Below are 82,175 nucleotides of genomic sequence, written 5' to 3'. Positions count from 1 at the left end.
AGAGGTCACACCCGTTCCCATACCGAACACGGAAGTTAAGCTCTCTAGCGCCGATGGTAGTTGGGACCTTGTCCCTGTGAGAGTAGGACGTCGCCAAGCAAAAACCTAAGTCGTTTCGACTTAGGTTTTTTTGTGTTTATTTTTATTTACCGAAGGTTAAAATTCATAAATTTAATAATCCTAAAGACGAAAAAAGGATGAAATAGAGACTATTTAAAATAATGGCAATGATTTTTCGTGCTCCTAATTTTCCAAATTCCCCTAAAATAATCCCTAAGATAGGAAACATTATTTCTATCATAAGTGTACATTTTAAAAATGGGATGATATCAATAAGTATTCAATAATTACAGAAATTGCTGCGACAGAGAAAAACAAATATGATAGTAGCATAGTTATTTTTTCACGGTTATCCTCCTTATAAATTATATTGATTTGTAGACACAACAGTATATATGAACAGTTATGTATAAAATAGATCTCTAGAAATATATATTCTAATTCCCTTTTCTTCTTGTATATAGTTGCAATTCTTCTTTTGAATATAACTAAAACACGAACGTTATCGATGACTAATAAAAAAACATTCGATTATTTATTGACATTGTTTATGAAATATTGTTAATATAGCCATAGAAACAATAATATATAAGACCTCATATAATCGCGGGGATATGGCCTGCAAGTCTCTACCTAACGACCGTTATTCGTTAGACTATGAGGGAAAGTCACTCGGTATTTTTCTATTCACAAGGGATACGTATGCCTGAGTAGAGCGCTTTCTCTCATAGTAAAAGAGAAACTGTTCTATTTCAGGCTTTTTTTATTTGAATCGGGGGGATTCTAATATGAAATCACTAGTTGGAGTCATAATGGGAAGCACGTCAGACTGGGAAACAATGAAATATGCTTGTGACATTTTAGATGAATTAAATATACCGTATGAGAAAAAAGTTGTATCCGCTCATCGGACTCCGGATTATATGTTTGAATATGCAGAAACAGCTCGTGAACGTGGATTAAAAGTTATTATTGCTGGAGCCGGTGGAGCAGCGCATTTACCAGGAATGGTTGCAGCGAAGACAAATCTTCCTGTAATCGGTGTCCCAGTTCAATCAAAAGCGTTAAACGGTCTAGATTCATTATTATCCATTGTCCAAATGCCAGGAGGGGTTCCAGTTGCAACTGTTGCAATTGGTAAGGCTGGTTCAACGAATGCTGGATTACTTGCTGCACAAATACTTGGATTATTTCATGATGATATACATGATGCATTAGAGTTGAGACGAGAAGCTATTGAGAAAACTGTGCGTGAAGGTAGTGAGCTAGTATGACGAGAATCATTTTACCTGGAAAAACAATCGGCATTATTGGAGGCGGCCAGCTTGGAAGAATGATGGCGTTGGCAGCTAAGGAAATGGGTTATAAAATTGCTGTTTTAGATCCTACAAAGCATTCACCATGTGCACAAGTTGCTGATGTTGAAGTCGTTGCACCATATGACGATCTAAAAGCAATTCAGCATTTAGCAGAGATAAGCGACGTTGTCACATATGAATTTGAGAATATTGATTATAGATGTTTACAATGGCTTGAAAAACATGCTTACTTACCACAAGGTAGTCAATTGTTAAATAAAACGCAAAATCGTTTTACAGAAAAGAATGCAATTGAGAAAGCTGGGTTACCAGTAGCAATGTATAGATTAGTTCAAAATCAAAATCAGCTTACTGAAGCGATTGCTGAATTATCATTTCCTTCCGTCTTAAAAACGACGACAGGTGGATATGATGGGAAAGGGCAAGTTGTTTTAAGAAGTGAAACTGATGTTGAGAAGGCACGAGAGCTTGCGGATGAAGCAGAGTGCATTCTAGAAAAATGGGTGCCTTTTGAAAAAGAAGTATCAGTTATTGTAATTCGTAGTGTAAGTGGTGAAACGAAAGTATTTCCGGTAGCGGAAAATATTCATGTAAATAACATTTTACATGAATCTATCGTTCCAGCTCGCATTACAGAAGAACTTTCTCAAAAAGCAATTGCTTACGCAAAGGTACTTGCGGATGAACTAGAACTTGTGGGAACACTAGCGGTAGAGATGTTTGCTACAGCTGACGGTGAGATTTACATTAATGAATTAGCACCAAGACCTCACAATTCAGGACACTATACACAGGATGCATGTGAAACGAGTCAATTTGGTCAACATATTCGAGCAATCTGTAATTTACCTCTTGGAGAAACAAATTTGTTAAAACCAGTTGTCATGGTAAACATTTTAGGCGAACATATAGAAGGGGTCCTAGGACAAGTGAATAGACTAACCGGGTGCTATTTACACTTGTATGGAAAAGAAGAAGCAAAAGCGCAGCGAAAAATGGGGCATGTTAATATTTTAAATGATAATATTGAAGTCGCTCTAGAAAAAGCGAAGAGTTTGCATATTTGGGACCATCAAGAACAACTGTTGGAGGGAAAAAGATGATTAATCGTTATACACGCCCTGAAATGGGTGCAATTTGGACGGAAGAAAACAAATTTAAGGCATGGTTAGAAGTTGAGATTTTAGCTTGTGAAGCATGGGCAGAGCTTGGCGACATTCCAAAAGAAGATGTTAAAAAAATTCGTGAACATGCATCATTTGATATTGATCGTATTTATGAAATTGAAAAAGAAACACGTCATGACGTAGTTGCTTTCACTCGTGCTGTATCAGAAACACCAACATTAGGCGAGGAACGTAAATGGGTTCATTACGGTTTAACATCTACAGACGTAGTAGATACAGCGTTATCTTATATCTTAAAACAAGCAAATGAAATCTTGTTAAAAGACTTAGAAAACTTTGTTAGCATTTTAGCTAATAAAGCGAAAGAGCATAAATACACGATCATGATGGGAAGAACACATGGTGTACATGCAGAGCCAACAACATTTGGTTTAAAACTTGGTCTTTGGTATGAAGAAATGAAACGTAACGTAGAGCGTTTCAAACAAGCTGCTGATACAGTTCGCGTTGGTAAATTATCTGGTGCGGTTGGTACATATGCAAATATTGATCCATTCGTAGAAAAGTATGTTTGTGAAAACTTAGGATTAGAAGCAGCACCAATTTCAACACAAACATTGCAACGTGATCGTCATGCACATTACATGTCAACACTTGCACTAATCGCAACATCTGTTGAAAAGATGGCAGTTGAGATTCGTGGTTTACAAAAGAGTGAAACACGTGAAGTTGAAGAGGCTTTCGCAAAAGGTCAAAAAGGTTCTTCTGCAATGCCGCATAAACGTAATCCAATTGGATCTGAAAATATGACTGGTTTAGCTCGTGTTATCCGCGGTTATATGATGACAGCTTACGAGAATGTTCCGTTATGGCATGAGCGTGATATCTCTCACTCTTCTGCAGAACGCGTAATTTTACCAGATGCTACAATCGCGTTAAATTACATGTTAAATCGCTTTGGTAATATCGTTAAAAACTTAACTGTATTCCCAGAGAATATGAAACGCAATATGACAAGAACATACGGCTTAATTTACTCTCAGCGCGTAATGCTTACACTAATTGACAAAGGTCTGGTACGTGAAGAAGCTTATGATATCGTACAGCCTAAAGCAATGGAAGCTTGGGAAACACAAGTACAATTTAAAGAGCTTGTAGAAGCTGACGAGCGTATTACAAGTAAGTTAACGCAAGAAGAAATTAACGAATGTTTCAATTATGAACATCATATGCAACACGTTGATACAATCTTTGAACGCCTTGGATTAAACGAAGCGTAAAATTTCATATGGCACAGAATAGAGTCATTCTGTGCCATTCTTTATAAAAACATTATTCACATTTTTCAAACTACAGGGGGCTTGCGAAATGCAAAAGCTAGAATTGCTGTATGAAGGTAAGGCAAAAAGAATTTATCGTACAGAAGCAGCAGATATGGTTTGGGTAGAGTACAAAGATAGTGCGACTGCTTTCAATGGGGAGAAAAAAGCGACAATTACCGGAAAAGGTCGTTTGAACAATGAGATTACAACTTTATTGTTCAGAAAGTTACAAGAAGTTGGAATTAAAACACACTTTGTGGAGAAGTTATCTGATACAGAACAACTTGTCAAAAAGGTGAGTATTATTCCATTAGAAGTTGTCACAAGAAACGTAATTGCAGGTAGTCTTTCAAAAAGACTAGGAATGGAAGAAGGAACTGCTCTTACAACACCAATCGTAGAATTTTACTACAAAGATGATGATTTAGGAGATCCACTTGTAACGGAAGATCATATTCGTTTGTTAAATGTTGCAACACCAGAGCAAGTAAGCGTATTACGAGATGCAGCTCTACAAATCAATCAAGTGATGATTGAGCATTTCGCAAGCTGTCGTGTAAGATTAGTAGATTTTAAATTAGAGTTTGGCGTAACAGAAGAAGGGGAAATCATATTAGCAGATGAAATTTCACCAGATACTTGCCGTTTATGGGATGAAACGAGCAACGAAAAATTTGATAAAGATGTATTCCGTCGTGATCTTGGGAATTTAACAGAAGCATATGAAGAAATTTTAAAACGTTTAGGGGGAGCTTCACATGTATAAAGTTAAGGTATATGTAACGTTAAGAGAAAGTGTATTAGATCCACAAGGAACTGCGGTAAAGGGAGCACTTCATAGTCTTTCATTTACAGAAGTACAAGACGTTCGAATCGGAAAATATATGGAATTAACAATTGATAAATCAGTATCTGATCTGGATAGCAAGGTAAAAGAAATGTGTGAAAAATTATTAGCAAACGTTGTAATGGAAGACTTCCGTTATGAAGTTGAGGAGGTTGTCGCACAGTGAAATTTGCAGTCATAGTATTTCCAGGTTCGAACTGTGATGTCGATATGTTCCATGCAATTAAAGATGAGCTTGGTGAAGAAGTAGATTACGTTTGGCACGATAGAGAGAATTTAGATGAATATGATGCAATTTTACTACCAGGTGGATTCTCTTACGGTGACTATTTACGATGCGGGGCTATTTCTCGCTTTACTAACGCAATGAAAGCAGTGCAAAAAGCTGCTGAGCAAGGAAAGCCGATTTTAGGAGTGTGTAATGGATTCCAGATTCTTGTTGAATCAGGATTACTACCAGGAGCATTAATGAGAAACGAAAACTTAAAGTTTATGTGCCGTACGGTTCAGTTACGTGTTGAAAATAATGAAACTATGTTTACATCACAATATGAAAAAGATGAAGTAATTAACATTCCAATTGCACATGGCGAAGGAAATTACTATTGTGATGAAGCGACTCTTAAACAATTAGAAGAGAATAATCAAATCGCATTCCGTTACGTAGAAAATCCGAATGGAAGCGTTTCAGATATTGCAGGTATTGTAAATGAAAAAGGAAATGTTCTTGGTATGATGCCACACCCAGAGCGTGCTGTAGATGAATTACTTGGCGGTGCTGAAGGGTTAAAAGTCTTTCAATCTATCTTAAAACAGTGGAGGGAAACATATGTCGTTAATGCTTGAGCCAAATCCAACACAAATTAAAGAAGAGCGTATATATGCGGAAATGGGGCTAACAGACGAAGAGTTTGCCATGGTTGAAAAGATTTTAGGCCGTTTGCCGAATTATACAGAAACGGGACTATTTTCTGTTATGTGGTCTGAACATTGTAGTTATAAAAATTCAAAGCCAGTTCTTCGTAAGTTTCCAACGACAGGTGAGCGTGTTTTACAAGGACCTGGAGAAGGCGCTGGAATTGTAGATATCGGTGATAACCAAGCGGTGGTATTTAAAATGGAAAGTCATAACCATCCTTCTGCAATTGAGCCATATCAAGGGGCAGCAACAGGTGTCGGTGGTATTATTCGCGATGTATTCTCTATGGGCGCACGTCCGGTAGCTCTATTAAACTCACTTCGTTTCGGTGAATTACAATCACCACGTGTGAAATATTTATTCGAAGAAGTAGTAGCAGGAATCGCAGGATACGGTAACTGCATCGGTATTCCTACTGTTGGCGGCGAAGTACAGTTTGATCCATGCTATGAAGGAAATCCACTTGTAAATGCAATGTGTGTAGGCCTAATTAATCATGAAGATATTAAAAAAGGGCAAGCGCATGGTGCTGGTAATACAGTAATGTACGTAGGAGCATCAACTGGTCGTGATGGTATTCACGGTGCAACGTTCGCATCTGAAGAGCTATCTGAAAGCTCAGAAGCGAAGCGTCCGGCAGTTCAAGTAGGGGATCCATTTATGGAGAAACTTCTTATTGAAGCATGTTTAGAACTTATTCAGTCTGATGCACTTGTTGGAATTCAAGATATGGGAGCTGCTGGTTTAACATCATCTTCTGCAGAAATGGCAAGTAAAGCAGGTATGGGTATTGAAATGTACTTAGATGATGTACCACAGCGTGAAACTGGCATGACTCCATATGAAATGATGTTATCTGAATCACAAGAACGTATGTTAATCGTTGTGAAAAAAGGTAGAGAGCAAGAAATAGTAGATTTATTTGAAAAATATGGTCTTGCAGCAGTTACGATGGGGAAAGTAACTGAAGATAAAATGCTTCGTCTATTCCATAAAGACGAAATGGTAGCTGAAGTACCGGCGGATGCTCTTGCAGAAGAAGCACCAATTTATCATAAACCGTCAAAAGAAGCAGCATACTTTGCTGAGTTCCAGCAGATGAAAATGGAAACACCAAAAGTAGAAGATTATAAAGCAACGTTATTATCTTTATTACAACAACCAACGATTGCAAGTAAAGAGTGGGTATATGATCAATATGATTATCAAGTGCGCACTAGCACAATCGTTACACCAGGTTCAGATGCAGCGGTTATACGTGTACGCGGCACAGAAAAAGGATTAGCAATGACGACAGATTGTAACTCTCGCTACATTTATTTAGATCCAGAAGTGGGCGGTAAAATTGCAGTAGCAGAGGCAGCACGTAATATCGTATGTTCTGGCGGGGAGCCACTTGCAATTACAGATTGCTTAAACTTCGGTAACCCAGAAAAACCAGAAATCTTCTGGCAAATTGAGAAATCAGTAGACGGTATGAGTGAAGCTTGCCGCAAGTTACAAACGCCAGTTATCGGCGGGAATGTATCAATGTATAACGAGCGTAGTGGTGAAGCTGTATATCCAACACCAACTGTTGGGATGGTTGGACTTGTACACGATTTAAAACACGTAACAACACAAGAATTTAAACAAGCTGGCGATTTAGTTTATGTAATTGGAGAGACGAAAGCTGAGTTTGGTGGAAGTGAATTACAGAAAATGATCTACGGAAAAATTTTCGGTCAATCACCAAGCATCGATCTAGATGTAGAATTAAAACGCCAAAAGCAAGTACTAGCAGCAATTCAAGCTGGCCTTGTTCAATCTGCACATGATGTTGCAGAAGGTGGTTTAGCAGTTGCAATTACTGAAAGTGCAATTGGTGCTAACGGTTTAGGTGCTACTGTGAAATTAGATGGGGAAGCAACAACAGTATTATTTGCAGAATCACAATCGCGCTTCGTTATAACTGTAAAACGTGAAAATAAAGAAGCATTTGAGAAAGCGGTTGAAGCAATTCAAGTTGGAGAAGTGACAAATACAAATGAAGTAACAATTCATAATGAAGAAAATGAAGTATTACTTACAGCAAATGTAGATGAAATGAGAAAGGCTTGGAAAGGGGCAATCCCATGCTTACTGAAATAAAGGGGTTAAATGAAGAATGTGGCGTTTTCGGAATTTGGGGGCATGAAAATGCAGCACAAGTTTCGTACTACGGATTGCACAGTTTGCAGCACCGTGGGCAAGAAGGCGCAGGCATTGTTGTAAATAATGGGGAAAAAATCATCGGTCACAAGGGGTTAGGTTTAATATCAGAAGTGTTTTCAAGAGGTGAGCTAGAGGGATTAAACGGGAAATCAGCAATTGGACACGTACGATATGCAACAGCTGGTGGAAGTGAAGTTGCTAACGTTCAACCATTATTATTCCGTTTTTCCGATCATAGCATGGCGTTAGCTCATAACGGAAATTTAATTAACGCAAAAATGCTTCGTCGTGAATTAGAGGCAGAGGGAAGTATTTTTCAAACAAGTTCAGATACAGAAGTACTTTTACACCTTATTAAGCGTAGTACAAAAGATTCTTTAATTGATAGTGTAAAAGAGGCTCTAAATAAAGTGAAAGGTGCGTTTGCATATCTTTTACTAACTGGAAATGAAATGATTGTTGCGCTAGATCCAAATGGATTCCGTCCTCTTTCAATCGGAAAGATGGGGGATGCTTACGTTGTAGCGTCGGAAACATGTGCTTTCGATGTAGTTGGTGCAACATACATTCGTGATGTAGAACCTGGTGAATTGCTTATTATCAATGATGAAGGAATTCACGTAGATCGTTTTACAAATGAAGTAGACCATGCGATTTGCAGTATGGAATACATTTACTTTGCACGTCCAGATTCTAATATCGCTGGTATTAATGTTCATGCAGCTCGTAAAAACATGGGGAAACGTTTAGCGGCGGAAGCTCCTATTGAAGCTGATGTTGTTACTGGTGTACCAGACTCTAGTATTTCAGCAGCAATTGGTTATGCGGAGGCGACAGGAATTCCGTATGAGTTAGGGTTAATTAAAAATCGTTACGTTGGACGTACGTTTATTCAACCTTCTCAAGAACTGCGTGAGCAAGGGGTTAAGATGAAGCTTTCAGCAGTAAGAGGCGTAGTTGAAGGAAAACGAGTTGTTATGATTGACGATTCTATCGTAAGAGGAACGACAAGTAAACGAATTGTTCGTATGCTTCGCGAGGCTGGAGCGACAGAAGTCCATGTAAGAATTGCTTCACCACCTCTTAAGTATCCATGCTTCTATGGCATTGATATTCAAACGAGAAAAGAATTAATCGCAGCAAATAATTCAATAGAAGAAATCCGTCAAATCATCGGAGCAGATTCACTAACATTTTTAAGTGAAGATGGATTAGTAGATGCAATTGGACGCCCATATGAAGGGAAATACGGTGGTCTATGTATGGCTTACTTCAATGGAGACTATCCAACAGCTCTTTATGATTATGAGCAAGAGCTTTTAGAAAGTATGAAATAAGAAGAAAAAAGCTTCTACTTCTTTTGATGTAGAAGCTAGCTTCTTTCTTAAAACGGCCGCCCTGGATGGGGAGAAATTAAAAGACGAGGTGTAAAAAACGATGGCGAATGCATATAAGCAAGCAGGAGTAGATATTGAAGCTGGATATGAAGCGGTATCTCGCATGAAAAAACACGTACAAACAACAATGAGAAAAGAAGTGCTAGGCGGTTTAGGCGGTTTTGGAGGTATGTTTGATCTATCAAAATTTGCATTAGAAGAACCTGTATTAGTATCTGGAACAGATGGCGTGGGAACGAAATTGATGCTCGCTTTTATGGCAGATAAACATGACACAATTGGTATTGATGCAGTAGCAATGTGTGTAAATGATATTGTTGTCCAAGGAGCAGAGCCGCTTTTCTTCCTTGATTATATTGCTTGTGGTAAAGCTGAACCTAGTAAAATTGAAAACATCGTCAAAGGTATATCAGAGGGCTGTCGCCAAGCTGGTTGTGCATTAATTGGTGGAGAAACAGCTGAAATGCCAGGAATGTATTCTACGGAAGAATACGATTTAGCTGGTTTTACAGTTGGAATTGTTGATAAAAAGAAAATTGTAACAGGTGAAAAAATTGAAGCTGGTCACGTATTAATTGGCTTAGCATCTAGCGGTATTCATAGTAACGGTTATTCTTTAGTAAGAAAAGTGCTACTAGAAGATGGAGAACTATCTTTAGATCGTATTTACGGACGCTTAGAACTACCTCTTGGTGAAGAATTATTAAAACCAACGAAAATTTATGTCAAACCTATTTTAGAACTATTGAAGAAACATGAAGTATACGGTATGGCACATATTACAGGTGGTGGATTCATTGAAAATATTCCACGTATGTTGCCAGAAGGAATCGGTGCGGAAATTGAATTAGGGTCTTGGGAAATTCAGCCGATCTTCAGTTTACTTCAAGAAGTTGGGAAACTAGAAGAGAAAGAAATGTTCAATATTTTTAACATGGGTGTTGGTATGGTAGTAGCGGTTAAGGAAGAAGAGGCAAAGGATATTGTTCGTCTTCTTGAGGAGCAAGGAGAGAAAGCACGTATTATTGGACGCACTGTACAAGGATCTGGTGTTACCTTTATTGAGGGAACAGAAGTATGAGTAGATTAGCAGTTTTTGCTTCTGGGAGCGGTTCTAACTTTCAATCTCTCATTAATGCGGTAGAAGAAAAAAGATTGGATGCAGATATTAGTTTATTAGTATGTGATAAACCAGAGGCACGCGCTATTGGACGGGCACATTATCACCATATTCCGTGTTTTTCCTTTTCAGCGAAAGCATATGAGTCAAAAGAAGCATTTGAAAAAGAGATATTAAAAAAGCTAGAAGAGTATGAAATTGATTATGTTATTTTAGCTGGATATATGCGTTTAATTGGAACGACTTTACTAGAAGCGTACGGCGGGAAAATTATTAATATTCATCCATCACTACTACCGAGTTTTCCAGGGAAAGATGCTGTTGGTCAAGCGTTAGAAGCGGGTGTGAAAGTAACCGGAGTAACGATTCACTATGTAGATGCAGGTATGGATACAGGTCCAATTATTGCGCAAGAAGCAGTAGTTGTTTCTGAAGGGGATACGAGAGAAAGCTTACAAAAGAAAATTCAACAAGTTGAACATAAATTATACGTAAATACAGTGAATCAAATTGTTCAGTCTGTGAAAAAACCAACTGTTAACTAACATACAACCAGGGGTGAAGGATAAATGAAAAAGCGTGCATTAGTAAGTGTTTCAGATAAAACAGGAGTAGTAGAATTTGTTAAAGGTTTACTTGAACAAGGGATTGAAGTTATTTCAACAGGTGGTACGAAAAAATTATTAGAAGAAAACGGCTTGCAAGTAATTGGTATTTCTGAAGTAACTGGTTTCCCAGAAATTATGGATGGTCGTGTAAAAACATTACATCCAAATATTCATGGTGGTCTATTAGCAGTTCGTGATAATGAAATGCATGTAGCGCAAATGAATGAATTAGGTATGGAGCCAATTGACTTTGTTGTTGTTAACTTATACCCATTTAAAGAAACAATCGCTAAGCCTGATGTAACATTTGCTGATGCAATTGAAAATATTGATATCGGTGGCCCAACAATGATTCGCTCTGCTGCGAAAAATCATAAATTTGTATCGGTAATTGTAGATCCAGTAGATTATGATGTTGTATTAGCAGAACTGAAAGAGAACGGTGAAGTAATAGAGGAAACGAAACGTAAATTAGCAGCGAAAGTATTCCGTCATACAGCGGCATATGATGCGTTAATTTCTAACTACTTAACAAAGCAAATGGGCGAAGAAAGCCCTGAAACAGTAACGGTGACATTTGAGAAAAAACAAGATTTACGCTATGGCGAAAATCCACATCAAAAAGCGACATTCTATAAAGCGCCATTCGAAGCAACTTCTTCTGTTGCATACGCAGAACAATTACACGGTAAAGAATTATCTTACAACAATATCAACGATGCGGATGCAGCACTTAGCATCGTGAAAGAATTTACAGAACCAGCAGTAGTAGCGGTAAAACATATGAATCCATGTGGTGTTGGAGTAGGAACTGATATTCACGAAGCATACACACGTGCTTATGAAGCGGATCCAGTATCAATCTTCGGCGGTATTATTGCAGCAAATCGTGAAATTGATAAAGCTACAGCAGAAAAGTTACACGAAATTTTCTTAGAAATTGTTATCGCTCCTTCGTTCTCGCAAGAAGCTTTAGAAGTGTTGCAAAGTAAGAAAAACTTACGCTTACTAACTGTAAATATTGAAAAAGCGACAAGTGCAAGTAAAAAACTAACTTCTGTACAAGGTGGCCTTCTTGTTCAAGAAGAAGATACGTTATCATTAGATGAGGACGCAATTTCAATTCCAACGAAACGTGAACCATCAGAACAAGAATGGAAAGATTTAAAACTAGCTTGGAAAGTTGTAAAACATGTGAAATCAAATGCAATTGTTTTAGCGAATGATAACATGACAGTTGGTGTAGGCGCGGGACAGATGAACCGTGTAGGTTCTGCAAAAATCGCAATTACACAAGCTGGCGAAAAAGCACAGGGTAGCGCACTTGCATCTGATGCTTTCTTCCCAATGCCAGATACAGTAGAAGAAGCAGCAAAAGCTGGAATTACAGCAATCATCCAACCAGGCGGATCGATTCGTGATGAAGATTCTATTAAAATGGCAGATGCGTATGGGATTACGATGGTGTTCACTGGCGTACGTCATTTCAAACATTAATAGAGGATGTTTAAAAAGTCCGGTCAAGATAACTGTCGCATGTCGTCGTTGCAATGCCAGTGCGGTACTCATGTAGGAAAGCTACACTCCGTGTCCTCCTGGCAAATGCGCCTCGACCTACTCGGTTCTCTTGATCCTCCCTTTTAAACTGTTATTGTTAGGGATGTTTAAAAAGTCCGGTCAAGATAACTGTCGCATGTCGCCGTTGCAATGCCAGTGCGGTACTCATGTAGGAAAGCTACACTCCGTGTCCTCCTGGCAAATGCGCCTCGACCTGCTCGGTTCTCTTGATCCTCCTTTTTAAACTTTTATTGATATGAAAACAAACTAGGAGCATAGCTTCTAGTTTGTACTTATTTAATTATTGGGGGATGAAATATGAATGTTTTAGTAATCGGCCGCGGTGGACGTGAGCATGCTTTAGCTTGGAAGTTTGCGCAATCTGAAAAGGTAGAAAAAGTATATGTAGCGCCAGGTAATGAAGGTATGCGAGATGTTGCAACACCAGTTGATATTGATGAAAATGATTTTGATGCATTAGTCTTATTTGCAAAAGAGAAGAATGTTGAATTAACTTTCGTTGGACCAGAGATTCCACTTATGAACGGAATCGTGGATCGTTTTAAGGAAGAGGGACTTCGTGTATTTGGTCCTAATAAAGCGGCTGCTGTTATTGAAGGTAGTAAAGCTTTTACAAAAGAATTGATGAAAAAGTATGATATCCCAACTGCGGCATATGAAACTTTTACAGACTATGAAGAGGCAGTAAAGTACATTCAAAAAGTTGGTGCGCCGATTGTAATTAAGGCAGATGGATTAGCTGCTGGTAAAGGTGTAACGGTAGCAATGACGCTTGAAGATGCATTGCAAGCTGTGAAAGAAATGCTACAAGATGTGAAATTCGGCGCAGCAAGCAAGAAGGTCGTTATTGAAGAGTTTTTAGATGGACAAGAATTTTCATTAATGGCATTTGTAAATGGAACAACTGTACATCCGATGGTAATTGCTCAAGATCATAAACGAGCTTTTGACGGCGATAAAGGTCCTAATACAGGCGGAATGGGCGCATATTCTCCAGTACCACAAATTCCGGAGTCAGCGGTTCAAGAAGCGATTCAAACAGTATTACATCCAACTGCTAAAGCGATGATCCAAGAAAATCGTTCGTTTACAGGAATTTTATATGCGGGGCTTATTTTAACGAATGATGGTCCAAAGGTAATTGAGTTCAATGCACGCTTTGGTGATCCTGAAACGGAAGTTGTATTACCACGCTTAGAAAATGATTTAGTTGATGTATGTAACGCTGTATTAGATGAAAGTGAATTAACGTTACAATGGTCAAAGGAAGCAGTTATTGGTGTCGTACTTGCTTCGAAAGGATATCCAGAAGCATATAAAAAAGGTGAAATTATTAACGGATTAGATGCACTGCAAGATGTGATTGTTTTCCATGCGGGTACAGCGATGAAACATGGTGACTTTGTAACAAACGGTGGCCGTGTATTATTTGTTGCTTGTAAGGCGAATAGTTTACAAGAAGCGAAAGATAAGGTCTATAAAGAAATCGGTAAAATTGAGAGTGATGGTTTATTTTACCGAAGTGATATAGGATATCGTGCAATTGGTCATGAGATGACGAGAAGCTAATGTATAAAAAATCCCGCTGATTTCTCAGCGGGATTTTTATGCATCTTTATCTTTTTTCAATTTCCCTTTTTGCTTTGCCATTTCTCGAAGTAAATACTCGATGTGTGCATTGACGCTACGAAACTCATCATTCGCCCATTTTTCGATGACTGCGTGTAATTCAGGATCAATACGTAATGGAAAGCTTTTCTTTTTGGCCATAATCATTTACAACCTTTAATATAGGCTTCCTGTATTAATAACTGGTTGCGCACCTTTATCTGAAACGATGGCAACTAATAAGTTGTTTACCATATTTGCTTTACGCTCGTCATCTAAATCAAGTACGCCTTCTTCATCTAGCATGAGGATTGAATCTTTAGCCATTTTCACAGCACCTTCAACAATCTCTTTTCGAGCAGCTAATACCGCTTTCGCTTGTTGACGTTGAAGCATTGCATGGGCAATTTCTGTTGCGTAAGCTAAATGTGTTAAACGAGTTTCTAATACTTCTACGCCAGCGATTTCAAGTCGTGCTTCTAACTCACGCTTTAATTCCTCAGAGATTTCTTCAGTATTTCCTCGTAACGTGATGCAAGTTTCATCTTGGAAATTATCATAAGGATATTTTGTAGCAACGTGGCGGATTGCTGTTTCACTTTGAATTTCTACGAATCGATCATAATGCTCAACACCGAAAATTGCTTTTGCGGAATCAACAACTTTATATACGATAACGGCTGCAATTTCAATTGGATTTCCCTCAACATCGTTTACTTTTAATTTCTTACTGTTAAAGTTTTCAACACGTAAAGATACAGTTTGACGAAACGCGAATGGAATTGTTAAAAATAAACCATTTTGACGAATTGTTCCTAAATAACTACCGAAGAACGTAATAACTTTCGCTTGATTCGGTTGAACGATACCGATACCTGTAGCTAAAACAGATGCTAATATGAGAGCTAAAATAGCTATTACAAACATTTCTTGTACAAGGCAAAATACACCGATAGCGGCTAAAACTAAAATTCCAATAACGCCGAGAAATCCATTAACATAAAATACTTGTTTTTCTTTCATATGATCGCCTCCTTGATATAAAAATGATATCACTTTTATATCATTACATGCAAGAGGGTTACACCTAATTTTCTGAATTTTATTGTTTGATATCTTTTATGTACGTTTTAAGGGTGAAAAACGAGAATGTACGTTCTTTTTCGTGGTAAAATAAAGAAGACTTAGCTGCCCACTGCAGCAGCTAAGTCCCTTTGAGAGCATCTTGCATCGTGACAAATGATTCAAAGCGGTTTTGCCAGGATTAATTCTTCAATCGCTGACTCAATCTCTTTGTCAGAAGTGTCATAACTTCCATCTGACTTTGACTTTGGCTTGTCATGACTGGAAGCTGAATTAACTTCTTCTTTATTATGTCCTTTTTCAGTGAAATTCATGCTAGGCATTTTAAATGCGCTCATATTCATATATTTTCCAAACTTACAGGCTTCAACAATAGGGCAGAAACGAACGATTCCCTCCGCAATTTTCATGGCACCAACCCATAGCAAAACTTTAGACCAAGTGCACCAAGGTTTACGTACGAGTTTAGCTGTACTACAACCGAAGAGGATGAGTCCGAGTGTAATTCGAATTAGAGCACTAATTGTGCCGATGTTTTGCTTCATTAGAAAAACACTCCTTTTTTAATTAACTTCGAAATAGAAAATACTATTTCATTTGTTAGTATTCCGTATAAGTTTTTTGATATGTAATCCAACATTTGACGTTGAAAAAGATGTTGGATTGGGCGTGTGTGTAGGTAGTTTTTTTTGTTATAATGAAAGAATGCGTAAAAGGAAGTTCAAAAAGTCCGGTAAAGATAGCTGTCGCATTTCATCGTTGCATACGCCAGTCCGGTAAAGATATAGCAAGGAATGTAAAAAATCTTGATAAAAATTAACTGTTATTTTGAACAGAAATTATATAACTAGAGAAAAGAAAGGGTGTTTTCATGTACGATATTTCCAAATGGAAACATGTGTTTAAGCTTGATCCAAATAAGGAGTTAAGTGACGAACATTTAGAAATGATTTGTGAATCTGGAACGGATGCTGTTATTGTAGGCGGAAGTGATGGAGTGACAATTGATAACGTATTACACATGCTAGTTAGCATTCGTAGATATGCAGTTCCTTGTGTGTTAGAGGTTTCTGATGTGGAGGCAATTACACCAGGATTTGATTTTTATTATATCCCAAGCGTTTTAAATAGCCGAAAAGTAGAATGGGTAACAGGTGTTCATCATGAGGCATTGAAAGAATTTGGGGATATTATGGACTGGGACGAAATTTTCATGGAAGGGTATTGTGTTTTAAACCCTGAAGCGAAAGTAGCCCAGCTTACAGATGCAAAATGTGATTTAACAGAAGATGATGTTATTGCATATGCACGTTTAGCAGACAAGTTATTACATTTACCTATATTCTATTTAGAATATAGCGGGACGTATGGAGATATTGAGCTTGTTAAAAATGTAAAAGCAGAATTGAAACAAGCTAAGCTATATTATGGCGGTGGTATTTCTAATGCAGAACAAGCGAAAGAAATGGCACAGTATGCTGATACAGTAGTTGTTGGAAATATTATTTATGATGATATAAAATCGGCATTAAAAACAGTTAAAGCAGTAAAAGGAGAGTAGGTGCAGGCACATATGAGTACGACAGATAAGTTATTAAATGGTTTAAATCCGCAGCAACAAAAAGCAGTACAAACAACAAATGGAGCACTTCTATTAATGGCAGGCGCAGGTAGTGGGAAAACACGTGTGTTAACACACCGTATTGCATATTTACTTGGTGAAAAAGGTGTGGCGCCATGGAATGTACTAGCAATTACCTTTACAAATAAAGCTGCTCGTGAAATGCGTGAGCGTATTGATAAACTTGTTGGACCAGAAGCAGAAGATATTTGGATTTCTACGTTCCACTCTATGTGCGTACGTATTTTACGACGTGATATTGACCGCATTGGTATTAATCGTAACTTTACAATCTTAGATTCAGGTGATCAGTTAACTGTAGTAAAAAAAATTATGAAGGAGCGCAATATTGACCCGAAGAAGTTTGAGCCGCGCTCTATTTTAGCGGGTATTAGCAATGCGAAAAATGAACTGTTATCTGCAGATAAATATGCAAAAAAAATTACAACCGCTGATCCATATGAAAAATTAACGAGCGATGTATATACAGAATATCAAAAACGTCTTTTGAAAAATAACTCATTAGACTTTGATGATTTAATTATGACGACGATTCAGCTATTTGAACGTGTTCCAGAAGTACTAGAGTTTTATCAGCGTAAATTCCAATATATTCACGTTGATGAGTATCAAGATACGAACAAAGCTCAGTACCTTCTTGTTAAACATTTGGCATCACGTTTTAAAAACCTTTGTGTTGTTGGTGATTCGGATCAGTCTATTTACCGCTGGCGCGGGGCTGACATTTCTAACATTTTGTCATTCGAAAAAGACTATGAGAATGCGCAAGTTATCTTGTTAGAACAAAATTATCGTTCATCACAAAATATTTTAAATGCAGCTAATGCTGTAATTGAAAAAAATTCAAACCGTAAACCGAAGAAATTATGGACAGACAATCAAATTGGAAGCAAAATCTCGTATTATCGTGCTGCAACCGAAAAGGACGAAGCGTATTTTGTTGCGAAAAAAATTCGTGATGATATTCAAATGGGGAACCGAAAATATACTGATTTTGCAGTGTTATATCGTACAAATGCCCAGTCTCGTATGATTGAGGAGATTTTCCTGAAATCTAATATCCCTTACAAAATCGTCGGAGGTACTAAGTTCTACGACCGTAAAGAGATTAAAGACATTTTGGCATACTTACGTTTAATTGGGAATCCAGATGATGAGATTAGTTTTGCACGTATTATAAACATGCCAAAGCGTGGGATTGGTGCGACTTCTATCGATAAAATTATTAATTATGGTGTGCAAAACGGAATCTCATTAACTGCTGTATTTGATGAGATTGAGCATGTTGGTGTAAGTGCAAAAATAACAAAAGCAGTAAAAGAATTCGCAAGTTTATTACACAACTGGGTAAATATGCAAGAGTATTTATCTGTTACAGAATTAGTAGAAGAAGTTATTGAGAAGACAGGCTATCGCGATATGTTGAAAAATGAGCGTTCTTTAGAAGCAGAAGGTCGTTTAGAAAACTTAGACGAGTTTTTATCTGTTACACAAACATTTGAATCCCAAAGCGAAGATAAGAGCCTTGTTGCATTCTTAACAGACTTAGCTCTTGTTGCGGATATTGATCGTGTAGATGAAGATCCAACTGCTGGTGAAGAAGTTATTTTAATGACGATGCACTCAGCAAAAGGATTAGAGTTCCCAGTTGTCTTTATTGTTGGCTTAGAGGAAGGGATATTCCCGCATACTCGTTCTCTTATGGAAGAGGATGAAATGCAAGAAGAGCGTCGTCTTGCCTATGTAGGTATTACTCGTGCAGAAGAAGAGCTATACTTATCCAATGCTCAAATGCGTACTTTATTTGGTAGAACAAGTATGAATGCAGCATCTCGATTTATTACAGAAATTCCGACAGAATTAGTAGAACCATTAAACGAAACAGCACCGAAGCGTGAAACTTCGTTTGGTGCAAAAGGAAGAACGACAAGCGCAACTACAACACGTTCTCGTTCAGCTTTCGCGCGTCCGGCTGTTAAGACGACAGGTGGCGAGCAAATTGGCTGGGGAATAGGCGATAAAGCTGCTCACCAGAAGTGGGGAGTCGGTACAGTTGTAAGTGTAAAGGGTGAAGGAGATTCAAAAGAATTAGATATTGCGTTCCCAAGCCCAATTGGTATTAAACGTTTATTAGCAAAATTTGCACCTGTGACGAAACAATAGGAAAGGACTGAGGATATGTCAAAAGAGATAGCCAAAAAACGTATAGAAGAACTGCGTGATTTGTTAAATACATTTAACTATCAATATCACGTATTAGACAATCCTTCTGTTTCTGATGCGGAATATGACCGTGATATGCAGGAGCTTATAAAATTAGAAGCAGAGAACCCAGAGTTTATGAGTGAAGACTCTCCCTCCATTCGCGTTGGGGGGACTGTTCTTGATATATTTGAAAAGGTAACGCATAAATCACCAATGTTAAGTTTAGGAAACTCGTTTAATGAAGGAGATTTGCGTGATTTTGATCGAAGAGTACATCAGGGAATTGATGATGCGAATGTAAGATATATATGCGAATTAAAAATTGACGGACTTGCTGTTTCACTTCATTATGAAAAAGGACGCTTCATTCAAGGAGCAACACGTGGTGATGGTATAACGGGTGAAGATATTACCCAAAACTTAAAAACGATTAAAGCTATCCCGCTGCGTTTAAATGAAGAAGTAACGTTAGAAGCACGAGGCGAGGCTTATATGCCGAAGCGTTCATTCGTTAAATTAAATGAGGAAAAAGAGCAAAATGGTGAAGATGTATTTGCGAATCCACGTAATGCGGCAGCAGGATCGATACGCCAACTTGATCCGAAAATTGCAGCGAAGCGTAACTTATCTATGTTTGTGTATGGTCTTGCTAATGTAGAAGAAAAAACAATTCCATCCCACAGTGAATCACTGGATTTCTTAGGTGAGCTTGGATTTAAGACGAATCCAAATCGTCGTACATGTGAAACAATTGAAGACGTAATAGCCTATGTAGAAGAGTGGCAAGAAAAACGCCCGCATCTTGATTATGAGATTGACGGAATTGTTATAAAAGTAGACGATGTTGCTATTCAAGAAAGCTTAGGAACTACAGCAAAGAGTCCAAGATGGGCAATAGCTTATAAATTCCCAGCTGAAGAAGTTGTGACGAGATTAACAGGGATTGAATTAAGTGTCGGCCGTACAGGAGTTGTAACACCAACTGCAGAGCTGGAGCCAGTGCGAGTAGCCGGAACTATTGTCCGTCGTGCTTCTTTACATAACGAAGATTTAATTCGTGAAAAGGATATTCGAATTGGTGACTACGTTGTTGTGAAAAAGGCTGGAGATATTATTCCTGAAGTTGTGAACGTTATTTTTGATAAGCGTACTGGTGAGGAAGAAGAATATCATATGCCAACGCATTGTCCAGCATGTGAGAGTGAACTTGTTCGTTTAGAAGAAGAAGTAGCACTTCGATGTATAAATCCGACTTGTCCAGCTCAAATTCGTGAAGGATTAATCCATTTCGTTTCAAGAAATGCAATGAATATTGATGGACTTGGAGAACGTGTAATTACACAACTCTTTGATGCGGATTATATTCGTACGTTTGCTGATTTATATTCATTGACGAAAGAGCAATTATTAGAACTAGAACGTTTCGGTGAAAAATCAGCAACAAATTTAGTCCAAGCAATTGAGAATTCTAAGGAAAACTCATTAGAGCGATTATTATTCGGTCTTGGTATTCGCCACGTCGGTGCGAAAGCCGCACGTACATTTGCTGAGCATTTCGAAACGATGGATGAGCTTGTGAAAGCGACGGAAGAAGAACTAAAAACAATTAACGAGATTGGTGAAAAAATGGCTCAATCCGTTGTAACGTATTTCGATAATGAAGACGTATTAGAGCTATTACAACAATTTAAAGAGTATGGCGTGAACATGGCATACAAAGGTATGAAAATTGCTGATTTACAAAATGTTGAATCGTACTTTGCAGGAAAAACTGTCGTCTTAACAGGGAAATTAGAAGTTATGGGACGCAGTGAAGCAAAGAAGAATATTGAGGCATTAGGTGGAAAAGTAACAGGAAGTGTTAGTAAAAGTACGGATTTAGTTGTTGCTGGTGAAGCTGCTGGTTCGAAATTAGCGCAAGCAGAGAAGCACAATGTTGAAGTTTGGAATGAAGAGAGGTTCTTACAAGAGCTGAATAAGTAAGAGGTGCAAACTTACGATGAAAAAAATAGCGTTAGCGGTATTAAGTCTTAGCCTACTTGTAAGTGGGTGTAGTATGGGTTCCAATAAAGATGAAAAAGCAGCTGAGAAATCGGGGAAAGCGAAAGAGCAAGCTGTTATCCCGAAATACTCGATTTCGGATGAATATTATAAGACAACGGTTCCATTTGATCCAGGTCGTGCACGTGGTTTAGTTGGACAAAGTTTGAACAATCGTCTAGATATAGATGAATTTGAAACGGGACTAATGCGCATTGCGAAAGAATCATTTAGCACGAAAGATTATTTCTTTAAAGGTGGAGACGTTTTAGACACACAAACGATTCAAATGCTTGTGAAAAGAAAGCGTACAGATGCTGAACAAAAAGAGCTAGAGGATAAGTTGAAAAAAGATGCGGTTAAATTTCCGAATGTAGGGTTGAATCCAGCCTTAAGTGAAGGATCAGAATCGCTAGAAGTAAAGAATAAAAAAAGTCCAATGTATATCTCAAATATTTTAGAGCATGATTATTATGTAAGAAAAGGTGAGAACGATGTTGAACGTGGTGGCATTGTAGTTGGATTAGCGATGAATTCTGTTCAATATTATGAGGAAGAGCATGGTTATCCGCGTGAGGCTGCAATTCCAGATGCAAAAATGTTAGCTGAAGGGAAAAGGATGGCCCAAGAAATCTTGAAAGTAATGCAGCAAAAAAAGCCTGAAATAAAAAATATTCCGGTTACATTTGCGATTTATCGTCAAGGTCCAAAGTCTTCGCTTGTACCAGGGAATTTTGTTTCTTATGCTAAGGTAGAAAAAGGCAGTGAAACGGTTGAGGATTGGAAGCCGATCAATGAGAAATACTATTTATTCCCGTCTGAACAAGCGAAATCGGATAATAAACGTGAAGATCTTGCGAGGGTGTCAAACTTTAAAGCAAAATTAAGTGAGTATTTCCAAGGAGATTATACAGCTGTTATCGGTACTGGAATGTATAGAGATGATGAATTAAGAGAAATGAAGCTCGATATTCCTGTCCAATTCAATGGGAAAGCTGAAGTAATTGGTTTTACACAATATGTAGCTGGACTTGTTATGGAATACTTCCCGAATTATATGAAAGTACAAGTAACAATTAAATCTGTAGAACGTCCAGAAGCAATTATTATACGTGAAGCGAAGCAAGATGAACCGTTTGTGAAAATTTTAGATTAAAGATGAGAGCTGTTCCATAAAGGAACAGCTTTTTTTCTTGAAAAATTTTGTTATAATTTTAAATGTTACAAATAAAGGGGTAAGGGGCAAATTCATGGAAGAACTAAGCTTTCAAGTCATTATTCTATTAATTGCATTCGGATTTTTAGCTGCTTTTATTGACTCAGTTGTTGGAGGGGGAGGGTTAATTTCGCTTCCTGCACTTATGTTTGTTGGTTTATCACCAGCTTCGGCAATTGCAACGAATAAATTAGCTGCAACGATGGGGACGCTTACTAGTACAATTTATTTTATTCGATCAGGTAAGGTGGATTTTCGGATTGTAGGAAAGTTAATCCCGTTAACTATTATTGGAGCAGTCGCAGGGGCCTTAGTAGTAAAGTTTATTCCGCCTGATATTTTGCGGCCACTAGTACTCGTAATGTTGGTTTTTATTGCCATTTATATTATTGCGAAAAAAGATTGGGGAAGTGCATCTACCTATAAAAAGATGACAAAAGGGAAAACATTAATATTTTTCTTTGTTATTTTAATGATAGGGTTTTATGATGGTTTTTTTGGACCAGGGACAGGATCCTTTTTAATTTTTGCATTTTTATTAATTGGTTTGGATTTTATTCAAGCGGCAGCATCTGGAAAACTTTTGAACTTCGTTAGTAATATCGTATCTTTAATTACTTTTTTATTTTTAGATGTGATTCATTTTGAATACGGTATAATTATGGGCTTATCAATGATTTTAGGTGCTTATTTTGGATCGAAGTTTGCGGTTCAAAAAGGTGTTGGATATGTAAGGACTTTATTTTTATTAGTTACTATTTTATTAATCGGGAAAAATGTTTTGGAATATACTCATATTTTGTAGATTCATACGTATGTATGAATCTCTTTTTTTTTATTATATTTTAAAAATTTATTAATTTTTAAAATATAAGTCTAGGAATATTTGAATAAATCTAAATTATCGTGTAGAATAATGTTGTAAAATGTAAACGTTTTTCTAAGGGGAGGCTAAAAAGATGGTAGTAGCATACAAACATGAGCCATTTACAGATTTTTCAGTAGAGGCTAACAAATTAGCGTTTGAAGAGGGTTTAAAGAAAGTAGAATCTTATCTTGGACAAGACTATCCATTAATTATCGGGGGAGAAAAAATCACTACAGAAGACAAAATTGTTTCTGTAAACCCTGCAAATAAAGAGGAACTTGTTGGTCGCGTTTCAAAAGCAAGCCGTGAATTAGCTGAAAAAGCAATGCAAGTAGCGGATGCAACATTCCAAACTTGGAGAAAGTCAAAACCAGAAATGCGTGCAGATATTTTATTCCGTGCTGCAGCAATCGTTCGTCGTAGAAAACATGAGTTCTCTGCTATTCTTGTAAAAGAAGCAGGTAAACCATGGAATGAGGCAGATGCTGATACAGCAGAAGCAATCGATTTTATGGAATATTATGCTCGTCAAATGTTGAAATTAAAAGACGGTATTCCAGTAGAAAGCCGTCCAATTGAATATAATCGTTTCTCTTACATTCCATTAGGAGTAGGTGTTATTATTTCTCCTTGGAACTTCCCATTCGCAATTATGGCAGGTATGACAACAGCTGCTGTAGTTTCTGGTAACACAGTATTACTAAAACCAGCTAGTACAACTCCTGTAGTAGCAGCGAAATTTATGGAAGTATTAGAAGAAGCTGGTTTACCAGCTGGCGTAGTAAACTTCGTTCCAGGTAATGGCTCTGAAGTTGGTGACTACTTAGTAGATCACCCTCGTACACGTTTCGTTAGCTTTACTGGATCTCGCGATGTAGGTATTCGTATTTACGAACGTGCAGCAAAAGTAAACCCGGGACAAATTTGGTTAAAACGTGTTATCGCTGAAATGGGCGGTAAAGATACAATCGTTGTTGATAAAGAGGCAGATCTTGAATTAGCAGCTAAATCTATCGTTGCATCAGCATTCGGATTCTCAGGACAAAAATGTTCTGCATGTTCTCGTGCAGTAATCCATGAAGATGTATACGATCATGTATTAAATCGTGCTGTTGAATTAACAAAAGAATTAACAGTAGGTAACCCAGATGCAAAAGATATTAACATGGGACCTGTTAATGACCAAGCTGCATTCGATAAAGTAATGAGCTATGTTGCAATTGGTAAAGAAGAAGGTAAAATCGTATCAGGTGGCGAAGGAGACGATTCTAAAGGCTGGTTCATCCAACCAACAATCGTTGCTGACGTTGCAGAAGATGCTCGCTTAATGAAAGAAGAAATCTTCGGACCAGTAGTAGCATTCTGTAAAGCAAAAGACTTTGATCATGCACTTGCAATTGCAAACAATACAGAATACGGTTTAACAGGAGCAGTTGTTACTAACAACCGTGACCATATTGAAAAAGCACGTGAAGACTTCCACGTTGGTAACTTATACTTCAACCGTGGATGTACTGGTGCAATCGTAGGTTACCAACCATTCGGTGGCTTTAACATGTCTGGTACAGACTCTAAAGCTGGTGGTCCTGACTACTTAGCACTTCACATGCAAGCAAAAACTACTTCTGAAACTTTATAAGAAATAGTAGAAGAGATCTTCACAGTCTGTGAAGATCTCTTCTTTTTGAGAAACTCTCTATAATAGGAGTTAGTTAATTTGAATCGAAAGGTATTACCGTATATTACTATTTGGTGGTTGGAACTAGCTAAACCCTATTAATATCGGGATAAACATGTAAATAGAAACAAAACAACGAGAAAAATTGACTTATTAGTCATATTTTTTAGTATTCATTTTGAGGATTTCCTGTATAATACAATTTGAAAGAAAATCTATGGTTAGACAAGAGAACACTCCTTTCGGCTTTGCTAACTGAAAGGAGTGTTTTTTTTAGGGCGCTAAAAACTCTTCTGTACTCATTATATTTGCGTATACTCCATTTAAACTCGCCAAAATTGTATTATGAATATAAACAGCTGGTATAGTAGCATTCTTAAATGAAAGATCTTTTGTAGCACAAGCATCGTGTATTACGGTACAGTGAAGGCCAAAATCAAAAGCAGCTCTTACTGTAGCATCAATACACATATGGGTCATCATCCCGCATATTACGACGTGCTCAATTCCTGAACGTTGTAATTGTTCTAGAAGATCAGTTTCTCGGAAGCTATTTGGATAATGTTTAAGGATAACGGTTTCCTCTCTAAGTGGACGGACATTTTCGTGAATATGGACACCTTCTGTATTGGGTAGGAAAAAAGTAGCGCTATCTTTTATAGCTACATGTTGGATATGAAAAATAGGTTCGTTTCTTATTCTAAAATGTTGTAGTAGCTGACTAGCATATTCACTTGCTTCTACTGGATTACGTAATTCCATCATTCCACTTGGAAAATAATCATTTTGAATGTCGACGAGCAAAAGAGCTGTTTTCATATATCTATCTTCCTCCGATTTCATATTCAAATAATGTTATTCAATGAGTAGAGAAGATTCTCCTTTTTAAAAGTATGAGTGAGAAGGATTTTACATAACTTTAAAAATCACTATTGTATTGTTACTTCTTATTTAAAAATTTAAATAGAGAAATAATTAATGTTTTTTCTAAAAATTGTATTGACTCTCATTATTCTGAGTTCTATAATAAGACTTAATTAAACGACAATTAAATCGATACACTCTTATCCAGAGAGGTGGAGGGACTGGCCCTACGATACCTCAGCAACGGGTTTTTTAATACCGTGCTAACTCCAGCAAGCCTATAAAGGCTTGGAAGATGAGAAGATGTGAATGAGTACATATAAAAGTGCTCTCCTTCTTATCTTTTATTACTGATAAGAAGGAGAGCACTTTTTATTTTACCTCGAAAGCTCTACTTCAAGTTTTTACAGCATATAGGAGGGAAGAAAATGATTTCTTTTAACAATGTGAGTAAAGTATATGAATCAGGTGGGCAATCTGTTCATGCGGTTGAGGATGTAACGCTGTCAGTTGAAAAGGGCGAAATTTTCGGCATTATCGGATTTAGTGGTGCTGGAAAGAGTACGTTATTACGTTTAGTAAATATGTTAGAAAGACCAACTGCAGGAACAATTTCAATAGATGATAAAGATATTACATCATTATCGGCGAAAGAATTACGGAAACTAAGACAAAGAATTGGGATGATTTTCCAAAGTTTCAATCTATTTAATTCAAGAACGGTGTTTGGGAACATTGCTTATCCATTAAGGTTAGCGAAATTGCCGAAGAATGAGATAAAAGAAAGAGTGAATGAACTACTAAAATTTGTTGGTTTAGAAGATAAAGCGAACTATTATCCAGAGCAGTTATCAGGTGGGCAAAAGCAGCGTGTTGGGATTGCAAGAGCACTTGCGACATCACCGGATATTCTCATATGTGATGAGGCAACATCAGCTTTAGATCCGGAAACAACGACAGAAATCTTAAATTTATTAAAGAAAGTAAATAGAGAGTACAATTTAACGATTCTACTTATTACACATGAAATGCACGTTGTGAAAGAAATTTGTCACCGTGTAGCCGTTATGGAAAAAGGAAAAGTAATTGAAGAAGGTAAACTGTTTGACGTTTTCACACAACCAAAAACAAAGACAACTCAAAATTTTGTACGCTCTGTTATTAATGATCACTTACCAGAAAGTGTTCTAGCGAAAATTCAAAACGGAGGTCAGATTTATCGCCTGACTTTTACTGGGGAAGAGACAGGGCAGCCTGTACTATCATATATTGCGAAAAACTATAACGTCGATGTAAATGTTCTTTATGGAAATATTATTGAACTCCAAAATGTGCTATTTGGAAATCTTCTTGTAGAACTACAAGGTGAACAGAAAGAAATTCAAAAAGCATTACAACATCTAAGACTGCAAGTGCAGCTGAAGGAGGTAGAAGCACATGCGAGTTGATTGGAGTATATTTTGGCCTCGCATATTAGATGCGACGGGGGATACCCTCTTAATGGTAATTGTAACCCTTATATTCGCTACAATTCTTGGTATACCTCTAGGTTTACTGTTGTATGTAACGAGGAAAGGAAACTTTTTAGAAAATAAATGGGTCTTTTCTATTCTTAATATCATAATTAATACAATTCGTCCGGTTCCATTCATTATCTTTTTAGTAGCTTTAAGCCCACTAACAAGAAGTGTTATCGGAACGACGATTGGAACGGCAGCAGCAATCTTTCCAATGACGCTAGTTGCATCAATTGGTATTGCTAGAATGGTTGAAACAAATCTTGTTTCTGTTCCGAAAGGGGTAATTGAAGCAGCGCAAGCAATGGGTGCTTCACCAATTAGAATTGTTTTTGAAATCCTCGTGCCAGAAGCGTTAGCACCATTAATCTTAGGTGTAACGTTTATGACAGTTGGTTTAATTGAATTTTCTGCAGTTGCTGGACTTGTCGGTGGTGGAGGTCTTGGCGACTTAGCAATGACATATGGTTATCTACGTTTTGATACGTCAGTTATGTTCGTAACGGTCGTTTTACTTATTATTCTTGTACAGGTAGCTCAAAATTTAGGGAACTACTTTGCGAAAGTCTTTTTACGCAGATCATAAAAAGGAAGAGGGGAAAAGAAAATGAAGAAAATTTTAGCATTTGCATTATCAGCGATCGTAGGAATTACAGCGTTAAGCGGCTGCTCAGGTGGAGACACAGGTGCAGGCGCGAAAGAGAAAGTAGTTCGCGTAGGTGTAACTGGAACAGATGGAGACGCTTGGGAAATTTTAAAGAAAAAAGCTGAAAAAGAAGGGATTAAAGTTAAACTGGTTGAGTTCTCGGATTACACAACGCCCAACAAAGCGTTAGCTGATGGAGATATTGAACTAAACTCATTCCAGCACATTGCTTTCTTAGAGCAATTTAAAAAGGAGCATAAGTTAGATATTACAGCTGTTGGTACAACGCAAATTGCGCCGATGGGCTTATACTCTGAAAAATATAAGAAAGCAAATGAAATTCCAGATGGTTCGGAAATTGCTATTCCGAATGATCCAACGAACCAAGCGCGTGCATTAAAACTTCTTGATGCAGCTGGATTATTAAAGCTTAAGAAAGATTTCGGTCTATTTGGAGATCCAAGCGGCATTGCTGAAAATCCGAAGAAGCTAAAGATTACACCGGTTATCGCACAGCAAACACCTCGTGTATTAAAAGATGTAGCAGCTTCAGTTATTAATAACGGTGTTGCTGGTCAAGCTGGATTAGATCCAGCGAAGGATCCTATTTTCTTAGAAGATCCAAAGAATGAAAATGCAAAGGCCTATATTAATATTTTCGCAGCTCGTACGAAAGACAAAGATGATCCAACGCTGAAAAAAGTAATTGAATTGTATCATTCAAAAGAAGTAACAGATGCAATTAAGAAAGAAACGAATGATGGTTCAATTTCAGTAGATCTTTCACTTGATGAGCTTGCAAAAATCGCAAAATAATATTGAGTTTAACGGACTAGCAGTAGGAACCCCTCCGCTGTTAGCTCGTTCAACATATAATCTACTTAACAAACAAAACCCTAATTCTGTACCTTCCAATTTTGTATAACATAGAATCCAATGTTTGTTAAGTAGAGTGATGGACCAGGAGTTTTCCTGGTCTTTTTTTAATTAAAGCAGCTGGCTAATAATAAGGAAATCCAAATTATGATTGGGTAAGAGATTAAACTAAAAATGAGTGTACTTGCTAATTTCTTTTTAGGGATTAATAGTTTCTTTGATGAAAATAAGAAAAGAGAAAATAGGATAATGATAGATGCTGAGATTACTCCTGGATTATAAGAACGATAAATGAAATACAAGATAATATGTTGAACGGCGTTAAAGAAGATACAGCCCTGTATAAAAATGATCAAGTAAATAGAAGATATGATGCTTAATTGATATAGAATGACTATGAGTAAGACGAAGGTTGTTAATATGGAAATTGCAATGAAAAATTGTTTGTTAGTTATAAAATGGATCGAAAATCGATTAGCGATATATTGTGGCATTTGGAAAGCTTCTTCAAGGTTATGAAAAAAGAATAGAAGGGGGATTAGCCTGATTGTATTAGTGGTGAAATGTCTTGTTGAAGATGTTTTTATCAACTTATATCAGCTCCAATAAAGGGATAGAAAGCCTATAAGAAAAGGCTTTCTACAAGGGTATAGTTATTCAATTATGATGCTTTTTAAATTACTCTCAGGTTGCGGTTGTTCTTCAGCATAGGAGGAGAGCTCCTCTTGCAAAATATTTAGTGCGTGCTTAGCTGATTGCTGAATCGGATTCGGTAGCTCTTCTAATATACGCATACCGATTTTTATTTTTGTACGAATTATCTTCCTTAGTAATTCCTCACGCATGCACTACACCTCCAAATCGAATGTTCAGTACATCCTCTTCAAATTTTGCCCCTTGAATAGAAAGGTGTGTTAACGTTTTGGGTAATGTGATGTTGCGTTTAACAGAACCAGCACGAATGATAAGCTCGTCACCTTTTTGATTTAATGAAAGTTCACTTTTGTTTGAGAAGGGAATAGACAGAACGAAAATATACTCATCGCCATCTTTTTTTACATATTGTGTGCGGCCATTAAATTTCACTTCAGTAGGAGAAGGGTCTGATTTGAATAAAGTATTTCCTACACGCTCTAACATAGGTAAACCAACAACTTCTTGTTCAAACATCGGAGCTTCGTAAATAGGAAGTGGCTGAAAACTATCTTTAATTAACGCCTTATATTTCTTTTGTGTATCTTTCCATGCCTGAAAGTAAGGGTCGGTAACAGTGTTAGGGATGACGCGGTTAATCATAATGGCATCTACGTTATAATCGTATAAGTTTAAATACGTAAAGCTGCGCTGAGCTTCTTTAATGACCATTTTTTCAGGATTTACAACAACGCGAATGCTCGTTACTTCTCGGTTTGATAAAATATCTCTCATTTCTCCAAGTTGTTCAAGCGTATTCGTTAATTCGTCCATAATATCATCAGTTGGAAGGGGGACACCAAGAAGTGGTTGAGCTACAGGACGAACAACTTTTAAAATCTTTCTTTTAATAGGAAAGAGTTTTTCCATCCACCAGCCGAGCATGTCTGGAAAGCTAAGCATTGCTAAAGTTTCTCCAGTCGGTGCGCAATCAATAATGATGACGTCGTAAGTGTTGTGTTTATAATAATCGAGTACTCGAAGTAAGCTAATTAAATCTTCCATACCAGGAAACATTGTTAATTCTTCTGTTGTAATATCATCGGCTGCTTTGGAAGTGAAGAGTAGTGTAATATATTTCTGCAATTTCCCCCAGCCTTTTTCCATTTCATAAATAGTGTTAATTTCTTGTGCCCACAAGTTTTCGCGAATTTCTAGTGGCTCAGAAGATAGTTTTATGCCAAATGAATCCCCTAAACTATGAGCAGGATCTGTGCTCATTACTAAGGTTTTTAATCCTTGTTTTGCACTTTGGATTGCTGTTGCTGCTGAAATGCTAGTTTTTCCTACGCCGCCTTTACCTGTATACAGAATAATTCTCATCATTAATATCCCCTTTGTTTCGAATGTCGAATATTACGAGTGTCGAAATATTTAATTGAATAAAAACCCAACTAGGGTCTTATTCAATCGGAATGTTTTTCATTTTAGGTGTAGAAACCTTTTCTTCTGTTTTTTGCTGTGACGTAGCAATGTGATTCATGATCTTTTGGAATATTTGTAGTAAGAATGCTTTTTCTTCTTCTGACAATGCGTCTGTCACTAGGCTAAAGTAATGGGCCGCATTTTGTTTTACTTCTTGAACGAGCATTACGCCGTTTTCTGTTAAACGAATTAATACAATGCGTCGATCGCTTTCATTCCGGTAGCGTTCAATATATCCCTTTTTTACAAGGCGATTTACAACGCCCGTTGTGGTACTCATCGGTATATCCAGAAGATCAGCAATTTTTGTCATTGTAATATCCGTATTTCGCTCCATCCAAAGTAAACAAAATACTTCTGTCTTGGAAAGTGTTAAATCAAGGCTTACCCATTCTTCAGGATAGAAAAGTTTCTTGGCGTTATCTAGCAGTAAGTCTAAAAAATGTTCATATTGCAACAATTATTTCCACTCCCGTATATTTCGAGGTTCGTAATATTTGTTTTTATTTTATGTGGAATTGAAATAAATGTCAATGTTTTTAACTGTTTTTTCAGATTAGAAAGAAAATTACCTTCAAAATGGAAATTTTTTGTGATAGATTAATAAATAGAAAAGTAATTTTACATAAAAACCCATTGTGATAAATATATTTATCTATAATGGGTGTACAGCTAACGAGGGGGAGAACGATGAGAAGACGAAATACGCAAGCGTTCACGTTTTTAGCATGGACTTCATTTGTTTGTGCGCTTTCAGGAATGCTAATTGGGATTTACACGTTAGATGAAACGCTTAGTGTAAAAGGGTACTATTTAATCGGAACATTATTTTTAACGATGTCTTGTTTTGTATTACAAAAAACAATTCGTGATAATGAGGAAGATAACGAGAGATTTCCGAAAAATAAATCGTTAGATAAAGAGTAAATTGTAAAGAAAGGCATTTGCCTTTCTTTTTTTATGTAAAAATACCGTAAGTGCCGTGTGTTGACTTGCTTGAAGTACTGAAAATTTGGTATCATCAATAGTATTGTAGATTGAACGATATATTATGGAGGTGGCCTAGCCGTGTCAAGAATTTCCGTTGAGAATGTAAAGCACGTAGCACATTTAGCACGTCTTGCAATTACTGATCAAGAAGCAGAAAAATTCCAAAAACAACTAGATGCAATTGTTACATTTGCAGAACAGTTAAATGAATTAGATACAACTGATGTAAAACCAACAACTCATGTATTAACTATGAAAAATGTTATGCGTGAAGATGTGCCAGAAAAAGGTTTACCAGTGGAAGAAGTATTAAAAAATGCACCGGATCACAAAGATAATCAAATCCGTGTTCCAGCAGTATTAGAATAGAGGAGGGAATTTCGATGTCATTATTTGATCATTCTGTATCAGAGTTACATAAGAAGTTAAACAACAAAGAAATTTCCGTTACGGATTTAGTAGAAGAATCTTACAAACGTATTTCGGATGTTGAAGATAACGTAAAAGCTTTTCTTACATTAGATGAAGAAAATGCACGCGCGAAAGCGAAAGAATTAGATGCAAAGATTGGTGCTGAGGATAATGGTTTATTATTCGGTATGCCAATTGGTGTAAAAGATAACATTGTAACTAACGGTCTTCGTACAACTTGTGCGAGCAAAATGTTAGCAAACTTCGATCCAATTTACGATGCGACAGTTGTACAAAAGCTAAAAGCTGCTGACACAGTTACAATTGGTAAATTAAATATGGACGAGTTCGCAATGGGTTCTTCAAATGAAAACTCAGGCTTCTACGCTACAAAAAATCCATGGAACTTAGATTACGTTCCAGGCGGATCTAGTGGTGGTTCTGCAGCAGCAGTAGCAGCAGGAGAAGTATTATTCTCTCTAGGTTCTGATACGGGTGGTTCTATCCGTCAGCCAGCTGCATATTGCGGCGTTGTAGGTTTAAAACCAACTTACGGACGCGTATCTCGTTACGGATTAGTAGCATTCGCATCTTCACTTGACCAAATCGGACCGATTACACGTACAGTAGAAGACAATGCATACTTATTACAAGCTATTTCAGGTATTGACCGTATGGATGCAACTTCTGCAAACGTTGAAGTAGGAAACTACTTAGCTGGTTTAACAGGCGATGTTAAAGGTTTACGTATTGCTGTACCGAAAGAATACTTAGGCGAAGGTGTTGGCGAAGAAGCTCGTGAGTCAGTGCTAGCTGCTTTAAAAGTGTTAGAAGGTATGGGCGCAACTTGGGAGGAAGTATCTCTTCCACACTCTAAATACGCTCTAGCAACGTATTACTTATTATCTTCTTCTGAAGCATCTGCGAACCTTTCACGCTTTGATGGCGTACGTTACGGTGTTCGTTCTGATAATGTAAATAACTTATTAGATCTTTACAAAAACACACGTAGCGAAGGTTTCGGTGATGAAGTAAAACGTCGTATTATGCTTGGTACATTTGCTCTTAGCTCTGGTTACTATGATGCATATTACAAAAAAGCACAACAAGTACGTACATTAATTAAAAATGACTTTGAAAATGTATTTGCTAACTACGATGTTATTATTGGACCAACAACGCCAACTCCAGCATTTAAAGTAGGCGAAAAAGTGGACGATCCAATGACAATGTATGCAAATGACATTTTAACAATTCCAGTAAACTTAGCGGGTGTTCCAGCGATTTCTGTTCCATGTGGATTCGGTGCTAACAACATGCCACTTGGTCTACAAATCATTGGTAAACACTTCGATGAAACGACGATTTACCGCGTTGCACATGCGTTTGAGCAAGCAACAGACTATCATACAAAAAAAGCAAGTCTGTAAGGAGGCGAGCATAGATGAATTTAGAAACAATTATTGGGTTAGAGGTTCACGTTGAGTTAAAAACAAATTCGAAAATTTTCTCTGCGAGTCCAACAGAATTCGGAGCGGAGCCAAATACACAAACAAGTGTAATTGACTTAGGATACCCAGGGGTACTTCCTACTTTAAATAAGGAAGCAGTTAACTTTGCAATGAAAGCTGCAATGGCATTAAACTGTGAAATCGCAACGGAAACGAAGTTTGACCGTAAAAACTATTTCTACCCAGATAATCCGAAAGCTTACCAAATCTCTCAATTTGATAAGCCAATTGGTGAAAATGGTTGGATTGAAATCGAAGTAGACGGTAAAAAGAAGCGTATCGGTATTACACGTCTTCATTTAGAAGAAGATGCTGGTAAATCAACGCATGCAGCTGACTGTTCATTAGTAGACTACAACCGTCAAGGTATGCCTTTAATCGAGATCGTATCTGAGCCAGATATGCGTACTCCAGAAGAAGCATATGCGTACTTAGAGAAGTTAAAATCAATCATTCAATATACAGGTGTATCTGATTGTAAGATGGAAGAAGGTTCTCTTCGTTGTGATGCGAATATTTCACTTCGTCCAGTTGGACAAGAGAAGTTCGGTACAAAAGCAGAACTGAAAAACTTAAACTCTTTCACTTACGTGCAAAAAGGTCTTGAGCATGAGCAAGTGCGCCAAGAAAAAGAATTATTATCTGGTGGTATCATTCAACAAGAAACACGTCGTTATGATGAAGCAACGAAGAAAACAATCTTAATGCGTATAAAAGAAGGATCTGACGATTACCGTTACTTCCCAGAGCCAGACTTAGTTGAACTTTACATCGACGATGAGTGGAAAGAAGAAATTCGTGCTTCTATTCCAGAACTTCCAGATGCACGTAAAGCTCGCTATGTTGAAGAAGTTGGCTTACCAGCTTATGATGCGCATGTATTGACATTAACGAAAGAGATGTCTGATTTCTTTGAAGCAACAGTTGCAGACGGTGCTGATGCGAAATTAACATCAAACTGGTTAATGGGTGAAGTACTTGCATACTTAAACAAACAACAAAAAGAATTAAAAGACGTTGCATTAACGCCTGCTGGTTTATCTAAAATGGTTCAATTAATTGAAAAAGGTACAATCTCTTCTAAAATCGCGAAGAAAGTATTTAATGAATTAATTGAAAAAGGTGGAGACCCAGAAGAAATCGTTAAAGCGAAAGGTCTGGTTCAAATTTCTGACGAAGGAACACTTCGTAAGGTTGTAACAGAAATTCTTGATAATAATGAGCAATCTATTGAAGACTTTAAAAACGGTAAAGACCGTGCAATTGGCTTCTTAGTTGGTCAAATTATGAAAGCTACAAAAGGACAAGCAAATCCACCGCTTGTTAATAAAATCTTACTTGAAGAGATTAATAAGCGCTAAAAAAAGAGAAGAATTCTTATTTTTGAACGCTAAAATAGTATAGACTCTTAAAGATTAAACAGAAAAAACACCCGTATTTGGGTGTTTTTTCTGAGTTAATCAAACGTTTGTTTAAATGGTGAAAAATAATTTAAACAAACGTTTGATTAACTGTCAAAAGTGAAAAAATGTTTGTATAGCAACTATGGTATGATAGTTGCAAAAAGGTGGGAATAATGATAAATCTAGACATAGAGGTTTTTTTCATCTCATGAAATAATAGATAATTATTATTCGTTATATGTAAATTGTTGTGAGGAAATAGATGGACATAAATTTTTTTGTCAAATAAAACAAAACCATTGAAAATGAATAGTTACTTTTGATGGGCTACACGAATCGGGTTCTTACTGCCTGTTTGAGCGGAATTAAAGAAGGATAGGAAGATGAGAGGAGGTAAGCATAGGGATACTGAATAAGGGTTCGGTGTATTCGTTTTTCAATGAATAAGGAATTTCCTGTGCTAATAAATGATGAAGCGAGCAAGAATTATTTATAATCCTACTTCTGGGCGCGAGCTATTTAAGAAGAGCTTACCAGAAGTATTACAAAAATTAGAACAAGCTGGATATGAAGCGTCTTGTCATGCGACAACTGGTCCTGGAGATGCGACTGTGGCAGCGAGGCAAGCTGCGGATCGTAAGTTTGATGTTGTTATCGCAGCTGGTGGTGATGGTACGTTAAATGAAGTAGTGAACGGTTTAGTAGGACATGAGCATCGTCCAAAGTTTGGAATTATTCCAGTTGGAACGACAAATGATTTTGCGCGTGCGATCGGTGTACCTCGTGTTATTGAAGAGGCTGCGGATATTATTTGTGAAGGAACAACGGTACCGTTAGATCTTGGTAGAGCAAATGATACATATTTCATTAATATCGCTGGTGGCGGCCGTATTACAGAATTAACATATGAAGTACCAAGCAAGCTAAAAACGGTATTAGGCCAACTTGCTTACTATTTAAAAGGAATCGAAATGTTACCATCATTACATCCAACATATGTTGAAATTGAGTATGATGGGAAGTTGCTACAAGAAGAAATTACGATGTTTTTAATTACGAATACTCGTTCAGTTGGTGGATTCGAAAAAGTAGCACCATATGCATCTATTAACGATGGATTATTTGATTTATTAGTACTGAAAAAAGGTTCTATCGCTGATTTAATTAAAGCAGCAACACAAGCGCAGCGTGGGGAACATATTAACAATCCGAAAGTACTATATACACAAGCGAATCGTATTAAAGTGCATTCACCTGATAAATTAATGATCAACTTAGATGGTGAATATGGCGGAGACGCACCGATGGAATTCGAAAATATATATCATTGTCTGGAACTATTTGTTCCTGAACACCAAGAGGATGCCCTGTAAAGGCATCTTTTTTTTGCTTTCACCTCACTATTTGCGAGCAATAAGATTCCCCCACTGATTAAAGGTTCTCTATGTGCAGATGAATTGTAAATTGTAAGTTAGTTTGATTTTTATGGTATTTTTACAATCCGTTTATTTTATATCCATATTTTATTGATACACTGGAAGAGATAAGAAATGAGAGGTAGGGTGCTATGGAGAAGGTAAAAGCAATACTATTTGATAAAGATGGGACATTAATGGATTTTCATTCAATTTGGATAAAAGTAGCTGAAGAGCTTGTTGCAGAATGTATAAATTTATATCAATTACCAGAATCAATGCAGCAGGCTTTATTAAAAGAGATTGGCGTAGATGGAGCATTTGTTCATCCGCGTAGTGCGCTCGCTGCTGGAACGAGTCTTGATGTGGCCAAGGGGCTTTGTAAGTATATTGCATCATCTAGAGAAGAAGAGATGCATCAATGGGTGAGTGAAAAGTTGTTTGCTCTTATGTACGAGCATCGTTCACATATGAGAATGACGGCAGATTTACCGAAAGTTTTACAAGCGTTAAAGGATAGAGGGTTTATTCTAGGTGTCGTTACAGCTGATGATTTCGCGCCGACAGAATTATTTTTAAAGCAATATCAATTGGAAGCTTTTTTTGATTGTGTTATAGCTTCAGATACATTTCCAGCACAGAAGCCAGATAAAAAAATTGTAGAATCGTTTTGTGAGAGATTTAATTTAGAGACATGTGAAGTAGCAGTCGTCGGGGATACACCGACGGATTTATATTTAGCGAAAAATGGTGGCGACTGTTATGCGATTGGCGTACTATCTGGTACGGGTGATCGTCAAACGCTAGAACCACTTGCAGATTTAGTATTACAATCTGTTGAAGATTTAATTTCTCATTCAGGTGAGTTTATTTGGGAACAAGGAAAGTCTAATGTATAAATGAATAAGTCTATAAGGACTCTATATGAGTCTTTATAGACTTATTTTTTTATGCCGAGATAGTAAGAGAATGGGATGAATACTAGAAAGAGGAAGTTGGCATACATCTTGCAATATAAAGAGAAAACATTGTATAGAAAAGGATGGGGTACACAATGAACACAAAAAAATTTGCTAAAGTAAATGAACAAATTCCTGGACCGAAAGCAGCGTCTTTATTAGAACGCCGCCAAAATATAGTACCAAAAGGAGTAAGTAACGGCATCCCAACGTTTGTACAATCTGCAAATGGTGCACTCGTAACAGATGTGGATGGAAATCAGTACATTGATTTCGCAGGAGCAATTGGGACAATTAATGTAGGACACTGTCATCCAGCTGTTAAAGAAGCGCTTCATAAACAAGTAGATCAATATATTCATACTGGATTTAATGTGATGATGTATGAGCCATATATTGAATTAGCGGAAAAGCTTGCCGCAGTAGCACCAGGTAATTTCGATAAACAAGTGCTGTTTTTAAATAGTGGGGCAGAAGCGGTTGAAAATGCAGTGAAGATTGCTCGTAAATATACGAAGAGACCTGGAATTATCGCATTTTCTAAAGGATTTCATGGGCGTACATTAATGACAATGACGATGACAAGTAAAGTAAAACCATATAAATTTGGATTTGGCCCATTTGCTCCAGAAGTATATAAAGCGCCATTCCCATATGAATACCGTCGCCCAGAAGGTTTAACAGAAGAGCAGTATGATGACTTTATCATTGAAGAGTTTAAGAACTTCTTCATATCAGAAGTAGCACCAGAAACAATTGCAGCAGTTGTAATGGAACCTGTTCAAGGGGAAGGCGGATTTATCGTTCCAAGTAAGAAATTCGTTCAAGAAGTACGCAGCATTTGTTCAGAGCACGGTATTTTATTTGTAGCTGATGAAATTCAAACAGGCTTTAGTCGTACTGGAAAATACTTTGCAATTGATCATTATGATGTCGTTCCAGACTTAATTACGGTATCTAAATCATTAGGTGCTGGTGTACCGATAAGTGGCGTGATTGGACGTAAAGAAATTATGAATGAGTCTGCACCGGGAGAACTGGGCGGAACATATGCAGGAAGCCCACTAGGATGTGCGGCTGCATTAGCTGTGCTTGATGTAATAGAAAAAGAGAAATTAAATGATAGAGCGATAGAAGTAGGGAAAGTCGTAATGAACCGATTCCAAGAGATGAAAAACAAATATAATTGCATCGGTGATGTGCGCGGCTTAGGGGCAATGTGTGCATTCGAGCTCGTTCAAGATCGCAAGACGAAAGCGCCTGATAAAACATTAGCGTCTAATTTATGTGCAGAGGCAAATAAGCATGGATTACTTCTACTATCAGCAGGAACATATGGAAATGTTATTCGTGTTTTAATGCCATTAGTGATTACAGATGAGCAACTTGAGGAAGGTTTAACAATAATTGAAGAATCATTGCAAGCTTGTTATGAGCAAGCAAATATCGCTCGTGTATAAAGAATTGGGATAACTTAAAAAAGGGCATAAAGCTTTTCTTTTTAGGCGAAAGAGAGCATCTGGCCATGCATAGAATCGGTCAGCCCCTTTTCCTGCCCCATGCCAAGCTAAAACAAAGTGAGGGTGTGGTTGCGATGGCATTCTGTATTTTTCAAGGCAGCGAATTATGTGTTGAAAAATATAAATAGATTTGTATAAATAACAAATTGAAAACATTCTAGCTTACTCTATATTAAATGCAGAAAATTCACTTTATAATAAAGGTAGTGAAGTGAATCGATGGATTTGAAGTAAGGGGTGGCTAGGATGGTTGCAGAAAAGGAACGAGTGTTGATGGATTTACAAGATGTATTTGAATATGCATTTGACGAAATTTTTGTTACGGATGATAAAGGAATCGTTGTACGTGTAAATAGCATGTGTGAAAGACATTACCAGCTCTCTGCTAAGGAATTAGTAGGAAAGCATGTAAAAGAACTACAAAAAGAAGGGATTTTTTATCCATCTGCAACGTTAGAAGTAATTGAAAAGAAAAGGCCAGTTGAACTTGTTCAAACAACGAAATCAGGAGAGTATTTGCATGTTCGTACAAGGCCTGTTTTTGATGATGAGGGAAATTTAAGAAGAGTGATTAGTTATTCTCGTGATCTTACAGAACTCTATCAATTACGTCAAAAGGTAGAGGAAATGGATAATCAGTTAAAAACATATAAAAAAGAATTAAGAGAAACATATGAACACGAAGGACTTATTTTTAAAAGTATCGCTATGCAAAAAATAATCGAAACAATAAAAAAAGTATCAGTAGTAGATAGTACTGTTCTCGTATTAGGTGAGACTGGAGTGGGGAAAAGCCGATTAGTACGCCATTTGCATGAAGTGAGTCACCGGAAGAATGAAAGTTTCTATGAAATTAATTGTGCGGCATTGCCGACGAATTTAATCGAATCTGAGCTTTTTGGATATTCAGGTGGGTCTTTTACAGGTGCAAATCGTGAAGGGAAAAAGGGGCTATTAGAATCAGCGCATAAAGGAACTCTTTTCTTAGATGAAATTGGTGAAATGCCGCTTGAAATTCAAGCGAAGCTTTTGCAAGTATTGCAAGAAAAAACGTTTCGTCCTATAGGCGGAAGAGAATTAAAAAAGGTGGACGTTAGAATTGTAGCGGCAACAAATAGAGATTTAAGTACGATGGTGAAACAAGGAACATTCCGGAAAGATTTATACTATCGTCTGAATGTCATTCCAATTTCAATTCCGCCACTTCGGGAGAGAACAGAAGACATTTTGCCGCTCATCTATCATTATTTACAGCATTTTAATAAAAAGTACGGACGTGATGTGAAGTTAGCACCTAGTACGTTACAAATGTTTGTAGGGTACCCTTGGGAAGGAAATAACAGAGAGATTGAAAATGTAATTGAACGAATTGTTATCACTGCTGATGATTTTGTAACGGTAGAAGATTTGCCACTATCTATGCAAGAGGCCACAGTTGAACAATCCGGACAAAGTCTTTATAGAATGCTGGAAGAGGTAGAGAGAAATATTATTCTTAAAGCGTATAAAACGTATGGATCAAGTTATAAAGTGGCTGAGTTTTTGCAAATAAGTCAATCTGCTGCTACTAGGAAAATTAAGAAGTTTATAGAGGAGGAAGAAAACATTGGATAAAAAAGCGACGTTCGTAAACTTAGATAAAAAAGCGATGTATATAAATGGTGAGTGGATTACACTGCAAGAACAAATCGAAGTGAATAATCCAGCGACAAAGGAAGTATTTGCAACTGTGCCAAAGGGCGGGATTACAGAGGCAAAGCAAGCAGTTGATGCTGCACATGAAGCCTTTAAATTATGGTCAAAATTAACGGCAGCGGATCGCGCAGTAAAGTTAAAAAAATGGTTCACGCTCATTGATGAAAATAAAGAAGAAATTGCAGCAATCATGACGAGAGAGCAAGGGAAGCCGTTTGCAGAAGCACTTGGTGAAGTGAATTATGCAAATAGTTTTGTTGAATGGTACGCAGAAGAAGGAAAGCGAATATACGGTGAAATGATTCCTGCTTCTCATCCGAATAAGCGTATTTTAGTTATGAAGCAACCAGTTGGGGTTATGGCAGCTATTACGCCTTGGAATTTCCCGGCTGCTATGATTACGAGAAAGGTAGCTCCAGCACTTGCAGCAGGCTGTACGGCAGTTGTGAAACCAGCGAGTCAAACGCCATTAACTGCATTGAAGTTAGTTGAATTAGCACATGAAGCAGATATTCCAAAAGGTGTAATAAATATTGTAACAGGTAGTGCAAAAGCAATTGCTGATACGTGGATGGAAGATGAGCGTGTTCGAAAAGTTTCCTTTACAGGATCAACTGAAATTGGAAAAGAATTAATGGCTAGCGCTGCGCAAACGATGAAAAAGGTTTCGCTTGAATTAGGTGGTCACGCTCCATTTATTGTTATGAATGATGCTGATTTAGATAAGGCGGTAGAAGCGGTAATTGGTTCGAAATTCCGTAACGCAGGACAAACGTGTATATGTACAAACCGCATCTTTGTTCAAGAAGAAGTGTATGAAGAATTTGCAGGGAAGTTCACAACAGCTGTAGAGCAGCTGAAAGTTGGAGATGGATTCGGCGAAGGAACAACTGTAGGTCCACTTATTGATGCGAATGCAGTTTCGAAAGTACAAGAACATATTGAAGATGCAATTCAAAAGGGCGGAGAAGTTTTATACGGTGGCCATAAATTTGCAGAGTTAGATGGTTATTTCATTCAGCCAACGGTAATTGGATTGGCAAATGACACGATGCTTTGTATGAATGAAGAAACATTTGGACCGGTTGCACCAGTTGCGAAATTTAAAACAGTTGAAGAAGTAATCGAACGAGCAAATAATACACCATATGGCTTGGCTGCTTATATTTTTACAAAAGATATTAGCCAAGCATTCCAAATTAGTGAAGCGTTAGAGTACGGAATTATCGGCTTAAACGATGGCCTTCCATCAGTTGCACAAGCACCATTTGGAGGCTTTAAAGAAAGTGGTATCGGCCGTGAAGGAGGCCATTTCGGTATCGAGGAATATTTAGAAATTAAATATATTTCGTTAGGACTATAAGTAGTATACTAGAATCTCTATAAGGTAACAGAGAAGGAGATTCTAGTATGGTATATTGGCTATTATTACTCGTAACAATTATTTTTGAAGTAGCTGGAACGATTGCGATGAAGTTATCGAACGGTTTAACAAAGCTTGTTCCAAGTGTACTTATTTTCGTATTCTATGGAATTTGTTTCAGCGTGTTTGCTATCGTTGTTAAAAAGATTCATTTAAGCATTGCTTATGCAATTTGGTCTGGTGTGGGAACGCTACTTATTACAATCATTAGTGTGTACTTTTTTAAAGAGCATATTAATTTATTCCAAGCATTTTGTATTCTCTTTATTGTTTTAGGCGTAATTGGACTGAAAGTGTCATCGGCATCATAAAAGGCTATCTTCCGGCGTGGAAGATAGCCTTTTATTTTTATTAAAACGCCCAGTTACCTTTGCGGAAGATCGGCTCATGTCTTCCATCAGCTGTAATGCCGTCGATATCAAGCTCAGCTGATCCAATCATGAAGTCTTCGTGTGTAATACTAGCGTTTGCGCCATTTTCAGCAAGTTCTTCTTTAGACATTGTTTTTCCGCCAACTAAGTTAAATGCATAAGCATTTCCGATTGCAAGGTGGCAAGATGCATTTTCATCAAATAGCGTATTGTAGAATAAAATATTTGTGTTTGAAATTGGTGAATCATGAGGTACTAAAGCTACTTCGCCTAAGAAGTGAGAACCTTCATCTGTTTCTACTAAATGTTTTAAAGCCTCTTCACCAGATTCAGCTTTATAGTCTACGATACGTCCGTTTTCGAATGTTAATGTAAAGTTATCGATAATATTACCTGCAAATGCTAATGGTTTTGTGCTAGATACTTGGCCGTTCACACCTGTTTTAAGAGGCATTGTAAATACCTCTTCAGTTGGAATGTTAGCCATAAATGCTACGTTCTTTTCATTTAAGCTACCAGCACCAGCCCATACATGCTTCTCTGGAAGTTCGATTGTTAAGTCTGTTCCAGGGCCTGTATAGTGAAGAGCTTTATAATGTTTTTCGTTTAAGTAATCTACTTTTGTATGTAGTGTTTCATCATGTTCTTTCCATGCTTCCACAGGATTTTCTAAATCAGCACGAGTAGCTTTGAAGATAGCATCCCATAGTTTTGTTTCTTGTTCTTCTGGCGCTACGTCAGGGAATACTTTTGCAGCCCATTCTTTCGTAGGAACAGAAATTACGCACCAGCTTACTTTATCTGCTTGTACATAATCACGGTATACTTTCATCGCTTCTCCAGCTACTTTATGAGCTGTTGCAATTTTCTTTGGTTCTACACCTTTTAATAGATCAGGATTCTCTGCATAGATGGACATAAATGCAGCGCCTTCTTTTGCTAATTCTTCACGAGCATGTGCTTTCCAAGAAGGGAATTCAGAGAAAGCTTCTTCAGGAGCTAGATCGAACTTTAAGCGTGTTAACGTCTCATCATTCCAATCAACATATACGTGTTTTGCACCAGATTTATATGCTTTTTCTGTAACGAGGCGTACAAACTGTACAGCCTCAAGAGGTGCACTGATTGATAAAGTTTGTCCGGGTTGAATATTAACACCAACATTGACTGCAAGGGCAGCATATTTCTCTAACGTTTGTTCAAATGACATATGTATAATCTCCTTTATTTTGAAAGATTTCTTACTATATATAATACAAGAAAATTCTAAAAATATATATAAATATAACGTAAAAAGAGAGCTCAAAATGTATTGAGCTCTAATAGTTATTTAATCGAAGAAGCAAATTGTTCTACAGTCGTTGTATGGTGTATGCGAACACGCTTCATTTTTAACAACTCATCAGGTTCACCCTTCGTAATGAATTGTCCAGGCTTCGTTGTTGTTGCAAATTGATAGTGTTTCTTTGTTTCTGCGACAACTTTATCATCTACATGACCGAATGGATAAGCAATTGCGATAACAGGCTTACCTGTTATTTTTTCTAGCTTTTCTTTTGATCCTTTTAACTCTTCGTCATAGTTTGTAATTTTCGGCAAGTCTGCGTGTGTTGCTGTGTGAGATTGTACAGAAAAAATACCTGAATCAACCATTTCTTTTATTTCTGATGTAGAAAGAGCTCCTTCTACATCAACGTTATCAACAATCATATATTCTGTTGCCGCTGGTTTAAATGTATCGTCTTTTAGTTTTTGTAAAACATGAAATGCATTCATATTATTTTTCATACCGTCATCAAATGTAACGAAAATCGGCTTGTTTACTTTATTTATATCGCCCCAGCGTTCAAACGTTAACAAAGTATAACCATTTTCTTTTAAATACTTCATTTGTGCTTCAAAGTTAGCAGGCGATACGAATAAATCTTTAATACCTTGTCCATGATAATCATCAATTGCGTGATACATAAGAACAGGAACTTTTTGCTCGAAAGTAATAGTAGATTTCGTAAGTGGAATAGTTTTTCCGCCCTCTGTTGTTCCTGTAGCTTCAATTTGATATTCACCGCGTTTTCCTTCAAATTCTTTTATATCAAAGGGAAGTGTAAATTGTTGATTTTTCTCTTTAGAAGAAAAGGATTTAGCACTTTCCTTTCCATCAGCAGTGCGCCAAATTTTATATTGTACTTCGGTTAAAGAATCTTTTATGTCTGTAATATGAATATTTGCGTTTGTAGATTCGTGCGTAATTGGATTATAAGAAATTTTACCTTGTTCCCGCACCGTCTCTTCTTGTTTCTTAACCTCTTGAACCTTTTTCTCTTTTGCAGGTTCTGGGCTAGCATTATTTGTGTTACAGCCTGCTAGAATGGCAGACGTACATAAAGCAATTGCTGCGTATTTTCTCATAAAATCACCTTCTATTGTGTATTATGTTGCATACTTACATTAAAATCCCCACCTCTGTAAGAGAGGTGGGGATATACCCTTGTTCATCATATCATTTTTAGATATGGGATAGGTTAGTGACTTTGAATAGAGGTATTCTTTCGTTTTTTATTAGAATTGATAATAATATAACCGACTACAAAGATAAGAGGAATAATGAAGACATAGATAGGCATTCCCCATAAATAATAGCTTTTCATGGTCAAGACTAGTAAATGTAAGAAGTCGAAAAGGGCGTGAGCTTTCATAATATCCTCCAATATATTTTTACAAATTATAACATTTTCAATTTGTAATTTGTATATTTTGGTAAATAATTTAAGTTAATTTTAAAGTAAGAGAAAGGTTTATTAATATGCAATTTTGCATATTTAGAGTAGTTTCTATTAAAATATCAGGATCTTGGACTATAATAAGAACCGCTATAAATGTAAGTAAGAATGATGTACGGAGTGGAGAACAGAAATGAAATATAAAAAACTAGTATATATCCTTTTCATATCGCTATTCATAGTCGGTTGTCAAAGTGAAGTGAGTAAAGCGAATAGTGTGGAGGAGTATATTCCACCGCATCTTATGAATGCGGAAGTGACGGCGGATATTATGACGATTGAGATGGATCCAGATGCTCTTAAAAAGGTAGGGAATATTGGTCAAAGAATGAGAGAGCATCTAGTGAATAATATGGAATGGTATTTAAAATACGTAGAAGAGCATGCAGAGAAAAAAAGTGTTCCATATCATCCTAATTTCGGTGTTACAAAAGAAGAGTATGAGTTTGTACTAAATGCAATTGATCAAAGTAAATTGGTTAATACAAAGGATGGAAAGCTGAAATTCAAGAAAAAAAGTGACCATGAAGTAGAGATTTTTTCAAGTGAAAGTATAAAACTTCTTAAATATATAGTTATTGATACGGAGAAGAATACAGTAAAAACATCTCTAGGCGAATGTGAATATTTTGGAGAAATACTGGCATCGCCAGAACAGAAGTTAACTGGTCCTTGGCACGGAAAACAATGGATGTTAAAAAAAGATGACTTAATATATATGTTTTCTTTAGGGAAAATGGAAACAGGAAATAAATCAATTATTGATATTTCGGTGAAAGGTGAATATAAGGGAGAAATTATTAATAAGGAAGAGATATTAGAGTTTTCTTCAGTTTCTTAAATGATAATAAAAAAATCACCTTGCTGTCTAAGCGAAGGTGATTTTTTATTAAATAAACAATCCAGCGATTGTTGCAGATAAAATAGAAGCAAGTGTTGATGCAAATAGCATTTTCCAACCAAATTTTGATACGATGCTTCCTTGTTTTTCAGAAAGGGCACGGATTGTACCAACAATCGCACCAATTTGGCTAATACTTGCGAAGCTAATTAAGAATACTGTAACGATTCCAACTGTACGTGGAGCTAATGTTGCAGTAGCGCCTTTTAAATCAAGGATTGCTACAAACTCGTTTAATACAATCTTCGTACCCATAATACCACCAGCTGGGATAATATCTTGAGTTGGAATACCCATTAAGAATGCGAATGGAGAAAGTATATAACCGAAGATTTGTTGTAAAGTAACAGCATATCCCATTGCACCTGAAGCAGCGCTAATTACGTAGTTTACAACTTCCATAACACCAATGAAGGCAATCATTAACGCAGCAACGATACCAGCTACTTTTAAACCATCAAGCGCACCGTTAATCATAGCGCCGATAAGGCTATCTCCGAATAGGTTTCTATCAAATTTTTGAACCACTTCGTCTTCTTTTTTCGTATCAACTGGTGTTAATAATGAACAAACGATTAAGCTTGAGAATAAGTTTAGCGGAAGAGCCGCTAATACATATTTCGCATCTAACATCATAACGTATGATGCTGTTACAGAGGCAGAAACTGAGCTCATTGCAGAACAACAAATGATAAACATACGGTTTTTATTAAAATGTTGTAAATCATTTTTAATAACGATTAACGCTTCACTTGAACCAAAGAATACAGAATTTACTGCGTGGAATGATTCAACGCGTGGTAAACCAGTAATTTTTGAAAGTGCACCGCCGACAATACGAACGATGAATGGTAAAACACCTAAATAACTAAAGATAGAAAGTAGTGCTGAGAAAAATACGATAATTAGTAATACGTTTAAGAAAAAAACAAAATCTCTTTGAATTCCATTAAAGAGAAAATCGACACCTGTCGTACCAAGTTTAATTAGTTTGTTGAAAACTTTACTAATGAAGATGATAATTTGCTGTCCGATCTTTGTGCCAAACATAAACCAACCGATTAAAATTTGGAAACTAATCATAATAGCAATTGCACGGAAGTTGATTTTACTTCTATTGTTTGACAAAGCAAAGCATAAACCTAAAACGACAATAATACCGATAATGCTCATTACATATTGCATGTAGTTGCCCCTTTCAGAAGTTCGTATAAAGTTTTTACATAAAACGCTCGTTATATTACTAAAAATAAAGTAATGGAAGTTTCATGTCATACGTAAGATGTCTGACCTTTTTGAAAAATAAAAAAAAGACCCCTATGGATTCACTTTCATCTATGAGAGAAAGCTAATCAATAGGAGTCTTTTTTATACATAGGCTAATATTCATTAGTTTTCCCCATAGTCCAGCAATTTAAGGTTGCCGGGTAGAAACTCTCGATCCATATTATCGACTATATATGAGGTAACATCGTCCGTATTAAATTAGTAGTAGCGTAACATTACTAGAGAACTATCGTCAATAGCTTTTTTTCTTCCAATAGAAATAGACCATATAAGTATGATAAAATGTAACGCAGTGTTATGAAAAAGAGAGGTCGGAAAATGAGTATAAAAATGACGCCACCAGTTGAAAAAAACGAGTTTATAGATGTAGTGTTTGAAGATTTAACACATGATGGTGCCGGTGTTGCGAAAGTGAAGGGATATCCTATTTTCGTAAAAAACGGATTACCAGGTGAGGAAGCGCAAATTAAAATTATTAAAGTGAAGAAAAATTTCGCGTTCGGTCGTTTAATGAAGCTTCATCAAGAAAGTCCATATCGTAAAGATGCAGAATGCCCCGTGTACAACGAGTGCGGAGGTTGTCAACTTCAGCACTTAACATATGAAGGACAATTAAAAGCGAAAGAAAAACAAGTACGTGACGTTATGCAGCGCATCGGTGGATTAAGTGATGTTCCTGTTCATCCTGTACTTGGAATGAAAAACCCGTGGGTATACCGCAATAAAGCACAAGTGCCAATTGGAGAACGTGAAGGTGGACTTGTAGCTGGTTTCTATCGTCAAGGAACGCATGACATCATTAATATGGAATCATGCTTAATTCAGGCGGAAGAAAACGATACATTAATTCAAGAAGTAAAACGTATTTGTGAAAAGTACGGTATTTCGGCTTACAATGAAGAGCGTAATAAAGGAACACTTCGCCACGTAATGGCTCGCTACGGACAAGTAACAGGGGAAATTATGCTTGTCTTCATTACACGTACAGCTGAACTGCCAAATAAAGAAGCAATCATTGAAGAAATCGCAGCGAAATTCCCAGAAGTAAAATCAATCGTTCAAAACGTAAATACGAAACGTACAAACGTTATTTTCGGAGACAAAACGACAGTACTGTACGGATCAGAATATATTTATGACTTTATCGGTGACATTAAATTTGCGATTTCAGCACGTTCATTCTATCAAGTAAACCCAGAACAAACGAAAGTGCTATACGATAAAACGTTAGAATACGCAAAATTAAATGGTGACGAAACAGTAATCGATGCCTATTGCGGAATCGGATCAATCTCCTTATTCCTAGCGCAAAAAGCGAAAAAAGTGTACGGTGTTGAAATTGTTCCAGAAGCAATCGAAGACGCAAACCGAAACGCAGCACTAAACAACATGACAAACGCTGAATTTGGCGTAGGAGAAGCAGAAGTAGTCATTCCAAAATGGTACAAAGAAGGCGTAATCGCCGACACAATGGTCGTAGATCCACCGCGTAAAGGCTGTGACGAAGCATTACTAAACACAATCATCGATATGAAGCCAAAACGCGTCGTATACGTATCATGTAACCCCGCAACATTAGCACGCGACTTAAAAGTACTAGAAGAAGGCGGATATAAAACACAGGAAGTACAACCTGTTGATATGTTCCCTCATACTACTCATGTGGAGTGTGTGGCTTGGCTTAAGTTGGTATAATAAAAAAGCAGTTGATATAGAAAAAATCTATACCATCTGCTTTTTGGTTTATAAAAATACCATTCAGCAACGATTTTAGTTAAAATGAATATTGCTGATTTTCACAAAATATAAATGCCCAAATGTACTTTTGCTATTTGGCTTTATATTTTTAAATTGAGAGTTTGAAATTGTATTCATATTGAGAGGATTTGAATTTGAAATGATAGATAATTTTTGGAATGATTTACCACGACCATTTTTCGTACTTGCACCCATGGAAGATGTGACAGACGTTGTTTTCCGTCACGTAGTAAGTGAAGCTGGTAGCCCAGATGTATTCTTCACAGAGTTTACAAACTCGGATAGCTATTGTCATCCAGAAGGTATGAAAAGTGTACGTGGCCGTTTAATTTTTACAGAAGATGAACAACCGATCGTGGCGCATATTTGGGGAGATAATCCTGAATATTTCCGTCAAATGAGTATTGGTATGGCAGAATTAGGATTTAAAGGCATCGATATTAACATGGGTTGCCCTGTACCGAACGTAGCATCAAGAGGAAAAGGTAGTGGTCTTATTCTACGTCCAGACGTTGCGGCAGAACTTATTCAAGCAGCAAAAGCAGGCGGACTACCTGTCAGCGTAAAAACACGACTGGGCTTTAAAGAGTTAAGCGAATGGGAAGATTGGTTAACGCATATTTTCAAACAAGATATCGCAAACCTTTCTATTCACTTACGTACAAGAGAAGAAATGAGCCAAGTCGATGCGCACTGGGAACTAATTCCGGAAATTAAAAAATTGCGTGATCGCATTGCACCAAATACGCTAATAACAATCAATGGAGACATTCCTGACCGTCAAACTGGAATGGAACTTGCTGAAAAATACGGTATTGATGGCGTTATGATCGGACGAGGTATCTTTAAAAATCCATTTGCTTTTGAAAAAGAGCCAAGAGAACATAGCAGTCAAGAACACCTTGATCTTCTAAGACTGCAGCTTGATCTTCAAGATCAATATGCAGAAGTACTACCACGTTCAATCACAGGGCTTCATCGCTTTTTCAAAATTTATGTAAAAGGATTCCCTGGAGCTGCTGAACTAAGAAATCAATTGATGAACACGAAATCAACTGATGAAGTGCGTGCGTTGCTTGATAAGTTTGAGGCGAGTGTTAATGTGGTAGAAGGTAGTGAAACAGTGTAACTTTTGAAAGTTACACTGTTTCATTTTAATTAAGGTGAACCGTATCATAAGTAAGTGAGGTATTCTATGTAAAAAAGGGTAAGAAAAGAATACAGGAGAAAAGTGAAAATGGTAGGTTGGTCTTGATTTTCAATGATAGTATCATTTTTATTTTATTATGCCTATAATTGGAGGCCATGTGAATGTTAAGTGATCAGGCGAGATATTCTAGGCTCGCGAATATAACAAAAATAATAAATACAAAATTAGAACTACGTGAAGTATTGCAGCGTGTAACAATGGCGATATCAGAGGAGATTGTTAAGTGCGACGCTGTTGGAATTTATTTACCCCAGGAAGATGGAACATTTAGAGGGTTTGCAGGAAAACCAGAGACAATAAATGGCGTAACGCTCGATACTCAGGTAATTGATCCTGAAATAGACTTACTGGCAAAAGAAGTTATTGAAACCAAAAAAACCATTTATATTCCTGATACATCAAAGGATCATCGGCCGGATCCGAGACCAGTTGCTGCGTTCAAAATTAAGTCCTTATTAGCTCTACCTATCTCATTTGGGCAAGAGTTATTTGGTCTGGTTTTTTTATTTGATTATGGAATTCCAATGAATTTAACAAATTCAGAAATTCAAAGTGTTGAAGCTTATGTAAATATGGCTGCGGTCGCAATTCAAAACGCAAATAATTTAACACAAAAGGAAAATCTTATTTCCGAGAAGCAGCTGTTACTAAATGTTACCCGTGATTTATCAATGTGTTCCTCGATACAGGAGAGTTTTGATAAATGTTTTCTTTACTTAGGACAGATTTTAGAGAGTAAAAACATGGCTGCCCACCTTTTAGACCCGCTAGACAAAACAACGATTAAAACAACGAAGTTAAGCAAGGATTGTTATTGGACAGAAGCGGATTGGGTGGAGAAAAGCTATGAAGCCAAGATCCAAGAGGTTATTCAAACAAAAAATATAGATAGTAAGGGTCTACTGATGATTCCATTGGTTTCAATGGGAGAAGTATTAGGGGTAATCGTCGTTGGCAAAGAGGGAAAAGCTCACAATTATGATAATTCCCAAATGCAACTGGCAAAATCTATCGTTGATGCCACAGCACCTACGTTTTCCAACTTGTTATATATGGATCGACTTGAAAGCATGGTGGAAGAGCGAACGAGAGAACTAGCTGTTGCTAATGAAAAGGTTACAAGTGTGATTGAAAGTATTACGGATGGATTTTTTACTTTGAATAATACATGGGAATTCACGTACGTAAATAAGCATCAATATTTTCCACAAAGAAAAACAGCAAAAGATGTATTAGGCAAGAATATATGGGAGATTTTCCCGAGTAGCGTTGAAGAAGTTATGTATAAGGAACTTCATCGTGCAATGTCAGAGCGAACTACAGTTTATTTTGAATTTTTTTCTACCTCTGATGAATATTGGCACGAAGTTATTGCATACCCGTATGATGATGGTATTTGTTGTATTTTTAAAAACATAACGGAAAAAAAGCAATATGAGCAGGAATTGAAAAGGTTATCGAACATAGATTTAATAGGGAAAATGGCAGCAGGTATCAGCCATGAGATTAGAAATCCAATGACAACAGTACGAGGGTTTTTGCAGTTATTAAAAGAAGAGCCCACCTATGGGAAACATAATAAGCACTTTAATTTAATGATTGAAGAACTTGACCGTGCCAATTCTATTATTACTGAATTTCTCTCAATGGGTAATACAAGGAAATCGGATTTGCAGATGTTAGATTTAAATTCAATTATCCGCGATATTATTCCTTTAATAAAGATTGATACGTATAATCAAAATAAATATATTCGAGTTGATACAAATGATATTCCGGAATTACTTTTAAATCGTAATGAGATACGGCAATTATTAATCAACTTATACCGTAATGGCTTAGAAGCGATGGACACAGAGAAAGTTCTAACTATTAGCACCTACAAAGAAGGTCGAGATTGTGTGGTGCTTGCAGTGCGGGATCAAGGAAAAGGTATCAGGCCTGAAGTATTAGAGAAACTAGGTACTCCATTTTACACAACCAAAGATAATGGAACTGGATTGGGGTTAGGTGTATGTTATGCCATTGCTGCCCGGCATAATGCGAAAATAGAAATTCAAACAGGCTCGGAAGGTACTACCTTTTTTGTTAAATTTAATTATGAAAATAATGAACAATAACCTCATTTAGATTAGTTACGGTGAACCGTATCACAAATAAAAAGAAAAACCTAAGTAAACACAATCAATATATTTCACCTGAATTTTGCGTAACATTCATGTTTGAGTTGCCCACTAAATTAGAGTTGCATAAAAAGAAATGGACCAACCTATATCAGGTTAGTCCATTTTTAAGTGTGTTAATTAATAGTAAATCCCCATCCGTAATTTTGCGCGATTATCCCACACTTTTTTGCTGTTTTAAAATCATCCCCAAAAGCATTAATCCACCTAAGACTACAAAACCTACCTCTAAAATGTTAAAGTAGTAACTTAACGATATTAATTTATACATGCTAAAAGCATTACTATAATCAACATTTCAGGAGGAAATACAATGGCAATGAGCAACAACGATATATTAAAAAGAGTAAGATACGCTTTAGATATAAGAGATATAGATATGGTAGAAATCTTTGAACTTGGCGGGATGGAAGTAACGAAAGAGGACGTACTTGATATGCTTACAAAAGTAAAGAGAAGTCCACAACATGAAGCGGAAGATGATGATGTAATCGAAGATGAGTACGTATTAACATGCGACATGATGATGCTAGAGGCATTTTTTAATGGATTTATTATTTTAAAAAGAGGGAAGCAAGATCCGAAACCAGGGCAACCGGCACCTGTACAGAGCAAGGAGAGTGCGAATAACCTTCTTCTAAAGAAAATGAAAATCGCACTATCTTTAACGACTGAGGATGTGCTTGATATATTAGATAGCGTAGGCGTTATCGTAACAAAAGGAGAGTTAGGCGCTCTATTAAGAAAAAAAGGCCATAAGCATTACAAAGTGTGCGGCGATAGATACGCAAGGAATTTCATTAAGGGATTAGGTGTAAAGTACAGAGGATAATAAGTTCAGTGAAACAGTAAATGATATAATAGATAGAGTAGGGCGTTTGTGTCCTATTCTTTTTTATTTGTAAAATAATACACTAGGTGATGAAATGGTACATACATATTTAGGTGAGACAATTAATTTTCATATAACTTATAAGAAGAAAAAGTCGGTGCGTCTTTTTGTAGATTCGTACGGAAATGTGGAAGTGCAGGCTCCAAAGGGAACACCTGTTGAATACTTAGTCCAATTGTTAGAGGAGAAATGGGACTGGATTCAGGCAACACGTAAAGAAATGCAGGATCGAGCGCTTGGTCCACAGGAAAAGGATTATGATCAAGGCGAGGGCTTTCTGTATTTAGGGAATACGTATCCGATACAGATTTCTCAAGATGCAAGTATTACGCAAGACAATGCAGTTTTTGAAGGGAATAAGCTACACATTTATGTGAATGAGCTTAAGGATGAGAAAATCCAGCAGGCTTTAAAACGATTTTACTATAAGCAGTGCAAGGCATTAGTAGAGAAGAGTATTAAAGCGTATCAAAGTAACTTTAAAACAAAACCGCGTTCTATTCGTATTACAGATAGTAGTCGTACGTGGGGAACTTGTGATTCGAATTTACAGTTAACATTCAATTGGAAGCTAGCAATGGCACCTCAGAGGGTAATTGATTATGTAGTTGTTCATGAAATGTGTCATATGGTTCATTTAAATCATGATCGCTCTTTTTGGCGTCTTGTCGGGAAGATAATGCCTGATTATAAGGAAATGGAAAACTGGTTAGCGTTATCGAGTTGGAAGATGACGGTTTAGTAATGGGGATTATATAGGTTGCGATTATTGTCAATCCTTGTCGGTAAGTCGATATGTTTCAAAAATCGCCGATATAATTGGGGTTACGGTCGATATATTCAAAAAATCGCTGATATAATTTCATTTACTATGGCATTGTTCACTAAGAAGAGAATAAAAAGGGATGTCGTCCATTCAAATTTTTTAAATAGGTGACATCCTCTTCTTTTTTCATATAGATTATCGTCCAAACTTCACAACGAAATCCCCATCTATTTTCTCCATCTTATATCCACGATACCCCTCTGAAAGTAACGCTTGCTTTTCACTAACATCACTCATCGGAACACTTTTAACATTCGTCCAAACTCTTTCTGTGTCCTTACGCAATTCCTTCACAAAAACATACCGCATACTACCGCCATACTTCTCCTTCAGTGCAGCAATTTCCATCCCTTGCGCAAACTTATCTTTTAAACTAGGGATGTTAAAAGGTGCAACGGTGCAGCAAACGTAATCGTATTTGCTGTCTTCTTTTTGTAATTCATCCATGATGATTGTGGCTAATATTTTTTGCATGCCATTTCCTCGGCAGTTCGGATGAACGTTTGAGATTTCTTGATAGATGACGCGGTGTAGCTGACTTTCTGGTAGACCAATATCAAGCCCTAAATGTTCATCGTCGATAGGAGGGACTAGTAGGGCACGAAATGCGATGAGCTCGTTTTGTATAAACGCACCGATCATCATGCCATTTCCTTCTAGAATGTATTGAAAATCTTCTAGCGAGAGTGGTTGTAAACGACCTTTATCTTCTAGCGCTTCAACTACAACGTTTTGTAATGATAAAATTTGTTCCATATGTTCTAAAGATAGTAATGTAACGTGAAATGGATCGTTGTTTTGTTTTAATTTTCCTTCGTAAAGAGTCGTCATGTGTTAGTCCTCCTTTAGCGTACAACGTCTTGAAAGACGGTTAATTCTTGTAATATATTTTCGTTTATTTCAATGCCGAGTCCCGGCTTTTCGTTTAAGCGAATAAATGGTACGTCGTAATGTAAGTTTCCGATGTCTTTCGTGAATTTTAATGGTCCTGTTAGTTCGACGCTAGTAATGATTTTTTTTGAGAAAGCGACATGGAATCCAGCGGAAGAGGCAACAGATGATTCAACCATGGATCCAACTTGGCATTCAATACCTGCCATTTCAGCTTGATGAGCGAGTTTTACAGCTGGATATATGCCGCCGCATTTCATTAGTTTTATATTCACTTTATCAGCTGCGTCTAATTTAATAATTTGGCGCATTTCACGAGAGCCTTTTAGTCCTTCATCAATCATAAGCGGAAGGTCTGTTTTAGAACGAATGTGAGCCATTGCGTCAATATCATCCGCTATAACAGGTTGTTCAATCCAGTCGATGTTTAAATGACCTAATGAACGAAGTGCTGTTAATGTGTTTGCGCTATTTTTCCAGCCTTGGTTTACATCAACACGAATCGCGATATCATTTCCTACACGTTCACGTACAGCTTCAATTCGTTTTACATCTTCTTTTACATTCGTGCCGACTTTCATTTTGAAAGATTGGTAACCTTTCTTAATCATGGAAGCCGCTTCTTCAGCCATATTTTCTGAATCGGCGATACTTAAGACGTGAGTGACAGGAAATTCTTCATGGTAGCGTCCTCCAATTAATTGATATACAGGTTGATTTAGTTTTTTACCCAGTATATCAAAACAAGCGATATCAATCGCAGCTTTCGCAGTAGGAATACCGTAAATTGTATTGTCCATCATATCGTGTATTTTTTCGATATTCATTGGATTTTTCCCAATTAGAGCAGGAGCTAGTGTATGTTTTAAAACATGGAAAGTACTTTCCCATGATTCACCTGTAACGTGATCATCAGCAACGCCTTCACCGTAACCGATAATACCTTCATCTGTTTCCATTTTGACGATAATAGAAGGCATATCAGAATAAGAACCATAACTAATAACAAACGGATCGCGAAGCGGTAAACGAATTGCGTAAAGGTGAATAGCTGTAATTTTCATTGAATAAAGACCCCTTCCTGTTTACAATGGTTTTGTACATTTGATATAGTTGACGTTAAATAGTCGTTAATTAATGATAAGGAGTTAGAGAAAATGATGATAAAAATTGCAGTTGTCGGTTCAAAAGAGTTTATGGAGAATCTTTTACCTATTGCTCATAAACTAGAAGAGATAGAGATTGATCCATATATTTACCTTCACCCGGCAGAATCTTCTGAACTATTAAAGCGTTTAAAACCTTGTGATGCTATTTTTTTCTCGGGTGCCCTACCTTATTATATGGCAAAAGAAATAAGAGAACAATTACCAATTCCAAGTGTATATTTGCAGCAAGACGAGACAACTGTCGCATCTTCACTCCTTTCTATAATATACCATCAAAGTATTCAACCTCATAAAATTTCAATTGATTTAGTAGATCGTTCGTTTATTAAAAATGTGTTCCATGATATCGGTCTGAAAGAAACTCCGCAAGTGATGGATTATGAAAATGTGTTATGGAGTAATGATGAAATTAAGAGAATCATTGATTTTCATTTAGCTAAATATCAATCAGGAGAGGCTGATTTAGCTTTAACTAGTATTCACGCTGTCTACGATGAACTTCAAAAAATAGGTATTCCTTCAGAGCGTATGATAGATCCAACGCAATCAATTATACATGGATTAAAAGATGCAAAAATAAAAGCTGAGTTAGCAAAAAGCCATTCAGCTACTGTTGGTGCTTGTATTATATCCTTTATAGAGTTACAAGAAAGATCGCTTGAACAATTAAATGTAATTTCAAAAGAATTACGTGGTTCATTTAAACAAGTTGATGAAATGACTTTTATTTTGTATACAACTCGTGGTGATATCGAATCGAGTACAAAAACAAATACGATAGATCGTTTATTTACGAATATAGAAGGAGCTGTATCTATTGGATTTGGTTACGGAAAAACAGTAAATGAAGCGGAACAAAATGCAAAAATCGCTCAAGGTTTCGCAAAAAATAATCCGATAGAACGCTGCTTTTATATACTAACAAGTGATAAGGAATTATTTGGTCCGTTCCCGAAAGAACAGAGAGTACAAAGTTTAAAAAACGATAATCCAGAATTAATGAAAATAGCGAAGGAAACGAAGCTTAGTCCTGCAAACTTGTCAAAAATTATTCAGTTTAGTCAATCGCATCCATCATTGAAATTTACAGCGGCGGATCTTTCTGAGTACTTACAAGTGACTAGGCGATCGACGGAAAGGCTGTTAAAGAAATTAGTTGATTACAGATATGCCAATATTTGCGGCGAGGAAATGCCCTATCAACAAGGGCGCCCTCGCGCAATATATGAGCTGAATTTACCATCGTATTCGTTTCAAAAATTTTAAGCTTCTAGTTGCGCTTTTTGTTTTTTCAATAGGTCTGCTTTTTCAATATCCGATAGCTTTGTAATTGTGAAGCCAGTTATACCATAAATGATTGAAATAATAGGTACGATGAAATTCAATATAGCATAAGGAGCATATTCGAATGCGCCTACACCAAGTGTTGCGAGTATAAATACACCACATGTATTCCAAGGTACGAAAACAGAAGTTAATGTTCCGCCATCTTCTAATGCTCTGGATAAATTTTTAGAATGTAGTCCTTTTTCTGTGTACGCATTTGCATACATTCTTGAAGGAACAACAATCGAAATATATTGTTCAGAGCAAGTAAGATTCGTTGCAAAGCAAGATGCGATAGTAGAAGCGATAAGTCCCTTTGCTGATGTTGCTAATTTCAAAATTTGATTTACAATTGAGCGAAGAATGCCAGTATGTTCTAGTACTCCTCCGAAAGTCATAGCGACAATTGTCATAGAAACTGTATTCATCATAGAGCTTAAGCCACCACGGTTAAATAGTTCGTCTACTAGCTTGTTTCCAGTGTCTATAACAAATCCACTTTGGAGTGCACCGACAGCTGATGAGACAGAACCACCTTGAATAAAGACTTGTGATAAGAATCCTAAAATAACACCTACGAGAATAGCTGGTATAGCAGGGACTTTTTTAGCGACCAATACCATAACAACTACTGGTATAATTAATAGAAAAGGTGAGATAACAAAGTTTTGTTGCAATACTTGTAACGTTTGATCGATGCTTTTTGAATCAATATTGTTATCGCCAAAGCTTCTTCCTAAGAACGCATAAACGATAAGAGTAATAATTAAACCTGGAATTGTAGTAAATAACATGTGACGAATATGTGTGAATAAATCTGTATTTGTTAATCCTGCGGCTAAGTTTGTCGTGTCTGAAAGCGGTGACATTTTATCGCCAAAATAAGAACCGGAAATTATAGCACCGGCAACCATTGGAGCTGGGATTCCCATACTTAGGCCAATTCCCATTCCAGCAACACCAATTGTTCCCATTGTAGACCAGGAGCTACCGATTGCTAATGCAACGATAGAACAAATAATTGTAATTGAAACTAAAAATAGTGATGGAGTTAAAAGTTTTAAGCCGTAATAAATCATAGTAGCGACGATTCCACCGCCAATCCAAGCACCGATCGTTAAACCTACTAGAATAATGATAACGATAGCGGGTAATGCAAGGCGAATTCCTTTATACATCGATTCTTCAATGTCATTCCATTTGTAACCGTATCGCCAAGCGACGATAGAAGCAACGGTTGTACCGATAATAAGTGGGACGTGAGGGCTTTGTTTTAATACAACAATTGTAACCATCATAACTGCAACTGTAATGATAATAGGGATTATTGCTATGCCAAAAGGTATTTCTCTTTTCATAAACTGCCTCCTCATTATGTATGTTTGTATTTTTAGAATTGTCGCAAAATAGACGTTTATTAAGTTATAATAACTAAAGATATATGCAAGCGTCAACAAAAAACAGAAAATAAGGAATGTTCTATCTGTATAAATATCTTTATAAAATGAGTAAATGTTGGTATTAATAGCATTTTAAAATAAATAATTGACTTTTTTCTTAAAATTCAATATGTTCATAAAAACATCTGTTTTTTCAGAAATATAATTAACTTTAATGGTTTGTAATTTGGGAAGGAGAATGAAAAGTTGAAAACATTAGAACTACAAGAGCGTTTAACTGAAATTTTTCAGCATTTACATGAAAACCCTGAAGTAAGTTGGAAGGAATATGAAACGACAGCTTATATTACTAACTTTCTAAAAGAAGAAGGAATTTCATATAAAATATTTGATGATTGCCCTGGCGTGATTGCTGAAATCGGAAGAGGGAATCCAGTTATCGCGATTCGTGCTGATATGGATGCACTATGGCAAGAAGTAGACGGAGAATTTAAAGCGAACCACTCATGCGGCCACGATGCTCATATGACAATTGTGATGGGCCTTATTTTACAATTGAAAAATATGAGATGGGATAGCGGTACTGTTAGATTTATTTTTCAGCCGGCAGAGGAAAAAGGAAATGGTTCCTTAAAGATGGTAGAGAAGGGCGCCGTGGATGATGCAGATTTCTTATTTGGTGTTCATTTAAGGCCAATTGAAGAACTGCCTTTGAAACAAGCTGCACCATCTATTCGTCACGGAGCTGCAGGATTTTTAGAAGGGATGATTCATGGAGATGATGCACACGGGGCACGCCCGCATCAAGGTATAAATGCAATTGATGTCATTTCGATGATCAATATTGGATTGAAAAATATATGGTTATCGCCGCAGACATCTTATTCTGTTAAGATGACGAGATGCCAAGCTGGTGGTGATAATCTAAATATTATTCCAGGTAACGGGCACTTTAGTTTAGATGTAAGAGCAGAAAATAACATATTACTAGATGAATTGAAGCGAAAAATAGAGCAAGTAATTCAGTCAGCTGAATCAATGGGATCTAAACTTTCTTATGAGTGGATCGATCTCGCACCAGGAGCTGAAGTGTCAGAAGAAGCTGAGCGTTTCATGCGGAAAGGCATTCTTGAAGTGTACGGGGAAGAGGGATGTACTGGACCACTGTATACGACAGGAAGCGATGATTTCCATTACTATACAGTGAAAAGACCCCATTTAAAAGCTGTCATGCTTGGACTAGGGGCGAACTTACAACCTGGATTACACCATCCGTATATGAAGTTTGATCATAGCTGTATAATGGATGGAGTAGAAATATTGAAACAAACTGTATTGAAAGTATTGGAGAACAGGGGCTAGATAGCTCCTGTTTTTTTGTAGGGATTTGTCGTTAAGTCGATATGTTCGATTTCGCGATAATATAATTTCACGTACCAATTAATTTGATAAAAATGAGCATTCAGTACGTGGTGTATAATAATAGTAATATTTCTTAATAGGAGCAAACGAATGAACGAACAATATTACGATGCTGTATTAAATATAAAAACTGTCGGAGAGCAAAAAGGATTTAATAAGTCTATGCATTATCACCGTTATGAACCGACGCCATATAGCGGATTAGATGAGTTATTGAATCAATATGAAATAACAAGTAGCGACCAGGTTGTAGACTTTGGATGCGGTAAAGGGAGATTAAATTTTTACATGCACCATAAGTGTGGTGCTTCGGCGGTTGGAATTGAAATGAATGAAGAGTTTTATAAAGAAGCAATGGAAAACCGTGAGCGTTATGCCAGGAAGGTAAAAAACAGTAAAGATAAAATTGGGTTTGAATGTTGTTTAGCACAGGAATATGAGATTGATCCACGTGATAACCGATTTTATTTCTTCAATCCATTTTCTGTACAAGTGTTTATGAACGTAGTAAATAACATTTTGCTTTCAGTGGAAGCGGTGGAGAGAGAAATTGATATTATTTTATACTACCCTTCTGAAGATTATATTTTCTTCTTGGAGAATCAGACTGCTTTTGAATTGAAGAGAGAGGTTAGATTGCCGGGTGCTTATGAGAAGAATGGGAATGAGAGATTTTTAGTTTATACATTAGGATTATAAAAAAAGCAGGTGCCAAGGCACCTGCTTTTTTAAAACTCACATCTATATAATTAGTTACGGATTAAGTAATCAAATGCACCTAAAGCTGCATTCGCACCTGAACCCATAGAGATGATGATTTGTTTGTACGGATTATTTGTACAGTCACCTGCACCAAACACTCCTGGTACGTTTGTAGCGCCGTGCTTGTCTGTTACGATTTCACCGCGAACGCGTTCAACTGTTTCGCCTAACCAGTCTGTGTTTGGCACGAGACCGATTTGAACGAATACACCTTGTAATTCAACATGGTGTACTTCTTCAGTTTCACGATCGATGTAAGAAATACCGTTTACTTTGTCAGTACCAGTAATTTCTTTCGTTTGAACGTTTTTCAGAACAGTTACGTTAGGTAAGCTGTTAAGACGTTCTTGTAATACAGCATCAGCTTTTAATTCTGGCATGAATTCAAGAACAGTTACGTGCTTAACAATACCTGCTAAGTCAATAGCTGCTTCAATACCAGAGTTACCACCGCCGATAACCGCTACATCTTTTCCGATGAATAATGGACCGTCACAGTGTGGGCAGTATGCTACACCTTTGTTTTTGAACTCAGCTTCACCCGGTACACCAACATTACGCCAGCGAGCACCTGTTGAAACGATTACGCTCTTACTTTTCAGAATAGCGCCGTTTTCAAGTTCCACTTCAATAAGTTCTTTTTTCTCTAAACGTTTCGCACGTTGTAGATTCATTACATCGATGTCGTATTCTTTTACGTGCTCTTCAAGACTTGCTACTAGCTTAGGACCTTCAGTGCGTTTTACGCTGATGAAGTTCTCAATACCCATAGTATCCATTACTTGACCACCGAAGCGCTCAGCAACGATACCAGTGCGGATGCCTTTACGTGCTGCATAAATTGCTGCACTTGCACCAGCTGGGCCGCCACCAACAACAAGAACATCGTATGGATCTTTATCAGAAAGCTCTGATGCATCTGGACCGTTACCCATTTTAGCTAAAATTTCTTCAAGTGTCATACGACCGCTTCCGAAAGATTCGCCATTTAGGTAAACAGTTGGTACTGCCATGATGTCTTTACTTTCTACTTCCTCTTTAAATGCAGCGCCATCAATCATAGTATGTGTAATACCAGAGTTTAGAACGCTCATCACGTTAAGAGCTTGTACAACATCAGGACAGTTATGACAACTTAGGCTGATATAAGATTCAAAATGATATTCGCCTTGAATGTTTTTGATTTGATCGATTAATTTTTGTTCAACTTTTGGAGCACGTCCACTAACTTGTAGTAAAGCTAACACTAATGAAGTAAATTCGTGTCCTAATGGAATACCAGCGAATACGACACCAGTGTCTTCACCAGGGCGATTTACGCTAAAGCTTGGTGTTCTCTCTAGTTCAACTTTTTCTACTGTAATCTTAGATGACATAGTAGCTAATTCATCTACTAGAGATAACATATCTTTAGATACGTTATCGTCTCCTGCGCTTACTTTAAGTAAAATATCGTTCTCCATTAACTGAAGGTATTGGGATAGTTGTGTTTTTATATCTGCATCTAGTATCATTTTGATCGAACTCCTTAGATTTTGCCTACAAGGTCAAGGCTTGGTTTAAGTGTTGCAGAACCCTCTTGCCATTTAGCTGGGCAAACTTCACCTGGGTTGTTACGTACGTATTGAGCTGCTTTAATTTTGTTAACAAGGATGCTTGCGTCACGGCCGATACCGTCAGCATTGATTTCCATAGATTGGATAACGCCGTCTGGATCGATGATGAATGTACCACGAGCAGCAAGACCTTCTTCTTCCATTAAAACGTTGAAGTTTGTAGTGATTGTGCGAGTTGGGTCACCAATCATAATGTATTCGATTTTGCCGATAGTTTCTGAGCTATCATGCCATGCTTTGTGAGTGAAGTGAGTGTCTGTAGATACAGAGTATACTTCAACGCCTAAGTCTTTTAGAGTTGCATATTGGTTTTGTAAGTCTTCAAGTTCAGTTGGACAAACGAATGTGAAGTCTGCTGGGTAGAAACAAACCACGCTCCATTTTCCTTTTAAACTTTCGTCAGTAACTTGGATAAATTCTCCATTATGGTAAGCATTAGCTTTAAACGGTTTTACTTCTGTGCCGATTAATAACATATTAAAATTCCTCCTAAAGGTTGGTTTTGAGCATCGGAAATTAGTTTGCTCATAAAATATATTTTTTAATTAACTATAATAATTCTAATTCGATATTAATTATCATATAGAATTGGTTATTTTGTCAAGAGAATAAACCAACTTTATATCAATTTAATTAATATTTATTCTCAATTGAGATGGTGAAGCAGTTTGGCAGTGATAGAATAGAAAATTTAGTTTTAAATGAGTCAGTATAATCAAAGGTGGAAGGTAGTTTAAATTTAAGTTTGAAACATATAGATGATAATTAAATATTTTGAGGAAAGATGTTTTAGTAGGTTATGTGTTTGAAAGGTAACTTCTTATTTTATTGTACAAAGAATTATGAGATAAATAAAACAAAATGAATCGAAATCTTTTTGAAAAATTGTTGTTATCTTAATTGTTCATTTATTTGACATATATCGAAGCGTAAACTGTTTAGCGGGGAGTTAAGGGAAAAGAAATGCTCACCCTCTTTTGTAAAATTAAAGTATAAAAAAAATTAAAAAATCCCCCTATCAAGCAATCTTACGCTTGATAGGGGGATTTTTTAATTCATTTTTAATGTGTGTAGGGCGTTATGTATATTGCTGTTCAGTGTTTCGAAAAATGTACGTAATTTAGAACTTAAATGATTGTTTTTATGGATAAATATTTTTTCAGCAACGAGTAGTTCGCCATGTATACCAAAACATTGCATGTGCACGGATATTTCTTCGTTATTTTCATGAATGGTTGGGAAAACGTAATGGAATGCTGAGCTTGGGATCATGTACTCTTTGATTGTATAAATGTCAGAATCGCAATTTGGTGTATGTTTTATATAAATTTTTACACTGTCTTTTGTGACGATAAATTCTAACATGGTGCATTTTATAAGGTTAGGATCGAAATCATTGGATTCTTGTAAATATAAATTAAAATTCGTCCTGTCGGAAATGGATTCAATGTTTGTAAGCATAATGTCTTGTTTAGTGTGAATATTCATTTTGTTCTCCTTGTATGTAGATAGTAAGAAAATATTTTTATGAAATGGGATAATACTTTAAATGTTATTTATTTCTATTCATTAATGTATCAAACGTTTCTCTCAAAAATCTCTCAAGGGATTTGTTATAAAAAAGAAACCTGTTTCAGCTTAGAAACAGGTTTCTTAAAGTTGTATATTTTGAAGTTTGTAAGCCCATAAATATCCTTTGGACTCTAATAATAGTTCATCAGTATTGTATCTTTCTATAAATTGAACTGTGTGGTTAATCTGTATTCCATAACCATCAGTTGTACGCTCAATTTTGAGAGGGATATTTAGCTCGCTAAATAGTTGCCGTATTCGATAAATAGTATTATACAAATTTGCTAATGCACGTTTTTCATCTATGTTAGGCCAAATATCATCAAGGATCTGCCATTTTGAAACAGTTTTTTCTTTATGGAGAAGGAAGTAATAAAAAAGCTCTTCAGTAACACGGGTAGGCCACTTTAGTGATTGATGGTCTTTTTTTATAAAGGCATTACCGTACAGTTGTACTTGAAGGGTATTTGAAATTTTTTGTTGATTTGGAACACCGTAATATTTTTTTAGACGGTAATCTAAATCTTGTACAGCACTAGGTGTTAACGGTTTTAATATATAATCGAGAGCTTGTACCCGAAAAGCTTCTAAAGCATAGTTGGGATAAGCGGTAGAAAAAATAATTGGAACATCAATACCGTCATCTACTAATTTCTTAGCAAGTTCAATTCCTGTCATTTTAGGCATTTCAATATCTAGTAAAATAGCGTCTAATGTATAATGCGGAAGCATTTTTATTGCCTCTAATGGTGACTGGAAAGTATCAATAATTTGAAATCTGCCATGTTTTGTTAATAAATGATTATGTAAATCTAAAATAGGCTTTTCATCCTCTATTATTACTATTCGCCACACTATGTTCTCTCCTTTAATGGAATCGTTACATTAATAGTTGTTCCTTTATTTTCAATAGAATAAATCTCTACAGTTCCATTGGAAAACTTTCGAACACGACGTAAAACATTGGAAAATCCAATTCCTTGGTTCTGAAGAGTCCCATTTAACAAATTGTGTATGGTTGTTTCTGACATCCCAATACCGTTATCTATTACTTGTATAAATAAAATTTCTTTTATTTGTTTTATATTAATTTGTACATGACCGTTTCCTTCTTTCTCAAATAGACCGTGGCGTATTGCATTTTCCACAAGTGGTTGTACGAGTAAATTAGGTATATATATTTCATCTAAAGATTCAATAATGTCAACTTCATATGAAAAAGAAAGACGTTCGCCAAATCGTGCCTTTTCAATTTCTACATATGCTTGAATGATAGAAATTTCTTTTTGTAATGTAGAGTAATTTGTTTCGTTTCCAGATTCAAATATATAGCGTAAGTAAGAGCTTAGCATCGTTAGGAGATGTGCAGCACGTTCGCTATCTGTATAACAAAATGAAATAATATTACTCATTGCATTATATAAGAAGTGTGGTTTAATTTGTGCCTGTAGAAAGGCCATTTCATTTTCAAATGCTTGCAGTATCGCTTCTTTTGTTTGGAAAATAGTATGTAATCTAGCTAATAGCAATTGTTTTGTACAAGGTTTGACTAAGTAATCAGTTATTCCACTTGCAAATAAATGATCTACATGCGTTGGATAATCTTTTGAACTTAACATTAGAATAGGTAATTCTAATACTGATGTTTTTTGGCGTATGTGTTTAGCTAGTTCGACCCCTCCAATCTCAGGAAGAGTTTCATCTATGATAAGAAGCGCGAAATCTTTCGTGTTCTCTAACAAGAAAATAGCTTCTTGAGCTGAATGGACAGTGGTAATATTGTATTTTTCTGCTAGTAAAGATTTTAGCACCTCTGTATGTATGACATCATCATCTACAATTAAAATTTTTGGCTGGTGACTAGTATTTACTTGAGAAACTTCTTTAAAATCATGTTGTTTCTGTAAAATAGTATGTATTTCTTTATATTCATAAAAAGGAACTTGTATTTTAAATAGGATAGAAGTTTTATAGTAATCTACTTGTAAATGTCCATCCATACGTTCTAGCAGTTCTTTACTTATTAATAAACCAATTTCAGTACGAGTATCCTCATAAGTAACAATAGAATTGCTAGTAGCTTTAAAGGTTAAATGAATATTTTCTCCTATATGCTGAGCATCAATAATAATTTTCCCATCTATTGCATAGTAACAACATTCTTCTAAAATACGATAAAGAACTTGTGTTAATCGATCTTCGTCTACTAGTCCGTGTAAATTATTTGGTACATATTCTTGATATGTAATATGTTTTCTTGAGAGAGCTAGTTCCATTAATTTATAAACATGATTCAGAACCATTTTTATATTTGTTGATCTTGCTGCAAAAGAATAATCATGAAATTTAATTTTTGTGAAATCTTGTAGATCATTAGTAAGGTATAGTAAACGCTCTGTAAGTTGTTCTAATAAATGTAGCTCATTTGAATGCTTCTCTTTTTTATCATTAGCTTTTACAGATTTAATTAAATTAATTGCATGGTATAAAGGGTCTTTTAATTCTTGTGTCGTTACTTTTAAAAAAGAATCTTTTGTTAAATGAATAGCTTCTAATTTTTTTGATAAGTGCTCGGCCTCCTCGGTACGATTAATAAAACGTGTTCCTAAAAAAACATTCATCATGATAATGAACCCTAGTAGCCCAAAGCGGTTAAATATATTACGACCTGATGCAAAAAGTTGTTCGAGTGTACCGCTAAAAAGAAACATAAATAGAGTAAGTAACATCAGGGTGAAAATTAAAATTTCGTTTTTACTAATAATCCACCTTTTTTGTACGATGAGCTGAGTCATTCTTAGGATAATCCACAACAACATTATATTCATATAAAAAAAGAATGGTGTTTGTAGATTTGAGAGCGACCGAGCTGGAAATAAGATGATTCCTACGCTATAAATAGCGAAAGGTGAAAATAATAAAAGCAGTTGTTTTTTATTTATAATAGTCGGCATAGTTTTTGAAATGAAAAATGGTAATAAAATGGCACTAAAAAATGTAATAGAGTCCTGTAATCGAAAATAAAATTCAAAAGGGATATTAGGAACAGCACGAAGTAATATACGTTCTCCACGTGTCATAACAATTAGTGCTAGGCTTAGGAAATAACAACCGCTATAAAAAAAGCCATCATCTTTTTTACGTAACAAAAAGATAGTAAGATGGAAAATACTAAAAACTAATAATATGGAAACAGCTGTCCATTCGATATTTGTATCTTCTGCTACGTCTTCTTGCATCGCTTTAGCATCACCGAAATCGATTGGAAAAATAATACCTCCGCGTACATTGTAAAAATTTGAAACGTGAATTGTTATGAGTAACTCTTTTGTTTTCGGCTTTAAATAAATTTCATATGATGGATTTTCAGGTTTTGTAGATTCTTTTGATTTTCCAATCTGACCTATTTCAGAAACTTTTTCGCCGTTTACATAAATGGTATGGGCGGACCAAATGTTTCGAATTCGAAAACCAACTTCAGAAAAATGCTTAGGTAGCTCGATCTTTAATTGGTACGAACCGTATTGTGCTTTGGATTCCCACTGTCCAGGCACAAGTTGATTTGGAGCTTTTTCTTGAAAGTGGTTCAAAACCACAAATTCATTTGGGGTGAATTTCCATTCGCCTGCTAAAGATAATATTTTCGCATTTGAAGGAAGGTCACTTAAGTTGATTGTCCCATTTTGTGCACGTTTTTGAATGAGATTTGTATCACTATCTCGAAAGTTAATATGTATCATTAAAAACATCATCATAGTGATGAGAAGCCAACCAATGGCTTGTTTCCACATGGAGTAATCACCTCTTCTTCAATAATATATAATAAAATTTCCAATATTTAAATTGTATATATTAAATATAAAGATTTAATGTATTTGCATGTTATGGAATCCGTGGTTTTTAACGACTTATCCTGTAATGTGCAGGAAATAATGTTCTAACTGAAAGCTCAAAGGTAAAGAAAGGGGTTAGATGAATACAGCTATTGTAAGTATTGGAGTGGTGCAAACGAATCATCAGTTGGACTGGAATTTCCCTTTATTTAGAGAAGAAAAACTAAGAAAATAGAAGCATTGACTCCCATTTTTAACAAGATATAATAAAACCTAGATATATCTTTCAAAAAGAAGAAGATATAATATAGGGTGAAAAAATTTAACTTATTATTTTTTATAGCTTTTAGAAAACGTTTACATTTGGTATGGAGGGGAAACCATGTCTAAGTTCACGAAGTATTTTTTAATGGAAGCTAAAGATGTGATTGCATATGTGCAAGAGAAATTACCTAAGTTCGAGCATGCGAAGGGGCTAAAATGTAAAGAAATAGGTGAGGGTAATTTAAATTATGTGTTCCGCGTTTGTGATGAACAGAAGAGCATTTCTGTCATTGTAAAACAAGCTGGGGATACAGCGCGTATTTCAGATGAGTTTAAGTTGTCGACGAATCGAATCCGTATAGAATCAGATGTTTTACGATTAGAAGGAGAATTAGCACCTGGACTCGTGCCAAATGTATATTTGTTCGATAGTGTGATGAATTGTTGCATGATGGAAGATTTATCAGATCACACAATATTGCGTACAGCACTCATAAATCATCAAATGTTTCCGAGGCTTGCTGATGATTTAACTACTTTTATGGTAAATACCCTTCTATTAACATCAGATGTTGTAATGAATCATAAAGAGAAGAAGGAACTCGTGAAGAATTATATAAATCCTGAGTTATGTGAGATTACAGAGGACCTCGTATATTCAGAGCCATTTACAAATCATAATAAACGCAACGAATTGTTTCAATTAAACGAAGGATGGATTAGAGAGCTTATTTATAGTGATAAAGAGCTTCGTATGGAAGTAGCAAAACTTAAGTTTTCTTTTATGACGAATGCACAAGCGCTGCTTCACGGTGATTTACATACTGGTTCTGTTTTTGTAAAAAGTGATTCTACAAAGGTTATTGATCCTGAATTTGCTTTTTATGGACCTATGGGATATGACGTTGGGAATATAATGGCGAATTTAATGTTTGCATGGGTGAATGCAGATGCAGTGATGCAATCTAGTATTGAGAAAGATACATATATGAACTGGATAGAATCTACCATGATAGATGTAATTGATTTATTTAAGAAGAAGTTTTTAGATGCTTGGGATATTCATGTAACAGAGATTATGGCGAAGGAAGAAGGTTTTAACCAAGTTTATTTACAATCTGTATTAGAGGATACAGCTGCAGTGACGGGTCTTGAGTTAATTCGTCGTATTGTTGGTCTAGCGAAGGTGAAGGATATGACTTGTATTGAGAATGATGCAGCGCGTGCTAGAGCGGAGCGAATTTGTCTTCAGGCAGCGAAGAAGTTTATTTTACAAGCGAATCAATATAAAACAGGTAGTAGCTTTGTAGAAACGTTAAAAAAACAGTCAATGCATAGTGCGAAATAAGGGGAGAAGATGATGGCAGAGCAATTAATACCAATTCAGTGGAAAGATGATGCTTTAGTGTTATTGGATCAAACGGTATTACCGAACGAAATAGTCTATGAATCTTTTAAAACGGCTGAGGGTGTGTGGGATGCGATTCAAGTAATGAAAGTACGAGGAGCGCCGGCAATAGGTGTTTCAGCAGCCTACGGTGTGTATTTAGGAGTAAAGGAAGTTGCGGAAAGTTCGGCGGAAGAATTCATAGCGGAAGTAAAAAAGGTATGTGCATACTTAGCGACATCAAGACCGACGGCAGTAAATTTATTTTGGGCGCTTGAAAGAATGGAAAGTGTCGCGAAAGAGAATGCTCACTTATCAATTGCGCAGTTGAAAGATAGATTATTAGAAGAAGCAAAAGAGATTCATAGAGAAGATGAAGAAATTAACCGTCAAATTGGAGAACATGCATTAACATTATTCCATGATGGCATGGGGGTATTAACGCATTGTAATGCAGGTGCGTTAGCAACGACTAAGTATGGTACTGCGACAGCTCCAATGTACTTAGCGAAAGAAAAAGGATGGGACTTAAAAATCTATTCAGATGAAACACGTCCTAGATTACAAGGTTCAACGTTAACAGCATTAGAACTACAGCGAGCGGGAATCGATGTAACGGTCATTACAGATAATATGGCAGCAATGGTCATGTCACAAGGGAAAATCGATGCGGTAATCGTTGGATGTGACCGCGTAGCAGCAAATGGGGATGTAGCAAATAAAATTGGAACATTAGGCGTATCTATTTTAGCTAAATACTACAACATTCCGTTTTATGTAGCAGCACCAACGCCGACAATTGATTTGAAAACACTGACAGGAAAAGAAATTCCAATTGAAGAAAGGGATGCTTCTGAAGTAATCAATCGTTTCGGACAATACTCTGCTCCGCAAGAAAGTAAAGTATACAATCCGGCATTTGATGTCACGCCATATGAAAATGTAACAGCGATTATTACGGAAAAAGGGATTGTGGAAGCACCGTTTACGGAGAACTTAAAAAAGCTATTTTAGTAAGTAGATATATAGTCAGTCATCATAAGCTTCATACTTAGGGGGATGTATATGTTATTACAAAACGAAAGAGAAGAAGTTGTAGCGTACGGAAAGAAAATGATTTCTAGTGGTTTAACAAAGGGGACTGGCGGTAATATTAGTATTTTCAATCGTGAACAAGGTCTTGTTGCAATTAGCCCAAGTGGTCTAGATTATTATGAAACGACGCCTGAAGATGTAGTTATATTGAATTTAGATGGTGAAGTGATAGAAGGAGAGAGAAAACCATCAAGCGAATTAGATATGCACCTTATCTATTATAGAAATCGTGAAGATATAAATGCGCTTGTACATACACATTCTCCTTATGCGAAGACAATCGCATCATTAGGATGGGAACTTCCTGCTGTATCATATTTAATTGCTTTTGCAGGTCCGAATGTTCGCTGTGCACCATATGAAACATTTGGTACGAAGCAATTAGCAGAGGCTGCTTTGGAAGGAATGATTGATCGTCGTGCAGTTTTACTTGCGAATCATGGTTTAATGGCTGGTGCAAATAATATAAAAATGGCGTTTACTATTGCAGAAGAAATAGAGTTTTGTGCTCAAATTTATTATCAAACGAAAAGTGTCGGAGAACCGAAATTACTGCCAGAAGACGAGATGGAGAATTTGTCGAAGAAGTTTGAAGGGTATGGACAGCAGTAGAATGAAATGAAAACACCCTCAAGAAAAAATCTTGAGGGTGTTTCTTACACTTTCTTGAGCAACAAATACATAAAGTAAGGTGCACCAATTAAAGCAACGACAATACCAGCTGGAATACCGCTAGGTTCGACGATATTTCGTCCAATTGTATCCGCTAGTAGTAATAACCATCCGCCGATTAAAACGGCGATAGGGATGAATATTTGATGCCTTGGACCTACTAAAGATTTGGCGATGTGAGGAGCCATAAGTCCGATAAAGCTAATGCCTCCTGTTACGGAAACAGCAGCGGCAGCAAGTGCAACGGCTGCGATTAATAAGTATCTTCGTTCTTTTTCAATTTCAATTCCAACACCGATTGCTACTGGTTCGTTTAATGCTAGTATATTTAATCGATTTGCTTTATAGAAGACAAATGGGATTAATACGATTAGCCATGGAAGCATTGCTAAAACAAATGTCCAGTCATCTCCCCAAATGTTTCCGGCAATCCATTTAGCGATAAAGTCTACTTTCATACGATCTGCAGATGAAATAAGTACAATCATCGCGCCAGATAGTGCAAAGGAAAAACCGATGCCGGTTAATGTTAATCTTATTGGCTGAAGGCCTGTGGATTTGCTATATGAAAATACGTAAATTAGAACAGCTGTTAGAAACGCACCGATAAATCCAACGACTGGTAGTAGGTAAAGAAATGAACCTACGTCTATCGGGAAGTATAGAAAGAAAACAGAAACTGCAACACCAGCACCAGCGTTAATGCCGAGAATACCAGGTTCAGCTAAATCGTTTCGGGTAATACCTTGTAATATAGCACCTGATAAAGCGAGTGCCATACCGGCTAATAATGTAATGACGATTCTAGGTAGCCTTAAAGAATATAAAACGAATTCTTCTTTAAATGTACCTTGTCCCATAAGTGTTGGGATTAATCTGTCATAGGAGAGAGCGGCAGAACCGAGTCCCATTCCAATTACAATTGTTGTGATGGTAAGTATGAGTAATGCAAGTATGATAAGGCGTTGTTTCTTTAGAATAGATTGCATCATGAGAAAGTTCTTCCTCCTTTACGTACAATAAATAGGAAGAATGGTAATCCTACAATTGCGACGATTGCAGCAACTGGTGTTTCATATGGAGCGTTAATTGTACGTCCGATTGTGTCTGCGAGCAGCATAAAAGAAGCACCAGCAATCGCTGACATCGGTATAACAAAACGGTAATCTGGTCCAACGATTGGACGAACCATATGGGGTACCATAAGGCCGATAAATGCCATGTTTCCGACAAGTGCTACAGAAGCACCAGCAAGTAAGATAATAATGATAAATAAAATCGTTTTAATAACGATTATTTTTTGACCGAGTCCAACGGCAACTTCTTCACTGAAACTAAGAACTGTTAATTTCTTTGCAAGTAAGATAGCGATAAATATACTTATTGAAATAACCGGAATAATAATTTTTAATTGGCTCCAACTCGTTCCAATTACGCCCCCAGCCGTCCACATTGATACATCTTGTGAAATTTTAAAGTAAATGCCAACACCTTCTGAGATTGCAAGTAGAAATGCTGAAACAGCAGCACCAGCTAATACAATTCGAAGAGGAGAAAGTCCGCCCTTTTTCACCATGCCAATTCCAAATACCATAATAGCGCCAATTGCAGCACCGATAAAGCAAGCTAGTGTTAAGTAAAGGTAGCTTATAGAAGGATTGAAGGCAAGTGTTAGTGCAAGTGCAGCATTTGCGCCACCAGTTAGGCCAAGTAATCCAGGATCGGCAAGTGGGTTTCGCGTTAATCCTTGCATAATTGCACCAGAAACAGCGAGTCCAGCTCCTACAAAAATAGCAGCAACTTCACGTGGTAAACGTATTTCACGAAGGATGGATAGCTTATCTCCTTTAGCAGAGGAAGTAAGTGCTAACCATACGTCTTTTATAGAAGTATCTGCAGCGCCTAACACCATTGCAAACATAAAAATAAGAAAGAATGCAATGATACTCAAAATTAATTTGTATGTAAAAGCGTTGGAACGTAGGTTGTCTTGCTCTTTTTTCATCAGTTTCACATCTTTTCTTTTCATAGAATAAAGGAAGAGGAATTCTTAAATTAAGAATTCCTCATGTTTGTATTATTGACCAAGAAAGCTCTTCTTGAAGAAGTCTAGTTGGAAATCTAATGTAAGTGGATCATTGAAATAGAATTCCATCATGTTTGCTTCATATACACGATTATTTTTTACTGCCGGAATGTTTTTATATGATTCTGTCTCTTGGAATGAGTTATCAGTATCTTTGTTTTTACTTACGATTAAGTAATCACCAGCAAACTCAGGTAATACCTCAGTAGATAATGCGTAGTATCCTTCTTTTAAAGCTTTTTCTTTTACTTTTTCAGGCATTTTTAATTTCATTTCTTGGTAAAGAATTTCTGTTCCACGGCCCCAGTTTTCGCCGTATACGTAAAGCTGCTTGTTGAAGTTTTCAACAACAGAAACGGTTGCATCTTCACCGATCTTCGCTTTAATGTCTTTTCCAGCTGTTTGTGCGCGTTTCTTGAAATCATCAACCCAAGTTTTTGCTTCTTTTTCTTTATTTAATAATTTACCGATTTCTAAGTGTTGTGTTAAGTAATCAACTTTTCCGTAAGTGTATGTTACAGTAGGAGCGATTTTCTTTAACTTATCAACATTTTTAATATTTGATAAACCAATGATTAAATCTGGATTTAATTCAGCAATTTTTTCAACATTCTCATCTGATACTTCAGCGACATTTTTCAGTTTGCTATCAAAACGTGGGTTTTGTTTAGACCATGAATCTACCCCAACAAGATTTACACCTAATGACATTACGTTACCAGCGAATGATGATAGGACAACAACACGTTGTGGATTTGCTGGAACTTCAACTTTACCATTTTCAGATTGGTATGTAATTGTTTCTGATTTCTTACCTTTTGCGTCGTTCTTCTTGTCTGTTGAACCATTGCTACAAGCACTCATAACAAGGACGAACAGAACTGTTAGTGAAATGAATAATTTTTTCATCGTCTTGCTCCTTTTGATAGATGATATGTGATATACAATAAATTGTTTAGCTTTGATCTTTTGAAAAGTTAGTGGTAATACAAAAGTCTTATTAACAATCTTGAACTTGAGATTTTACCATATAGTATTCACCATAGTAATAGAAGAAGATGTAATCTCACAGTTGCTAATAATTAACAAATTGATAATGATTATCACTATTGATTCTTTAAATACTATAATTTTATATAGGTGTATTGTCAATAGTGATTTTGATTGTAAAATTTATAAAAACAAGTTATATTTTATTGAGAATGATAATCAATTATTAGTAGCTGAGGAGTGACACGAATGAATCAAGAAGAATTGTTTGATGTAACTGTGATAGGCGGAGGACCTGCAGGGCTTTATTCAGCTTTTTATAGTGGACTAAGAGAGATGAAAACGAAAATAATAGAATTTCAACCACAGTTAGGTGGAAAAATACATGTTTATCCGGAGAAAATGATTTGGGATATTGGCGGATTATTACCGGTTACTGGTGATAAATTAATTGAGCAACTTGTACAACAAGGATTAACATTTCAGCCTGAAGTTGTATTGAATACAAAAATAGAATCGATTATTCGTAATCAGGATGGCATTTTTACATTAAAAACAAGCTCTGGGGAAGAACATTTTTCAAAAACAGTGATCGTCGCAACTGGGAGTGGTATATTGAATCCACAAAAGCTATCAATTGAAGGTGCGGAGAGATTCGAAGTCTCAAATTTAAATTATACAGTTAAATCGTTAAAACGTTTCAAAGATAAAACGGTAATTATTTCAGGTGGAGGGAACTCCGCAATTGATTGGGCGAACGAATTAGAACCAATCGCAAAAAAAGTTTATTTAACATATAGAAAAGAAGAATTATCTGGTCATGAAGCACAAGTAAAACAACTTATGAACAGTTCAGCAGAATGTTTCTTTAATACATCGATTACAAAATTAATTGCTGGTGATAACCATGAAGCGATTGAATATATAGAATTAACAAATCATGAAACTGGAGAAATTTCTCATTTATCTATCGATGAAGTTATTATTAATCATGGATATGAACGCGATATAACATTATTAGAAAATAGTGAGCTAGATGTTGCTATTGTTGACAATTATTATATTGCGGGGAATGCAAATAGTGAGTCCTCGGTAGACGGATTATATGCCGCTGGAGATATTTTAAAGCATGAAGGGAAATTGCATTTAATCGCAGGGGCATTCCAAGATGCTGGAAACGCTGTGAATAAAGCGAAACAATTTATTCAACCTGATGCAAGTGAGTACGGAATGGTTTCTTCTCATAATGAAGTATTTAAGAAGAGAAATCGAGAATTGATTAAGCAGATGATGAAATAATAAAGGAACAAGTATACCCCCATTTACATCTCTATTTCTATGGACGAGAGATACAAATGGGGTTTTTCCTGTTTACTATATTTTCAATCATTTTCATGACACCGTTTTCATTAGTTCATGTCATATGAATGTATTTCTATAAAAAGGGAATACAAAGACTTGAACATTTTATTTGTAAATCTTTCTAGGAAACAATGAATCTATAGTTGGTTTGTGCGGACCATTATTAAATTATGCGGTCCCTTTTGTCTGTTCATTAGGAAATGGAATATTTTGTATAGAAACAATATATTGTTTTCCATGTTGTCGAGCTAATGATTCTAATATTTGACGAACGCGTTTTGTAAGATTGCCTTGTTTTTTTATAGCTTCACAATATGCATCATAGAAAACGTATTTAGCCCAAAGGAAATCATCTTGTTGGAATAAGAAATGATTTTTGTACCATTCACCAATCGTATGATAACAATTATTTTCATGTACTGCTGCACTTTGTGAAAGAATACGATCGGATAAAGACTTAGATAGATGAGAAATTGTGTTTTCTGTTTCAACTCGTAATGTTTTTTCTAACATTGTAATGATGTGACGAGTAGCCATATGTTAACTCTCCTTTGTGTAAATGGGTAATACCATTCTATATTTAAAAAATACTTACTATACTATTATACAATATATGGAATGCATCTACCTGCTTTTTAATTTGTATTTACAAAATCTTTTTTATTTGTTTACAAAAATAAAGTAAGATACATTATGTATATGAAAAAATAATAAAGGAATGAACACATTGTATATAACGATAGAAGAGGCTGCGGAGTATTTGAAATTACCAAAATCGTATGTTGAAGACTTAATTCAGCAAAAGAAAGTTCGTGCATTGTTTGATGGAGAGCAATATTTAATAAATAAGGAACAGTTTAATACACATTTAGAACAAATGGAGAAATATAAGCAGTTAGTGGAAGAAATATTAAATGAACCAATTCCAGAAGATATGGATGTTAAAGACGAAGATTAAATTTATAAAAAGCCCCCGTATTAAGATATGCAGAAATGTATCTTAATACGGGGGCTTTTTATATTAAGGGATGAAAAAGTCATCCGAAATCCTAGAGTTACTTTAAGGGAAAGAAGATTTTATAGGGATTAGTATTATTAGTTAAAAGCATATTTTTTCATAGCGGGGACAAACATAGCGAACATAACCTGTACAGATACATATACTATCAGTGCAAAAGCTTATAAATTAATGGAAGGGGTTTTCTCGTGAGTTTACTTCATTGTGATTTTTTGAAAGATTTAATTGGATCTTATGTAAGAGTAAACAGAGGTGGACCAGAATCTCAAAAAGGAACAATAGTATCAGTGTGTACGGACTACTTCGTATTAAAGAATGAAAAAGGAGAGCGCTATTACTATCAGCTTCGCCATCTGAAAAGTATTACAAAGAATACGAAAGATTGTGTAACAGATGATTGTGGCTGGTTGGAATATGACTGTGCAGAAGATTTTGAAAAGCTACTTCAAAGCTTCAAATACCGCTGGGTAAAAATTAATCGTGGTGGTCCAGAGAAAGTTGAAGGCATTTTACAAGACGTTTCTTGTGATTATGTAACGTTAATTATAAAAGAGGAAGTTATATTAATTGCACTAGCTCATATTAAAAGTGTTAGTTATAACGAATCAGTATGTGGAGAGAGCGATGAGAAAAGTGATGAAAGTAGCAATGATTCAAGTCGAGCTCGTGCACAAAGACAATCAAGAAGAGGAAGATAATAAGAAAGGAGGATATGAAATTGGAGAGTCTATTATGCTGTGATCAAATTAAAGGTTTAGTCGGTGAAAATGTAAAGGTAAATCTGCGCGGGCCGGAAAGTCGAGTAGGTGTACTTTTATCGTTGGGGAAAGATTACCTTACACTACAATTACCTCATGGAGAAGTAGTATATTATCAGTTGAAACATGTGAAGAGTCTAGTCAAGAAAGTGAAAGAAACAAAATGTGACGATTACTATGGTTCATGTTTCTATTCTGATGAAGATACTTTTTTAGATGTATTAAGTGACCTGAAGTATAAGTGGATAAAGGTTAATCGTGGTGGACCAGAGTGTGTGGAAGGTTTATTAAGTGAAGTACATGATGAATGCATTACGCTAGTAAATGGTGATGAAGTCATTTACGTGATTATTTATCATATTAAGAGTGTGAATCAAGTAGTTAAGTGTAAAAAGAATGAAGAAGAATAATGTTTGATAAATAAGAGGGGCATTATGATTGGAAGTGAAGAACGATTTCATAGTTCGCTACAATTATTAGCGATATATGAAAAAGAATTTCTTACTACTAAAAGACAGAACATTGCCCTGATTATTTTTTTAGAAATGGAAGGCAGGAAAAGTAGTATTTTATAGAAAGGAGGATATAGATGAATGAGTTAAACAAAAATATTGGAGAAAATATATACGTTAAATTAATCGGTGAAAAAAGATTTAAAGGTGTATTAATTGATGTAGGAAATGATATTGTAGTTCTTTACAATGGACAAGACTATGTATATATATCTTTATACCATATCCAGTATTATAAATTTTTAAGAGAGCATGATGAAGAAATATTAAAGCCTGGTGTGGACTCTGTAATTAAGAGGGAATCACCTTCAATTTCTTTGAGAAAAGTATTAATCACATCTAAAGGGATTTTTACAGAAATTTATGTGGCAGGAAATGTTCCGATACACGGTTATGTTACAAGTGTGATGAACGATTATATTGTTTTTTATAGCCCTGTTTACAAAACTGTATATATATCTTTAAAGCATTTGAAGTGGTTAATTCCTTATAAAGAGAACCAAGTACCTTATTCCCTCAATAAAAATGAACTCCCCGTAAATCCATTAAATATTACTCTAGCTAGAACTTTTGAAGAACAGCTTATTAAAATGTCAGGGAAAATTATGGTGTTTGATTTAGGCGAGGAATCTAATAAAATCGGAAAGATGACGAAAATTGATGAAGGGCATATTGAAATATTAAAAGCACGTGACGCAAAAATGTACGTGAATATTCAACATGTGAAATCTGTCCATTGTCCGTAGGCTAGTTGAAAGGGCTGGCTTTTTCTTTTATATATAGGGAAGAAAAGGTCGAGCCTATTTGTTTAATTCGATTTGGATATGAGGGGAAAATGAATTGAATATCATATAGGTATGTTAGTGTAATCTTTGAAGGGGCAATCTTGTACTAAAGGTGTACGAGCTACCTTTTGGTGTATTCAACTCACTTTTTGAGGAAGAGCTGCTCAACTACTTTATTAAAGGGGTTTTGTTTGTGGAGCAGTTTCCAAATTCGTTTTCGATTACATTACTTGGAAGTGCTGGTGGAGCAGCAAAAGCAGTGTTAGCAATTTTGAATCAAGCGGTAGTAAATGAAAAAGATCCAATTTATGAAGTGATAAAGAATATGAACTTCCATTTGGTGGATATAAAACAAAAAGATAAAAGTTATTATGATGAGTTGTTTCCAAATTTGAAAGAGCAATTTTTTTTATATGAAATAAACCTTCAAGATGTAGTCAAATTTAAACATCATTTAAAGGAAAAAAGAACGAAGGTTGTTATTGATGTTTCAGGTGCAGATACAATTAGGGTACTGAGTTGTTGTAATGACCTTGGCATTTGTTATATTAATTCGGCTTTGGAAAATGAGGCAGTAGATCAAGACGATAGTTTACTTGGTTTTCAGCTTACGGAAAGGTATACGAGGTTTGAGAAGGAGAAAGAAACATTTACAAATACAAGAGCGATTATAGGCTCAGGTATGAATCCTGGTGTTGTTCAATGGATGGTTGTTGAGCTTATGAAAGAACGTCCAAATGAAAAGCCGCGAGCATGCTATATTGTAGAACATGATAATTCATTTTTGAATGATAAAGAGCTTATAAAACCTCATACACTTTATGCATCATGGGCAGTTGAGCGTTTTCTTGATGAAGCGATATGGAGTTATCCTATGTATATGAGTCATCATCGTCCACTTTACTTTTATGAGGATGTATATGCTTCAGAGTATAAAGTAAAGTTAGGTGAAAAAGAATTTTATGGTTGCTTAATGCCACATGAAGAAGTTTTAATTTTAGGGAAATCTTTTAATATGGAAGTGGGTTTTCTTTATCGGATCAATGAGTATACAACAAACTTAATTAGACAGAACTTAGATAAAGTGGAAGATTTATGGAATTGGAATCGTAAAGTATTTAATCCAGCAGAAGATGATATTATAGGAGAAGATTTAGTCGGTGTGTTACTCGTTTATGAACATAATGAGACATACATGTATAATGTAATGAATAGTAGCCAAGTTTTTCAAAAATATAAAACAAATGCGACGTACTTCCAAGTAGGGTGTGGAATTTATGCTGGCTTATGTAGTTTACTGTTAGATACTTTTGGACAAGGCGCTTATTATGTAGAAGAATTATTATTAAATACTGAAAGTAAGTATGGGGAATATTTAAATTTATATATGAAGGATTTTGTAGTAGGACATAATAATTTTACAGATGGATTGCTAAATGATAGGGTAAGATGGATATAAATTGTAACTGAAAAGGAAGGAGCTGTATCTCCTTCCTTCCTTTTAGTATTAGAAGGTTACATGTTGCCCTGAAAGCAATTTCATAATTATAATTTAAAGAGATAACACTTGAAATGTTTTTTTGTATTGATCAAGAGGAGTTTTTATATGAACAAATACAAGAGCTTGATTTATGAAGAAAGAGAAGCTTTAAAAGTATTTATATTATTATTCTATATTATTTTCTTTTTATATGACGTTATCTATTATTTTGTTTATCCTGCTATGAATATTAATGAAGCAAGGGTAGGGTGGCCAGAAGGTGGTATGGGAATAGGTGTATATATATTAGTAATATCTTTATTTCCTATTTCAATATATCTTCAAAAACAAGGTTATGTATATTTTGTGAAATACTTATTTTTAATTGGGTACATGCTTATTGATCTTATTAATAACTTAATGATTTATTTACACAGTGATCGTGTTTTTGAAAATGGAAATATGGTTGAAATATTTTTAATTCTATTTGCACCGATTTTTGTGAACAGAAAATATTTTTATTTCGTTTCCTGTAGTGTAATTGGAAAATATGTATTTTTCACTTTGATATTACAAGATGCAAAAGTTGTGATTCCGCTTGTATTATGTATATTCTTTTTCATCATTTCGCATTCTTTATTAAAGAGATTTCAATCTTATGTAAGGACAGTTGTTGAGATGATGAACAGTATGAAAGAGACAGAAAATTTAGCGGTTATTGGGACTATGTCTACAACAATAGCTCATGAAATTCGAAATCCATTAACAGCTTTAAAAGGATTTACACAAATTCAAAAAGAAAGAAATCCTGAAGATACGATGAGCTATGAGATTATGCTGCAAGAAATTGAGAGAATTAATGGGTTTGTTAGTGAATTGATGTTATTAGGAAAACCGAAACCAACAAATTATGAATGGTGTAATATAGGGGAAATCCTTTTATATGTTGTACAGTTAATGGAAAGCTATGCGACTCAATATAAAGTGAAATTTCATTTGCAAGTAGATGGAAATTTACCCGTTATAAATGGTGATGATAAGCAATTAAAACAAGTGTTGTTAAACATCATCAAAAATGGAATTGAATCGATGCCAGGAGGCGGGAATATTCGGATTCTGGCATATGAAAAAGCTGGAGAGAACTTGTGTATTTCTGTTGAAGATCAAGGTCTTGGGATAGAAAATGAGAAAATAGAAAAGATCGGAAAAGCTTTTTATACAACAAAAGAGAATGGTACAGGTCTTGGATTAATGATTACATATAAAATTATTGAAGAACATCAAGGGAGTATCGCGATTGAAAGTAGTATGGGGATAGGAACGAAAGTGGAAATTTATTTACCAACAGTGTAGTGCATTAGACGAAATTACTTTTCAGAAAAGTGTTCT

At 36.1% G+C, this 82,175-nt stretch carries 74 protein-coding genes, 1 rRNA gene, 1 pseudogene and 3 riboswitches; of the genes and pseudogenes, 52 read left to right on the top strand and 24 right to left on the bottom strand.

Annotation, left to right across the window (positions count from 1 at the left end; translation table 11 throughout):
* A 5S ribosomal RNA gene (gene rrf / locus MR155_RS19990) occupies positions 1-99 on the top strand; the annotation flags it as partial.
* A 64-nt stretch (positions 100-163) separates the two neighbouring features.
* Here rrf and MR155_RS32055 read toward each other — a convergent pair.
* Positions 164-393: pseudogene (locus MR155_RS32055) on the bottom strand (hypothetical protein).
* A 243-nt stretch (positions 394-636) separates the two neighbouring features.
* Positions 637-738: riboswitch (purine riboswitch) on the top strand.
* 110 nt (positions 739-848) lie between these two features.
* Between MR155_RS32055 and purE the strand changes: the two are divergent.
* The 12 genes from purE to purD all read left to right on the top strand — a co-directional run bounded on the left by purE (position 849) and on the right by purD (position 14,059).
* A complete protein-coding gene (purE, locus tag MR155_RS19985) occupies positions 849-1,334 on the top strand; it encodes a 5-(carboxyamino)imidazole ribonucleotide mutase (RefSeq protein WP_048375611.1) in 486 nt (161 codons plus the stop codon).
* Positions 1,331-2,482 carry a 5-(carboxyamino)imidazole ribonucleotide synthase gene (gene purK, locus MR155_RS19980; RefSeq protein ID WP_219300564.1) on the top strand — a complete coding sequence of 384 codons (1,152 nt, stop codon included), beginning with the start codon at positions 1,331-1,333 and terminating at the stop codon, positions 2,480-2,482. The genes purE and purK overlap by 4 nt, the downstream gene beginning before the upstream one ends.
* Entirely contained in the window at positions 2,479-3,786 is a 1,308-nt protein-coding gene (gene purB, locus MR155_RS19975) for an adenylosuccinate lyase (protein WP_002091361.1), read from the top strand. The genes purK and purB overlap by 4 nt, the downstream gene beginning before the upstream one ends.
* 88 nt (positions 3,787-3,874) lie before the next feature.
* Positions 3,875-4,594: a phosphoribosylaminoimidazolesuccinocarboxamide synthase gene (gene purC, locus MR155_RS19970; RefSeq protein ID WP_002029482.1), complete on the top strand. Its 720-nt coding sequence runs from the start codon at positions 3,875-3,877 to the stop codon at positions 4,592-4,594.
* The gene (purS, locus tag MR155_RS19965; RefSeq protein ID WP_000278823.1) at positions 4,587-4,841 is read left to right on the top strand and encodes a phosphoribosylformylglycinamidine synthase subunit PurS; all 255 of its coding nucleotides are present in this window, start codon (positions 4,587-4,589) and stop codon (positions 4,839-4,841) included. The genes purC and purS overlap by 8 nt, the downstream gene beginning before the upstream one ends.
* Complete coding sequence (gene purQ, locus MR155_RS19960) at positions 4,838-5,521, top strand: phosphoribosylformylglycinamidine synthase subunit PurQ (RefSeq protein WP_242310908.1); 684 nt, start codon at positions 4,838-4,840, stop codon at positions 5,519-5,521. Before purS ends, purQ begins: the two co-directional genes overlap by 4 nt.
* Entirely contained in the window at positions 5,505-7,724 is a 2,220-nt protein-coding gene (gene purL, locus MR155_RS19955) for a phosphoribosylformylglycinamidine synthase II (RefSeq protein ID WP_113938629.1), read from the top strand. The genes purQ and purL overlap by 17 nt, the downstream gene beginning before the upstream one ends.
* Positions 7,709-9,124, top strand: a complete 1,416-nt coding sequence (purF, locus tag MR155_RS19950) for an amidophosphoribosyltransferase (protein WP_002091359.1) — start codon at positions 7,709-7,711, stop codon at positions 9,122-9,124. Before purL ends, purF begins: the two co-directional genes overlap by 16 nt.
* A gap of 100 nt (positions 9,125-9,224) precedes the next feature.
* Positions 9,225-10,265 (top strand): phosphoribosylformylglycinamidine cyclo-ligase, encoded by a 1,041-nt coding sequence (gene purM / locus MR155_RS19945; RefSeq protein WP_242310907.1) that lies wholly within the window; start codon positions 9,225-9,227, stop codon positions 10,263-10,265.
* A complete protein-coding gene (gene purN, locus MR155_RS19940) occupies positions 10,262-10,849 on the top strand; it encodes a phosphoribosylglycinamide formyltransferase (RefSeq protein WP_002113480.1) in 588 nt (195 codons plus the stop codon). Before purM ends, purN begins: the two co-directional genes overlap by 4 nt.
* A 24-nt stretch (positions 10,850-10,873) precedes the next feature.
* Positions 10,874-12,409 (top strand): bifunctional phosphoribosylaminoimidazolecarboxamide formyltransferase/IMP cyclohydrolase, encoded by a 1,536-nt coding sequence (gene purH / locus MR155_RS19935; RefSeq protein WP_219300560.1) that lies wholly within the window; start codon positions 10,874-10,876, stop codon positions 12,407-12,409.
* Between the two features lie 378 nt (positions 12,410-12,787).
* Complete coding sequence (gene purD, locus MR155_RS19930; protein ID WP_242310906.1) at positions 12,788-14,059, top strand: phosphoribosylamine--glycine ligase; 1,272 nt, start codon at positions 12,788-12,790, stop codon at positions 14,057-14,059.
* Positions 14,060-14,095: 36 nt separating this feature from the next.
* Here the strand turns inward: purD and MR155_RS19925 are convergent, their stop codons facing one another.
* The 3 genes from MR155_RS19925 to MR155_RS19915 all read right to left on the bottom strand — a co-directional run bounded on the left by MR155_RS19925 (position 14,096) and on the right by MR155_RS19915 (position 15,726).
* On the bottom strand, positions 14,096-14,260 hold the full coding sequence (locus tag MR155_RS19925) for a type II toxin-antitoxin system antitoxin (protein ID WP_001085171.1): 165 nt from the start codon (positions 14,258-14,260) through the stop codon (positions 14,096-14,098).
* Positions 14,261-14,275: 15 nt separating this feature from the next.
* Positions 14,276-15,121: an SPFH domain-containing protein gene (locus MR155_RS19920; RefSeq protein ID WP_219300556.1), complete on the bottom strand. Its 846-nt coding sequence runs from the start codon at positions 15,119-15,121 to the stop codon at positions 14,276-14,278.
* A gap of 221 nt (positions 15,122-15,342) precedes the next feature.
* Positions 15,343-15,726, bottom strand: a complete 384-nt coding sequence (locus MR155_RS19915; protein WP_219300554.1) for a YgaP family membrane protein — start codon at positions 15,724-15,726, stop codon at positions 15,343-15,345.
* A 326-nt stretch (positions 15,727-16,052) separates the two neighbouring features.
* On the opposite strand from MR155_RS19915, the gene pcrB reads away from it, so the two are divergent.
* The 6 genes from pcrB (at position 16,053) to pruA (ending at position 24,791) form a co-directional block, all read left to right on the top strand.
* The gene (gene pcrB / locus MR155_RS19910) at positions 16,053-16,742 is read left to right on the top strand and encodes a heptaprenylglyceryl phosphate synthase (RefSeq protein WP_113735433.1); all 690 of its coding nucleotides are present in this window, start codon (positions 16,053-16,055) and stop codon (positions 16,740-16,742) included.
* Between the two features lie 12 nt (positions 16,743-16,754).
* A complete protein-coding gene (pcrA, locus tag MR155_RS19905; RefSeq protein WP_219300552.1) occupies positions 16,755-18,986 on the top strand; it encodes a DNA helicase PcrA in 2,232 nt (743 codons plus the stop codon).
* A 15-nt stretch (positions 18,987-19,001) separates the two neighbouring features.
* A complete protein-coding gene (gene ligA, locus MR155_RS19900) occupies positions 19,002-21,011 on the top strand; it encodes an NAD-dependent DNA ligase LigA (RefSeq protein WP_242310905.1) in 2,010 nt (669 codons plus the stop codon).
* Between the two features lie 16 nt (positions 21,012-21,027).
* Positions 21,028-22,224: a CamS family sex pheromone protein gene (locus MR155_RS19895; protein WP_242310904.1), complete on the top strand. Its 1,197-nt coding sequence runs from the start codon at positions 21,028-21,030 to the stop codon at positions 22,222-22,224.
* 94 nt (positions 22,225-22,318) lie between these two features.
* Complete coding sequence (locus tag MR155_RS19890; RefSeq protein ID WP_002010034.1) at positions 22,319-23,089, top strand: TSUP family transporter; 771 nt, start codon at positions 22,319-22,321, stop codon at positions 23,087-23,089.
* 154 nt (positions 23,090-23,243) lie between these two features.
* Positions 23,244-24,791, top strand: coding sequence for an L-glutamate gamma-semialdehyde dehydrogenase (gene pruA / locus MR155_RS19885; RefSeq protein ID WP_002124887.1), 1,548 nt, complete (start codon positions 23,244-23,246; stop codon positions 24,789-24,791).
* A gap of 312 nt (positions 24,792-25,103) precedes the next feature.
* On the opposite strand, the gene MR155_RS19880 is transcribed toward pruA, so the two are convergent.
* A complete protein-coding gene (locus tag MR155_RS19880; RefSeq protein WP_016093464.1) occupies positions 25,104-25,649 on the bottom strand; it encodes a cysteine hydrolase family protein in 546 nt (181 codons plus the stop codon).
* A 242-nt stretch (positions 25,650-25,891) separates the two neighbouring features.
* Positions 25,892-25,996: riboswitch (SAM riboswitch) on the top strand.
* A 126-nt stretch (positions 25,997-26,122) separates the two neighbouring features.
* On the opposite strand from MR155_RS19880, the gene MR155_RS19875 reads away from it, so the two are divergent.
* From MR155_RS19875 to MR155_RS19865, 3 genes are read left to right on the top strand one after another with little or no spacing between them, the layout of a single operon-like run.
* Positions 26,123-27,142 carry a methionine ABC transporter ATP-binding protein gene (locus tag MR155_RS19875; protein WP_002029486.1) on the top strand — a complete coding sequence of 340 codons (1,020 nt, stop codon included), beginning with the start codon at positions 26,123-26,125 and terminating at the stop codon, positions 27,140-27,142.
* Positions 27,132-27,797 (top strand): methionine ABC transporter permease, encoded by a 666-nt coding sequence (locus tag MR155_RS19870; protein ID WP_113938038.1) that lies wholly within the window; start codon positions 27,132-27,134, stop codon positions 27,795-27,797. Before MR155_RS19875 ends, MR155_RS19870 begins: the two co-directional genes overlap by 11 nt.
* 21 nt (positions 27,798-27,818) lie before the next feature.
* Positions 27,819-28,673 carry a MetQ/NlpA family ABC transporter substrate-binding protein gene (locus MR155_RS19865; RefSeq protein ID WP_113938037.1) on the top strand — a complete coding sequence of 285 codons (855 nt, stop codon included), beginning with the start codon at positions 27,819-27,821 and terminating at the stop codon, positions 28,671-28,673.
* Between the two features lie 167 nt (positions 28,674-28,840).
* Here MR155_RS19865 and MR155_RS19860 read toward each other — a convergent pair whose 3' ends face one another.
* The 4 genes from MR155_RS19860 to MR155_RS19845 all read right to left on the bottom strand — a co-directional run bounded on the left by MR155_RS19860 (position 28,841) and on the right by MR155_RS19845 (position 31,311).
* Entirely contained in the window at positions 28,841-29,323 is a 483-nt protein-coding gene (locus tag MR155_RS19860; protein WP_242310903.1) for an HXXEE domain-containing protein, read from the bottom strand.
* Between the two features lie 63 nt (positions 29,324-29,386).
* On the bottom strand, positions 29,387-29,578 hold the full coding sequence (locus tag MR155_RS19855) for a DUF3926 domain-containing protein (protein ID WP_242310902.1): 192 nt from the start codon (positions 29,576-29,578) through the stop codon (positions 29,387-29,389).
* Positions 29,571-30,752, bottom strand: a complete 1,182-nt coding sequence (locus MR155_RS19850) for an ArsA family ATPase (protein ID WP_242310901.1) — start codon at positions 30,750-30,752, stop codon at positions 29,571-29,573. Before MR155_RS19850 ends, MR155_RS19855 begins: the two co-directional genes overlap by 8 nt.
* Positions 30,753-30,828: 76 nt before the next feature.
* Positions 30,829-31,311 (bottom strand): MarR family winged helix-turn-helix transcriptional regulator, encoded by a 483-nt coding sequence (locus MR155_RS19845; protein WP_000942491.1) that lies wholly within the window; start codon positions 31,309-31,311, stop codon positions 30,829-30,831.
* Between the two features lie 230 nt (positions 31,312-31,541).
* Here MR155_RS19845 and MR155_RS19840 point away from each other — a divergent pair, with 230 nt between their 5' ends.
* From MR155_RS19840 to MR155_RS19795, 10 genes are all read left to right on the top strand, one after another.
* Positions 31,542-31,778: a YiaA/YiaB family inner membrane protein gene (locus MR155_RS19840; RefSeq protein WP_002029490.1), complete on the top strand. Its 237-nt coding sequence runs from the start codon at positions 31,542-31,544 to the stop codon at positions 31,776-31,778.
* 141 nt (positions 31,779-31,919) lie between these two features.
* On the top strand, positions 31,920-32,210 hold the full coding sequence (gatC, locus tag MR155_RS19835) for an Asp-tRNA(Asn)/Glu-tRNA(Gln) amidotransferase subunit GatC (protein ID WP_000086999.1): 291 nt from the start codon (positions 31,920-31,922) through the stop codon (positions 32,208-32,210).
* A gap of 14 nt (positions 32,211-32,224) precedes the next feature.
* Positions 32,225-33,682, top strand: coding sequence for an Asp-tRNA(Asn)/Glu-tRNA(Gln) amidotransferase subunit GatA (gatA, locus tag MR155_RS19830; protein ID WP_002139408.1), 1,458 nt, complete (start codon positions 32,225-32,227; stop codon positions 33,680-33,682).
* Positions 33,683-33,696: 14 nt separating this feature from the next.
* Positions 33,697-35,124 (top strand): Asp-tRNA(Asn)/Glu-tRNA(Gln) amidotransferase subunit GatB, encoded by a 1,428-nt coding sequence (gene gatB, locus MR155_RS19825; protein WP_219300458.1) that lies wholly within the window; start codon positions 33,697-33,699, stop codon positions 35,122-35,124.
* A gap of 509 nt (positions 35,125-35,633) precedes the next feature.
* Positions 35,634-36,539 carry a diacylglycerol kinase gene (locus MR155_RS19820; RefSeq protein WP_002010051.1) on the top strand — a complete coding sequence of 302 codons (906 nt, stop codon included), beginning with the start codon at positions 35,634-35,636 and terminating at the stop codon, positions 36,537-36,539.
* 194 nt (positions 36,540-36,733) lie between these two features.
* Positions 36,734-37,480, top strand: coding sequence for an HAD family hydrolase (locus MR155_RS19815; protein WP_002029491.1), 747 nt, complete (start codon positions 36,734-36,736; stop codon positions 37,478-37,480).
* Between the two features lie 155 nt (positions 37,481-37,635).
* Positions 37,636-39,000 (top strand): 4-aminobutyrate--2-oxoglutarate transaminase, encoded by a 1,365-nt coding sequence (gabT, locus tag MR155_RS19810; protein WP_016103209.1) that lies wholly within the window; start codon positions 37,636-37,638, stop codon positions 38,998-39,000.
* Positions 39,001-39,306: 306 nt separating this feature from the next.
* Positions 39,307-40,674, top strand: a complete 1,368-nt coding sequence (locus tag MR155_RS19805) for a sigma-54 interaction domain-containing protein (RefSeq protein ID WP_002029493.1) — start codon at positions 39,307-39,309, stop codon at positions 40,672-40,674.
* Positions 40,667-42,118 (top strand): NADP-dependent succinate-semialdehyde dehydrogenase, encoded by a 1,452-nt coding sequence (gene gabD / locus MR155_RS19800; protein ID WP_002139416.1) that lies wholly within the window; start codon positions 40,667-40,669, stop codon positions 42,116-42,118. The genes MR155_RS19805 and gabD overlap by 8 nt, the downstream gene beginning before the upstream one ends.
* Positions 42,119-42,165: 47 nt before the next feature.
* Positions 42,166-42,489: a DMT family transporter gene (locus MR155_RS19795; protein WP_000263259.1), complete on the top strand. Its 324-nt coding sequence runs from the start codon at positions 42,166-42,168 to the stop codon at positions 42,487-42,489.
* A gap of 40 nt (positions 42,490-42,529) precedes the next feature.
* Here MR155_RS19795 and MR155_RS19790 read toward each other — a convergent pair whose 3' ends face one another.
* Positions 42,530-43,759, bottom strand: a complete 1,230-nt coding sequence (locus MR155_RS19790; RefSeq protein ID WP_002010058.1) for an aminopeptidase — start codon at positions 43,757-43,759, stop codon at positions 42,530-42,532.
* Between the two features lie 116 nt (positions 43,760-43,875).
* On the bottom strand, positions 43,876-44,958 hold the full coding sequence (locus MR155_RS19785) for a polysaccharide deacetylase family protein (protein WP_242310900.1): 1,083 nt from the start codon (positions 44,956-44,958) through the stop codon (positions 43,876-43,878).
* Between the two features lie 504 nt (positions 44,959-45,462).
* On the opposite strand from MR155_RS19785, the gene MR155_RS19780 reads away from it, so the two are divergent.
* Positions 45,463-46,170 carry a hypothetical protein gene (locus MR155_RS19780; protein ID WP_242310899.1) on the top strand — a complete coding sequence of 236 codons (708 nt, stop codon included), beginning with the start codon at positions 45,463-45,465 and terminating at the stop codon, positions 46,168-46,170.
* Positions 46,171-46,218: 48 nt separating this feature from the next.
* On the opposite strand, the gene MR155_RS19775 is transcribed toward MR155_RS19780, so the two are convergent.
* Positions 46,219-47,415 carry a NupC/NupG family nucleoside CNT transporter gene (locus MR155_RS19775; RefSeq protein ID WP_242310898.1) on the bottom strand — a complete coding sequence of 399 codons (1,197 nt, stop codon included), beginning with the start codon at positions 47,413-47,415 and terminating at the stop codon, positions 46,219-46,221.
* A 197-nt stretch (positions 47,416-47,612) separates the two neighbouring features.
* A riboswitch (purine riboswitch) is annotated at positions 47,613-47,714 on the bottom strand.
* Positions 47,715-47,835: 121 nt separating this feature from the next.
* On the opposite strand from MR155_RS19775, the gene rlmD reads away from it, so the two are divergent.
* The 5 genes from rlmD (at position 47,836) to MR155_RS19750 (ending at position 54,302) form a co-directional block, all read left to right on the top strand.
* Positions 47,836-49,212, top strand: a complete 1,377-nt coding sequence (gene rlmD / locus MR155_RS19770; RefSeq protein ID WP_242310897.1) for a 23S rRNA (uracil(1939)-C(5))-methyltransferase RlmD — start codon at positions 47,836-47,838, stop codon at positions 49,210-49,212.
* A gap of 202 nt (positions 49,213-49,414) precedes the next feature.
* Positions 49,415-50,404 carry a tRNA dihydrouridine synthase gene (locus tag MR155_RS19765; RefSeq protein WP_219300444.1) on the top strand — a complete coding sequence of 330 codons (990 nt, stop codon included), beginning with the start codon at positions 49,415-49,417 and terminating at the stop codon, positions 50,402-50,404.
* Positions 50,405-50,586: 182 nt separating this feature from the next.
* A complete protein-coding gene (locus tag MR155_RS19760; RefSeq protein ID WP_242310896.1) occupies positions 50,587-52,605 on the top strand; it encodes a GAF domain-containing sensor histidine kinase in 2,019 nt (672 codons plus the stop codon).
* A 376-nt stretch (positions 52,606-52,981) separates the two neighbouring features.
* Positions 52,982-53,500, top strand: a complete 519-nt coding sequence (locus MR155_RS19755) for a YehS family protein (RefSeq protein WP_242310895.1) — start codon at positions 52,982-52,984, stop codon at positions 53,498-53,500.
* A gap of 94 nt (positions 53,501-53,594) precedes the next feature.
* Entirely contained in the window at positions 53,595-54,302 is a 708-nt protein-coding gene (locus MR155_RS19750; RefSeq protein WP_242310894.1) for a M48 family metallopeptidase, read from the top strand.
* A gap of 219 nt (positions 54,303-54,521) precedes the next feature.
* On the opposite strand, the gene MR155_RS19745 is transcribed toward MR155_RS19750, so the two are convergent.
* The gene (locus MR155_RS19745) at positions 54,522-55,217 is read right to left on the bottom strand and encodes a GNAT family N-acetyltransferase (protein WP_242310893.1); all 696 of its coding nucleotides are present in this window, start codon (positions 55,215-55,217) and stop codon (positions 54,522-54,524) included.
* Positions 55,218-55,231: 14 nt separating this feature from the next.
* Entirely contained in the window at positions 55,232-56,341 is a 1,110-nt protein-coding gene (locus MR155_RS19740) for a mandelate racemase/muconate lactonizing enzyme family protein (protein WP_242310892.1), read from the bottom strand.
* A 93-nt stretch (positions 56,342-56,434) separates the two neighbouring features.
* Here MR155_RS19740 and MR155_RS19735 point away from each other — a divergent pair, with 93 nt between their 5' ends.
* Positions 56,435-57,712 carry a transcriptional regulator gene (locus MR155_RS19735; protein WP_242310891.1) on the top strand — a complete coding sequence of 426 codons (1,278 nt, stop codon included), beginning with the start codon at positions 56,435-56,437 and terminating at the stop codon, positions 57,710-57,712.
* Here the strand turns inward: MR155_RS19735 and nhaC are convergent.
* Positions 57,709-59,130 carry a Na+/H+ antiporter NhaC gene (gene nhaC, locus MR155_RS19730; protein WP_016093442.1) on the bottom strand — a complete coding sequence of 474 codons (1,422 nt, stop codon included), beginning with the start codon at positions 59,128-59,130 and terminating at the stop codon, positions 57,709-57,711. The two genes, MR155_RS19735 and nhaC, sit on opposite strands and share 4 nt — an antisense overlap.
* A 288-nt stretch (positions 59,131-59,418) precedes the next feature.
* Here nhaC and MR155_RS19725 point away from each other — a divergent pair, with 288 nt between their 5' ends.
* Both MR155_RS19725 and MR155_RS19720 read left to right on the top strand, forming a co-directional pair.
* Positions 59,419-60,534 carry a M20 peptidase aminoacylase family protein gene (locus tag MR155_RS19725; protein ID WP_242310890.1) on the top strand — a complete coding sequence of 372 codons (1,116 nt, stop codon included), beginning with the start codon at positions 59,419-59,421 and terminating at the stop codon, positions 60,532-60,534.
* A 150-nt stretch (positions 60,535-60,684) separates the two neighbouring features.
* Positions 60,685-61,293 carry an SAM-dependent methyltransferase gene (locus tag MR155_RS19720; RefSeq protein WP_242310889.1) on the top strand — a complete coding sequence of 203 codons (609 nt, stop codon included), beginning with the start codon at positions 60,685-60,687 and terminating at the stop codon, positions 61,291-61,293.
* Positions 61,294-61,343: 50 nt separating this feature from the next.
* Here MR155_RS19720 and ahpF read toward each other — a convergent pair whose 3' ends face one another.
* The 5 genes from ahpF to MR155_RS19695 all read right to left on the bottom strand — a co-directional run bounded on the left by ahpF (position 61,344) and on the right by MR155_RS19695 (position 68,335).
* Positions 61,344-62,870 (bottom strand): alkyl hydroperoxide reductase subunit F, encoded by a 1,527-nt coding sequence (ahpF, locus tag MR155_RS19715; RefSeq protein WP_002124933.1) that lies wholly within the window; start codon positions 62,868-62,870, stop codon positions 61,344-61,346.
* Positions 62,871-62,884: 14 nt separating this feature from the next.
* Positions 62,885-63,448, bottom strand: coding sequence for an alkyl hydroperoxide reductase subunit C (gene ahpC, locus MR155_RS19710; protein WP_000924420.1), 564 nt, complete (start codon positions 63,446-63,448; stop codon positions 62,885-62,887).
* A 574-nt stretch (positions 63,449-64,022) separates the two neighbouring features.
* A complete protein-coding gene (locus MR155_RS19705) occupies positions 64,023-64,460 on the bottom strand; it encodes a DUF3978 family protein (RefSeq protein WP_002139442.1) in 438 nt (145 codons plus the stop codon).
* Positions 64,461-64,625: 165 nt separating this feature from the next.
* Positions 64,626-65,399 (bottom strand): response regulator, encoded by a 774-nt coding sequence (locus tag MR155_RS19700; protein WP_242310888.1) that lies wholly within the window; start codon positions 65,397-65,399, stop codon positions 64,626-64,628.
* The gene (locus tag MR155_RS19695) at positions 65,399-68,335 is read right to left on the bottom strand and encodes a histidine kinase (protein WP_242310887.1); all 2,937 of its coding nucleotides are present in this window, start codon (positions 68,333-68,335) and stop codon (positions 65,399-65,401) included. The genes MR155_RS19700 and MR155_RS19695 overlap by 1 nt, the downstream gene beginning before the upstream one ends.
* A gap of 424 nt (positions 68,336-68,759) precedes the next feature.
* Here MR155_RS19695 and mtnK point away from each other — a divergent pair, with 424 nt between their 5' ends.
* Genes mtnK through MR155_RS19680 form a run of 3 tightly spaced genes read left to right on the top strand, consistent with a single transcriptional unit; the run spans position 68,760 to position 71,735 of the window.
* Positions 68,760-69,989: an S-methyl-5-thioribose kinase gene (mtnK, locus tag MR155_RS19690; RefSeq protein WP_242310886.1), complete on the top strand. Its 1,230-nt coding sequence runs from the start codon at positions 68,760-68,762 to the stop codon at positions 69,987-69,989.
* A gap of 12 nt (positions 69,990-70,001) precedes the next feature.
* Positions 70,002-71,042: an S-methyl-5-thioribose-1-phosphate isomerase gene (gene mtnA, locus MR155_RS19685; RefSeq protein ID WP_219300426.1), complete on the top strand. Its 1,041-nt coding sequence runs from the start codon at positions 70,002-70,004 to the stop codon at positions 71,040-71,042.
* Positions 71,043-71,093: 51 nt separating this feature from the next.
* Positions 71,094-71,735, top strand: a complete 642-nt coding sequence (locus MR155_RS19680; protein ID WP_219300424.1) for an L-fuculose-phosphate aldolase — start codon at positions 71,094-71,096, stop codon at positions 71,733-71,735.
* Between the two features lie 44 nt (positions 71,736-71,779).
* Here the strand turns inward: MR155_RS19680 and MR155_RS19675 are convergent, their stop codons facing one another.
* Genes MR155_RS19675 through MR155_RS19665 form a run of 3 tightly spaced genes read right to left on the bottom strand, consistent with a single transcriptional unit; the run spans position 71,780 to position 74,790 of the window.
* The gene (locus tag MR155_RS19675; protein ID WP_044444293.1) at positions 71,780-72,787 is read right to left on the bottom strand and encodes a FecCD family ABC transporter permease; all 1,008 of its coding nucleotides are present in this window, start codon (positions 72,785-72,787) and stop codon (positions 71,780-71,782) included.
* Entirely contained in the window at positions 72,784-73,824 is a 1,041-nt protein-coding gene (locus tag MR155_RS19670) for a FecCD family ABC transporter permease (RefSeq protein ID WP_002139451.1), read from the bottom strand. Before MR155_RS19670 ends, MR155_RS19675 begins: the two co-directional genes overlap by 4 nt.
* 48 nt (positions 73,825-73,872) lie before the next feature.
* Positions 73,873-74,790 carry an iron-hydroxamate ABC transporter substrate-binding protein gene (locus MR155_RS19665; protein ID WP_000732562.1) on the bottom strand — a complete coding sequence of 306 codons (918 nt, stop codon included), beginning with the start codon at positions 74,788-74,790 and terminating at the stop codon, positions 73,873-73,875.
* 330 nt (positions 74,791-75,120) lie between these two features.
* On the opposite strand from MR155_RS19665, the gene MR155_RS19660 reads away from it, so the two are divergent.
* Positions 75,121-76,170, top strand: coding sequence for an NAD(P)/FAD-dependent oxidoreductase (locus MR155_RS19660; RefSeq protein WP_113938012.1), 1,050 nt, complete (start codon positions 75,121-75,123; stop codon positions 76,168-76,170).
* A 231-nt stretch (positions 76,171-76,401) separates the two neighbouring features.
* On the opposite strand, the gene MR155_RS19655 is transcribed toward MR155_RS19660, so the two are convergent.
* Complete coding sequence (locus MR155_RS19655) at positions 76,402-76,770, bottom strand: hypothetical protein (protein WP_016103223.1); 369 nt, start codon at positions 76,768-76,770, stop codon at positions 76,402-76,404.
* Between the two features lie 181 nt (positions 76,771-76,951).
* On the opposite strand from MR155_RS19655, the gene MR155_RS19650 reads away from it, so the two are divergent.
* From MR155_RS19650 to MR155_RS19620, 7 genes are all read left to right on the top strand, one after another.
* Entirely contained in the window at positions 76,952-77,191 is a 240-nt protein-coding gene (locus MR155_RS19650) for a helix-turn-helix domain-containing protein (protein WP_002010190.1), read from the top strand.
* A gap of 248 nt (positions 77,192-77,439) precedes the next feature.
* On the top strand, positions 77,440-77,949 hold the full coding sequence (locus tag MR155_RS19645; protein ID WP_113938010.1) for a spore coat protein: 510 nt from the start codon (positions 77,440-77,442) through the stop codon (positions 77,947-77,949).
* Positions 77,950-77,969: 20 nt separating this feature from the next.
* Complete coding sequence (locus tag MR155_RS19640) at positions 77,970-78,419, top strand: spore coat protein (RefSeq protein WP_113938009.1); 450 nt, start codon at positions 77,970-77,972, stop codon at positions 78,417-78,419.
* 24 nt (positions 78,420-78,443) lie between these two features.
* The gene (locus tag MR155_RS19635) at positions 78,444-78,584 is read left to right on the top strand and encodes a hypothetical protein (protein ID WP_219300418.1); all 141 of its coding nucleotides are present in this window, start codon (positions 78,444-78,446) and stop codon (positions 78,582-78,584) included.
* Between the two features lie 14 nt (positions 78,585-78,598).
* The gene (locus tag MR155_RS19630) at positions 78,599-79,267 is read left to right on the top strand and encodes an LSm family protein (protein WP_002016710.1); all 669 of its coding nucleotides are present in this window, start codon (positions 78,599-78,601) and stop codon (positions 79,265-79,267) included.
* A gap of 232 nt (positions 79,268-79,499) precedes the next feature.
* Positions 79,500-80,765, top strand: coding sequence for an S-adenosylmethionine decarboxylase related protein (locus MR155_RS19625; protein WP_219300416.1), 1,266 nt, complete (start codon positions 79,500-79,502; stop codon positions 80,763-80,765).
* Between the two features lie 147 nt (positions 80,766-80,912).
* Positions 80,913-82,139, top strand: coding sequence for an ATP-binding protein (locus MR155_RS19620; RefSeq protein WP_219300413.1), 1,227 nt, complete (start codon positions 80,913-80,915; stop codon positions 82,137-82,139).
* The last annotated feature ends 36 nt before the right edge of the window (positions 82,140-82,175 follow it).

It is taken from the genome of Bacillus cereus group sp. BfR-BA-01331, from assembly GCF_022663915.1.
GTDB lineage: Bacteria > Bacillota > Bacilli > Bacillales > Bacillaceae_G > Bacillus_A > Bacillus_A mycoides.
Note: the sequence above shows the minus strand (reverse complement) of the source record. Positions and strands in the feature narration are given on the sequence as shown.

What these genes read in the sequence shown, in the direction of transcription:
- purE (WP_048375611.1), top strand. Translation starts at nt 849, where the DNA reads ATGAAATCACTAGTTGGAGTCATAATGGGAAGCACGTCAGACTGGGAA.
- purK (WP_219300564.1), top strand. Translation starts at nt 1,331, where the DNA reads ATGACGAGAATCATTTTACCTGGAAAAACAATCGGCATTATTGGAGGC.
- purB (WP_002091361.1), top strand. Translation starts at nt 2,479, where the DNA reads ATGATTAATCGTTATACACGCCCTGAAATGGGTGCAATTTGGACGGAA.
- purC (WP_002029482.1), top strand. Translation starts at nt 3,875, where the DNA reads ATGCAAAAGCTAGAATTGCTGTATGAAGGTAAGGCAAAAAGAATTTAT.
- purS (WP_000278823.1), top strand. Translation starts at nt 4,587, where the DNA reads ATGTATAAAGTTAAGGTATATGTAACGTTAAGAGAAAGTGTATTAGAT.
- purL (WP_113938629.1), top strand. Translation starts at nt 5,505, where the DNA reads ATGTCGTTAATGCTTGAGCCAAATCCAACACAAATTAAAGAAGAGCGT.
- purF (WP_002091359.1), top strand. Translation starts at nt 7,709, where the DNA reads ATGCTTACTGAAATAAAGGGGTTAAATGAAGAATGTGGCGTTTTCGGA.
- purM (WP_242310907.1), top strand. Translation starts at nt 9,225, where the DNA reads ATGGCGAATGCATATAAGCAAGCAGGAGTAGATATTGAAGCTGGATAT.
- purN (WP_002113480.1), top strand. Translation starts at nt 10,262, where the DNA reads ATGAGTAGATTAGCAGTTTTTGCTTCTGGGAGCGGTTCTAACTTTCAA.
- purH (WP_219300560.1), top strand. Translation starts at nt 10,874, where the DNA reads ATGAAAAAGCGTGCATTAGTAAGTGTTTCAGATAAAACAGGAGTAGTA.
- purD (WP_242310906.1), top strand. Translation starts at nt 12,788, where the DNA reads ATGAATGTTTTAGTAATCGGCCGCGGTGGACGTGAGCATGCTTTAGCT.
- MR155_RS19925 (WP_001085171.1), bottom strand. Translation starts at nt 14,260, where the DNA reads ATGGCCAAAAAGAAAAGCTTTCCATTACGTATTGATCCTGAATTACAC.
- MR155_RS19920 (WP_219300556.1), bottom strand. Translation starts at nt 15,121, where the DNA reads ATGAAAGAAAAACAAGTATTTTATGTTAATGGATTTCTCGGCGTTATT.
- MR155_RS19915 (WP_219300554.1), bottom strand. Translation starts at nt 15,726, where the DNA reads ATGAAGCAAAACATCGGCACAATTAGTGCTCTAATTCGAATTACACTC.
- pcrB (WP_113735433.1), top strand. Translation starts at nt 16,053, where the DNA reads ATGTACGATATTTCCAAATGGAAACATGTGTTTAAGCTTGATCCAAAT.
- pcrA (WP_219300552.1), top strand. Translation starts at nt 16,755, where the DNA reads ATGAGTACGACAGATAAGTTATTAAATGGTTTAAATCCGCAGCAACAA.
- ligA (WP_242310905.1), top strand. Translation starts at nt 19,002, where the DNA reads ATGTCAAAAGAGATAGCCAAAAAACGTATAGAAGAACTGCGTGATTTG.
- MR155_RS19895 (WP_242310904.1), top strand. Translation starts at nt 21,028, where the DNA reads ATGAAAAAAATAGCGTTAGCGGTATTAAGTCTTAGCCTACTTGTAAGT.
- MR155_RS19890 (WP_002010034.1), top strand. Translation starts at nt 22,319, where the DNA reads ATGGAAGAACTAAGCTTTCAAGTCATTATTCTATTAATTGCATTCGGA.
- pruA (WP_002124887.1), top strand. Translation starts at nt 23,244, where the DNA reads ATGGTAGTAGCATACAAACATGAGCCATTTACAGATTTTTCAGTAGAG.
- MR155_RS19880 (WP_016093464.1), bottom strand. Translation starts at nt 25,649, where the DNA reads ATGAAAACAGCTCTTTTGCTCGTCGACATTCAAAATGATTATTTTCCA.
- MR155_RS19875 (WP_002029486.1), top strand. Translation starts at nt 26,123, where the DNA reads ATGATTTCTTTTAACAATGTGAGTAAAGTATATGAATCAGGTGGGCAA.
- MR155_RS19870 (WP_113938038.1), top strand. Translation starts at nt 27,132, where the DNA reads ATGCGAGTTGATTGGAGTATATTTTGGCCTCGCATATTAGATGCGACG.
- MR155_RS19865 (WP_113938037.1), top strand. Translation starts at nt 27,819, where the DNA reads ATGAAGAAAATTTTAGCATTTGCATTATCAGCGATCGTAGGAATTACA.
- MR155_RS19855 (WP_242310902.1), bottom strand. Translation starts at nt 29,578, where the DNA reads ATGCGTGAGGAATTACTAAGGAAGATAATTCGTACAAAAATAAAAATC.
- MR155_RS19850 (WP_242310901.1), bottom strand. Translation starts at nt 30,752, where the DNA reads ATGATGAGAATTATTCTGTATACAGGTAAAGGCGGCGTAGGAAAAACT.
- MR155_RS19840 (WP_002029490.1), top strand. Translation starts at nt 31,542, where the DNA reads ATGAGAAGACGAAATACGCAAGCGTTCACGTTTTTAGCATGGACTTCA.
- gatA (WP_002139408.1), top strand. Translation starts at nt 32,225, where the DNA reads ATGTCATTATTTGATCATTCTGTATCAGAGTTACATAAGAAGTTAAAC.
- gatB (WP_219300458.1), top strand. Translation starts at nt 33,697, where the DNA reads ATGAATTTAGAAACAATTATTGGGTTAGAGGTTCACGTTGAGTTAAAA.
- MR155_RS19820 (WP_002010051.1), top strand. Translation starts at nt 35,634, where the DNA reads ATGATGAAGCGAGCAAGAATTATTTATAATCCTACTTCTGGGCGCGAG.
- MR155_RS19815 (WP_002029491.1), top strand. Translation starts at nt 36,734, where the DNA reads ATGGAGAAGGTAAAAGCAATACTATTTGATAAAGATGGGACATTAATG.
- gabT (WP_016103209.1), top strand. Translation starts at nt 37,636, where the DNA reads ATGAACACAAAAAAATTTGCTAAAGTAAATGAACAAATTCCTGGACCG.
- MR155_RS19805 (WP_002029493.1), top strand. Translation starts at nt 39,307, where the DNA reads ATGGTTGCAGAAAAGGAACGAGTGTTGATGGATTTACAAGATGTATTT.
- MR155_RS19795 (WP_000263259.1), top strand. Translation starts at nt 42,166, where the DNA reads ATGGTATATTGGCTATTATTACTCGTAACAATTATTTTTGAAGTAGCT.
- MR155_RS19790 (WP_002010058.1), bottom strand. Translation starts at nt 43,759, where the DNA reads ATGTCATTTGAACAAACGTTAGAGAAATATGCTGCCCTTGCAGTCAAT.
- MR155_RS19785 (WP_242310900.1), bottom strand. Translation starts at nt 44,958, where the DNA reads ATGAGAAAATACGCAGCAATTGCTTTATGTACGTCTGCCATTCTAGCA.
- MR155_RS19780 (WP_242310899.1), top strand. Translation starts at nt 45,463, where the DNA reads ATGAAATATAAAAAACTAGTATATATCCTTTTCATATCGCTATTCATA.
- MR155_RS19775 (WP_242310898.1), bottom strand. Translation starts at nt 47,415, where the DNA reads ATGCAATATGTAATGAGCATTATCGGTATTATTGTCGTTTTAGGTTTA.
- rlmD (WP_242310897.1), top strand. Translation starts at nt 47,836, where the DNA reads ATGAGTATAAAAATGACGCCACCAGTTGAAAAAAACGAGTTTATAGAT.
- MR155_RS19765 (WP_219300444.1), top strand. Translation starts at nt 49,415, where the DNA reads ATGATAGATAATTTTTGGAATGATTTACCACGACCATTTTTCGTACTT.
- MR155_RS19760 (WP_242310896.1), top strand. Translation starts at nt 50,587, where the DNA reads ATGTTAAGTGATCAGGCGAGATATTCTAGGCTCGCGAATATAACAAAA.
- MR155_RS19755 (WP_242310895.1), top strand. Translation starts at nt 52,982, where the DNA reads ATGGCAATGAGCAACAACGATATATTAAAAAGAGTAAGATACGCTTTA.
- MR155_RS19750 (WP_242310894.1), top strand. Translation starts at nt 53,595, where the DNA reads ATGGTACATACATATTTAGGTGAGACAATTAATTTTCATATAACTTAT.
- MR155_RS19745 (WP_242310893.1), bottom strand. Translation starts at nt 55,217, where the DNA reads ATGACGACTCTTTACGAAGGAAAATTAAAACAAAACAACGATCCATTT.
- MR155_RS19740 (WP_242310892.1), bottom strand. Translation starts at nt 56,341, where the DNA reads ATGAAAATTACAGCTATTCACCTTTACGCAATTCGTTTACCGCTTCGC.
- MR155_RS19735 (WP_242310891.1), top strand. Translation starts at nt 56,435, where the DNA reads ATGATGATAAAAATTGCAGTTGTCGGTTCAAAAGAGTTTATGGAGAAT.
- nhaC (WP_016093442.1), bottom strand. Translation starts at nt 59,130, where the DNA reads ATGAAAAGAGAAATACCTTTTGGCATAGCAATAATCCCTATTATCATT.
- MR155_RS19720 (WP_242310889.1), top strand. Translation starts at nt 60,685, where the DNA reads ATGAACGAACAATATTACGATGCTGTATTAAATATAAAAACTGTCGGA.
- ahpF (WP_002124933.1), bottom strand. Translation starts at nt 62,870, where the DNA reads ATGATACTAGATGCAGATATAAAAACACAACTATCCCAATACCTTCAG.
- ahpC (WP_000924420.1), bottom strand. Translation starts at nt 63,448, where the DNA reads ATGTTATTAATCGGCACAGAAGTAAAACCGTTTAAAGCTAATGCTTAC.
- MR155_RS19705 (WP_002139442.1), bottom strand. Translation starts at nt 64,460, where the DNA reads ATGAATATTCACACTAAACAAGACATTATGCTTACAAACATTGAATCC.
- MR155_RS19695 (WP_242310887.1), bottom strand. Translation starts at nt 68,335, where the DNA reads ATGTGGAAACAAGCCATTGGTTGGCTTCTCATCACTATGATGATGTTT.
- mtnK (WP_242310886.1), top strand. Translation starts at nt 68,760, where the DNA reads ATGTCTAAGTTCACGAAGTATTTTTTAATGGAAGCTAAAGATGTGATT.
- mtnA (WP_219300426.1), top strand. Translation starts at nt 70,002, where the DNA reads ATGGCAGAGCAATTAATACCAATTCAGTGGAAAGATGATGCTTTAGTG.
- MR155_RS19680 (WP_219300424.1), top strand. Translation starts at nt 71,094, where the DNA reads ATGTTATTACAAAACGAAAGAGAAGAAGTTGTAGCGTACGGAAAGAAA.
- MR155_RS19675 (WP_044444293.1), bottom strand. Translation starts at nt 72,787, where the DNA reads ATGATGCAATCTATTCTAAAGAAACAACGCCTTATCATACTTGCATTA.
- MR155_RS19670 (WP_002139451.1), bottom strand. Translation starts at nt 73,824, where the DNA reads ATGAAAAGAAAAGATGTGAAACTGATGAAAAAAGAGCAAGACAACCTA.
- MR155_RS19665 (WP_000732562.1), bottom strand. Translation starts at nt 74,790, where the DNA reads ATGAAAAAATTATTCATTTCACTAACAGTTCTGTTCGTCCTTGTTATG.
- MR155_RS19660 (WP_113938012.1), top strand. Translation starts at nt 75,121, where the DNA reads ATGAATCAAGAAGAATTGTTTGATGTAACTGTGATAGGCGGAGGACCT.
- MR155_RS19655 (WP_016103223.1), bottom strand. Translation starts at nt 76,770, where the DNA reads ATGGCTACTCGTCACATCATTACAATGTTAGAAAAAACATTACGAGTT.
- MR155_RS19650 (WP_002010190.1), top strand. Translation starts at nt 76,952, where the DNA reads ATGAACACATTGTATATAACGATAGAAGAGGCTGCGGAGTATTTGAAA.
- MR155_RS19635 (WP_219300418.1), top strand. Translation starts at nt 78,444, where the DNA reads ATGATTGGAAGTGAAGAACGATTTCATAGTTCGCTACAATTATTAGCG.
- MR155_RS19630 (WP_002016710.1), top strand. Translation starts at nt 78,599, where the DNA reads ATGAATGAGTTAAACAAAAATATTGGAGAAAATATATACGTTAAATTA.
- MR155_RS19620 (WP_219300413.1), top strand. Translation starts at nt 80,913, where the DNA reads ATGAACAAATACAAGAGCTTGATTTATGAAGAAAGAGAAGCTTTAAAA.